General features: G+C 69.8%; 90 protein-coding genes and 4 pseudogenes (1 of these 94 running past the window's edge). 62 read left to right on the top strand and 32 right to left on the bottom strand.

The genetic code is table 11. The features are described 5' to 3' along the window. Positions 1-166: 166 nt before the first annotated feature. The 8 genes from hemL to ADL12_RS29535 all read left to right on the top strand — a co-directional run bounded on the left by hemL (position 167) and on the right by ADL12_RS29535 (position 8,617). Entirely contained in the window at positions 167-1,501 is a 1,335-nt protein-coding gene (gene hemL, locus ADL12_RS29570; RefSeq protein WP_062707042.1) for a glutamate-1-semialdehyde 2,1-aminomutase, read from the top strand. Beyond that, positions 1,498-2,196, top strand: a complete 699-nt coding sequence (locus tag ADL12_RS29565) for a histidine phosphatase family protein (RefSeq protein WP_062707040.1) — start codon at positions 1,498-1,500, stop codon at positions 2,194-2,196. The genes hemL and ADL12_RS29565 overlap by 4 nt, the downstream gene beginning before the upstream one ends. 175 nt (positions 2,197-2,371) lie before the next feature. After that, positions 2,372-3,661, top strand: coding sequence for a polysaccharide deacetylase family protein (locus ADL12_RS29560; RefSeq protein ID WP_062707038.1), 1,290 nt, complete (start codon positions 2,372-2,374; stop codon positions 3,659-3,661). Between the two features lie 66 nt (positions 3,662-3,727). Next, positions 3,728-4,345: a TlpA family protein disulfide reductase gene (locus ADL12_RS29555; protein ID WP_062707036.1), complete on the top strand. Its 618-nt coding sequence runs from the start codon at positions 3,728-3,730 to the stop codon at positions 4,343-4,345. Between the two features lies 1 nt (position 4,346). Further along, positions 4,347-5,111, top strand: a complete 765-nt coding sequence (locus ADL12_RS29550; protein ID WP_062707035.1) for a cytochrome c biogenesis CcdA family protein — start codon at positions 4,347-4,349, stop codon at positions 5,109-5,111. 3 nt (positions 5,112-5,114) lie between these two features. Then, on the top strand, positions 5,115-6,851 hold the full coding sequence (resB, locus tag ADL12_RS29545; RefSeq protein ID WP_062707033.1) for a cytochrome c biogenesis protein ResB: 1,737 nt from the start codon (positions 5,115-5,117) through the stop codon (positions 6,849-6,851). 187 nt (positions 6,852-7,038) lie between these two features. Next, complete coding sequence (gene ccsB / locus ADL12_RS29540) at positions 7,039-8,121, top strand: c-type cytochrome biogenesis protein CcsB (RefSeq protein ID WP_062707031.1); 1,083 nt, start codon at positions 7,039-7,041, stop codon at positions 8,119-8,121. A 91-nt stretch (positions 8,122-8,212) separates the two neighbouring features. Beyond that, on the top strand, positions 8,213-8,617 hold the full coding sequence (locus ADL12_RS29535) for an SRPBCC domain-containing protein (RefSeq protein WP_062707029.1): 405 nt from the start codon (positions 8,213-8,215) through the stop codon (positions 8,615-8,617). A 44-nt stretch (positions 8,618-8,661) separates the two neighbouring features. Here the strand turns inward: ADL12_RS29535 and ADL12_RS29530 are convergent, their stop codons facing one another. The 3 genes from ADL12_RS29530 to ADL12_RS29520 all read right to left on the bottom strand — a co-directional run bounded on the left by ADL12_RS29530 (position 8,662) and on the right by ADL12_RS29520 (position 11,573). Further along, on the bottom strand, positions 8,662-10,053 hold the full coding sequence (locus ADL12_RS29530) for a condensation domain-containing protein (protein WP_062707072.1): 1,392 nt from the start codon (positions 10,051-10,053) through the stop codon (positions 8,662-8,664). A gap of 103 nt (positions 10,054-10,156) precedes the next feature. Further along, positions 10,157-11,122, bottom strand: a complete 966-nt coding sequence (locus ADL12_RS29525) for an isopenicillin N synthase family dioxygenase (protein WP_208614642.1) — start codon at positions 11,120-11,122, stop codon at positions 10,157-10,159. After that, positions 11,115-11,573 (bottom strand): nucleoside deaminase, encoded by a 459-nt coding sequence (locus tag ADL12_RS29520; RefSeq protein WP_062707025.1) that lies wholly within the window; start codon positions 11,571-11,573, stop codon positions 11,115-11,117. Before ADL12_RS29520 ends, ADL12_RS29525 begins: the two co-directional genes overlap by 8 nt. A gap of 100 nt (positions 11,574-11,673) precedes the next feature. On the opposite strand from ADL12_RS29520, the gene ADL12_RS29515 reads away from it, so the two are divergent. Beyond that, positions 11,674-12,936, top strand: a complete 1,263-nt coding sequence (locus ADL12_RS29515) for a PucR family transcriptional regulator (RefSeq protein WP_062707023.1) — start codon at positions 11,674-11,676, stop codon at positions 12,934-12,936. 49 nt (positions 12,937-12,985) lie between these two features. On the opposite strand, the gene ADL12_RS29510 is transcribed toward ADL12_RS29515, so the two are convergent. The 3 genes from ADL12_RS29510 to ADL12_RS58150 all read right to left on the bottom strand — a co-directional run bounded on the left by ADL12_RS29510 (position 12,986) and on the right by ADL12_RS58150 (position 14,704). Then, positions 12,986-13,345 (bottom strand): hypothetical protein, encoded by a 360-nt coding sequence (locus tag ADL12_RS29510; RefSeq protein WP_062707021.1) that lies wholly within the window; start codon positions 13,343-13,345, stop codon positions 12,986-12,988. After that, positions 13,342-13,947 carry a DUF6232 family protein gene (locus tag ADL12_RS29505; protein WP_062707019.1) on the bottom strand — a complete coding sequence of 202 codons (606 nt, stop codon included), beginning with the start codon at positions 13,945-13,947 and terminating at the stop codon, positions 13,342-13,344. The genes ADL12_RS29510 and ADL12_RS29505 overlap by 4 nt, the downstream gene beginning before the upstream one ends. Before the next feature lie 115 nt (positions 13,948-14,062). Then, on the bottom strand, positions 14,063-14,704 hold the full coding sequence (locus ADL12_RS58150) for a DUF7848 domain-containing protein (protein WP_062707017.1): 642 nt from the start codon (positions 14,702-14,704) through the stop codon (positions 14,063-14,065). 111 nt (positions 14,705-14,815) lie between these two features. On the opposite strand from ADL12_RS58150, the gene ADL12_RS29495 reads away from it, so the two are divergent. Both ADL12_RS29495 and ADL12_RS56915 read left to right on the top strand, forming a co-directional pair. Then, on the top strand, positions 14,816-15,763 hold the full coding sequence (locus tag ADL12_RS29495; protein WP_244188095.1) for a helix-turn-helix domain-containing protein: 948 nt from the start codon (positions 14,816-14,818) through the stop codon (positions 15,761-15,763). Then, positions 15,720-15,839 carry a DUF397 domain-containing protein gene (locus ADL12_RS56915; protein WP_244188099.1) on the top strand — a complete coding sequence of 40 codons (120 nt, stop codon included), beginning with the start codon at positions 15,720-15,722 and terminating at the stop codon, positions 15,837-15,839. Before ADL12_RS29495 ends, ADL12_RS56915 begins: the two co-directional genes overlap by 44 nt. Before the next feature lie 2 nt (positions 15,840-15,841). Here the strand turns inward: ADL12_RS56915 and ADL12_RS29490 are convergent, their stop codons facing one another. Both ADL12_RS29490 and ADL12_RS29485 read right to left on the bottom strand, forming a co-directional pair. Further along, the gene (locus ADL12_RS29490; RefSeq protein ID WP_159053329.1) at positions 15,842-17,524 is read right to left on the bottom strand and encodes a serine/threonine-protein kinase; all 1,683 of its coding nucleotides are present in this window, start codon (positions 17,522-17,524) and stop codon (positions 15,842-15,844) included. Between the two features lie 55 nt (positions 17,525-17,579). Continuing rightward, entirely contained in the window at positions 17,580-18,182 is a 603-nt protein-coding gene (locus ADL12_RS29485) for a TetR/AcrR family transcriptional regulator (protein WP_062707012.1), read from the bottom strand. Positions 18,183-18,359: 177 nt separating this feature from the next. Between ADL12_RS29485 and ADL12_RS29480 the strand changes: the two genes are divergently transcribed. Next, positions 18,360-20,165 carry a serine/threonine-protein kinase gene (locus ADL12_RS29480; protein WP_062707011.1) on the top strand — a complete coding sequence of 602 codons (1,806 nt, stop codon included), beginning with the start codon at positions 18,360-18,362 and terminating at the stop codon, positions 20,163-20,165. Between the two features lie 54 nt (positions 20,166-20,219). On the opposite strand, the gene ADL12_RS29475 is transcribed toward ADL12_RS29480, so the two are convergent. The 6 genes from ADL12_RS29475 to ADL12_RS29450 form a co-directional block, all read right to left on the bottom strand. Further along, positions 20,220-21,329 carry a caspase, EACC1-associated type gene (locus ADL12_RS29475; RefSeq protein WP_062707010.1) on the bottom strand — a complete coding sequence of 370 codons (1,110 nt, stop codon included), beginning with the start codon at positions 21,327-21,329 and terminating at the stop codon, positions 20,220-20,222. Next, positions 21,330-21,674 carry an effector-associated constant component EACC1 gene (locus ADL12_RS29470; protein WP_062707009.1) on the bottom strand — a complete coding sequence of 115 codons (345 nt, stop codon included), beginning with the start codon at positions 21,672-21,674 and terminating at the stop codon, positions 21,330-21,332. It lies immediately after the preceding gene. A gap of 27 nt (positions 21,675-21,701) precedes the next feature. Next, a complete protein-coding gene (locus tag ADL12_RS29465; RefSeq protein WP_062707008.1) occupies positions 21,702-23,123 on the bottom strand; it encodes a tetratricopeptide repeat protein in 1,422 nt (473 codons plus the stop codon). Positions 23,124-23,147: 24 nt separating this feature from the next. Beyond that, positions 23,148-23,576: a hypothetical protein gene (locus tag ADL12_RS29460; protein ID WP_159053328.1), complete on the bottom strand. Its 429-nt coding sequence runs from the start codon at positions 23,574-23,576 to the stop codon at positions 23,148-23,150. Positions 23,577-23,749: 173 nt separating this feature from the next. Then, complete coding sequence (locus tag ADL12_RS29455) at positions 23,750-25,159, bottom strand: purine-cytosine permease family protein (protein ID WP_062707006.1); 1,410 nt, start codon at positions 25,157-25,159, stop codon at positions 23,750-23,752. Positions 25,160-25,252: 93 nt separating this feature from the next. Further along, positions 25,253-25,573 (bottom strand): PLD nuclease N-terminal domain-containing protein, encoded by a 321-nt coding sequence (locus ADL12_RS29450; RefSeq protein ID WP_062707004.1) that lies wholly within the window; start codon positions 25,571-25,573, stop codon positions 25,253-25,255. 88 nt (positions 25,574-25,661) lie between these two features. On the opposite strand from ADL12_RS29450, the gene ADL12_RS29445 reads away from it, so the two are divergent. Genes ADL12_RS29445 through ADL12_RS29435 form a run of 3 tightly spaced genes read left to right on the top strand, consistent with a single transcriptional unit; the run spans position 25,662 to position 28,637 of the window. After that, positions 25,662-27,119, top strand: coding sequence for a menaquinone biosynthesis decarboxylase (locus ADL12_RS29445; protein WP_062707002.1), 1,458 nt, complete (start codon positions 25,662-25,664; stop codon positions 27,117-27,119). Next, positions 27,116-28,018 (top strand): menaquinone biosynthesis prenyltransferase MqnP, encoded by a 903-nt coding sequence (gene mqnP, locus ADL12_RS29440; RefSeq protein WP_062707000.1) that lies wholly within the window; start codon positions 27,116-27,118, stop codon positions 28,016-28,018. The genes ADL12_RS29445 and mqnP overlap by 4 nt, the downstream gene beginning before the upstream one ends. Before the next feature lie 46 nt (positions 28,019-28,064). Next, the gene (locus tag ADL12_RS29435; RefSeq protein ID WP_062706998.1) at positions 28,065-28,637 is read left to right on the top strand and encodes a Uma2 family endonuclease; all 573 of its coding nucleotides are present in this window, start codon (positions 28,065-28,067) and stop codon (positions 28,635-28,637) included. Here ADL12_RS29435 and ADL12_RS29430 read toward each other — a convergent pair. Next, positions 28,615-29,256: a rhomboid family intramembrane serine protease gene (locus tag ADL12_RS29430; protein WP_062706996.1), complete on the bottom strand. Its 642-nt coding sequence runs from the start codon at positions 29,254-29,256 to the stop codon at positions 28,615-28,617. The genes ADL12_RS29435 and ADL12_RS29430 overlap by 23 nt on opposite strands. 91 nt (positions 29,257-29,347) lie before the next feature. Here ADL12_RS29430 and ADL12_RS29425 point away from each other — a divergent pair, with 91 nt between their 5' ends. The 10 genes from ADL12_RS29425 to ADL12_RS29380 all read left to right on the top strand — a co-directional run bounded on the left by ADL12_RS29425 (position 29,348) and on the right by ADL12_RS29380 (position 38,046). Beyond that, on the top strand, positions 29,348-30,031 hold the full coding sequence (locus ADL12_RS29425; protein WP_079052341.1) for a UbiX family flavin prenyltransferase: 684 nt from the start codon (positions 29,348-29,350) through the stop codon (positions 30,029-30,031). A gap of 98 nt (positions 30,032-30,129) precedes the next feature. Further along, positions 30,130-30,585: an Lrp/AsnC family transcriptional regulator gene (locus tag ADL12_RS29420; RefSeq protein WP_062151692.1), complete on the top strand. Its 456-nt coding sequence runs from the start codon at positions 30,130-30,132 to the stop codon at positions 30,583-30,585. Positions 30,586-30,675: 90 nt separating this feature from the next. Next, positions 30,676-31,839: an aminofutalosine synthase MqnE gene (mqnE, locus tag ADL12_RS29415; RefSeq protein WP_062706992.1), complete on the top strand. Its 1,164-nt coding sequence runs from the start codon at positions 30,676-30,678 to the stop codon at positions 31,837-31,839. 24 nt (positions 31,840-31,863) lie between these two features. Next, on the top strand, positions 31,864-32,439 hold the full coding sequence (locus ADL12_RS29410) for a hypothetical protein (protein ID WP_062706990.1): 576 nt from the start codon (positions 31,864-31,866) through the stop codon (positions 32,437-32,439). Positions 32,440-32,498: 59 nt separating this feature from the next. Next, a complete protein-coding gene (locus ADL12_RS29405) occupies positions 32,499-33,158 on the top strand; it encodes a UdgX family uracil-DNA binding protein (RefSeq protein WP_107120055.1) in 660 nt (219 codons plus the stop codon). A gap of 16 nt (positions 33,159-33,174) precedes the next feature. Then, positions 33,175-33,699, top strand: coding sequence for a GNAT family N-acetyltransferase (locus tag ADL12_RS29400; protein WP_062706988.1), 525 nt, complete (start codon positions 33,175-33,177; stop codon positions 33,697-33,699). Between the two features lie 140 nt (positions 33,700-33,839). After that, positions 33,840-34,154: a DUF4229 domain-containing protein gene (locus ADL12_RS29395; protein ID WP_062706986.1), complete on the top strand. Its 315-nt coding sequence runs from the start codon at positions 33,840-33,842 to the stop codon at positions 34,152-34,154. A 180-nt stretch (positions 34,155-34,334) separates the two neighbouring features. Further along, positions 34,335-35,987, top strand: coding sequence for an SPFH domain-containing protein (locus ADL12_RS29390; RefSeq protein WP_062706984.1), 1,653 nt, complete (start codon positions 34,335-34,337; stop codon positions 35,985-35,987). After that, positions 35,984-37,327, top strand: a complete 1,344-nt coding sequence (locus tag ADL12_RS29385; protein WP_062706976.1) for an SPFH domain-containing protein — start codon at positions 35,984-35,986, stop codon at positions 37,325-37,327. The genes ADL12_RS29390 and ADL12_RS29385 overlap by 4 nt, the downstream gene beginning before the upstream one ends. A gap of 56 nt (positions 37,328-37,383) precedes the next feature. Then, complete coding sequence (locus ADL12_RS29380; RefSeq protein WP_062706975.1) at positions 37,384-38,046, top strand: TetR/AcrR family transcriptional regulator; 663 nt, start codon at positions 37,384-37,386, stop codon at positions 38,044-38,046. Here ADL12_RS29380 and ADL12_RS29375 read toward each other — a convergent pair. Both ADL12_RS29375 and ADL12_RS29370 read right to left on the bottom strand, forming a co-directional pair. Then, complete coding sequence (locus ADL12_RS29375) at positions 38,028-38,885, bottom strand: MaoC family dehydratase (protein WP_062706972.1); 858 nt, start codon at positions 38,883-38,885, stop codon at positions 38,028-38,030. The two genes, ADL12_RS29380 and ADL12_RS29375, sit on opposite strands and share 19 nt — an antisense overlap. After that, positions 38,885-40,207: a 3-oxoacyl-ACP reductase gene (locus ADL12_RS29370; protein ID WP_062706970.1), complete on the bottom strand. Its 1,323-nt coding sequence runs from the start codon at positions 40,205-40,207 to the stop codon at positions 38,885-38,887. The genes ADL12_RS29375 and ADL12_RS29370 overlap by 1 nt, the downstream gene beginning before the upstream one ends. Before the next feature lie 91 nt (positions 40,208-40,298). Between ADL12_RS29370 and ADL12_RS29365 the strand changes: the two are divergent. The 4 genes and pseudogenes from ADL12_RS29365 to ADL12_RS29350 all read left to right on the top strand — a co-directional run. Then, positions 40,299-40,652, top strand: a pseudogene (locus ADL12_RS29365) (acetyl-CoA C-acetyltransferase); the annotation flags it as partial. Positions 40,653-40,886: 234 nt separating this feature from the next. After that, on the top strand, positions 40,887-42,815 hold the full coding sequence (locus ADL12_RS29360) for an AMP-dependent synthetase/ligase (protein ID WP_062706966.1): 1,929 nt from the start codon (positions 40,887-40,889) through the stop codon (positions 42,813-42,815). Between the two features lie 113 nt (positions 42,816-42,928). Continuing rightward, positions 42,929-43,576: an RNA polymerase sigma factor gene (locus ADL12_RS29355; RefSeq protein WP_244188094.1), complete on the top strand. Its 648-nt coding sequence runs from the start codon at positions 42,929-42,931 to the stop codon at positions 43,574-43,576. Next, the gene (locus ADL12_RS29350; RefSeq protein WP_062706964.1) at positions 43,569-44,522 is read left to right on the top strand and encodes a CU044_5270 family protein; all 954 of its coding nucleotides are present in this window, start codon (positions 43,569-43,571) and stop codon (positions 44,520-44,522) included. Before ADL12_RS29355 ends, ADL12_RS29350 begins: the two co-directional genes overlap by 8 nt. 36 nt (positions 44,523-44,558) lie before the next feature. Here ADL12_RS29350 and ADL12_RS29345 read toward each other — a convergent pair whose 3' ends face one another. Further along, the gene (locus ADL12_RS29345) at positions 44,559-45,131 is read right to left on the bottom strand and encodes a hypothetical protein (protein ID WP_062706962.1); all 573 of its coding nucleotides are present in this window, start codon (positions 45,129-45,131) and stop codon (positions 44,559-44,561) included. A gap of 269 nt (positions 45,132-45,400) precedes the next feature. Between ADL12_RS29345 and ADL12_RS29340 the strand changes: the two genes are divergently transcribed. Next, entirely contained in the window at positions 45,401-46,492 is a 1,092-nt protein-coding gene (locus ADL12_RS29340; RefSeq protein WP_062706960.1) for a sugar ABC transporter substrate-binding protein, read from the top strand. 12 nt (positions 46,493-46,504) lie between these two features. On the opposite strand, the pseudogene ADL12_RS29335 reads toward ADL12_RS29340, so the two are convergent. Then, positions 46,505-47,523 (bottom strand): annotated as a pseudogene (locus ADL12_RS29335) (LysR family transcriptional regulator). A 186-nt stretch (positions 47,524-47,709) separates the two neighbouring features. On the opposite strand from ADL12_RS29335, the gene ADL12_RS29330 reads away from it, so the two are divergent. Together ADL12_RS29330 and kstD are read left to right on the top strand one after the other, a co-directional pair. After that, positions 47,710-48,345 carry a DUF6817 domain-containing protein gene (locus ADL12_RS29330; protein WP_244188093.1) on the top strand — a complete coding sequence of 212 codons (636 nt, stop codon included), beginning with the start codon at positions 47,710-47,712 and terminating at the stop codon, positions 48,343-48,345. Next, on the top strand, positions 48,320-50,104 hold the full coding sequence (gene kstD / locus ADL12_RS29325) for a 3-oxosteroid 1-dehydrogenase (protein ID WP_062706958.1): 1,785 nt from the start codon (positions 48,320-48,322) through the stop codon (positions 50,102-50,104). Before ADL12_RS29330 ends, kstD begins: the two co-directional genes overlap by 26 nt. Before the next feature lie 18 nt (positions 50,105-50,122). On the opposite strand, the gene ADL12_RS29320 is transcribed toward kstD, so the two are convergent. The 3 genes from ADL12_RS29320 to ADL12_RS29310 all read right to left on the bottom strand — a co-directional run bounded on the left by ADL12_RS29320 (position 50,123) and on the right by ADL12_RS29310 (position 51,861). Beyond that, entirely contained in the window at positions 50,123-50,770 is a 648-nt protein-coding gene (locus tag ADL12_RS29320) for a class I SAM-dependent DNA methyltransferase (protein WP_062707066.1), read from the bottom strand. Positions 50,771-50,848: 78 nt separating this feature from the next. Then, a complete protein-coding gene (locus ADL12_RS29315) occupies positions 50,849-51,163 on the bottom strand; it encodes an AzlD domain-containing protein (RefSeq protein WP_062706956.1) in 315 nt (104 codons plus the stop codon). Then, positions 51,160-51,861 (bottom strand): AzlC family ABC transporter permease, encoded by a 702-nt coding sequence (locus tag ADL12_RS29310; RefSeq protein WP_062707064.1) that lies wholly within the window; start codon positions 51,859-51,861, stop codon positions 51,160-51,162. Before ADL12_RS29310 ends, ADL12_RS29315 begins: the two co-directional genes overlap by 4 nt. An 81-nt stretch (positions 51,862-51,942) precedes the next feature. Between ADL12_RS29310 and ADL12_RS29305 the strand changes: the two genes are divergently transcribed. Continuing rightward, a complete protein-coding gene (locus ADL12_RS29305; protein WP_062706954.1) occupies positions 51,943-52,491 on the top strand; it encodes a helix-turn-helix domain-containing protein in 549 nt (182 codons plus the stop codon). Positions 52,492-52,583: 92 nt separating this feature from the next. Here ADL12_RS29305 and ADL12_RS29300 read toward each other — a convergent pair whose 3' ends face one another. Then, positions 52,584-52,787 carry a cold-shock protein gene (locus tag ADL12_RS29300; RefSeq protein WP_003992177.1) on the bottom strand — a complete coding sequence of 68 codons (204 nt, stop codon included), beginning with the start codon at positions 52,785-52,787 and terminating at the stop codon, positions 52,584-52,586. 308 nt (positions 52,788-53,095) lie between these two features. On the opposite strand from ADL12_RS29300, the gene ADL12_RS29295 reads away from it, so the two are divergent. From ADL12_RS29295 to ADL12_RS29255, 9 genes and pseudogenes are all read left to right on the top strand, one after another. After that, entirely contained in the window at positions 53,096-53,944 is an 849-nt protein-coding gene (locus tag ADL12_RS29295) for a menaquinone biosynthetic enzyme MqnA/MqnD family protein (protein ID WP_062706952.1), read from the top strand. 141 nt (positions 53,945-54,085) lie between these two features. Continuing rightward, positions 54,086-55,759 (top strand): serine/threonine-protein kinase, encoded by a 1,674-nt coding sequence (locus ADL12_RS29290; RefSeq protein ID WP_062707062.1) that lies wholly within the window; start codon positions 54,086-54,088, stop codon positions 55,757-55,759. 58 nt (positions 55,760-55,817) lie between these two features. Then, positions 55,818-58,115 (top strand): protein kinase domain-containing protein, encoded by a 2,298-nt coding sequence (locus ADL12_RS29285; RefSeq protein WP_062706950.1) that lies wholly within the window; start codon positions 55,818-55,820, stop codon positions 58,113-58,115. After that, positions 58,115-58,846 (top strand): prepilin peptidase, encoded by a 732-nt coding sequence (locus ADL12_RS29280; RefSeq protein ID WP_062706949.1) that lies wholly within the window; start codon positions 58,115-58,117, stop codon positions 58,844-58,846. The genes ADL12_RS29285 and ADL12_RS29280 overlap by 1 nt, the downstream gene beginning before the upstream one ends. A 94-nt stretch (positions 58,847-58,940) precedes the next feature. Next, complete coding sequence (gene mqnC / locus ADL12_RS29275; RefSeq protein ID WP_062706948.1) at positions 58,941-60,155, top strand: cyclic dehypoxanthinyl futalosine synthase; 1,215 nt, start codon at positions 58,941-58,943, stop codon at positions 60,153-60,155. Positions 60,156-60,162: 7 nt separating this feature from the next. Beyond that, positions 60,163-60,768 carry an imidazolonepropionase-like domain-containing protein gene (locus ADL12_RS29270; RefSeq protein WP_062706947.1) on the top strand — a complete coding sequence of 202 codons (606 nt, stop codon included), beginning with the start codon at positions 60,163-60,165 and terminating at the stop codon, positions 60,766-60,768. Between the two features lie 47 nt (positions 60,769-60,815). After that, a pseudogene (locus ADL12_RS29265) lies at positions 60,816-61,025 on the top strand (hypothetical protein); the annotation flags it as partial. Between the two features lie 97 nt (positions 61,026-61,122). Further along, positions 61,123-61,872: pseudogene (locus ADL12_RS29260) on the top strand (acyltransferase family protein); the annotation flags it as partial. A gap of 43 nt (positions 61,873-61,915) precedes the next feature. After that, positions 61,916-62,611: a demethylmenaquinone methyltransferase gene (locus ADL12_RS29255; RefSeq protein WP_062706945.1), complete on the top strand. Its 696-nt coding sequence runs from the start codon at positions 61,916-61,918 to the stop codon at positions 62,609-62,611. Here ADL12_RS29255 and ADL12_RS29250 read toward each other — a convergent pair. Both ADL12_RS29250 and ADL12_RS29245 read right to left on the bottom strand, forming a co-directional pair. Then, entirely contained in the window at positions 62,598-62,936 is a 339-nt protein-coding gene (locus ADL12_RS29250; protein ID WP_279617176.1) for a PASTA domain-containing protein, read from the bottom strand. The two genes, ADL12_RS29255 and ADL12_RS29250, sit on opposite strands and share 14 nt — an antisense overlap. A 131-nt stretch (positions 62,937-63,067) precedes the next feature. Then, entirely contained in the window at positions 63,068-63,574 is a 507-nt protein-coding gene (locus ADL12_RS29245; protein WP_062706944.1) for a GNAT family N-acetyltransferase, read from the bottom strand. A 98-nt stretch (positions 63,575-63,672) separates the two neighbouring features. Between ADL12_RS29245 and ADL12_RS29240 the strand changes: the two genes are divergently transcribed. Continuing rightward, positions 63,673-64,980 (top strand): geranylgeranyl reductase family protein, encoded by a 1,308-nt coding sequence (locus ADL12_RS29240; RefSeq protein WP_062706943.1) that lies wholly within the window; start codon positions 63,673-63,675, stop codon positions 64,978-64,980. 11 nt (positions 64,981-64,991) lie between these two features. Here ADL12_RS29240 and def read toward each other — a convergent pair whose 3' ends face one another. Then, positions 64,992-65,618 (bottom strand): peptide deformylase, encoded by a 627-nt coding sequence (gene def, locus ADL12_RS29235; protein WP_062706941.1) that lies wholly within the window; start codon positions 65,616-65,618, stop codon positions 64,992-64,994. A gap of 107 nt (positions 65,619-65,725) precedes the next feature. Here def and ADL12_RS29230 point away from each other — a divergent pair, with 107 nt between their 5' ends. Continuing rightward, positions 65,726-67,552 carry a hydroxysqualene dehydroxylase gene (locus ADL12_RS29230; RefSeq protein ID WP_062706938.1) on the top strand — a complete coding sequence of 609 codons (1,827 nt, stop codon included), beginning with the start codon at positions 65,726-65,728 and terminating at the stop codon, positions 67,550-67,552. Positions 67,553-67,627: 75 nt separating this feature from the next. On the opposite strand, the gene ADL12_RS29225 is transcribed toward ADL12_RS29230, so the two are convergent. Beyond that, on the bottom strand, positions 67,628-68,455 hold the full coding sequence (locus tag ADL12_RS29225) for a C40 family peptidase (protein ID WP_062706936.1): 828 nt from the start codon (positions 68,453-68,455) through the stop codon (positions 67,628-67,630). 713 nt (positions 68,456-69,168) lie between these two features. Between ADL12_RS29225 and ADL12_RS29220 the strand changes: the two genes are divergently transcribed. Genes ADL12_RS29220 through nuoN form a run of 14 tightly spaced genes read left to right on the top strand, consistent with a single transcriptional unit; the run spans position 69,169 to position 85,219 of the window. Next, positions 69,169-69,528, top strand: coding sequence for an NADH-quinone oxidoreductase subunit A (locus ADL12_RS29220; RefSeq protein ID WP_033319564.1), 360 nt, complete (start codon positions 69,169-69,171; stop codon positions 69,526-69,528). Between the two features lie 13 nt (positions 69,529-69,541). Further along, entirely contained in the window at positions 69,542-70,096 is a 555-nt protein-coding gene (locus tag ADL12_RS29215) for a NuoB/complex I 20 kDa subunit family protein (protein WP_003998928.1), read from the top strand. Beyond that, a complete protein-coding gene (locus ADL12_RS29210; protein WP_062706934.1) occupies positions 70,093-70,854 on the top strand; it encodes an NADH-quinone oxidoreductase subunit C in 762 nt (253 codons plus the stop codon). Before ADL12_RS29215 ends, ADL12_RS29210 begins: the two co-directional genes overlap by 4 nt. Beyond that, positions 70,851-72,173 carry an NADH-quinone oxidoreductase subunit D gene (locus ADL12_RS29205; protein WP_062706932.1) on the top strand — a complete coding sequence of 441 codons (1,323 nt, stop codon included), beginning with the start codon at positions 70,851-70,853 and terminating at the stop codon, positions 72,171-72,173. The genes ADL12_RS29210 and ADL12_RS29205 overlap by 4 nt, the downstream gene beginning before the upstream one ends. After that, a complete protein-coding gene (gene nuoE / locus ADL12_RS29200; RefSeq protein ID WP_062706930.1) occupies positions 72,170-73,042 on the top strand; it encodes an NADH-quinone oxidoreductase subunit NuoE in 873 nt (290 codons plus the stop codon). Before ADL12_RS29205 ends, nuoE begins: the two co-directional genes overlap by 4 nt. Further along, positions 73,042-74,391 carry an NADH-quinone oxidoreductase subunit NuoF gene (gene nuoF, locus ADL12_RS29195; protein ID WP_062706928.1) on the top strand — a complete coding sequence of 450 codons (1,350 nt, stop codon included), beginning with the start codon at positions 73,042-73,044 and terminating at the stop codon, positions 74,389-74,391. The genes nuoE and nuoF overlap by 1 nt, the downstream gene beginning before the upstream one ends. Next, positions 74,388-76,892: an NADH-quinone oxidoreductase subunit G gene (locus ADL12_RS29190; protein ID WP_062706925.1), complete on the top strand. Its 2,505-nt coding sequence runs from the start codon at positions 74,388-74,390 to the stop codon at positions 76,890-76,892. The genes nuoF and ADL12_RS29190 overlap by 4 nt, the downstream gene beginning before the upstream one ends. Next, positions 76,889-78,253 (top strand): NADH-quinone oxidoreductase subunit NuoH, encoded by a 1,365-nt coding sequence (gene nuoH, locus ADL12_RS29185; protein WP_062706923.1) that lies wholly within the window; start codon positions 76,889-76,891, stop codon positions 78,251-78,253. Before ADL12_RS29190 ends, nuoH begins: the two co-directional genes overlap by 4 nt. Next, positions 78,246-78,887 (top strand): NADH-quinone oxidoreductase subunit NuoI, encoded by a 642-nt coding sequence (gene nuoI / locus ADL12_RS29180; protein WP_062706921.1) that lies wholly within the window; start codon positions 78,246-78,248, stop codon positions 78,885-78,887. The genes nuoH and nuoI overlap by 8 nt, the downstream gene beginning before the upstream one ends. Then, on the top strand, positions 78,884-79,726 hold the full coding sequence (locus tag ADL12_RS29175) for an NADH-quinone oxidoreductase subunit J (RefSeq protein ID WP_062706920.1): 843 nt from the start codon (positions 78,884-78,886) through the stop codon (positions 79,724-79,726). The genes nuoI and ADL12_RS29175 overlap by 4 nt, the downstream gene beginning before the upstream one ends. Continuing rightward, positions 79,723-80,022, top strand: a complete 300-nt coding sequence (gene nuoK / locus ADL12_RS29170; RefSeq protein WP_003998919.1) for an NADH-quinone oxidoreductase subunit NuoK — start codon at positions 79,723-79,725, stop codon at positions 80,020-80,022. Before ADL12_RS29175 ends, nuoK begins: the two co-directional genes overlap by 4 nt. Positions 80,023-80,037: 15 nt before the next feature. Next, positions 80,038-81,996 carry an NADH-quinone oxidoreductase subunit L gene (gene nuoL, locus ADL12_RS29165; protein ID WP_062706918.1) on the top strand — a complete coding sequence of 653 codons (1,959 nt, stop codon included), beginning with the start codon at positions 80,038-80,040 and terminating at the stop codon, positions 81,994-81,996. Between the two features lie 5 nt (positions 81,997-82,001). Continuing rightward, positions 82,002-83,573, top strand: coding sequence for an NADH-quinone oxidoreductase subunit M (locus tag ADL12_RS29160; protein ID WP_062706916.1), 1,572 nt, complete (start codon positions 82,002-82,004; stop codon positions 83,571-83,573). Then, a complete protein-coding gene (gene nuoN / locus ADL12_RS29155; protein WP_062706914.1) occupies positions 83,570-85,219 on the top strand; it encodes an NADH-quinone oxidoreductase subunit NuoN in 1,650 nt (549 codons plus the stop codon). The genes ADL12_RS29160 and nuoN overlap by 4 nt, the downstream gene beginning before the upstream one ends. A gap of 74 nt (positions 85,220-85,293) precedes the next feature. Here the strand turns inward: nuoN and ADL12_RS29150 are convergent, their stop codons facing one another. Then, positions 85,294-85,836: a Uma2 family endonuclease gene (locus ADL12_RS29150; protein WP_062706913.1), complete on the bottom strand. Its 543-nt coding sequence runs from the start codon at positions 85,834-85,836 to the stop codon at positions 85,294-85,296. Between the two features lie 211 nt (positions 85,837-86,047). On the opposite strand from ADL12_RS29150, the gene recQ reads away from it, so the two are divergent. After that, positions 86,048-88,075, top strand: a complete 2,028-nt coding sequence (recQ, locus tag ADL12_RS29145; RefSeq protein ID WP_079052344.1) for a DNA helicase RecQ — start codon at positions 86,048-86,050, stop codon at positions 88,073-88,075. Between the two features lie 165 nt (positions 88,076-88,240). On the opposite strand, the gene ADL12_RS29140 is transcribed toward recQ, so the two are convergent. The 4 genes from ADL12_RS29140 to fahA form a co-directional block, all read right to left on the bottom strand. Further along, on the bottom strand, positions 88,241-89,179 hold the full coding sequence (locus ADL12_RS29140) for a M56 family metallopeptidase (RefSeq protein WP_062706911.1): 939 nt from the start codon (positions 89,177-89,179) through the stop codon (positions 88,241-88,243). A gap of 205 nt (positions 89,180-89,384) precedes the next feature. Further along, positions 89,385-89,762, bottom strand: a complete 378-nt coding sequence (locus ADL12_RS29135) for a GntR family transcriptional regulator (protein ID WP_062706909.1) — start codon at positions 89,760-89,762, stop codon at positions 89,385-89,387. Next, the gene (locus ADL12_RS29130; RefSeq protein ID WP_062706907.1) at positions 89,759-90,556 is read right to left on the bottom strand and encodes a hypothetical protein; all 798 of its coding nucleotides are present in this window, start codon (positions 90,554-90,556) and stop codon (positions 89,759-89,761) included. Before ADL12_RS29130 ends, ADL12_RS29135 begins: the two co-directional genes overlap by 4 nt. 123 nt (positions 90,557-90,679) lie before the next feature. Beyond that, positions 90,680-91,903 carry a fumarylacetoacetase gene (fahA, locus tag ADL12_RS29125; protein WP_062706905.1) on the bottom strand — a complete coding sequence of 408 codons (1,224 nt, stop codon included), beginning with the start codon at positions 91,901-91,903 and terminating at the stop codon, positions 90,680-90,682. 73 nt (positions 91,904-91,976) lie between these two features. Between fahA and ADL12_RS54300 the strand changes: the two genes are divergently transcribed. The 3 genes from ADL12_RS54300 to ADL12_RS29115 all read left to right on the top strand — a co-directional run. After that, positions 91,977-92,141 carry a hypothetical protein gene (locus tag ADL12_RS54300; protein ID WP_159053327.1) on the top strand — a complete coding sequence of 55 codons (165 nt, stop codon included), beginning with the start codon at positions 91,977-91,979 and terminating at the stop codon, positions 92,139-92,141. After that, positions 92,138-92,314, top strand: a complete 177-nt coding sequence (locus tag ADL12_RS29120) for a carboxymuconolactone decarboxylase family protein (protein ID WP_244188091.1) — start codon at positions 92,138-92,140, stop codon at positions 92,312-92,314. Before ADL12_RS54300 ends, ADL12_RS29120 begins: the two co-directional genes overlap by 4 nt. Before the next feature lie 145 nt (positions 92,315-92,459). Continuing rightward, positions 92,460-93,133, top strand: the 5' portion of a protein-coding gene (locus ADL12_RS29115) for a Cof-type HAD-IIB family hydrolase (RefSeq protein WP_062706904.1). The gene runs 157 nt beyond the window's last position; only the first 674 of its 831 coding nucleotides appear in the window; the start codon lies at positions 92,460-92,462; its stop codon lies beyond the right edge, outside the window.

The raw sequence follows: 93,133 nt of genomic DNA, 5'->3' as shown, positions 1-93,133 counted from the left end.
GAGGAGGGGGAGGGGGAGGGCGCACCGGTCGAGCAGCGGCCCGCAGCCCCGGTCAAGTAGCAGCCGGCTGCCCCCGCCGCCCCCTGGCCTACCCTGAGGAGGTCACTGGCAACCGGAGTCCGAGATCATCGGAGTAGGTCAGAGAAGGTCGGAGTAGTCGCAGGTCATGAGCGAAGCGCCCTCTTCAGGAACGCCCTATCCATACGATGCGCCTGCCTCGCAGGCTCTGTTCGACCGTGCGGCCGCCGTCACGCCGGGCGGCGTGAACTCCCCGGTGCGCGCCTTCCGGGCCGTGGGCGGTACGCCCCGGTTCATGGTGTCCGGCACCGGTCCCTACCTGACCGACGCCGACGGCCGCGAGTACGTCGACCTGGTCTGCTCCTGGGGGCCCATGATCCTCGGGCACTCCCACCCGGACGTCATCGCCGCCGTCCTGGACGCCGTCTCCCGCGGCACCTCCTTCGGCACGCCCGGTGAGGGCGAGGTCGCGCTCGCCGAGGAGATGGTCGACCGGATCGAGCCGCTCGAGCAGGTGCGGCTGGTCTCCAGCGGTACCGAGGCCACCATGTCCGCCATCCGGCTCGCCCGCGGGTTCACCCAGCGGTCCAAGGTGATCAAGTTCGCCGGGTGCTATCACGGGCATGTGGATTCGCTGCTCGCGGCCGCAGGCAGCGGCGTGGCCACGTTCGCCCTGCCCGACACCCCCGGTGTCACCGGCGCCCAGGCCGGCGACACCATCGTCCTCCCTTACAACGACCTCGAGTCCGTCCACGAGGCCTTCCACCGCTACCCCGGTGAGATCGCCTGCGTGATCACCGAGGCCTCGCCCGGCAACATGGGCGTCGTCCCGCCCATCCCCGGCTTCAACCAGGGACTGAAGGACGCCTGTCAGAAGAACGGCGCCCTCTACATCTCCGACGAGGTCATGACCGGGTTCCGGACCAGCCGCGCCGGGTGGTACGGCATCGACGGCGTCCGGCCCGACCTCATGACCTTCGGCAAGGTCATGGGCGGTGGCTTCCCTGCCGCCGCCTTCGGTGGCCGCGCCGATGTGATGGCCCACCTCGCGCCCGCCGGGCCCGTCTACCAGGCCGGCACCCTCTCCGGGAACCCCGTCGCCACCGCCGCCGGCCTCGCCCAGCTGCGGCTCCTCGACGAGGCCGCGTACGACACCGTCAACGCCGTCTCCGGGCAGATCCAGTCCCTCGTGACCGAGGCCCTCACCAAGGAAGGCGTCGCGCACCGGCTGCAGACCGCCTCCAACATGTTCTCCGTCTTCTTCACGGACCGGGAGGTGCGCAACTACGAGGACGCCAAGCGGCAGGAGTCCTTCCGTTTCACCGCCTTCTTCCACTCGATGCTGGCGCAGGGCGTCTATCTGCCGCCCTCGTCCTTCGAGTCCTGGTTCGTTTCCACGACCCACGACGACCAGGCCGTCCAGCGGATCGCCGACGCCCTCCCGGCGGCGGCCCGAGCGGCGGCGGAGGCCACGGCGGCATGAGCAGCGACATCAACAAGCGCGACAGCGACATCACCGTCGTCCACCTCATGCGGCACGGCGAAGTCGCGAACCCGGACGGGATCCTCTACGGCCGTCTCGCGGGGTATCACCTGTCCGAGCTCGGGCGGCAGATGGCCGACCGGGTCGCCGAGCACCTGGCCTCCCGCGACGTCACGTACGTCTGCTCCTCCCCGCTGGAGCGGGCGCAGGAGACCGCGACGCCGATCGCCAAGGCGCACGGCCTCGACCTCGCGACCGACGCGCGGCTCATCGAGGCCGACAACGTCTTCCAGGGCAAGACGTTCGGAGTCGGGGACGGCGCGCTCAAGAAGCCCGAGAACTGGAAGCATCTCGTCAACCCCTTCAAGCCGTCCTGGGGTGAGCCGTACGTCGAGCAGGTCATCCGCATGATGGGCGCGCTCGATGCCGCCAAGGACGCCGCGCGCGGGCACGAGGCCGTGCTGGTCAGTCACCAACTGCCGATCTGGATCGTGCGGAGTTACGTGGAGAAACGGCGCCTGTGGCACGACCCGCGCAAGCGGCAGTGCACGCTCGCGTCGGTGACGAGCTTCACGTACCAGGGCGACAAGATCGTGTCCGTCGGCTACTCCGAGCCCGCCATCGACCTCGTCCCCGCCCATCTGCGCGCCGGCGCCAAGCCGGTGAAGGGGAAGGACAAGGCCTTCGGCGCGTAGCCCGGCGTATAGCCGGCGCATAGCAGGCGCATAACAACGTCCGGCAACGTCCGTTTGGGGCGCTGTGACAGTCCTGTTGCATTTGTTCCGAAACGTGTGCGATTAGACGGAACCTCCCCGTTCGTCGCGCCCTCTGACTGGGTGACCACCAGAGGATGCGACGGACGGGAATGGAATGCGCGACTACAACCGAAGGGGGCTTCTCGGGCTCGGTGCCGGAGCGGCCGCCGCCCTCGGACTCGCAGGGTGCGGCACCCTCACATCGTCAGATGGGTCGAACGGCGCCGGAGGTTCCGGAAACGGCGGGAACAACAAGCCCGGCACCCAGACCCACCGCGCGCGCCCCATCGGTGACGGCTCCACCTCGTACACCGGCAAGCAGCCGAAACAGCCCGGCGCGCCGAAGCCCCTCGAGCCCGGCGAGACCCCGCCGCAGTTCGTCGTCTTCTCCTGGGACGGCGCCGGCGAGGTGGGCAACGGCCTCTTCCCGCGCTTCCTCGACCTCGCCAAGGAACACGGCGCGCACATGACCTTCTTCCTCTCGGGGCTGTATGTCCTGCCCGAGTCGAAGAAGCGGCTCTACGAGCCCCCGAACAACCCGCGCGGCGCCTCCGACATCGGCTACCTCACCGACGAGCACATCAAGGAGACGCTGAAGGGCGTCCGCCGGGCCTGGCTCGAGGGCCATGAGATAGGCACCCACTTCAACGGCCACTTCTGCGCCGGCACCGGCACCGTCGGCAACTGGACCCCGCAGCAGTGGCGCAGTGAGATCGAGCAGGCCAAGTCCTTCGTGAAGGAGTGGCGGACCAACTCCGGGTGGACCGATCTGCCCTCCCTGCCCTTCGACTACGACAAGGAACTCGTCGGCGGCCGCACGCCCTGTCTCCTCGGCCAGGACAACCTGCTGCCCACTGCCCGCGAGCTGGGCTGGCGCTACGACGCCTCCTCGCCGGGCGGCCGCCAGGTGTGGCCGCAGAAGAAGCAGGGGCTGTGGGATCTGCCGTTGCAGCAGATACCTTTCCCCGGGCGTTCGTTCGAGGTCCTCTCCATGGACTACAACATGCTCGCCAACCAGTCGGTCAACTCGACCAATGCGCCCAGCTACAACTACCCGGCCTGGCGGAAGCAGTCGGCACAGGCGTACATACAGGGATTCAAGCGGGCGTATGAGACAAATCGCGCACCCTTCTTCGTCGGCAACCACTTCGAGCAGTGGAACGGCGGCATCTACATGGACGCCGTCGAGGAGGCGCTGAAGCACATCGCGCGGGAGAAGGAGAAGGGCGAGGACATACGCCTGGTCTCCTTCCGGCAGTTCGTGGACTGGATGGACGTCCAGAAGCCGGAGGTGCTCGCCCAGCTGCGCACGCTCGACGTCGGGCAGGAGCCCGTCGGCGGCTGGAACACCTTTCTGAAGGGCACCTCCGCCGGCTCTCCGAAGAGCTCCCCAAGCGCCGCCTGAAATGCGGGTTTACGTCCGGGAGGGGGGTGCGCAAGATCCCCGGAACGGGCATGCGAAACTTTTCACATGAGTGCCGCCAGCCGTACCCCCCTGCGCTCGAACCGCAGTCGTGCCGCCCTGCTCACCGCCACAGCCGCGGCCGCCGCGCTGACCCTGTCCGCGTGCAGTTCCGGCGGTACGTCGGGCGGCGGCGGTGACACCAACTTCATCACCGGCAAGAACGGCATCGACACCGTCGCCGAGAGCGCGCGGACGGCGGCGCCGGTGCTGTCCGGCGAGACCATCGACGGCAAGCAGCTCACCACCGCGGACTACAAGGGCAAGATCCTCGTCATCAACGTGTGGGGATCGTGGTGCCCGCCCTGCCGGGCCGAGGCGAAGAACTTCCAGACCGTCTACAAGGACCTCAAGGGCCAGGGCGTCGAGTTCGTCGGCATCAACACCCGGGACACCAGCACCACCCCGGCGGTCGCCTTCGAGAAGGAGTTCGGGGTCACCTACCCGAGCCTGTACGACCCCACGGGCAAGCAGATGCTCCGCTTCGAGAAGGGCACGCTCAACCCGCAGCTGATCCCGTCCACACTCGTCCTCGACCGCCAGGGCAGGATCGCGGTGCGCGCGCTCCAGCCGCTCAGCGAGGACACGCTGCGCAGCATGATCAAGCCCGTCCTCGCGGAGAAGTGACGTGAGCGCAGTCACCACGCTCGCCGCATACAACGGCACCGTGATGAACGGTGCCCTGGTGCTCGCGCTTCCCATCGCCGTGCTCGGCGGCCTCGTCTCCTTCTTCTCACCCTGCGTCCTGCCGCTCGTCCCCGGTTACCTCTCCTACGTCACCGGAGTCAGCGGCACCGACCTGGCCGAGGCCCGGCGCGGGCGGATGGTCGCCGGTGCCTCCCTCTTCGTGCTCGGTTTCACCGCCGTGTTCGTCTCGGGCGGGGCGTTGTTCGGCTACTGGGGCTCGAGCCTGCAGGAGAACAAGGACGTCCTGACGAAGGTCCTCGGCGTCCTCATGGTCCTGATGGGCGTCTTCTTCATGGGCCTGATGCCCTGGCTCACCCAGCGAGAGTTCCGGTTTCACAAGCGGCCCGCCGCCGGACTGGTCGGCGCCCCGTTCCTCGGCGCCCTCTTCGGGATCGGCTGGACGCCGTGCATCGGCCCGACGCTCGCCTCCGTGCAGACGCTTGCCATGCAACAGGCCAGCGCCGGCCGCGGTGCCATACTGACCGTCGCCTACTGCCTCGGCCTCGGCATCCCCTTCGTGCTCGCCGCCGTCGCCTTCCGCAAGGCGCTCGGCGCGTTCGCCTGGGTCAAGCGCCACTATGTCTGGGTGATGCGCATCGGCGGCACCATGATGATCGTGACCGGTGTGCTGCTGCTGACCGGCGCATGGGACCGCATCGTGCAGGAGATGCAGGTCTGGTCCAACGGCTTCACTGTGGGGATCTGATCCATGAGCAACACCAAGACCAGCGCGCCCGGCAACACTCCGGGTCAGGTCGAGGACCAGGACCTGGGCGCCGCCGGCTCCCAGCTCTCCACCGCCCCCACCGAGGAGATCTCCCACCTCCCCTCCCTCGGCGTCATCGGCTGGGCCCGCTGGTTCTGGCGTCAGCTCACCTCGATGCGGGTCGCGCTGCTGCTGCTCCTGCTGCTCTCGCTCGGCGCGATCCCCGGCTCGCTCATTCCGCAGACCGGCATCGACGAGACGAAGGTCGCCGAGTTCCGCAAGGCGCACGAGACGCTCGCACCGATCTACGACAAGCTCGGCCTCTTCCACGTCTACAGCTCGGTGTGGTTCTCCGCGATCTACATCCTGCTGTTCGTCTCCCTCATCGGCTGCATCGTCCCGCGCACCTGGCAGTTCGTCGGCCAGCTGCGCGGCCGTCCGCCGGGTGCCCCCAGGCGCCTGAGCCGGCTGCCCGCCTACACCACCTGGCGCACGGAGGCCGACCCCGAGCAGGTCCGCGAGGCCGCCCTCGCCCTGCTGAAGAAGCGCCGCTTTCGCGCCCACCTCGCCGGTGACGCGGTCGCCGCCGAGAAGGGTTATCTGCGCGAGGTCGGCAACCTCGCCTTCCACATCGCGCTGATCGTGATGCTGATCGCCTTCGCCTGGGGCCAGCTGTTCAAGTCCGAGGGCAACAAGCTGATCGTCGAGGGCGACGGCTTCTCCAACACCCTCACCCAGTACGACGACTTCAAGTCCGGCAGCCTCTTCAGCCAGGACGACCTGGATCCGTTCAGCTTCACCCTGAAGAACTTCGTCGGCAGCTACGAGCCCTCCGGCCCCAACCGGGGCACCCCGCGCGTCTACAAGGCCGACATGACCTACAGCGTGGGCGCCTACGGCAAGGACAAGAAGACCACCGTCGAGGTCAACGAGCCGCTGGAGATCGGCGGCTCGAAGGTCTACCTCGTCAGCCACGGCTACGCCCCCGTCATCACGGTCCGCGACGGCAAGGGCGACATCGTCTACCAGGACGCAGTCCCCCTCCTTCCCCTCGACGGCAACGTCACCTCCACCGGCGCCATCAAGGTCATGGACGGCTACCGCGACGCCCAGGGCAAGTGGGACCAGCTCGGCTTCCAGGCCTTCTTCCTGCCGTCGTACGGCGGCTCGGGTACCGCGGTGGTCTCGCAGTTCCCGGCGCTGCTCAACCCGATGCTGAACCTGGAGGCCTACCACGGCGACCTCGGTGTCAACGCGGGCCTCCCGCAAAGCGTGTACCAGCTGAACAAGAAGAACATGAAGGGGTTCAAGGACTCCAAGGGCGCCCAGCTCAGGGGGAACCTGAAGCCCGGCGAGACCATGAAGCTCCCGAACGGCGCCGGCTCGATCACCTTCGAGAAGGAGATCAAGGAGTGGGCCGGCTTCCAGGTCGCCCGCCAGCCCGGCAGCGGCTGGGCGCTCGCCGGTTCCGTCGCCGCGATCTTCGGCCTCGCCGCCTCCCTGTTCATCCAGCGCCGCCGCGTCTGGGTGCGGGCCACCACCGGCAGCGACGGCGTCACGGTCGTCGAGATGGCCGGCCTCGGCCGCAGCGAGTCCGCCAAGGTGCCGGAGGAGCTGGGCGACCTCGCGGGGGTTCTGTACGACCAGATCCCGGGGGCATCCGACGCCACGGAGGCGGAGCCGGACGGTGTGTCCGACTCCGGCGCCGCATCTGCTGCCGAAGGGGCTGAGACCAATTGAATCCTCCCCCTCGCGGGACGAGAGGGATTCCTGGCTCACGCCGCCTGGCGAGCCAGCGGCCCGCCGGGTCTTACGCGATCAACACCAGCCGGGTTGAAACCAGCCCGGTAATACGATCGCAAGCTTCCCGCACACCCTCACCGCCCGACCGCAAGTCGCCGGGACATTCACCCGAAGGAGTGCTGAGGTGACTCTCGCCGCCGCCACCAACGAAAACCTCGCGAACATCAGCAACACGCTGATCTATTCGTCGATGGCCGTCTACACCCTGGCCTTCTTCGCGTACATCGCCGAATGGCTCCTCGGCAGCCGCAGCAAGGTCGGCCGCACGGCCGCCGCGCTCACCCAGGCGAAGGCCAAGCAGGCCGACGCCCCCGCCGTCACCGTCAAGCAGGGGGACTCCACCGCCGAACTGGAGCGGCCGAAGGTCGTCGTGCGGGCCACGGCCGGTCAGCGGGACGTGCCGGACGGGCCCGGGGCGCACGGCGGGGACGAGCAGGGCGACCTCTACGGGCGTATCGCCATCTCCCTCACCGTCCTCGCCTTCCTGATCGAGTTCGGCGGTGTGCTCGCGCGGGCTCTGTCGGTGCAGCGGGCGCCGTGGGGCAACATGTACGAGTTCAACATCACCTTCTCCACGGTCGCTGTCGGCGTGTACCTCTCGCTGCTCGCGCTGAAGAAGAACGTGCGCTGGCTCGGGCTGTTCCTGATCACCACGGTCCTCCTCGATCTCGGCCTCGCCGTCACTGTCTTGTACACCGCCAGCGACCAGTTGGTTCCCGCCCTTCACTCGTACTGGCTGTACATCCACGTCTCCACGGCGATCTTCTGCGGCGCGGTGTTCTACGTCGGCGCGGTCTCCACGGTGCTCTACCTCTTCAAGGACAGCTACGAGAACAAGCTGGCGAACGGCGGCACCCCGGGCCGCTTCGCCAACTCCGTCCTCGACCGGCTGCCCGCCTCGGCGTCCCTCGACAAGTTCTCCTACCGCGTCAACGCCGCCGTCTTCCCGCTGTGGACGTTCACGATCATCGCGGGCGCCATCTGGGCGGGCGACGCCTGGGGCCGCTACTGGGGCTGGGACCCCAAGGAGACCTGGTCCTTCATCACCTGGGTCGCCTACGCCTGCTACCTGCACGCCCGCGCCACGGCCGGCTGGAAGGGCCGCAAGGCCGCCTACCTGGCCCTCATCGCCTTCGGCTGCTGGCTGTTCAACTACTACGGCGTGAACATCTTCGTCTCCGGCAAGCACTCTTACGCCGGGGTGTGAGTCCGGCCATCCTGGAGCGCACAGTCGTCGACAAGGCAGGTCAGCGCCCGTAAGGGGTGCATATCGTCCCCGGCGGGGTCAGGCTGGTGTCATGACCGGTTCCGTAGAACAGGGCATCAGCCAGACCCACGGGAACACGCACATCCTGCACTTCCTGGTGCGGCTTCCCCGGCCGATGGAGATGGTCTGGCCGGCGCTGACCACACAGGAGGGGCTCGCGGCCTGGTTCGCGTCCGCCGACGTCCTGGAACCTCGCCTGGGCGGGGCGGTCACGCTGCGTGACATCGGTTCCGGGCGGGTCACCGCGTGGGACGTGGAGCGGGTCGCCGAGTACACGCTGGAGGGCGGCGACCGGATCAGGTTCCATCTGGAGCGGGACGGGGACCAGGGCAGCGCCCTGCGCTTCACCCATGAGTTCCAGGGCGGGGTGGAGTCCGAACCACGGTGGCGGGCGCGCTTCGAGCGGCTGATCGACCTACTCGAGGCGGGCGCGTGACCTGGAGGGTGTCGCTCCCGCCGTTCAGCCGCGCGTCCAGGCGCTCACGAAACCGTGGAGGCGATGACGTCCCGCAGCCGCTCCACGTACAGCCGCATGTTCTTGTGCGCGACGTCGGTGTCCGGGTAGCGGCTCGCGAACCACAGGCCCTCGTGGAGCCTGGTCACCCACGCGCACACCTGGTCGCCGTACGACACCCTGATCAGCCCGTACGCGTTCTGCTCGGCCCAGCGCCCGGATCCGGGGACGCCGCGAGTGTCGACGTAGGAGACGATCGAGTACAGGTCGGGTGAGGTGGGGCGGAAGTCCGCGCCGAGCAGGCGGAGTACCCGGGCCAGGGGCATGCGGGCCATGTGCCGGTTGGCGTGCAGCGCGGCGCGTACCGTCCGCAGGGCGCTGGGCAGGTCGCGGGCCTCGGTCATGGGGATCTCGATGGGGGCGCCGCCCACATACCAGCCCACGGAGTCCGACCAGCGGGACTTCACCCGGGTGTGGAACGGCACGACGGTGCGGTAGACGGGCTGCTCGCCGATCTCGTGGACGATGAGGGCGGTGGCGGCCAGGACGCCGACCGCGCTGCCGCCGTAGGGCCGGCAGTACGCCTCGAAGGCGGCGGCGGTGTCCGGGTCCGTGAGCCTCTCGCGCAGGAGTTTCTGGGTGGGCAGCCCGCCTTCGGGCTCCAGGCCCAGGTCGACGGGGAAGTTCGGCAGCCTGCCGTCGCAGCGGCCGACGAACTCCCGCCAGCGGGCGACGATGTCGTGACTGTCGTCGATCCGGTCGGCGTCCGTCCGCTCGATCTCGCAGAAGTCCACGTAACTGCTGACCGGCGCCGGCTCCACGGTCCGGCCCGCGACGCGCGCCGCGTAGAGCTCGTGGATCTCGGCGGGGATGCGGTAGATGGAGTGGCCGTCGACGTTGCTGTGGTCGAAGGCCATGTACACGCTGGTGGAGTCGTCCCGGACGACGGCCGTGTAGATGAGGTTGGGCCAGCGCAGCGCGTCCGCCGTGACGTCGAAGCGGTCCTGGAGGTGCCGGACCAGGTCGGCCGGATCGGTGAAGTCGCCGACGTCGGTGCGGTGCAGGGACACGGCATCGGCGTCGAGCGTGAACCGGCGCATCTCGTCGCCGGGTTCGCCGGACCAGCGGAAGCCGCTGCGCAGCGTCTCGTGCCGCAGCGTCCAGCCGCGCAGCGCCTCCTCCAGCGCGTCGAGGTCGGCCCGGCCCGGGATGTCGAACGCGGTGCCCAGCCAGGTCGGCACGAACAGGCCGTTCTCGCGCACGGACCGGGCGGTCCTGATGTGCGACTCCTGGATGTACGCCGGTGGCCGGGAGTCCTCCGGCAGACTGGTCGCCGTCGCGACGGTCGCCGGGCTGAGCGTCCATTCGACGAGGTGCCCGGGCCGGATCTCGCAGCGCTGGATGTCAGTCATTCGCACGGGCGGCTCCATTCGCGGCGGGGGACACACCCAAAAGGGTGGCATCCCGCCCAACGAGGCAACCCTTACTCAGAAACGGTTCGCCGCGATCAGTCGACGGCGATCAGGCGACGGTGATCGAGTCCAGCTTCTCCCGCAGATACACATGCGAGTCGACGGGCTCGTAGGCCACCCGTCCCACCGGTGCCGGGACGGACTCGACGAGCGTTCCGGGCGTGCACTCCCCGAAGTAGACGAGGGACATCAGCTCCTCCGCGGGCGCGTCGGCCGGCGGCGGCAGGACGCGATGGCGCCCGGACCGCCACCGGTCGCCCGTCCAACGGGCCATCAGGTCGCCGATGTTGATCGTGAACGCGTCCGGGTCGTACGGCGCGTCCTCCCAGCCGCCGTCGTCCGTGTAGACCTGCAGGCCGCCCTTGCCCGCCTGCCGGTCGAGGATCGTCACCGTCCCGAAGTCGGTGTGCGGCCCGATCCGGAACTGGCCGGGCGCCGGCTCACCGACGACCTCCGTCCCCGGATACCAGTTGATGTTGAATCCGTACGTCGGATGGTCCATGTGCCGTGAGAAGAAGTCGGGTTCGAGTCCGAGGGCCTCGCCGAGCAGGGAGAGGAGCTGCTTCTCCAGCTCGCCCATGCGCTCCAGGTACTCCTCGCACAGGGGCCGGAGTTCGGGCACCTGCGCCGGCCACACGTTGGGCGCGTACCACTCGGCGTTGACGACCGGGTCGTCGAAGGGCTCGTGGGTCGCGAAGGTCAGCGATTCCTTCAGGTCCGGCGGGGTCTCGGTGCCCTCCGCGTACCCGTTGGCCTCCGCTCCCGGCCCGAGCCAGCCGCGCCCGCCGACCTTGGCCTCGTAGGCCTGCTTGACGTCGACCGGGAGCAGGAAGAAGGTACGGGCCGCCTCCCGGATCCGCGCGCGCAGCGCCGGGTCCACGCCGTGGCCGGTGACCAGGAGGAACCCGGCGCTCTGGAGGGCCTCGTCGACGGTCCGGGCGATCGTGCCGCGCGTCTGCGGGTCGCCTTCGAGCCAGGGCTCGAGGTCGATCGTGGGGATTCGTGGCTCACTCACCGATGTCCTCGTTCCACAGTGCCGGATTGTTCTCGATGAAGTCGCGCATCATCCCGATGCACTCGGGATCGTCCAGGAGCACGATCTCCACGCCGTGCTCGGCCAGCCAGTCGTGCCCGCCATGGAAGGTGACCGCCTCCCCGATCACCACCCGGGAGATCCCGAACTGCCGGACCAGGCCTGAGCAGTACCAGCACGGCGAGAGCGTGGTCACCATGGTCGTTCTGCTGTACGACCGCTGCCGTCCCGCCGCCCGGAAGGCGGCCGTCTCCGCGTGCATGGACGGGTCGCCGTCCTGGACGCGCCGGTTGTGCCCGCGGCCGAGCAGCGTCCCGTCGGCCCCGTACAGCGCGGCGCCGATCGGGATGCCGCCTTCGCCGAGCCCGGTCCGGGCCTCCTCGACGGCGGTGGCAAGCCACGTACGGGCGGTCGCCTGATCCAAGAACTCCATGCCCCCCACTCTCCTGTGGGCGAAACACGAGGGCAACGTGCGGAAAGTACTCTCCCGGCAGCCCGCCCGCGGACGAACTGTCAGCGCCCTGGAGGTCTCCGTGCCCGCACTCACCCTCCGCGAAGTCCTGGCCCTCGACCCCGTCCGCGCCGCAGGGCCCGAGCTGCTCGCCGGGGAGTCCGCCCTGGACCGCCCCGTGCGCTGGGTCCACTCCAGCGAGGTCTACGAGGGCGCCAACTTCCTCGACGGCGGCGAACTCCTCCTCACCAACGGCTTCGGGCTGACGGACGCCGACGAGGAGGTCCGGCGCCGGTACGTCCGCGAGCTGGCCGCCCGCGACGCGGCCGGGCTGGCGGTGGAGGTAGGCCGCTCCCTGCGGCACATGCCGGCCGAAGTGACCGACGAGGCCCGCCGGGTGGGCCTGCCGCTGCTGGCCCTGCACCGGGTGGTGCCCTTCGTACGGATCACGGAGGCGGCGAACCGGGCGATCGTCGCGCGCGGGCTGTCCGGACGGTCGGTGGTACGGCCGTGGGGCGACGACCATACGGCGGCCCTGCTGGCCGACCTCGCGGACCGGGCGGCGCTGAACCAGCCCGAGGTGGAGGCGCGGGCGGCCCTCGCGGGCTTCCACCCCGGGCCGGGCGCCCGGCTGATCGGGGTGTCGGTGCACGGCGCACGCGAGGTCGGCGTCGTCGACCGTGCCGTACGGCTGCTGGGCGGGGCGGGTGTGCTGCGGGCCGCTTTCCCGGGGGACGTACTGGCGCTGCTGGCACTCCCGGGGACGTCGCGCCCTCGCCGCGACCCCGTACGGGCGGTGCAGGAGGCCTTCCGCACGGCCGCCGACCCGGGGCTGACCGTCGCGGTCGGACACGCCGTCGACGCGGGCGCCGGCTGGCTGCGCTGGAGCGACACCCTGCGGGCGGCCCGTACGACGCTGGAGCTGGCGCTGACGGTGCCGCCCGCCGAACCGGCTGTACCCGAGGGGCCGTTGGTGACGTCCTCACGGGCCCTGGCCCTCGAACGCGAGCTGACCCGGGGCGGCGTGGACGCCAACCGGGAGCGGCTCACCGGGATGGTCCAGCACGCGCTGGGGCCGCTGCTGGAATGGGAGGCGGCCCATGCGAGCGACCTTGTGCGCACGCTGGAGGTGCACCTGCGGCACGGCTGCTCGCCCACCCGCACCGCGGCCCTGCTGCACATCGGCCGGCAGTCGCTCTACCAGCGGCTGGAGCGGATCGAGTCGTTGCTCGGGCTGGAGATCGGCGACCCGGATCTGCTGGGGGAGCTGCTGGCGGCGGCGTGTGCGCATCGGGTGGTGCGGGGGACGGGGGCCTCGGCGGCACAGGGGCTACGGGTGGCCTAGGCCCTGGCGGAGTGTGACGCGGCTCGTCCCGTTCGCCTCTACCGGCCGTCTACTGGCCGCCGAGCAGTCCGAGGATCCTGTTGACGGCATCCAGGACCGGCTGCCCCACCGCGCCCACCGTCGCGGCGATACCGGCGACGGCCATCAGGGCGCGGTGCCGGTCCTGCGGCGCGGTGTCGGCGTCGGTCCTGATGGCCGGAAGGGAGTCGTCGATGGCCTGGGCGCTCGCGGCCGGGACCTGGTCGCGCAGCAGCTCGACCAGTCGGCGCAGTTCCTCGACCGCCTCCTGCAGGGCGGGGGACACCGCCGCCGGGTCGGCGGCCGTCACCTGGTTCTTGACGATGCCGGTGTTTCCCATGCCGCCGTACATGTTCACGCTGTCGCCGTAGTAGTTGTTGTCGCCGCTCACGCGTTCGACACCCCCACGTTGCCCGTGCCGCCGTACATGTTGACGTTGTCTCCGAAGTAGTAGTTACGGGGATTGACCATGAGCCGGTCCACCGTGACCTGGAACTCCACCTCGGGGTTCTCGATCGCGTTCACGATCGAGCCCACGAGCTGGTCCAACTGGCGCGGTTCGGCGCTCGTCACCATGGCGATGGACGGGCCGGACGTCTCGACGGCCAGGACGTACTGCGTGGGTGCCGTCAGGACGGCCACGAGTTCCACGACGCTGAAGACCAGCGCGGCCAGCGTGCCCAGCCAGACGAACGTGATGATCGTGCCGGCCGTGCTCTCGCTCGCTATGCCCGTGATGCCGCCGAGGATCGTCAGGGCGAACGCCACCGACAGGATGATCCCCACGCGTTTCAGGAAGAGCAGCGTGGCTTCCTTGCGCCTGGGCGTGAGTGTGTAGGTGTACACCCGCGTGACGTTCTCCAGCGGATACGCGGCCCCGTCGACCCACAGCAGCCGTTTGCCGACCCGAAGGTCGACGGCGGTCACCGACCGCGGTGGAACGGCGGGCGGTGGCGGGATGTCGTGATGTCCGGGTGGTTCGGTTCTGTCCATCGGTCCCCCTGAGGTACGTCACTGTCCGATGGCCATTAACTACTCCGAGCGTCCTCGGGTGCAAGCAGGTATCGGTGGTCAACTGTGTGACGGTTGTGGAGAGTTGGCGTGAGCCTCACCTGACCGGCTGCCTCGCCAGCACCGCGTAGTCCACGAAGCTGCGGCGGTACCGAGTGTGCCGGGTCTCCTGCGTGTGCCTGCGCTGCCACTCCTCGACCTCCGTCGGTGTTCCGCACGGGCCCGACGTGGCGGCGCAGTCCGTCTCGTCGCCCGAGACGCAGTGCGCCTCGTATTCCGGTTCCGCGGACGCGTCCTGGACGATCGAGAAGGGCACGAAACGGAAGATCCGGCGGCCGTCCGAGGCGTCGTGGTGCTCCCTCCGCCGGTGCTGGCGCAGCAGCACGTTCGCGTCCGTCTCCGCGCTGCCGTCGAACTCCGCCCGCGCCTGAGCCCTGCGCACCGCCAGTTCCTCGCACTCCGCACAGCCCGCGACCGGCGCGGGAGGGCGACCGAGGTACTCCAGGTCGGGCGCCGTCACCGATCCGCCGCGTGAGCGTGCGTTGGCCGCCCGCACCCCGGCCGCCAGCTGCTCCTCCCGCGTCGCCGGCCGGATCCGCGCCGGGTCCGCCTCCCACTCCCGGCCTCCGCCGACCGGGCGCAGCATCGCGCGCGGGCCCACTTTGCCCTGGTACTCCCCGACCTTGTCCGTCGCCAGGTCGTAGACCGGCATCCCGGTCTCGAAAGCCGTCGTTTCCATGCTCACTCCGCACATCGCCAACTACTCTGTGTGTACTGAGCGTTGCTCAGGGGAACGCCGGGTCACAACGGCAAACGCGTGTCACTGATCCACTGTCACAAGGGGGAAGCCGTGAGCCGACGCAACGCCGAAGGGGGTACGGGGGCGAGTACGGCGGCCGTGTTCGGCGAGGTGCTGAAGCACTTCCGCGAGGCCGCGGGGCTCATGCAGGCGGGGTTGGCGGCCCTGATCCCGTGCGACCGGTCGCATGTCGCCCGTATCGAGGCGGGTACGCGGGTGCCGCAGGACGCGTTCGCCAAGCAGTGCGACGAACTGCTGGGTACGGGTGGGGTGTTGGTGCGGCTGTGGGGGAGGATCGACTGGTATCCGGAGGTGGAGCATCCGGACTGGTTCGAGCGCAGGGCCGAGATGGATGCGAAGGCCGTGGCCCTTCGGGCGTATCAAAGCCAGGCGATCCCAGGCTTGTTGCAAACGCCCGACTATGCGACCGCGCTGTTCTCCCGACGTCTCACCAACGCCGACGAGGTCGAGGAGCGCGTTCGGGCACGTCTGAGCCGACAGCAGCGCTTCTACGCCGATGGCGGTCCGCTCTATGTCGCCGTGCTGGACGAGAGCTGTCTGCGTCACACGGTGGGGAGCTCAACCGTCATGCGGGACCAGTGCGCGCACCTGTTGGCCGTGGGACGGCTTCCCCACATCCGGATCCAGGTGGTTCCCTCGGACCGCCCTGACATCGACCGCCCCGATGCTTCTCTATCACTGATCGAACTGCCCGACGGGCATCGGTGGGTGTACTCGGAATCGCTGGACAGCGGCCATTTCAACGACAATCCGGCCGTCTACGCGCGGCACAGCCGGGCCTATGATGTGCTCAGGGCCGACGCTCTGTCAGCCCGCGAGTCCGCCGCTCTGATCAGCGACGTGATGGAAGGGTACGAGCATCATGAACAGGCAGGAGCTCAACGCGGCGACCTGGGTCAAGAGCAGCTACAGCGGAGCAAACGGCGGCGACTGCATCGAAATCGCCCCCGATTTCCCCGCCGTCGTCCCCGTCCGTGACAGCAAGACCCCCGACGGCCCGGTCCTCCTGATCCCCCGCACCGCATGGTCGGCGTTCGTGCGGGCCCACTCGTAGGCTCAGGCATCAACCGGCAGCGTCGTAAAGGAGACGGCCGGTACCCACCGTCGGCCGCCGTGTCGGGCGAGGGCTTCCATCAGGTCCGTCCGCTGTCGCTCCGTCATCGGACCGAGGACGCAGATGGGGATTCTCCCGGCCGGACGCACTGTGACCGTGCCCGGCTTGGGATAGATCCATCCTGCCGGTCGCATCATTGTCGGCCGGACGGTGCCGGGCGCGAGGTCGATGTGAACTCCGGTGTACTGATAGGCCGGTGAACCCTGGATCTCCTCGATGGCAACGCGCAGGATCCCGTCCCAGGCGAACTCATGTCTCCCGGCGGCACCGTGGGTCACGATGCCCTGCGGGCCGACGTGCAGTGCCCAGCCGACACTCTTCTTGAGCAGGCTCGCGTGCTGCAGCAGGCCGAATGTTCCCTGGAGTGCCCAGATGAACCGGACGAGTCCGGCGAAGGCGAGCAAGAACCCAATCACTGGGGCGATGATCCACGCGGTCTCACTGCCCCCAGGTCCCACCCGGATGAGTTCCGCAGCGAACGGGAAGTAGGCGATTCCCGCCCCGGCCAACGACAAGCCCACCGCCCAGGCCCAGTCACGGAAGGCATCCGGTTTGCGGGCGTACGTGGACAGCCGCTCCTCGCCGCTCCAGGTCGCGTCGAACCGTCCGGCGGAGCTGGGTAGGCGCTGCGTTTCAACTGCCGTGTCCGCGGGCGGCCGCGGTGGCCGGAACTCGTTTTGCCTGCCCTTGTCCTGGGTGAGCGTCGCCGCCCTGGCGAGCACCGCCCTCATCGCCCCGGCCGCCCTGGCCAGCAGCACCTCGCGGGCCTCGGCGGGGCCCCGGTCGTCGGCGTCGAGGCCGGTCCGGAGACGGTCGAGGCGTTCGAGGACCTGCCGTGCCGACGCGGGGCGTCGCCGGGGGTCACGAGCCAGGAGCTCTGCGACCAGCCCAGTGATCGCAGGCGGCAAGTCCGGCCGGATCGCGGCGAGTTGGGGTGCCTCTTCGTCAAGTTTGCGGCGTATGAGTGCCAATGCGTTGTGCCCGGTGAAGGGCGGCCCGCCGGTGAGCATGGCGAACAGCACACCGCCGAACGCGTACAGGTCCGAACGCTCATCGCCGCGTTCGTTGAGGAACTGCTCGGGCGCGCCGTACTCAGGGGTGCCGGCCGGAGTCAGCTGAGAGGTCCCTGCGACGGTGAACATGGTCTGGACGAAACCCGCGATACCGAAGTCGACGACCTTCACGTGCCCGGCGGAGGTGATCATCACGTTGTGCGGCTTGATGTCGTAGTGGATGACACCGGCCCGATGGGCGGCGACGAGAGCCGCGCAGATCCCGTGGGCGATCTCCACCGCACGGGCGGGCGGCATCGGGCTCCTGTCGCGAATGTGCTCGGTGAGCGTGGCGCCGTCGACCTTCTCCATGACCAGGAACAGCGCGTCCTCGTGAACGCCCCGGTCGTACAGGGCGACGGCGTTGGGATGGTTGACCTGCGCGGCAGCCACCGCTTCCCGTTCGAACCGCAGGGCCAGCTCCGGGGAGGGTTCATCCCCGGGGACCAGCAGCTTGACCGCGACATCGCGGCGCAGGCTGCGGTCTCTTCCGGCCCACACCTCACCCATGCCCCCGCGTCCGAGCCGCTTGATCAGCTCGTACCGGCCCGCTATCAATTCCCCGCGTTCCAACGCCCACCCCCGTTGACTTTGGCATGCATGAGTCAGGATACGGACGGTTCGGCGTTCACGTCGGCTCTCCGCCGACCGACAACCAGATCCGCTCCGGCAGGATCCGCGCCGCCTCGTCGAGGTCGACGTCGTGGATGCCGGAGAGCCGGCGGCGGGCGACCGCGACCACTGGCCCCAGGACCAGGGACTCGATCAGGGGCAGGGGAAGCGGTGCCAACTCGCCGGAGTCGATGCGCGGTTGGACCCATAGAGCGAACGCCGACACCCTGGCCTCCTGGGCGTCGCGCTGCTCCTGGCCACTCTCCATGCTGTGGCGGTCGGCCATGGGGGAGTGCACCAGCCGGGCGGCGTCCGGGTGTTCCCGGATGAAGGCGAGGTAGGTCCGTACGACGGCGTCGATGGCCTCGCGTGTGGTGGGTGCGGCCTGCAGGGCTGTGACCAGCTCGCCCAGGAGTCGGCCCAGCCAGCGGTGCGCGAGTGTGAGGACGAGGCCGTCGATGCTGCCGAAGTGGTGGTACAGGCTGCCCAGACTGACCCCGCTGGCCTTGGTGACGGCGCTGACGGTGAGGCCCTGTTCGCCCGACTCCGCGTAGACGCGCAGCGCGGCGTCGAGGAGGCGGTCGACGGTCGCCTCGCCGCGTTGCTGCTTGGGGGTCATGTGGTTCCGCCGATTCCGGATCGAGAGATCTAGAGTGTTTTTCTAGAAAGTTCTTCCAATCCTACGTCCCAGTGGCCCAGACTTGCCCCTGCGGGACACGAGCGTCTGCCCGGCCGTGGGGGGAGCGGGTGGGCGCTCGTCCACCCGCGACGATCGCGAACGGGAGACGGGGACGACGTGTCAGAGCTGCGCGGAAGTGGCGCCGAGCCGCTTCAGGACGAGGATCCGCGACGGATCGGGGGAATCCCCCTGGTCGGCCGGCTCGGGTCCGGCGGCATGGGACGGGTGTATCTCGGCGTCCACGAAGGGCGTTACGCCGCCGTCAAACAGGTGCTGTCCTCCGTCGTCGCCGAGGACAAGGCCTTCCTGCGCCGCTTCGGACATGAGCTGGACAACCTCGCCCGGCTGCCCGCCGAGGCCACCGCACCCCTGCTCGCCAGCGACCGCACCGCACAGCCGCCGTGGTTCGCCACCGCGTACGTCCCCGGCCTCACTCTGCGCGAGGCGGTCGAGCTGCACGGGGGTTCCCTGCCCGCCGACGCGCTGTGGCTGTTACTGCGGGACGCCGCCTCGGGCCTGGCCGCCGTGCACGCGCTGGACATGGTGCACCGGGACATCAAGCCGTCCAACGTCATGCTGACCCTTGACGGCCTCACTGTCATCGACTTCGGCGTCGCCCAGGCCGCGGAACAGAGCCAGCTGACCCTGTCCGGCATGGTGGTGGGCACGCCCGCCTACATGTCGCCCGAACAGGCTTCGGGGGCCCGGCAGGTGACGGGTGCCGTCGATGTGTTCGCCCTCGGCTCGGTGCTCGCGTACGCGGCATGCGGCCGACCGCCCTTCGGCGACGAGTCGGGGCACGGGGTGCTGTACCGCATCGTGCACGAGGAGCCCGACCTGGACCCGGTGCGCGAACTGGCCCCGGAACTCGCCGACATCGTCGCGGCCTGCCTCGACAAGGACCCCGACGCCCGCCCGACCGCCGCCGATCTCGTCGAACTCGCCGAGGAACACGGGCCGTTCACCGCACCCCTGTGGCCGGAGGCCATCACCGAGCGGCTGTCGGAGCGGGCCGCCTTCGCCGCGACGGTCCCGGAGATCGACGAGCCGTCCGCCCCCGTTGCGACGCTGCCTGCCGCCGAGCCGGAGGCGAAGCCGGAGCCGGAGTCCTCGCCCCGCCGCGAGCCGCGCGAGCGTCGCCGCCGCACCCGGATCCTGTTCGTCGCCATACCCGTCGTGGTCGTGGTGACCGGTACGACCCTCGCGATCCAGCTCCTGCCGAACACCTCCGCACCACAGGACGGGGCCCGTTCCACGCCGTCGGCCACGGCCTCGGCGTCGCTCACCCCCACCCAGTCCCTCTCGGGCACGGCGACCTCGGGGAAGTCGCCGTCATCGGGCAAGGACAAGGGCAAGGGCGAGGACAAAGCCGAGGACAAGGGGACCGGCGGCGAGCAGGCGAACACCGGCACCGGCACGGGTACGAGCGCGCAGGACGGCTCCGGCGGCTCCGACACCTCGGGCGGCTCGGACGGAAGCAGCGGCTCAGGTGGTTCGGGCGGTTCCGGCGGCACGTCGACGGGCGACTCGGGCGAGGACTCCACGGCGGGCAGCTACTTCCACCTGGTGAACGGGGACAACGGCAACTGCCTGACCCTGACGGCCTACGGCAACGGGCTGGTCCACGGGAGCTGCGCGGACAACGCGAACAGCTCCTGGGCCTTCCTGAGCGCGTCGGACGGCTCGTTCAAGGTCGTCAACCAGGGCAGCAGCCAATGCCTGGTCACCCCCGTGTACGGCAACAACGCCTCGGTCGGCTCGTGTGAGGCGTATGGCCAGTCCTCGATGTTCTGGACCAGGGGCTCCGGCGGGACCCTGCGCAGCGCGCAGAGCGGACAGTGCCTCGATCTGGCCTCGGGAAGCAGCGTGACGGCGTACGACTGCGAGTCCGGGAAGGCGTCCCAGCGTTGGACGAAGGAGTAGCCGGGCGCCTCAGAGCCTGTGTCAGGCGGGGCTGCCGGCTCAAGGGGTGACGTGTTACTTCGGCCGCCGCAGCAGCCTCTCCAGGTCCTCTGCCGCCTCCGGGAGCCCGGCAGCCGCGGCCTTCCTGAGCCAGCTCTCGGCCTGAGCGAGGTCCCCGGTGTGCCATGAGCTGACTCCCAGCTCGTGCATGGTGGCGGGATCCCCGGATTCGGCGGCTCTACGACGCCACATTCCCGCCTGTACGCGATTTCCGTCCCGCTCCAGCAACCGGCCCAGCTCCCTCATGGCGTCGGAGCGCCCGGCGCCCGCGGCCTCCCGGTACCAGCGCACCGCGCCCGCGCTGTCACCTACCCGCTCCAGCCGCGTGGCCTCCTTGACCATCGCCTCCGGATCGGAGATGCCCGAGTGCGCCCGGTTCCTGGCCAGTGCGAGACGCCCGACCGTGTGGGTGTTGCGCAGTTCGGGGCGTGGATGTCCTTTGCTGGGCAGGACTCTGGCGAGGTGTTCGTGGATGGTCTGCAGGGTGAGGAATTCCGCGGCGTCGGCGGTACCGTGCTGCAGGAGATCGAGCAGTTCGCCGGTGTAGGCCGTGTGGCGCGCGCCGACAGGCGCACTGGAAGGGCGATTTGCCGGCGAGGACGCCAGAGTGCAGGTGCCGGCCACCTCCAGTTGGCCGGCCACCACCGAGGTGGTGGTGGCCATCGCGCCGATGGCCAGTCCGGAGAAGCAGCAGTCCAGGATGAGAACTCGGCTGTCCGCCCGGGCGTTTGCCAGCGTACGGCGCACCAGACTGAACGGTATTCCCGTCCACGCCACCAGATCCGGTTCGCTGCGGGTTCCGGGCAAGGACAGATACAGCTCGCCGTCCGGGCCGACCAGGCCGTGACCGGCGTAGTAGACGAGCAGGAGGTCCTCGGCCTCTTTGGCGGCGGAGACCAGCCGGGCTCCGACGGATGCGGAGTCAGCGAGGTCGGAGGGCGGCGCCGCCTTGCGCCGCCGTATGCAATGCCTGTCCGGGAGGGCCGTCCCCCATGGGCTGGTGAGCACCTCGGCCAGGTCGTCGATGTTGTGCGTCACGGCGGGCAGATCGGGCAGGCCGGGATCGGCGAACGTGTCGAAACCCAGCAGCACCGCTCGGGAATGCCGCGGGTCGGGCAGGCGCATTCACCGTTCCAGGACGCGTCGCAGCACGGCTTCCACGTCTGCCTCGGGGACGTTGCGCAAGGAGATCTTGACGCTCTGCCCGTCGGGACCGGTCACCTCGATGTCCGCCGACGGGCGGCGATGCCTGATCCACACGGACAGCGAGGCCGCCAGCACGGTGCCCGCTCCCTGGGCTCCGAGGGCCACGATCACGACCTCGGTGATCCCGCCCATGTGGCCGGGGCGCGCCTCGGGTCGCCCGATGGCAGACCGTCCGCGGAACTCGTCCTCACGCGACAGCCAGGCGGCCAGCGCGGTCAGCTCCGCCTGGGCCGTTTCGCCGGTCAGTCGGATGGATGCCTGCATCGTTCTCCCGTTCAGGACATTTGTGGTTCAGACCCCGGGCCCATGCTGTGCTTCCAGTACGGCCTTCATGTCGGTTACGGCGTTGGCCACCCCGGCGTCGACCGCCCGCCGGCACCACTGCTCCCCGGCAGCCACGTCCCCCCGCGTGGCCAGGAGGATCCCGAGCATCGCCATACAGCTGCCGTTGCCGACGGCGGATCCCCTGCGGAACCACATCTCGGCATCCTCCAGCTCGCCGCGATTCATTCGCAGGTTGGCCACCAGGTACATGCCGGATTCGTTCCCCGCCTGGGCGGCTTGCTCGTACCACTGATCGGCTTCGTCCAAGTCCCCCTGCCGCCCCGCCAGCGCCCCCGCTTTGACCATGGCCCAGTCGTTTCCGGTGGCGGCAGACTTCCGGTACCAGTGCAGCGCGTCGGCCAGGGTGCCGCGCTTTTCGAGCAGATAAGCCAGCCGGAGCATCGAACGGTCGATCCTGGCCTCGGCGGCCTCCCGGTACCACTGTTCCGCCTCGGCCAAGTCCCCTCGCTCCTCCAGCAGGGTGCCCAGGAAGTCCATCGCCGTCGGCACCCCCGCCTCGGCTGCCTGCCGGAACCACTGTTCCGCCTCGGCCGGACGCCGCTGCTCCACCAGCAGCAAAGCCAGCATCAGTGCCGAGCGGAGATGTCCGGCCTCGGCCCCTCGCCGGTGCCATTCCTCGGCTTCGGCGGGCCGTCCCTGCTCCTCGAGCAACCCCCCGAGTTCGAGCATCGCGGGGGCGTGCCCGTTGTCGGCGGCCCACCGGAGGAACTTCTCGGCCTCGGCCGACTCGCCACGCTCCCGCAGCAGGGAGGCGAGCAGAGTCAGCAGATCGGCCATGAGCGCGTACCCCTGCTTCTCGGGCACGTCGTCCGCCTTCGCCAGCCTCGCGGCGGCCTCCCGCAGCAGCCGCTCCGCCTCGGCCGAGTCACCGCGCTGGACGGCGAGGCGCGCGAGATCCCTCATCGCATCGCCCTGCGCCAGAAGCTGGCCCGAGCCCGTACAGTCCGCCGCTCTGCGCAGCCACTCCTGCGCTTCGGCCAGGCGGCCGCTCTGCTCCAGCAGAAGCCCACCGCGCCGCATCGAGAAGGCGTCACCACGATCGGCCCCCTTGCGGTACCACTCCTGGGCGCCCGCGAGATCGCCGCGCTCCTCCAGGACGTATCCCACGCTACCCATCGCATGCACGTTCCCCGCGCCGGCGGCCTGACGACTCCAGCGCTCGGCCTCGGCGGACTCCCCGCGCTCCTGCAGCATCCCTCCGAAGCGGAACATGCCCTCGGCATGCCCGGCCTCGGCGGCTCGCCGATACCACCGCTCGGCTTCGGAGCGGTCCTCCCGCTGCTGGAGCAGCCACCCCAGCTGGATCATCGCGTCCGGGTCGCCGCCCTCGGCGGCTTCGCGGTACCGCTGTTCCGCCTGCTCTTCCATCCGTCCCCCGTTCGTTGCGACGGCTCAAAGGCGGCCCTTGGCGAGATCGTGCAGCATGCTCTCCTTCACGGGGGCCATGCCGATGTGCTCGATCAGTCGCTTGGCGGTGCGCTTGTCGGTCGTCGCCAGCGTCCTAGCCATGTTGGCGAACGCCTCGTCCCGTTCGTGATCTGTCCTGATGGTCAGCGCGATGCGTTCGGCTTCACGGGCATTGACGGCGACCAACTGCTCGGCCAGTACGCGCACCGAGAAGTCCCGGCCGTTCTGTACGACTTGGTCCTCGTAGGTGACGGAGTTCGCGATGCGTTCGGCCTCGGCGATGTCGCCCGCGCCGATGGCCACCTGGACGGCGAGGTCGGTCAGAGCGGCTGCCCTCTGCCGCGCGTTCGGGACGGCGCGGGCCATCCGTTCGGCCTGACGTATCTCTTCTCTCAGGCGACGACGTCCGGCCATGGCTTTCCCCCTGAGGCCCAGGCGACTTGAGTGACCGTGTGATGACAGCACGTGGCATGAGTGGCCGCAAGGGTGCGAAGTCCCCGAACGCTGCGCGGTCGCGAGCCCACGCAGGTCCCGGACCTGCGGGCTCGCAACATTCACAAGCTCAACTCATTTGTATTCCGGGCCAGTCAGTGGGAACCGGCTGTCTTCCGGTCCTGCCGACGCCTGCGCAGCAGCCCGTACAGCCCCGCACTCACCACGAACCCGACCAGACACGTGATGTCCCCGAACGCCGGCCACTTCTCCGGGACCCAGCCGACGTACTTCTCCTGGTTGGAGAAGAGCGGCACGGACACCGCGATGCCGATCAACAGGGCGGAGATTCCGGGCCAGTTGGAAAAAGTGCGGTCGCCGAGCCGCTCGGCCGACGCCTCGTGCGGCGTACGGGACTGCAGCCACCGCTCGACCAGCACGATCCCCAGCCACGGTCCGATCCAGTACGCGATCACCAGCAGGAACGCCTCGTACGCGTGCCCCGCGTCCGCGAGTGACGACCACGCCGCCGCCGTACCGGCGAGACCCGCGAGCACCACGATGGCACTGCGGCCGAGCCACGGCGGGAGCTTGAGGCCGAGCGAGGTGACCGACATGGCGGAGGAATAGATGTTCAGGGCGTTCGCGGAGATCGCGCCCAGGATGATGGCCAGGAGGACCGGGTCGCTGAGCCAGCCCGGGAGATGGCCCGTGAAGGCGGCCGTCGGAGTGGCGTCCTGCGGTGCGACGATCGTCGCCGAGGCCGCGCCGATCACCGACACGATCGCGATCGAGACGAAGAGGCCTACGGCCGGGTAGAGCACCGTCTTGAAGCGGTTCGCCGTACGCGGCAGGTAGCGCGAGTAGTCCGACGCGCCCGGGTTCCAGCCCGCCGCGTATCCCCACGCGGCGCTGAACGCCAGCAGGAAGCCGCCGATGCCGCCGCCCGTGCCGCCGCCGCTCAGGTCGGCCTCCTTGAAGGTCCAGACGCCGGCCAGCAGGAAGACGACCGCGAGCGCCGGGAACGCGTACTTCTCGAAGGCGTGCACGAAGTTGTGGCCGATGAAGCCGATCACGATCTCGGCGACGACCACCAGCAAGAGGGAGGGCAGCGGGCGCAGGCCCGTCAGTGTGTTCAGCGCGAAGGCCGCGCTCACGCTGTTCACGGCGAACCAGCCGACACCGGCGACGAGTGCGTTCACCCCCGACGGCAGCAGATTGCCCCGGTAACCGAAGGAGAACCGGCCGATCGCCATCTGCGGGACACCGAACCGCGGCCCGTCCAGCGACAGGATGCCGTGCGTCACCGCCCCCAGCGCCGTGCCCAGCAGCAGCGCCGCCGTCGCCTGCCAGAAGCTCAGGCCGAAGAACAGGACCGAGATCACGCCGATGTAGACGGTCGCGAACTCGATGTTCGGGGAGGCCCACGTCCACAGCAACTGGCGCGGGCTGCCGTGGCGTTCGGCGTCCGGGATGGGTTCGGAGCCCGCCGTCTCGACGGCGATGACCTTGTCGCCGTACTCGGGGGTGATCGTGCCGGCCGGCCCGGCGGGAGCAGTCGTCATGCGAGCCAAGTCTCCGACCAGGACCCGCCCCGGCCCAGGGACGCATTGTCCGCTTCGGACGGCTCAGCGGCGTACAAGCTGTACGGACATGGGCTACTGCCCGTCGTCCTTCTTGTCGTCCTTCTTCTTGTCGTCGTCCTCGTCCAGGGACTTCAGGAACTCGGGGTTGTCGTCGGGGGCGACCCACTGCTGACGCCGGCGGTCCCGCACACCGGACCAGCCGTCGGCGGCCGGGCTGCGCTTCTTGCCCGCGATCAGCCAGGAGATCGAGCCGACCAGCGGAAACACCAGGACGAGGATCGCCCACAGCGGCTTGGGCATGTGGCGGATGTCGTCCTCCTTCGTGCTGATGCAGTCGATGAACGCGTACACGCTCAGCGCCAGTGGCACGAGAAACATCAGCACCCGGAGCATGGGCCCTCTCCAGCGAAACGGTCGTCGGGGCCGGGGGCACGGCCCCCGGGTTCAGGGCCAGGGTAGCCGCTCGGGGATACTTGACCCCATGGCTTACGACGATCTTCGTTCCCTGCTCAGGGCGCTGGAGCGCGAAGGCGACCTCAAGCGCGTCAAGGCTGAGGTCGATCCGTATCTGGAGGTCGGGGAGATCGTCGACCGCGTCCAGAAGTCCGGCGGTCCCGCGCTGCTCTTCGAAAACGTGAAGGGGTCGTCGATGCCCCTCGCGATGAACGTCTTCGGGACCGACCGCCGGCTGCTCAAGGCCCTGGGCCTGAAGTCGTACGGCGACATCTCCGACAAGATCGGCGGGCTGCTCAAGCCCGAGCTGCCGCACGGGTTCGTGGGGGTCCGCGAGGCCTTCGGGAAGCTCGGCGCGATGACGCACGTACCGCCGAAGAAGGTGAAGTCGGACAGCGCGCCGGTGCAGGAGGTCGTGCTGCAGGGCGACGAGGTGGATCTGGACCGTCTCCCGGCCCTGTTCACCTGGCCCAAGGACGGCGGCTCCTTCTTCAACCTGGGGCTCACGCACACCAAGGACCCGGAGAGCGGCGTACGGAATCTGGGCCTGTACCGCCTCCAGCGCCACGACAGGCGCACGATCGGCATGCACTGGCAGATCCACAAGGACAGCCGCAACCACTACCAGGTGGCGGCGAGGCGAGGGGAGCGGCTGCCGGTCGCCATCGCCTTCGGGTGCCCGCCCGCCGTGACCTACGCCTCCACCGCCCCGCTCCCCGGCGACATCGACGAGTACCTGTTCGCGGGATTCGTCGCCGGTAAGCGGATCGAGATGGTGGACTGCAAGACGGTCCCGCTCCAGGTCCCGGCGCAGGCGGAGGTCGTGCTGGAGGGCTGGCTGGAGCCCGGCGAGATGCTGCCGGAAGGCCCCTTCGGCGACCACACCGGCTTCTACACGCCGCAGGAGCCCTTCCCCGCGCTGAAGATCGACTGCGTGACGATGCGCCGTCGACCCCTTCTCCAGTCGATCGTCGTAGGCCGGCCTCCGACGGAGGACGGACCCCTGGGCCGTGCGACGGAACGCTTCTTCCTGCCGCTGCTCAAGATCATCGTCCCGGACATCGTGGACTACCACCTGCCGGAAGCCGGCGGTTTCCACAACTGCGCGATCGTGTCGATCGACAAGAAGTACCCCAAGCACGCGCAGAAGACGATGCACGCGATCTGGGGCGCCCACATGATGTCCCTGACCAAGCTGATCGTGGTCGTCGACTCCGACTGCGACGTCCACGACCTGCACGAGATCGCCTGGCGGGCCCTCGGCAACACCGACTACGCCCGTGACCTCACGGTCGTCGAAGGCCCCGTCGACCACCTCGACCACGCCTCCTACCAGCAGTTCTGGGGCGGCAAGGCGGGGATCGACGCGACGAAGAAGTGGCCCGAAGAGGGCTACACGCGCGACGGTGGCTGGCCCGACATGGTGGAGTCCGACCCGGAGACGGCGGCGAAGGTCGACCGCCGCTGGAAGGAGTACGGCCTGTGAGCAGCGCCTCCGCCGCGATTCCGCAGCCAGGACGCACGAAGGCGTTCCTCCGCCTCGTCATGATCGAGCATTCGGTGTTCGCGCTGCCCTTCGCGTACATCGCCGCCCTCACCGCGATGTACCAGCTGGACAGGAACATCCACTGGGGGCGGCTGCTGCTGGTGACCATCTGCATGGTCGGCCTGCGGACGTTCGCGATGGCCGTGAACCGGATCATCGACCGCGAGATCGACGCACGCAATCCGCGTACGGCGCACCGCGAGCTGGTGACGGGCGCGATGTCGGTCCGCCACGCCTGGACGGGTGCCCTGATCGCCCTGGTGATCTTCCTGGGCTCGGCGGCCCTGCTGAACCCGCTGTGCCTGGCCCTGGCCCCCATCGCGGTGATCCCGATGGTGGTCTACCCCTACGGCAAGCGGTTCACGAACTTCCCCCAGGCCATCCTGGGCCTCGCCCAGGCGATGGGCCCGGTCGGCGGCTGGCTGGCCATCACCGGCACCTGGTCCTGGGACGCGGTGATCCTCGGCCTGGCGGTGGGCATCTGGATCGGCGGCTTCGACCTGATCTACGCCTGCCAGGACGTCGACACCGACCGCGAGACCGGCGTCATGTCGGTCCCGGCCCGCTTCGGCATCCCGGCGGCGATCTGGGGAGCGCGGGTGTGCCATGCGATCACGACGGCCCTGCTCGTCTGGTACGCCCTCGCCACGGACGCGGGCGCCTTCTTCTGGCTGGGCCTGCTGGTCGTGGCCGGCGCGTTCGTGTACGAGCACTCGATCGTCCGCCCGCATGACCTGTCCCGCCTGAACCGGGCGTTCTTCAGCGTCAATGGGTTCATCGGGATTGCCCTGTTCGTGTGTGCGCTGCTTGATCTCTTGGTTCGGGGTCTGACCGTGTAAGTACGGTGCGGCCTACCATCGAGCGCAGGACTCCAGGGAGGCCACCGTGACCGTCTCGGACCTTGACCGCCTGCACTCGCAGCTCAGCCGGTTCGAGGACATGTTCCCCGGCTATCACATGGAGATCGTCGAGGGCAACATCATGACGAGTCCGGTCAAGCCCCACCACGCCAAGACCATCCGCCTCGTCTGGAACGAACTTGAGGCGCAGTTGAGCGCGGAGTGGGACTTCACCAGTGATGTCGCGTTCCCCTTCGACGAGGACAACGAATTCTGCCCCGATCTGGCCGTCATTCCGGCCTCGGAAGCGGCGAAGAACGAAGGTGCGTACTCCCCGGATCTCATCGAGCTGGTCGTCGAAGTTGTCTCCCAGGGCAGCATCCGCCGCGATTACAAGGTCAAGCCTCGTTGGTACGCCTCTCGCGGCATCGCCAACTACCTGATCTTCGACCCGCTGAAGGGCCACTGCGTCACGATGTGGAACCCCGGCCCCCAGGGCTACCGAGGCCGCGACACCATCCCCTACGGCCCCGACCTCACCGTCGACTCCCCGCTCGGCAAGCTGACGGTCCCCACCGCCGGCCTCCCCGTCGACCCTAAAGCCCGCCCCCGGCCCTGAGCGCCGGCCCAGTCGACCGGCGCCGCAGCACGAACGCCGCCGCCACTCCCGCCACCAGCCCCACCAGATGCCCCTGCCAGCTGACGCCGGACTGGGTCGGGGCGAGGCCCGCCAGCATGGAGCCGCCCCAGATCGCCGCCACCAGCAGGCCGACCAGGACGCCGAGCGGGCGGCGCTCGACGAAGCCGGTGACCAGGAGGAAGCCGAAGAGGCCGAAGATCAGGCCGGAGGCGCCCGCGGTGTTGGTGCCGGACGGCGATATCAGCCACACGCCGAGGCCGTCGGCGACGACGATCAGGGCGCAGACGGCGACGAACCGGCGTATGCCGCCGAGGGCGGCCAGGAACCCGAGGACCAGCAGCGGCACGCTGTTCGCGGCGAGGTGGGCGAAGCCGAAGTGGATGAAGGAGGCCGGGACCACGTCCACCAGCTCGGACGGGGTGCGCGGGACGATGCCGAAGCCGTCCAGGGTGTGCCCGCTGATCACGTCGGCCACTTCCAGCAGCCACAGCAGCGCCAGCCAGCCCAGCATCAGCTTGGCGGCCGTCCGCGCACGGTCACCCCGCGACCACTCGCGCTCGGCACCCCACGTACCCGACCCACCCGACGTACCCGCCATGGCAACCCCACCACCCAACTCGTCCCCTCCAGGGAACGCCCGGTCCCCCTTGGTCGGTTCCCACCCCGCGACGCCGGATAGGCTCGGTGTCGTGAACCCAGTCAAGCCAGGAGAGACGCCGCGTGCGCCTTGGATCGTAGGGGTGTCCGGCGCTTCCGGCACCCCATACGCCGCCGCGGTGCTGCGCGCGCTCCTCGCCGCGGGGGAGAGCGTCGACCTGGTCGTCAGCCGGGCGTCGCGGCTCACGCTGCTCGACGAGACGGGCATTTCGTTCCGGGACGGGCACTGGCAGGACGACCTGCGGGAGTGGCTCGCCCGGGGCGCCGACGGCAAGCCCGGCACCTTCGACGCCGACATCGAGGGCGTCCGGTACTGGAACGCCGGCGATCTCGCCGCCGGGCCGTCCTCGGGGTCGTACCCGACGAAGGGCATGCTGATCGTGCCCGCCTCCACCGCGTGCGTAGCCGGTGTCGCGCTGGGCCTGTCCAAGGACCTGTTGCAGCGGTCGGCGAGCGTGACCCTGAAGGAGGGGCGCAAGCTCGTCGTCGCCGTACGGGAGACGCCTCTGGGCGGGCAGACGCTGCGGCACCTGGTGACGCTGGACGACGCGGGGGCAACCGTCGTGCCCGCCTCGCCCGCCTTCTACGCGGGGGCGACCCACATCCAGGACCTGGTCGACTTCGTCGCCGGACGCGTCCTGGACGCGGCGGGCGTCGAGCACCGGCTCTACCGCCGCTGGAAGGGCGAACTCGGCGGCGGCGCACACCCCACCTGAGCGCCACCCGGCAGCATCACGCGACACCAGCAGTACTCAGCACTTCAGGAACTCGTCAGAACTCGTCAAGACCTCTTCAGTGGAAGGCTTCGAATCGCATGGACGCGGTGGACAGGCAGCTCATCCAGGCCCTGAGGGAGAACGGCCGGGCCTCCTACGCGGAGCTGGGACGCCTCGTCGGCCTGTCAGGACCCAGTGTCACCGACCGCATCAACCGGCTGGAGGCGGCCGGCGTCATCACCGGCTACCGCGCCACCGTCGACGCCGCCTCGCTCGGCCTCGGCGTCACCGCCCTGATCGGCATCTCGCTCTCCGACGCCACCGACCACGAGGACGTGGCGAACCGCCTGCGGGACCTGGGCGAGATCGAGGACTGCTGGTTCATCGCGGGCGACGACTCGTACATGCTCAAGGTGCGCGCGGCCGACGTGGACGGGCTGGAGAAGATCATCCGGCGGCTCAGCGGGACCACGGGCGTGTCCCGGACCCGTACGACGATCGTGCTCTCCACGAAGTGGGAGAACCGGGTCGGGGAGCTCCCTGAGGAGGCGTAGGCGCGTAGCGCCGTATGGGGGCACCTCCCGCCCGGAGGGTGGGGAGTACGGTTTACGAAGTCTGTCCAGGAGACCAGGAGAGGTGTGAGCATGGACGTCGGGCTCAAGCGCGAGCTGGAGGAGAAGGTCCGCTCCGGTGAGCGGCTGTCCCGCGAGGACGGCATCGCGCTGTACGAGTCGGACGACCTGGCGTGGCTCGGCGGGCTCGCACACGAGGTGCGCACGCGCAAGAACGGCGACATCGTGCACTTCAACGTCAACCGGCACCTCAACATGACCAACGTCTGTACGGCCTCCTGCGCGTACTGCTCCTTCCAGCGCAAGCCGGGCGAGAAGGACGCGTACACGATGCGCATCGAGGAGGCCGTCAAGCTCGCCAAGGGGATGGAGTCGGAGAACCTCACCGAGCTCCACATCGTCAACGGCCTGCACCCGAACCTGCCGTGGCGCTACTACCCGCGCTCGTTGCGCGAGCTGAAGGCCGCCCTCCCGGACGTCTCGCTGAAGGCCTTCACGGCGACGGAGATCCACCACTTCGAGACGATCTCCGGGCTCTCGGCCTCCGAGATCCTCGACGAACTCATCGACGCGGGGCTGGAGTCGCTGACCGGCGGCGGTGCCGAGATCTTCGACTGGGAGGTCCGCCGGCACATCGTGGACCACAAGACCCACTGGGAGGACTGGTCCCGCATCCACCGCCTGGCGCACGAAAAGGGCCTCAAGACGCCCTGCACCATGCTCTACGGCCACATCGAGGAGCCCCGCCACCGCGTCGACCACGTCCTGCGCCTGCGCGAACTCCAGGACGAGACGAACGGCTTCCAGGTCTTCATCCCGCTGCGCTACCAGCACGACTTCGTCGACGTGAAGGACGGCAAGGTCCGCAACCGCCTGCAGGCCCGCACCCAGATGGCCACCGGCGCCGAGGCCCTGAAGACCTTCGCCGTCTCCCGTCTCCTCTTCGACAACGTCCCGCACGTCAAGGTCTTCTGGGTCATGCACGGCGTCCAGACCGCCCAACTCGCCCTCCAGCACGGCGCCGACGACATGGACGGCTCGGTCGTCGAGTACAAGATCACACACGACGCGGACAACTTCGGCACCCCGAACAAGCTGACCCGCGAGGACCTGCTGGACCTGATCAGGGACGCGGGCTTCCGTCCGGTGGAGCGCAACACGCGGTACGAGATCATCCGGGAGTACGACGGCCCGGACCCGGCGCGGCGGGAGTCGCCGCAGCCGATGCGGGTCTGACGGCCGACTGCGGCTGGTGACGGGGTGTCCCGGAGGGTTACATTCGGCGGAGAAGCGGTCGTTCCACTGCCCGATGGTGATGTCCTGCGCGGTGCGATCGATGACCGGGAGCACCTGAGGATCCGGCGGGAGGACGGCTTCGGCGCCCTTGTCTGGGAGGCGGATCTCGGCGATCTCGGTGAGGATCCGATTCTTCGACACGCCGATTCGCAGACCAGCGACTACGGCTGTCTCCAGTGGGCGGCCACGGACACGCTGGTACTTCTCGGGGACACGACAGCCCTGATCCTCAGTGCCGCGAACGGTGCGGTGACAACCTCCTACGAGCTGAAGCCCGTAGGCAGACCGTCGCTGGAAGTATCGGGTGTCTCCGCTCTGCCGGAGGGCGGTGCCGTCGTGATCGCCAGTGCCAAGAGGGTGTGGGTGATCGGCTCGGATCTGAAGCCGATCGTGTGCGTGGACGCCGATTCTCTCCTGGCATCGTTCCCCAGGGTCGAACACGGCTTCCTCGTTGTCGACGAGTACGACTTCGACGGTGAGGAAGGACGAGTCCGCGCCCGGAGATTTCCCCTCGTTCACGGAGTCGATCAATCGGGCTGAGGGCGCCATCGGATGCCCCTGGGTTGGGACACTCCCGGCAACCGGGGTACCCGTCGGGCATGGTGACCACGAAGGCACCCGAGGACGCCTACACCGCCGAACCCTTCCTTCCGGACCGTGGCGGTCTCCCCGCCCTTCGCCGCGCCGCCGCCGAATGCCGGGGCTGCCCCCTGCACCGGGACGCCACGCAGACCGTCTTCGGTGCCGGAAACGCCCACGCGCGCGTGATGCTCGTCGGCGAGCAGCCCGGCGACCAGGAGGACCGCCAGGGCAAACCGTTCGTGGGCCCCGCCGGCCGCCTCCTGGACCGCGCGTTGGAAGAGGCCGGTATCGACCCCGCCGAGGCCTATGTCACGAACGCCGTCAAGCACTTCAAGTTCACCCGGACCGAACCCCGCAAGCGCCGCATCCACAAGGCACCGACCCTGCGTGAGATGACCGCATGCGGGCCTTGGCTGGCCGCCGAGCTGGCCGTCGTCGAACCCGAGTTGATCGTTGTCCTGGGGGCGACCGCGGGCAAGGCGCTGCTCGGCTCGTCGTTCCGGGTCGGCGAGGTGCGCGGGGCGCTGCTGGAGCGGGAGATCCACGGCCGGCAGGAGAAGCTGGTGGCGACGGTGCATCCGTCGTCGGTACTGCGGGCGCAGGACGACGCGGACCGGAAGGCGGCGTACGAGGGGTTGGTCTCGGATCTGAAGGTGGCGGCACGGGCGCTGTCGTAATGGCTACGATGGTGCAGTGTCCCTTACCTTCACTCTCGACCCCTCCGTCACTCCCGACCTCCGTGACGGCATCCTCGACCTGTGGACGGACGTCACCAACGCGGGCGGCGCCGTCGGCTTCGTGGCGCCGGTGACGCGGGAGGCGATACGGCCGGAGTTGGTCCACCACTTCGCGGCCATGGCGGACGGGCGGATGCGGCTGCTCGCCGGCCACGACGAGGAGGGCCGACTGGCCGCGACCGCGTTCTTCGGCTTCAACACGCACCGCCTCAAGACCCACTGGGCCTGGCTGTACACGGTGATGGTGCACCCCCGGCACCAGGGCAAGGGCTACGGCCGCGACCTTCTCGACGCCGCCGAGCAGGCCGCCCGCACCTTCGACGGCATCGAGGCGATCCAGCTCAGCTGCCGCGGCGGCCTCGGCCTGGAGCGGTTCTACGCCTCCTGCGGCTACAAGGAGGTCGGCCGGATTCCCGGCGCCATCCGCGTCGCGCCGGACGACGACCGCGACGACGTGCTCATGTGGCTGCCACTTGTCTGACCCACTGCAGATGCCTGACCCACTGCAGATGCCTGGCCAACTGCTGACCCCTGACCCGCTGCCGACCCCCCTGCAAGATCGGCTGTCCAGCGTGCTTCACTGGACAGTGGCCCTTTTTGGAATCGGAAGAGTGGATTGAGATGCTCCGCTACACACTGATGCGCCTCGGAATCTTCGTGGGCTGCCTCGTGGTCGTCTGGGGCCTCGTCTACTCGGGTATCGCGCCGCGCGGCCTCGGTGACTCCAACGGCATGTGGATCATCCTGCTCGCCCTGGTGATCTCGGCCCCCATCAGCTTCGTCGTCCTGCGCAAGGAGCGCGACCGCGCCTCCGAGCGGATCGTCCAGAAGGTCGACCGGGTGAAGGCCAACCTGGAGGCCAACCGCAGCCAGGAGGACGACGTGGTCGACGAGGTGGCTCGGGCGCAGGGCCAGGCTTCTTCCCAGGCCTCGTAGGACCGCCGTACCGCCACGTCTCTTCCGGGACCCGGCAGTGATGCCGATGGGTAACTGTGCGGGTCGCCCCCCTTATCTTTGTCCGGATCATGATGTGAGATGACTGGAACCACATCGGGCTGACCGGTGTACCACCAGTAGGACCCGCATCCGACGGGCAACGCAACACAAGGGGGAACCGTGGCACGAGCGCGCGCCAAGCAGGGCGCACGACGCGTGGCCGAGGCCGTCGCATCCGGCACCAATCCGCGGACCGCCGCGCAGGAGGAACTGCAGCGGCAGATCGGCGGACGCGGCACACGGGCGGACGGCGGCGAGGGGCACGACGCGCAGGGCCAGGGCATCGACCCGGCCGACTTCCCGGCCGCCCGGGAACAGGGCGGCTCCACCGCCACCGTCATGCGGCAGAAGACCGTGCCGCTGGACGAGGCCGGGGAGGCGCTCGGCCGTAGCGAGCAGGTGCGCGAGGGCGCCGAGATGGTGCACGCCATCTGCCCGATGGTGATCCCCAAGGGCCGCTCGATCTTCTCCATGCTGCCGGTGCTGACCTTGCTCGTGCTGGGCGCGGTGGGTGCGGGAATCGTGGGGGCGGCCGGTGCCGACGTCCTGACCAACCCGCTGTTCGGCGTGCACTACTGGGTCATCTCGCTGGGCGCCGTCGCCTTCGTGTGGTGGCGCCAGGGCATGGTCATGGTGCCGGACGGCTGCCAGGCGATGATCACCCGGTTCGGCAAGCTGGAGAAGATCGTCGGACCGGGCCGCGTCGTGCTGCTGAGCCCGTGGAAGCGGGTGTCGTACATCGTCAACACCACGATCGAGTACCCGTTCAACGCGCCGGTGCGCGAGGCGCCGACCAAGGGTGGCGTGAAGGCGTCGATCGACCTGTTCATCCAGTTCCGGATCAGCGACCCCACCGAGTTCGTCTACACGCTGGGCGCGGTGCGCGGCTTCGAGGAGAAGCTGAGCAACGCGGTGAGCGAGACCATCCGCAGCCTCATCTACGAGCAGGAGGCCGCCGGGATCTACGACATGGTCGGCGAGGACACCGGCCGCCTGCTGGAGCAGCTCAACCAGCAGTTCCGCCCGGCCGTCGAGCTGACCAACGCCAACATCACCCACGCCGAACCCTCCGACCAGCGCTACCGCATGGACCTGGCGGCGCCCGAGATGGTGCGGGTGGCCAAGGAGGCGTACACGCACGAGTACGCGCTCCAGCTCCGCAAGGAGCAGGACGAGGGTGACCTCACCCGGGAACTCGCCTCCAGCCTGGAGACGCTCTCCGCGATCCAGGCCGACATCGCCCAGTACCAGGCGCAGATGGACACCGCCGTGGAGCGCGAGACCAACCGTGCCGAGGCGCTCGCCCGGCAGCGCTACGTCCAGGCCGAGTCGGAGGCGAAGGCGAACGCGGCCCTCTTGGAGGCGCAGGCCCTCGACATCCGCGCGGTGACCGCCGCGGAGGCGCCGGAGATCCTGGAGTACCGCTACCAGCAGCAGGTGCTGGACACGCTGGAGCAGGTCGCCGACCATCTGCCGCGGCTGGTGCGCATCGGCGGCACGGCGGACGCGGGGATCGACTTCCTGGAGCTGGCCCGCGAGTTGATCGGCGAGCGCGGCACGGAGCTGTTCACCGAGGAGGACACGGCCGCCGTGCGGGCGCGTCTCACCGAGGTGTCCGAGCGGATCGCCGCGCGCGAGGCGGAGATCGGCGCGCTGCTGGCCGCCGACCGGCCCACGGTGCCGCAGGCACCCGACCAGCCCGACCAGCCCGACCGGCCCGAATCGGCCGACAGCGCCGACAGCGCCGACGTCTCCGAGGAGGCCGCCCAGTGAGCACCGCCCGTTCCTCCCACCGCCGGTCGGTCATCTCCGAGAAGGTCGCCCCCTGGAGCGACATCGCGCGACTGCTGCGCGGCGGCGAGGCCGACACTCTGATCCCGGTCATCATCCCCCGCCACCGGCGCCGCCTGTGGTGGATGCTGCCGCTGTGGCTCGGTGTCTATGCCCTGTTCATGGGCGTGATGCTGACGCTGGGCGCCGCGGACTCCGAGTCGACCGCCGGGGACCTCGCCTACGACACCCTCGCCACCCTCTCCTTCGTCGGCGGCGTCGTCCTGCTGCTGATCGGCGCGCTGTGGTGGTGGCGCTCCTCGATCGTCGAGATCGAGCAGGGCACGAACGGCGTGCTGACCCGTTACGGCGCCGTCGTCCGCACCCTGGACGCCGGCCGTCACTACCTGTGGCACCCGTGGTCCCGGGTCGACTTCGTCGTCGACGTGGCCACCGAGATCCCGTACTCCGCGCCGGTGATGGCCTGCCCGACACAGGAGAACGTGCCGCTGCGCTCGATCGAGTTCTTCCTGAAGTTCCGCATCACCGACGCCGTGCTGTTCGTCCGCACCATCGGCGCGGGCAACTTCGACCTGGTGCTCTCCAGCGCCGTACAGGACGCGATCCGGCAGCGGGCGCGGAGGATGCGCACCGAGCGGGCGTACGACCTGCGCGGCTCGGACGTGGCCGACATGCAGGAGCTGCTCAACCGCCAGCTGTCCGGCTACGGCGTGCGCATCACCGGCTCCAACATCCCGGACGTGCAGCTGCCGGCGCAGTACCAGCAGCACCTGGCCACCCGGGAGCGGGTCGCCAAGGAGCGCACGGCGTACGACCAGGAGTGGGGGCTCATTCGCAAGCGCCGCATCGACCAGCTGGGCATGGACATCGAGCGTGCCAAGAAGGTGCGGGACGCCCGGATCGTCGAGGTCAGGGCGGCGCTGAACCGGGCCCGCGAAGAGGTCGCCCAGCTGCTCGAGCAGCAGGAGACCAACGCCCAGCGCGTGCGGTTCGAGATCGAGACGCGGGGCCGCAGCGGTCTGATCGCCGCCGAGAACGAGGCCCGCGCCCAGCGTGCCCTCGCCACGGCCTACCGCGACAACCGCGCCGTCCTGCAGTACGAACTCGCCCGGCGCCGCCTGGAGGTGGGCGCGAAGCTCGTCGGCAAGGCCCCGCAGCCGGTGGTCGTACGGACCGACGGCACGAGCGTCGACACCTCGGCCCTGTCCACTCTCCTCACCGCGCAGCTGCTGCCCCGGCTGACGGCCCTGCCGTCGGCCGACGGGCGGCAGTGGGCCCAGCAGTTGGCGCGGTTCGAGGACGACGGAAGCGGCGAGCAGTAGGTCAGCGTGGTTGCGGGCCGGGTGGGATCGCCCTCCCGGCCCGTACGCTAAACGGCATGGGTGCCGTGAAGACCAAGCGGATGCCGCGCGCCGTCCGCGAGCAGCAGATGCTGGACGCCGCCGTGCGGACCTTCGGCCAGCGGGGGTACATGGCCGCGTCGATGGACGAGATAGCCGAACTCGCGGGCGTCTCCAAGCCGCTCGTGTACCTGTACCTCAACTCGAAGGAAGACCTCTTCACCGCCTGCATCCGGCGCGAGGCGGCCGCGCTCACCGAGGCCGTCCGCGCGGGCGTCCGGCGCGACGCGCCCGCCGACCGCCAACTCTGGGAAGGTCTGGGCGCGTTCTTCACGCACACCGCGCAGAACCCGGACGGCTGGTCCGTGCTGCACCTCCAGGCCCGCACCCACGGTGAGCCGTTCGCCGCCGAGGTCGCCGCGATGCGCGCGGAGATCGTCGCGTTCGTGACGCAGCTGATCCTCGCCGCGGCCCGGGAGGCCCATCGCGACCCCGACCTCCCCGAGAGCGAGGTCGCCGGCCTGGCCGAAGCCCTGGTCGGCGCCGCCGAGTCGCTCGCCGCCTGGGCCAACGCGACCCCGGGTGTGACGGCGAGACAGGCGGCTGCCACCTTGATGAACTTCGCGTGGGCGGGCCTCGGCAACCTCATGGATGGCCGGCCCTGGTCACCGCCGGACGCCCCTCACGAGGTCAGCGGATAAACCTCCCCGGCCAGGTGGACGCGATCCCCGCCGCCGCCCCGCAGCTCGAACCGCCCGCCCTCCGCGGCGTACGTCACCGTCCCCGGCAGCAGCACCGGCGCCTTGAACTCCGCCCGTGCCAGCACCGCCTCCGGTGTGCCGTGCGCGGCGAGGCAGCGGGCCACCGTCCACATGCCGTGCGCGATGGCCCGGGGGAAGCCGAACAGTCGGGCGGTGAGCGGGTGGAGGTGGATGGGGTTGCGGTCGCCGGAAGCGGCACCGTAACGCCGCCCGACGTCGGCGGCGAGCCGCCATTGGGCGACGGCGGGCAGCGGCTTGTGCTCCGGTGCGTCCTTCACGGGCGGTGCCGCCGTCGTACGGCCGTCGGTGCGATGCCGGGCCAGATAGGTGCTCCTGGACTCCCACACCACCTGCCCGCCCGACCGCACCGAGGTGACCACGCCGACCTCCGTGCCCCGCCGATGCGGCGCCAACTCGTCCACGTGCACGGCGAGTTCGTACTCCCCGGTGGCCGTCACTGCCGTGTGCCGGGTGATCTCGATCGACGTATGGACGAGTCCGAGCAGCGGCAGCGGAAAGTCCCGGCCGCTCATCAGCCGCATGGCGAGCGGGAAACCCAGCACATGCGGATACGTCAGCGGCAGCGAGTCGTCGCCGGTCGGGAAGCCGCACACCCGCTCGTATGCGGCCAGCCGCGCCAAGTCGATGCGCACACCGGGAAGTTCGAGCCGGGTGCGCGGGTAGTCGGCGTCCGGGCGGGGCCGCTTGAAGGGGGACAGGAGCGCGCCCCGCGCGAGGAGGGGGCCGAGTGCCGGGATGCTGGTCAGCGTGGTCTGCATCAGGCCCCCAGCAGGCTCTGGCCGCAGACCCGGACGACCTGGCCGTTCACCGCGCCCGACGCCGGGTCGGCCAGCCAGGCGGTCGTCTCGGCGACATCGACCGGCAGCCCCCCTTGCGTGAGGGAGTTCATACGGCGGCCGGCCTCACGGATGAAGAGGGGAATCGCGGCGGTCATCTTCGTCTCGATGAAGCCGGGCGCGACCGCGTTGACCGTCACCCCGTGCTCGGCGAGCGCGCGCGGCGCGAGGGCGCGGACCAGACCGACGATCCCCGCCTTGCTCGCCCCGTAGTTCGTCTGTCCGGCGTTCCCCGCCAGCCCCGCGATCGACGCCGTCGCCACGATCCGGCCGCCCTGCCTCAGCGTCCCGCTCTCCAGCAACGCGTCGGTCGTGCGCAGCACGCTCGCGAGGTTGACGTCGAGCACCGAACTCCAGCGCTCGGCAGGCATGTTGACCAGGCGCCGGTCGCGGGTGATGCCGGCGTTGTGGACCAGGACGTCCAGCCCGTCCGGCAGCGCCGCCGCGATCCGCTCGCCCGCGTCGGGGGCGGTGATGTCGAGCGTGAGGGCGGTGCCGCCGAGCCGGTCGGCCACACGCCGGGCGTCCTGTTCGGCCTGCGGCACGTCGAGTACGACGACCCGGGCACCGTCCCGGGCCAGCGTCCCGGCGACCGCCTCACCGATGCCGCGCGCGCCGCCGGTGACGAGGGCGGTGCGGCCGGTGAGGGGGCGGTCGGGGCCGGCGGGCGCCCCGCTCTCGTCGTAGGCACCGGTCTCGATCACCTGGCCGCTGACGTACGCCGACTTGGGGGAGAGCAGGAAACGCAGGGTCGACTCGGCGGCGCGCGCGTCCGTCAGCCGTACGAGATTCACCGTGCGGCCCCGCCCGATCTCCTTGCCGAGCGAGCGCGTGAAGCCCTCCAGGGCCTGCTGGGCGGCCGCCTGGTGGTGGTCGGCCGGATCGAGGGGTGCGCCGAGCACGACGATCCGGCCGCTCTCTGCGACCGACCGTACGGCGGGGTGGAGGGCCGCGTGCACCTCGGCGAGCGCCTCGACGTCCCGAACCCCTGTGGCGTCCAGGAGGACGGCGGCGGGCTTCTCGGCGGTGCCCGTCAGAGGTTTCTCCGCGGAACCCGTCAGGGCGAGGCCCGTATCGGCCAGGTCGAGGTGCGACTTGCCGGCGGTGAGGAGGAGCCGGTCGCCCTGCAACTCGGGCCGCTCCGGTGACCAGCGTTTCAGTGCGGCGGGTTGTGGCAACCCCAGACGGCGAGTGAGGAAGCGGCCCGGTGCTGTGCCGGTGAAGGTCAGATAGCGGTCGGCCATGTAAGTCCCACTCCCCGTGCGCTCCGTACTGACTCCAAAGTAAGGTTACCCGAGGTAAGGCTTGGTAGACGTGAGGAGCGAGCGAGGAGTGGGCGGCGAGGACGGGCTGCTGATGGCGCCGGCGTATGCGGTCCCGCGCATGCTGGAACGGGCCGAACTCACTCTCCCCGACTTCGACTTCGTCGAGATCCACGAGGCTTTCGCATCCCAGGTGCTGGACGCGCTGGCGGCATGGGAGAAGCGGGGGCTCGGCCCCGTGGACCGCGCCCGGCTGAACGTGGCGGGCTCGTCCCTGGCCACCGGCCATCCCTTCGCGGCGACCGGCGCGCGGATCGTGGCGATGCTGGCCAAGTCGCCGGCGGAGCAGGGCGGTTCGGGTCGCGGACTGGTCTCCGTCTGTGCGGCCGGCGGGCAGGGCGTGACGGCCGTCCTGGAGCGAAGGTAAGGAGAAGGTGAGACGAAGCTGAGGGGCCCTCACATAACCCCCGACGTTGCACATACCCGGCCCCGTACCACCCCCGAACCCGCACAACCCCCACACGCGGGACCCGTACGATCGCCTGCCTAACCAGCGGTAACCCTTTCCGCAGGCCTCGGCAGGTGAACGCCACGGTGCGCGAGGCACGTACGTCATGCAGCAAGCAGTTTCTTCGCTGCACGCCCGCCGCAGGAGCCGCCCGTGTCCACCCCGCTTCCCTCCTTCGCCCCCTCGGCCGCCTTCGACGACGCTCCCGGGCCCACCCTGGTACAGCCCGAGACACGGCGACTGGACGGCGTCGTACGGGAGGCGTACGTACCGCCGTTCGCGCCGCCCGTGACCCACGGGACGCTCGCGGACCTGCCCTTCGACAACGCGGGCGCGACTCCGGACGCGGTGGTCCTCAGCCGTAAGGACGAGAACGGGCAGTGGGCGGACGTGACGGCGGCCGAGTTCGCCGAGCAGGTGCAGGCGGTGGCCAAGGGGCTCATCGCCGAAGGGCTGATGCCCGGGGACCGGATCGCCGTCATGGCGCGTACGCGCTACGAGTGGACGCTCCTCGACTTCGGCGCGTGGGCGGCCGGCCTGGTGACGGTCCCCGTCTACCCCACGTCCTCCGCCTTCCAGACCCGCTGGATCCTCCAGGACTCGGGCGCGGTGGCCCTGGTCACCGAGACCGCCGCCCAGGCGGCCGCCCTCGGCCCCGAACTCGACCGCGTGCCCGATCTGCGCCACATGTGGGTGATGGAAAAAGGCCACGTGGAGCGGCTGGCGGAGCTGGGCGCGCAGCAGCCGGACGGCGAAGTGGGCGTACGGCGCGGAATGCTGGTGCCGGACACGCTGGCGACGCTCGTCTACACCTCGGGCACGACGGGCCGCCCCAAGGGCTGCGCGTTGACGCACGGCAATTTCTTCGCCGAGGTGGACAACGCGATCGAACTCCTCTACCCGATCTTCAAGGCGAGGACGAGCGAGGAGGCGTCGGTGTTGCTGTTCCTGCCGATGTCGCACGTCTTCGGCCGCATGGTGGCGGTGGCCTGCATCCGGGCCAGGGTCCGCCTCGGTCACGCCCCGAGCCTGAAGGCGGAGGACCTGCTGCCGGACCTGGCGGCCTTCCGCCCCACCTGTCTGCTGACGATCCCCTACATGCTGGAGAAGGTCTTCAACAGCGCCCGCGCCAAGGCCGAGACGGGCGGCCGCGTGTCGTCCTTCGACCGCGCGGCATCGGTGGCCGAGCGCTACGGCGAGGCGATGGAGGCCCGGCAGGCGGGGACGGGCGGCGGCCCGAACGCGGCGCTCAGGACGGCCCGCGCCTTCTACGACCCCCTGGTCTACCGCCGTATCCGCAACGCCATGGGCGGCCGCGTGAAGTACGCGATCTGCGGCGGCTCACCGCTCGGCCGCCGGCTGGCCGCCTTCTACGCCGGCGCGGGCATCGAGATATACGAGGGCTACGGTCTGACGGAGACGACGGGCGCATCGACAGTGACCCCGCCCCTGAAGCCCCGCCTGGGCACGGTGGGTTGGCCCCTGCCCGGCACCCGGATCCGCATCGCCGCGGACGGCGAGATCCTCATCGCCGGCGACCAGGTGCTGCGCGGCTACTGGGACCCGGCGGCGGGCGGCGTGGTCCCGGCCGCGGCGGACGGCTGGCTGGCCACCGGAGACATCGGCGCCTTGGACGACGAGGGCTACCTCACGATCACCGGCCGCAAGAAGGAACTGCTGATCACGGCGGGCGGCAAGAGCGTGGCCCCGGCGCCCCTGGAGAACTGGCTCCGCTCGCACCCCCTGATCTCGCAGTGCATCGTCCTGGGCGACCGCCGCCCCTACGTCTCCGCACTGATCACCCTGGACATGGACGGCGTCACCCACTGGCGCCGGATGAACGGCAAGCACCCCGTCCCCGCCGAACTGCTGGTGAACGACGACGAGTTGAGGGCGATCCTGCAACGCGCGGTGGACGAGGCCAACAAGCTGGTCTCCCGCCCGGAGTCCATCCGCCGCTTCGCGATCCTGTCGACGGACTTCACCGAGATGGACGGCCATCTGACGCCGTCGATGAAGCTGCGGCGCGAGGCGGTCCTGCGGGACTTCGCGGCGGAGGTGGAGGGCCTGTACGCCCACTAGCGTGTGAGGCACATCACTTTGCGGGGTGGAACTCGGCGGCGGGTGTCAGCGAACAGCAGGAGACCATGACACCCGGTCTTCGAGGGATACGACATGAACCACAGAGGTAGGACGTGACGCTCTTGCCGAGCGCGGGTGCCGCCTTCGCCCATGCAGCGGACGCGATCGGCGGCTCCGACGGCTCGGTCATCGAACGGTCCTGGGAGACCCCCGACGCGTTCGCCGTGATCTTCGACCGCCACGCCGACGACATCCACCGCTACATCGCACGACGTCTGGGCTCCGACATCGCCGACGACCTGATGGCGGAGACGTTCGTGATCGCCTTTCAGCGGCGCCGGCGCTACGACCTGTCGTACGCCCACGCCCGGCCCTGGCTGTACGGCATAGCCACCAACCTGATCCGCCGTCACCGCAGAGAGGAAGCCCGCCGGCTGCGGGCCCTGTCACGCATGGCGGCCTTGCCTCAGGGCCGGGAGGACAGCGGTCCCGAGGACGCGGTCACCGACAAGCTCGGCGCCGGGGGGACCGACGGTGCGTTGGCCGGCGCTCTCGCCGAACTGCCCGCCCGCTACCGGGACGTGCTGTTGGTCACCGCCTGCGGAGAGCTCGACTACGAGGAGGCCGCGCGGGCCCTGGGCATACCCGTCGGCACGGTGCGCTCCCGCCTGCACAGAGCCCGCACCAGGCTGCGACGGGCACTGGGCGGACCGGAACGCACCCCCTCGACCGCGCCTCAGAAGGAGACTGACCATGGATGACCTGACGATGGTGCGCGAATGGGGCACCGGCACCGCCCCGAACGGGCCCTCCGACCAGGCCCGCGCCGCCGCCCGGGCTCGCCTGCAGACCGCCATGGACGAGGAGTCCCGCAGCGTCGCCACCCGTGGCCGTGAGCTGAGCCGACGCCTCGTCTTCCGGGCCGGCCTCGCGGGCATGACCGCGGCGGCGGTGGGCGTCGCGGTCGTCGTGGCACGGGGCGACGAGGACGAGGACACGCCTCGTTTGAGCACGGTCAGCGCGACGGAGGTGCTGCGCAGGGCCGCCGAGCGGTCACGCGCCCAGGGCAGCGATCTGCCCGTGCCGCGCAATGACCAGTACTTCTACACCAAGACCTACATCAGGCGGACGCCCCTGAAGGGCGGCAAGACCAGAACGTGGACCGACGAGAGCTGGATGTCGGTGGACGGCTCCAAGCCCTCCCTGCGTGAGGAGTACGGCAAGGTCCACCACGACCCTCCGCTCGGCGAGCACGAGGTGCGTTGGCCGCCCACCGTCTACTCCAAGCTCCAGAAGATGCCGACGGACCCCGACAAGCTCCTGGAGCAGTTCAAGATCGGCCAAAAGGGCTCACCCGAGGCGGACAGGAACGCGTTCTTCGAGGGATGCATGCTGATGATGGGGCCGCGGGTGATGCCCCCCGGTCTGCAGGCCGCCGCGTTCGAGGCGCTGTCGAAGCTCCCCCGGATCCGCCTGGACTACGACGACGTGGATGTCGTCGGCCGCAGCGCCGTCGGCGTCTCGTATCCCGAGCTGGACTGGACCTTCCTCTTCGATCGCCGGACGTACGACTACTTGGGCCTGCGCACCAAGGGCAGCGTTCCGAAGAAGGTGGGCAAGGACGACTGGGTGCAGACCGGCTGGTACTGGGAGACCAGGACCCTGCAGGACCTCCAGGTGGTCGACCGCATCGGACAGCACGCCTGAGCCCGCTTGCCGCGCAGGCCGCCTCCCGGCTCCGGCTCAGCCCGAGTGGTTCGCCGTCTTCAGCGCCCTCTCCAACAGCCGGTCGGCCAGGTTGGTGAAGGCGGTGCTCAGGGCCTTGTCCGTGGTCCGCTGGGCATAGGACTGGAAGACCAGGGCGGCCGTGGCCTGGACAGCCGGGGAGACGCGCTGCGGAGCGAGGAGGAGCTGCTGCTGGAGCTGCACGGGCACGGGCCACTTCTTCGGCCAGGGCATCTTCGGCGGTTCGGGACAGATGTCGTCCCCGACCTCCTTCACCACGTCGGCGGGCTTGCGCCCCGCCAGGCTGGCGGCGATCGTCGCCTCCGCCACCGAGACGGCCATGGCACGGACGGCCGGCCACAGACCGTCCCGGGGCGGAAGCGGCTGCGGGTTCAGACGCGCCCCGTCCGCGGCCGCCGAACGGAAGTCGATGTCGACGCCGGGGTCGTGAATGGGGTGGGGCGGCACCGGCGGCACGCTGATGGGGTTGGGCGGGACCGGCGGCTCGACGATCTCCCAGAGCCGGGGGTCGAGATGGGCCAGCATCTCCATGACCTCGATGGTCAGCGCCGCACGGGAGGCGGTTGCCATGGGGCTTCCTTCCTTGAGTTCGGGTGACAGTGCGGCGACCGTAGAACGGGTGGGTACGGCTGTTCGGGCATTGACCTGATCGAGGGCGCGGCAGCGCGGGACGGCGAGGCGACAGTAAACGGTTGTCGTCTCGTTACGACATCCGCTTGACGTGACATGCTCCCGCCGCGTTGGCTACCGCCACCGGGTAGCAACGCCGCTCGTCCGCTCGGAAGGCCCCAGAAGTGAATGCACGTACCCCGCACATATCAGCCGTACGCCGTATAGGCATGGTTGTCGCCGCATCCGCCTCGGCGCTCTCGCTCACCGCGTGCGGCGTCGTCGACGGCCTTGGGGGCGGTGACAGCTCCGCGTCCCCCAAGAAGGGCGACGACATCACGGTGGGTCTCCTCCTGCCCGACAAGGACACGGCGCGCTTCGAGAAGTTCGACTACCCACTCATCAAGAGAGAAGTCGCCTCGCTCACCAACGACAAGGGCAAGGTCGTCTACGCCAACGCCGAGGCGAGCGTGGACAAGCAGAGTCAGCAGTTCCAGCAGATGATCGACGACCAGGTGGACGTGATCCTGGTGGACGCGCTGGACTCGAAGGCCATCGCATCGGACGTGCAGAAGGCCAAGGACGCGGGCATTCCGGTCATCGCCTACGACCGGCTCGCGGAGGGACCGATCGACGCGTACGTCTCCCACGACAACGAGCTCGTCGGCGAGGTGCAGGGCCGCGCGCTCCTCGGGGAACTCGGTTCGAAGGCGGCGTCCAGCAAGGTCGTCATGATGAACGGCGACCCCGGCGACCCGAACACGGCCCGGTTCAAGGAGGGCGCGCTCGGCGAGCTGGAGGGCGAGGTCGACATCGTGAAGCGGTACGACACCGCCAAGTGGGCGCCCGAGGCTGCCAAGAAGAACATGGAGAGCGCGATCGCGTCCGTCGGGCTGAACGACATCGCCGCCGTCTACTCGGCGAACGACGGTATGGCGGGGGCGGTCATCGAGGCGCTGAAGGATGCGGGCGCCACCAAGATTCCGCCGGTGACCGGGCAGGACGCGAACCTGGACGCGATCCAGCGGATCGTTGCCGGCGAGCAGTACATGACCGTGTACAAGCCGTTCCTGACGGAGGCGGTCAACGCCGCGGAAATGGCCGTGTACAAGATCCAGGGGCGCGCGCTCCAGTTCGACGCGCTGACCCAGGACTCGGTCGACAGCCCCACGCAGGACGACATTCCGGCGCAGCTGGTGTCGGTGGTCGCCGTCACGAAGGACAACATCAAGGAGACCGTGGTCCGGGACGGCGTCTACACCGTCAAGCAGATCTGCACCGCGGAGTACGCCGCGGACTGCGCGGCGATCGGCCTGAAATAGTCGCTTCGGCGGTCAGCCCCGCGCGGCCCGGCGGTGACGCTCCACCAGGTCCGCGAACGCCCGGGCCGGCGGGCTGAGCGCGTCCCAGCGGCGTACGGCCCAGCCGACGGGCAGGGGGCGCAGGGCGGGCAGGGGGATCAGGCGTAGATCGCGGTTGCCGTCGATGTCGCTGTCACCCTCGCTGTCGCTGTCGCTGTCGCTGTCGCTGTCGCCGGGGACGGGCAGCCCGGGCAGCGCGGGGACCACCGCCCGCCCGACCCCCAGCTCGGCCAGCAGCAGCGCCGTGTCCCAGTCGGCGACGCTCGTGTCGTACGCGAACCGGACGCCCAACTCGGCGCAGGCGGTGTCCAGATGCGCGGCCGAGGCGGAGTTCGGCGGCAGCCGGATCAGCCGTACGTCCCGGAGGTCGGCGTCGACATCGACGTACGGCCGCTCGGCGAGCGGATCGCCGGCCCGTACCGCTAGGGCCCTGTCGTCAAATTCCCGTCTGCCCGGAGGGCGGGCGACGGGAATTTGACGACAGGGCCCAGCACCCACGGCAGCTCCACCACCGGCCGCTGCTCGATGCCGCGCACCGGCGGGCCGAGGGTGATCCAGGCCAGGTCCAGGGTGCCGTCGGCCAGCGCGTCGAAGCTGCCCCGGCCCGAACTCACCGTGCGGAACTCCAGGTTGACCTTGGGATGCCGCCGCCGGTACGCGACGACCGCCTCCGACATGAAATGCCGTACGGTCGTCGCCCCCGTCGCCACGCGCACGAGCCCGCTCTCCCCGTCGACGAGGTCCCGCAGCTGCCGTACCGCCAGATCCAGCCCGGAGATCCCCTCGGCGGCGGCCGCCTCCAGCACCCGCCCCGCCTGCGTCGGTACGACCCCCCGAGGCTGCCGCTCCAGCAACGCGACCCCGGTCTCCCGCTCCAGCCGCTTCACATGCTGACTCACCGCCGACTGCGTGCACCCCAGCTCCCGAGCCACCGAACTGAGGCTCCCGGCCCGGCACACGGCCACGAACACGCGCAGATCATCGAGGGTCATGACCTCCAAGTTAATGCTTGGGTCCAGCGACAAATCCCAAGGATTGACTGGCCTTTGACCGATGTACGACGATCCTGAGCGGGCCCGGGCGGCAACCCGCTCCCCACCCGCGCCGGAGTCCGGACCGGTGCGGGGGAGGGAGCGGGTGCCGACTCAGGACGACCGCAAGCGCCGAAAGGACGGCACGTGTCGACTCCCACCGCTCAAGCAGAGTCCCTGCTGGAGGCTCTCGGCGCCGAGACCGTCCCGCACCCGGGCGGCACTCTCCTCGCCCACCTGCGCCGGGTACAGTCCCGCCTCGCTCTCTGGAACGCCCGACCGGCGCTTCAGCTCGCCGGTCTCTGCCATGCGTTCTACGGCACCGACGGCTTCCCGACGGCCCTGCTGCCCCTCGACCGCCGCAGCGAACTGCAGGGGATCATCGGTGCGGAGGCGGAGTCGATCGTGTACTTCTACGGTGCCTGCGACCGCAAGGTCACCTATCCGACCCTCGCGGACCAGGGCTCCGACGTGCGCGACCGCTTCACAGGCCGCTCCCACACGCCGGACACCCGCCTGCGCCGCGACTTCGCCGAACTCACCGCCGCCAACGAACTCGACCTCACCGACCACGATCCCGTCTTCCGCGAGCGCTACGGCGCCGACCTGTTCGCCCTGTTCCAACGCTTCCGGACGTTGTTGAGCCAGGCGGCCTGGAAGGACTGCCTGACCCTTGACTTCACAGGGCGGGCGCGCCACATTCGCATTTCTGACACATCGTCAGAGTGGGCGGGCGGGCCAGGGGGGAGCGGCAATCATGACCACTGCATTCACGACCACTGACGGGAACCCCTCGCGAAGACACGTACTCGCCGCAGGAGCCGTAGGCACGGCCGCGGCCCTCGGCGTTGCGGGAGCGGCTCAACAGAGCGCCCACGCCGCCGACTTACCCCTCCTCGGCACGTACGACGTCGTGGTCATCGGCTCGGGCGCAGCCGGCATGACCGCCGCCCTGACCGCCGCCAAGCAGGGCCTGAGCTGCGTGGTGCTGGAGAAGGCGCCCACGTTCGGCGGGTCCGCCGCCCGGTCCGGCGCCGGGATCTGGATTCCCAACAACTCGGTGCTCCTGGCCGCCGGCGTCCCGGACACGCCCGCGAAGGCGGCCACCTACCTCGCGGCCGTGGTCGGGCCGGACGTTCCCGTCGAACGGCAGCGGGCCTTCCTCGCCCACGGCCCGGCGATGCTCTCCTTCGTCATGGCCAACAGCCCTCTGCGCTTCCGCTGGATGGAGGGGTACAGCGACTACTATCCCGAGCTGCCCGGCGGCCTGGCGAACGGCCGCTCCATCGAGCCCGACCAACTGGACGGCAACCTGCTGGGCGCCGAACTGGCTCATCTGAACCCGCCGTACATGGACGTGCCGACCGGCATGGTCGTCTTCAGCGCGGACTACAAGTGGCTGGCCCTGGCCGCGGTGAACGCCAAGGGGGCCGCCGTGGCAGCGCAGTGCCTGGCGCGCGGTACGGCGGCGGCCCTGCGGGGCGAGAAGCCGCTGACCATGGGGCAGTCGCTGGCGGCCGGCCTGCGCCTCGGGCTGCGGTCGGCCGGAGTGCCGGTGTGGCTCGACACGCCGCTCACCGACCTGTACGTCGAGAGCGGGGCTGTGGCCGGAGCGGTCGTCACGCGGGACGGCAGCCCTGCCCTGGTCCGCGCCCGCCGGGGCGTGATCGTCGGCTCGGGCGGCTTCGAGCACAACGCGGCGATGCGCGAGCGCTACCAGCGCCGGCCCATCGGCACGGACTGGACGGTGGGCGCGAAGGAGAACACCGGCGACGGCATCCGGGCGGGCGCACGGCTCGGCGCCGCACTCGGCCTCATGGACGACGCCTGGTGGGGCCCGGCGATCCCGCTCCCCGGCCAGCCGTACTTCTGCCTGGCCGAACGCACCCTCCCCGGCAGCCTGTTGATCAATGCGGCCGGGGCTCGGTTCGTCAACGAAGCCGCCCCTTACAGTGATGTCGTCCACACCATGTACGACGTCCACGACACGAGCCCCGCCATCCCGTCCTGGCTGATCGTCGACCAGAACTACCGCAACCGCTACCTCTTCAAGGACGTCCTCCCGGCCCTGCCCTTCCCCGCCGACTGGTACGACTCGGGCGCCGCGCACAAGGCCTGGACCCTGGACGCGCTCGCCACCTCGATCGGCGTCCCGGCGACGGCCCTGCGCACCACGGTGGACCGCTTCAACTCCCAGGCGCTGCGCGGCGAGGACCCCGACTTCCACCGGGGCGACAGCGCCTACGACCACTACTACACGGACCCGTCGGTCCTCCCCGACTCCTGCTTGGCCCCGCTCTGGCTGCCTCCCTACTACGCCTTCCGGATCGTCCCGGGCGATCTCGGCACGAAGGGCGGCCTCCTCACGGACGCCCGCGCCCGTGTCCTGCGGGAGGACGGTTCGGTGATCCGGGGCCTGTACGCCGCCGGCAACGCGAGCGCGGCGGTCATGGGCCACAGTTACGCGGGCGCGGGCTCGACGATCGGTCCGGCGATGACGTTCGGGTACATCGCGGCGAGGGACATCGCCGGGAGCCTCTAGGCGGGGGGCGGGCGAGGGTCAGGCGGGCTTGCGGGCGATCAGGAACGCCTGGGGGGACGTCTCGTCGAGTGCCGGGTCCGGTTCGCGGACCGTGCGGGAGAAGAGGGCGAAGCCGGCCGCCGTCAACAGGTCGGCGATGTGTTCCGGGCGGCGGCGCTGGAAGGTGAGCGAGACCGGGTGACCGAAGGGCCGGTCGTGGTGGCGGTGCTGGTCGCCGGCCTGGAAGGCGACGAGCAGGGGCGCGCCGGGCGCCAGCACGCGATGGAACTCGGCGAAGAGAGCCGGGAGTTGATCCACCGGGGTGTGGATGGAGGAGTAGAAGGAAAGGGCGCCGGCCAGCGAGCCGTCCGGGACGTCCAGCTCCAGCATCGAACCCTGCTCGAACCGCAGTCCCGGGTTCTCGCGCCGGGCGATGGCGAGCATCGACTCCGACAGGTCGAGCCCGAACACGTTCAGCCCCAGCGCAGCGAGGCGGGCGGTCGTCCGACCGGGACCACACCCCAGGTCGGCCACCGGGCCGTCCCCCTTGACGAGTTCAGCGAACACACCCAGCACGGCCCGCTCCAAGGGCCGGTTCGCGAGCTCCTCCTGGAAGAGGTCCGCGTAGTCCTCGGCGATGGCGTCGTAGAAGGTGCGGGTGGTGGTGAGGAAGTCGGCTTCGGTCATGGCCGGGACCTTAGCGAAGCCAGTGTCGTCGAAGACCGTCATCCCGAGGACGAGGCCGATGCCCGCGCCGAGGGAGATTCATGCCACCCCCATCGCCCGCAGCACGGCGGTAGCCCCCGCCGCCCCCAGCACCACCACCGGGAACGGCGCCCGCCGCCACGCCAGTACGCCGCCCACCAGCACCCCGGTCGGCCGTGCCCACCCCGCGAAGCCGCCGCCCTCGGTCAGTGCGCCCGTGGCCAGCAGGGCGACCAGCAGGACGATCGCGCTCGCCGAGAGCAACTCCTGCACTCGCGGCGAGAGTTCGAGGCGTCCGTGGAGCAGCGGCCCGGCCAGCCGGAAGGCGTACGTCCCGACCGCCAGCGTCAGGATCATGGCCACCGTCGCGCTCATGCCGTACGCCTTCCGCCGCCGCGTCCGTAGAGGGCGAGTCCCGCCAGCGCCAGCAGCACCGGCACCCCCGCCGGGACGGCCGGTGTCACCGTGAGCGCCAGTCCCGCGCCGAGCAGCGCGGACCGTCGGACCGCCGGGTCCTCGCGCAGGGCGGGCAGTACCAGGGCGACGAGGACGGCGGGGAAGGCCGCGTCCAGGCCGTAGGTGCCGGTGTCGCCCAGCGCGCCGCCGGCCAGACCCCCGGCCAGGACACCGAGGTTCCACACCGTGAACAGGCCGAGCCCGGAGATCCAGAAGGCCGCCCGCCGCCGTGCCGGATCCGGCTGGGCGAGGGCGAAGGCCACCGTCTCGTCGGTGACCAGGTGGGCGCCGAGGAGACGGGCGGGGCGGCCTTGGCCGATGACGTCCGCCACGGCCAGACTGAAGGCCGCGGTGCGCGTGTTGAGCAGCAGCCCGGTGGCCGCCGCCGCGAACGGCCCGCCCCCGGCCAGCAGCACACCGACCGCGCTGAACTGCGCCGATCCCGCGTACACCACCAGCGACATCAGTACCGGCACCCACACCGGCAGCCCACCGGCCACCGAGATCGCGCCGAAGGAGACGCCGACGACGCCGCTCGCCAGCCAGACGAGTGCGCTGTCGCGCACCAGAGGTGCCATCAGGGGTGCCATCATCGGTGTTCGGAGTAGCGAACGCATGTTTTCCAGAATGAACACCAGCCGGTCGTTCGTCAAGGCGAACGAACGTACCGGCAGAGCGAACGACGGGAAGTGAACCGCATGACCGAGCCCCTCACTTGGATCGCCGCCTCGCTGCGGCGAGAGCGCACCCGGGCCGGGCTGTCACTGTCCGAGCTGGCCAAGCGGGCCGGGATCGCGAAGTCCACGCTGTCCCAGCTGGAGGCGGGCAGCGGGAATCCCAGCGTGGAGACACTGTGGGCGCTGGGAGTGGCGTTGGGGGTGCCGTTCAGCGTGCTGGTGGAACCGCCGGCTCCGGCGGTGCAGGTGATCCGGGCCGGCGAGGGGCCCACGGTCGCGTCCGAGCGGGCGGACTACGTGGCCACGCTGCTCTCCGCCAGTCCGCCCGGCGCCCGGCGGGACATCTACCACCTGCGCGCGGAGCCGGGCCCCGCCCGGGAGTCGGAGCCGCACATTCCGGGGTCCGTGGAGCATCTGATCGTCAGCACGGGGCGGGTGAAGGCGGGGCCCCGGGGCGAAGAGGTCGATCTGGGGCCCGGCGACTACATGTCGTATCGCGGAGATGTGCCGCACTCGTACGAGGCGCTGGCGCCCGGGACGACGTTCGTGCTGGTCATGCAGCACGTGTAAGGCGGCACGCATAAGGCAGGAGCCCCTGCACCGGATGGCGAGGGGCTCCTTGGGTACTGCTATCAGACGTCTTCAGAGGGGCATCCCTCGGATCAGACGGGGGTGACGTTCTCCGCCTGCGGGCCCTTCGGGCCCTGGGTCACGTCGAAGGAGACCTGCTGGTTCTCCTCCAGCGAACGGAAGCCGCTCGCGTTGATCGCGGAGTAGTGAACGAAGACGTCGGGGCCGCCGCCTTCCTGGGCGATGAAGCCAAAGCCCTTTTCGGCGTTGAACCACTTCACGGTTCCGGTAGCCATAAGCCCTCCTTGGGCCCAAAGGGTTGCCCTGCTCCAGAACCCTGCAAGTGTGAAAACAAGATGCCGCACATCTGCATACGTCTGAAAACGACTAGAGCCCGCGGTCACATGCTCCGCAGGCTCTGTACTGCAAGGGAAACCAAACTGCAACTTGCGGCGAGCCTAGCACGCAGGCAGCCGAAAGCAATAGAGGTCAAGATCACGTCACTCGGACGTTTGAGGGTCGCGTGTCGGGGTTGACGAGAGGCGCGAAAACCTGGGCCGACCCTGAAGCCTGCACCGTACCTCATAGGGTCTAGCCTCGCGATGTGGACAATTCTCGCACCCGGCCTCGCGTGGGCCACATCCAGTTCCTCAACTGCCTGCCCCTGTACTGGGGGCTCGCGAGAACGGGCACGCTCCTCGACTTCGAGCTGACCAAGGACACCCCGGAGAAGCTCAGCGAGCAGCTGGTCGGGGGAGACCTCGACATCGGGCCGATCACCCTCGTCGAGTTCCTGCGCAACGCCGACGACCTGGTCGCCTTCCCGGACATCGCCGTCGGCTGCGACGGCCCGGTGATGTCCTGCGTGATCGTCTCCCAGGTCCCGCTGGACGAGCTCGACGGCGCCCGCGTCGCCCTCGGCTCCACCTCGCGCACGTCGGTCCGCCTGGCCCAGCTCCTGCTCGCCGAGCGCTACGGCGTACGGCCCGACTACTACACGTGCCCGCCCGACCTCAGCCTGATGATGCAGGAGGCGGAGGCGGCCGTACTCATCGGGGACGCGGCACTGCGGGCCAACCTGCTCGACGGCCCGCGCTACGGCCTGGAGGTGCACGACCTCGGCGCGCTCTGGAAGGAGTGGACCGGCCTGCCCTTCGTCTTCGCGGTCTGGGCGGCCCGCCGGGACTACCTGGAGCGCGAGCCGGTCATCACCCGCAAGGTCCACGAGGCCTTCCTGGCCTCCCGCAACCTCTCCCTGGAGGAGGTCGGCAAGGTCGCCGAGCAGGCGGCCCGCTGGGAGGCCTTCGACGAGCGGATCCTGGAGCGGTACTTCACGACCCTCGACTTCCGTTTCGGCGGTCCGCAGCTGGAAGCGGTCGCGGAGTTCGCGCGGCGGGTGGGGCCGACGACGGGATTTCCGGCGGACGTGAAGGTGGAACTGCTCCAGCCGTAAAGGTTCAGCCGTAAAGGTTCAGCCACAAAGGTTCAGCCATAAAGGGCGGGTGCTTCCGCACCGGGCTGCCGGTTCCGCACCAACCCGCCGCCGGTTGCGCACTAACCTGCTGGGGAGTTCTACGGGGGAGGGGTGGACGCCATGCAGCCACTCGGAGTCGACGAGCCGGCCGCCGTCGGGCCGTACCGGCTGCTCGGCCGGCTCGGCTCCGGCGGGATGGGACGGGTGTATCTGGGCCGCAGCCCCAGCGGTCGTACGGTCGCCGTGAAGATCGTGCATCCGCACTTCGCCCTCGACGAGGAGTTCCGGGCGCGCTTCCGCCGGGAGGTGGACGCGGCGCGCCGGGTGGGCGGTGCCTGGACGGCGCCCGTGCTGGACGCGGATCCCGAGGCCGCGGTGCCGTGGGTGGCCACGGCGTATGCGGCGGGCCCGTCGCTGACGACGGCGGTGACGGACTCCGGTGGCCCGATGCCGGCGCACACCGTGCGCGTGCTGGGGGCCGGGCTGGCCGAGGCGCTGGCGGCGGTGCACGAGCTGGGGCTGGTGCACCGGGACGTGAAGCCGTCGAACGTGCTGCTGACACTGGACGGCCCCCTGCTGATCGACTTCGGCATCGCGCGGGCCACGGACGGCACGGCGTCCCTGACGTCGACCGGCGTCTCCATCGGCTCGCCCGGCTACATGTCGCCCGAGCAGATCCTGGGCAAGGGGATCACGGGGGCCGCGGACGTCTTCTCCCTGGGCGCGGTGCTGGCGTACGCGGCGACCGGGGAGCCGCCGTTTCGCGGGGACTCGTCGGCGGCACTGCTGTACAAGGTCGTGCACGAGGAGCCCGAACTCGACTCCCTGGACGGTGAGTTGCGGGAACTGGTGGAGGCCTGCCTGGCCAAGGAGCCGGGCGCGCGGCCCACGCCGGGGGAGGTGGCGCGGCGACTGGCTCCGGACGGGGCGGCTCGGCTCGTGTCGGGCGGGTGGCTGCCAGGGGCGCTGGTCGAGCAGGTCAGTCGTAGTGCCGTGCAGCTGCTGAATCTGGAGACGGGGCAGGACGTTCTGTCGGGGCCGGTCGGATTCGACCGGCAGACGGCAGGCGGGGAGTTCGGGCCGCCGCCGGTGATGCCGGTGGCGGCTTCGGCGCCGGTGCCCGCAGCTCCGGCCGACGCGCCCGTCATCGTGCCCGAACCGCGCGACGCCCGGCCTCCCCACGACACCGCCCCGGCATCCGACCACCATCCCGGCAAGCTCTCCCTGTCCGTCGCGGCGGCCTCGACGCCGGGGGAGGGAGGCCGCGGGCGGAGACTGAGCTGCACCGTGGCGCTCGCGGTGGCGGGGGCGTTGGCCGCGGTGACCGTCGGGTCGGTGTTCGTCTTCGAGCTGCTGCCGGGCGGGGACCAGGACACCAACGCGGGTTCCGATGCCGCCTCGTCTCGGTCGCCTGGCGCGGGCGGCGACACCTCGTTCGAGGGTTCCGTGCCTGTCCGCTACCTCGGCACCTGGGAGGGCCGGGCCACCGCGCTGGAAGGCGCGCTGCCGGCGGGCACGTACCGGCTCACCGTGCACAACGCCGGCGTGGGCGAGGAGTTGGGCACCCTCCGGCAGACGGACCTGCTCGGCCTCGTCTGCAACGACGTACTGACCCTGAAGAAGGCGACGGCGAAGGAGCTCGTCGTGACGTCCGTGGGCCGGAAGACCAACCACAACGGCTGCAATCCGAAACCGCACACCGTCCGCATCACGCCGGCGGGCGACGACCTGGTGTACCGCTCGGAGAGCGACGCGGAGGGCAATCCCGAGGCGCGGTTGTCGAAGGTCAAGTAGCGGCGGGGACCCTCTACTGTGTCTGCTCACGCGAGCATGACGACGGGGAAGGCCCACCATGGAGACACTGCAGCCCGACGATCCGCGGGAGTTGGGCAGCTACCGGCTGCTGCGCAGACTCGGTGCCGGCGGCATGGGGCGGGTGTACCTGGCCCGTTCTCCCGGAGGCCGTACCGTCGCCGTGAAGGTGATCCGCCCGGATCTGGCGGCGGACGCCGACTTCCGGAGCCGTTTCCGGCACGAGGCCGACATAGCCAAGGCGGTCTCCGGCCGTTACACCGCCCCCGTCGTGGACGCCGACCCGGACGCCGCGCTGCCGTGGCTGGCGACGTCGTACGTGCTCGGTCCCGACCTCACCGATGTGGTCACCGCGCACGGGGCGCTACCGGAGCGCACGGTCCGCGCCCTGGCCGCGGGACTCGCCGCCGCCCTCCAGGAGGTCCACGCCGCGGGCCTGATCCACCGTGACCTCAAGCCCTCGAACGTCCTGCTGGCCGCCGACGGCCCGCGTGTCATCGACTTCGGCATCGCGCGTGCGGTGGACGGAAACCGTATGACGCAGACGGGAGTTGTGGTCGGTTCGCCTGGCTACATGCCGCCGGAGCAGGCGCTGGGGCAGGACGTGGGGCCTGCCGGTGACGTCTTCTCGCTGGGCGCGGTACTGGCCTTCGCCGCGACCGGGCGCAGCGCCTTCGGTGACGGTGCCGCCTCGCACGCGGCGCTGCTGTACCAGGTCGTGCACGGGGAGCCGGACCTGACGGATGTACCGCCGTCCCTGCTCGGACTGGTCCGTGCCTGTCTGATGAAGGACCCGGCGCAGCGGCCGGCTCCCGCCGAGATCGTCGCGGCACTGGCGCCAGAGGGCGTCGAAGGGGTGCTGAGCGACTGGCTGCCGTCGGCGGTGGCGTCCACCATCGCCACACATGCCGCGGGGATCCTGGACCTGGAGGCACCACAGCAGCAGCCTCAGCAGCCGGCCGCGTCCTTCGGGCCGGCGCCGACGATCCCGTCGGGATACGGCACCCCTCCCGGCGGCAGCCCCGCGCCGGGATACGGCTACCCGCCCGCTCCCGGCACCCCGCAACCCGGCACGGTCCAACTGGGCTCCCCCCAGGCCGGTTCCACCGCCGCCCCGTCCCGGCGCCGCGCCCTCGGGCTCGCGCTCGGCGGTGCGGCGGCGGTCGCGGCGGTGGGTGGGGGCACGGCGTGGTGGCTCGGAAGGGACTCCGGCACGTCCGACACGTCCGACGCGTCAACGGGCGCGGACGGCGAGGGCGGTTCGGCCCAGCCCGCCGCGGAGAACTTCTCGACCCCGCCGGCCGGAGTCGCGCCCCAGCCGCTGTGGCGCAAGACGGTCGCGGAGGACAGCACCAACCCCGCCGTACCGCTGCTCGTCCACAACGGCCTGCTCCTGGTCAGCGGCGACCCGCTGGTGGCGTACGACGTGAAGACGGGCAAGGCCCGCTGGTCCAAGCCGGAGATCTGCCGCCCCGGCGCCCCGCTGCTCTTCCGCGGCGGCAAAGTGTTCCTGTCCGACGGCGACTACGACGGCGTACTCGTCGCCCACGACGTGCGGACCGGCAAGGAGGCCTGGCGCAGCCGGCTCGGCAAGCAGCTGTCCGTCGAGGACACGCTCGCCATCGACGACAGGAACGTGTACGTCACGGCCTCCGACTACGGCGACTCCAAGAGCGCCACCGACTACCGCACGGCGGTCGCCGCGATCAGCCACACCACCGGCAAGAAGGTGTGGGTGCAGAAGCGCGACTGGGGCACCGACGACTACGACGTGGAGGGCACCGCATCCGGCAAGTACCTCGTCTACACCGACTCCAAGAAGAACCTCACGGTCCGGGACACCGCCACCGGCGGACAGCTGTGGACCAAGAAGATCGGCGACGACTGGAGCTGGCGTCCGACGGTCGCGGCCGGCCTGGTCTTCCTGCCGGGCAACAGGCTCACCGCCGTGGACGCGGACACGGGCGCCATCGTCTGGACGCTGTCCCCCAACGGCCGCCGCGGCTTCAAGAGCCCGACCGTCCTCGACGGCGTGCTCTACGCGAGCGACTACGACGACGGTGTCTGGGCCGTGAACGTGAAGACCGGCAAGCGGATCTGGCTCTGCGACGAACTCGACGTCGAGGGCCCGGAGACGTTCCTGAAGGCGGGCGCCACCCTCTACGGTGCCACCGGCTCGCTGGACGGCGGCGTGGTCGCCCTCCAGGCCAGGACCGGCAAGCTGCGCTGGACCTTCACCGTCAGCGAGGACCACGGTGACCCATGGCAGATCGCCCTGGCCGGCAACCGCCTGATGGTGACGAACGGCCCGGCGATCTACGCGCTGCCGGCCGTTTGATGAGCACCGCCCTGCTGGTCCTCGTCGCCGCGCTCTGGGGCGCGGTGGCGGGGGCGTTGCTGCCGCGGGCCGCCTATCGGTTCTCCGCTCCGGAGGACGAGGAGTGGCGGGAGCGGTGTCCGGGCGGGCATCCGATCGGGGGGTGGATCGGGCGGGCGCGGTGCGGGCAGTGCGGGACCGGTACGCCGTACGGCCCCGGCGCCCCGATGCTCGCCACCGTCACCGCCCTCGTCTGCGCCGCCCTCGCCGCCGCCACGGACACCCGGCCCGAGCTGGTCGTCTGGCTGCTGTTGGCGCCCGTCGGCGTACTGCTCACAGTCGTCGACTTCCGGGTACGGCGGCTGCCGAACCCGCTGACCCTCCCGCTCGCGGGCGCCGCGCTCGCGCTGCTCGGCCTGGTCGCCCTCGTCCCCGAGCACGCCGGTGACTGGCCCACCGCCCTGTGGGCCGCGCTCGCGCTCGGCGCCGGCTACTACGTGCTGTACCTCGTCAACCCCGGCGGCATGGGCTTCGGCGATGTGAAGCTGGCGCTCGGGGCGGGGGCGGCGCTGGGCTGGTACGGCTGGTCGACGGTCATGCTCGGCACCTTCGCCGGGTTCCTGTCCGGCGCGCTCTACGGCTGGGCGCTCGTGATCCTGCGCAGGGCCGGGCGCAAGTCGGCGATCCCGTTCGGGCCGTTCCTGATCGGCGGGGCGTTCGTGGGGCTGCTGATCGGGGCGTACGCGGCGTGACCGGCGGCGTGGGCGCGGCCTGAGGTCGGTCGTCCAAAACGCCTGGCGTAGGCTGGTTCGGTCCGTCCAACCCCTTGACGAAAGGGACGTCCCGGTGACCGAGAAGGCCGACCTCACGTCGTTCGATGTCACAGCCGTCCTCGACCGTGCCGCAGCGGGCGGACGCATCACCCCGGAGGAAGCGCTCGTCCTCTACCGCGACGCCCCGCTGCACGCGCTGGGCGCCGCCGCCGACGCCGTACGCCGCCGCAAGTACGCGGGCACCGAGCACATCGCGACGTACATCATCGAGCGCAACATCAACTACACGAACGTGTGCGTCACGGCGTGCAAGTTCTGCGCCTTCTACGCGGCCCCCAAGGACCAGGCCAAGGGCTGGACCCGCGACCTGGACGACATCCTGCGGCGTTGCGCTGAGACGGTGGAGCTGGGCGGCACCCAGATCATGTTCCAGGGCGGCCACCACCCGGACTACGGCGTGGAGTACTACGAGAAGCACTTCGCCGCCATCAAGAAGGAGTTCCCGCAGCTCGTCATCCACAGCCTGGGGGCGAGCGAGGTCGAGCACATGGCCCGGATCTCCGGTGTGTCGGTCGAGGAGGCCATCACCCGGATCCACGAGGCCGGCCTCGACTCCTTCGCGGGCGCCGGCGCCGAGCTGCTGCCCGCGCGGCCGCGCAAGGCCATCGCCCCGCTGAAGGAGAGCGGCGAGCGCTGGCTGGAGATCATGGAGGCGGCGCACAACCTCGGTGTCGAGTCGACGTCGACGATGCTCATGGGCACGGGCGAGACCAACGCCGAGCGGATCGAGCACCTGCGGATGATCCGTGACGTCCAGGACCGGACGGGTGGCTTCCGGGCCTTCATCCCGTACACCTACCAGCCCGAGAACAACCACCTCAAGGGCCGTACGCAGGCCACGATCTTCGAGTACCTGCGGATGATCGCCATCGCGCGGCTGTTCATGGACAACATCCAGCACATCCAGGGCTCCTGGCTGACCACCGGCAAGGAGATCGGCCAGCTGTCGCTGCACTACGGCGCCGACGACCTCGGCTCGATCATGCTGGAGGAGAACGTCGTCTCCTCGGCCGGCGCCAAGCACCGCTCCAACCGGCTGGAGATCATCGACCTGATCCGCAAGGCGGGGCGGGTGCCGGCGCAGCGGACGACGACGTACGAGCACATCGTGGTGCACGACGACCCGGCGAACGACCCCGTCGACGAGCGGGTCGCGTCCCACATCTCGTCCACCGCCATCGCGGGCGGTACGGCGCATCCCGAACTGAAGATCCTCGCCTCCAACTGACCTGCCTGTGCTGACGATTCACGCCGACTCCCGGGGCCACGCGCTCGTCGTCAAGGGCGAGTGGATCGCCGACGCGGGGCCGTTGGCGGAACTGGTCGCGGCCCATCCGCGGGCGCGGGTGCGTCAGTGGCCCGGCATCCTCACGCCCGGATTCGTGAACTTGTACGGCACGGAACTGCTCGAGGAGACGTACCACCCCGATCCGCGCGAGGCCGACGAGCTGGGCACCGAGCCGCTGACGGGGGACGCGCTGGCGGCACTCTCCATGGACGATGCCCGCTGGGGCGCGAGCGCCCGGCGCGGGGTGCAGCGGATGCTGGCGCACGGCACGGTCGCGGCGGCCTGCGAGTCGATGCACAACCGCGCGGTGCGCGACGCCGTGCACCGTTCCGGCCTGGGGGTCGTGGGCCGGCTCGGACGGCCCGGCGGAGCGGCGTCCCTCGATCCGTACGCCTGCGGGATGCCGGCGGAGTTCGCGCCCCCGAGGGAGCAGGGGTCCGCCGCGAGGTTCGCCGTGTTCGACGTACCAGACGAGACGGAACTGGCCGAGCGCGGCGCGGCCACGTGCGTGGCGACCGTCGTCGCCGGGCGACTGGTGTACCGACGGCGCTGAGGCGCGCCCTTCAGGGGCTCCGCCGCGTGGGCGCGATCAACCACAGCGCGCCGCTGATCGACGTCTTCACCGTCTACTCGATGATCTTCGTCGACTTCACGGCGGCCCTGCTGGCTTGGCTGGCGGTCCTCGGCGTGCAGCCGCTGTGCGCGGCGTACGCCTTCCGCCTGGACCGGGAGAAGTACCGCTACCTGCTGATGATGCCGCTCCAGCAACTCGCCAACCGCCAGATGATGTACCTGGTCCTCATCCACTCCTGACGCCGGCGGGGGAGCTGATGGGAGCGCACAGCAGGGTGGCGGTGCAGGCTACTCCGCCGACGGTCGGCGTACGTGACCGTTACTTCGACACCCAAAGCCCCTGGAGCGGCCCGCGCCGAAGGTCGTGAGAAGCCGGATGCGCCGCTCCTGCCGCCCTTCTGGTTCTGGGGCCTTTTCGTGGCCCTTGCGATGCTGGTCCACGGGTGGATGCCGGGCCGGCAGATCGTCTACTGGATCGTGCCGCTGGGCGACCCGCCGGGCAACGCGTGGGGCCGGCAGGCCTGGGAGATCCTCTGGTACCTGCGCACGTACCTCTGGTTCGTCCTGTTGCCCCCTGCTGCTGCGGGTGTTCCGCCTGGCCCCGGTGGCGGTGCTGCTGCTCTCGCTGGGCCCGATCCTCGTCCTCCACTTCGCATGGGAGCCCCCGGACAACCGCTTCGGCAGCGCGCTCACCGACCTGGCCACGTTCCTCTTCTGCTGGATCCTCGGCTTCGCGCACCGCGACGGCGTCCTGCGGCGGCTGAAGCCGTTCGCCGTCGCCGCCCTGTCTCTCGTGGCGATCGCGTACGGCGGCTGGTACGCCTTCACGCGCCGCACGGACCGCCTCGTCACCGTCTTCAACGCGCGCGCGGTCACGATCTACCTCTGGCACGAGATCGCCCTCATCCTCGCCGTCCCGCTGATCGACCAGTTCTGGAACGTGCCCGTGTTCGAGAAGTACCTGCCGCTGGAGAGCCAGTGGTTCATGTTCGGCATCGGCTGGATCCTGATCGCGCTGTTCGTCCTGCTCTGCGGCTGGGTGGAGGACGTGGCCGGGAAGAAGAAGCCCAGGCTCGTTCCGTGAGGGCCTCGGCTGCTTCCGTGCGGGCTGCTGCAAGAATGAGCACGTGACCCGCGCTTCCCTGAACAAGCAGCCGCACGAAGTCGCCTCGATGTTCGACGACGTGGCGGAACGGTACGACCTGACCAACGACGTGCTGTCGCTCGGCCAGGACCGCGTGTGGCGCAAGGAGGTGGCGAAGGCGGTCGACGCCCGCCCCGCGCAGAAGGTCCTCGACCTGGCGGCCGGCACGGCCACCTCGTCCCTGCCCTTCGCGCAGACGGGCGCGTACGTCGTCCCCTGCGACTTCTCCCTCGGCATGCTCCAGGTCGGCAAGAAGAAGCACCCGTGGCTGCCGCTCACGGCGGGCGACGCGACGAGGCTGCCGTTCCGGGACGACACCTTCGACGCGGTCACCATCTCCTTCGGGCTGCGCAACGTCCAGGACTTCGACGCCGCCCTGCGCGAGATGTACCGGGTGACGCGGCCCGGCGGCCGGGTCGTGATCTGCGAGTTCTCGCACCCGACCTGGGCGCCCTTCCGCACGGTCTACACCGAGTACCTGATGCGCGCCCTGCCCCCGGTCGCCCGCGCGGTGTCCTCGAACCCCGACGCGTATGTCTACCTCGCCGAGTCGATCCGCGCCTGGCCCGACCAGCCGGCCCTCGCCGAACGCCTGCGCAAGGCCGGCTGGTCGAAGGTGGCCTGGCGGAACCTGACGGGCGGGGTGGTGGCTCTGCACCGGGGCTTCAAGCAGAGCTGACGACGGGGTACGGGTCTCCGGGCTCGTCGAGCTCGCGCTCCAGCCCGCCCTTGGGCGGCCGCGGGATGCGTGGCTCGCGTACGCCTCCGCCGCCCTCACCCTCGCCGAAGTCGAACCAGACGTAGACCAGGGAGTCCCGCGGCACCTCGGCACCGGGCTGGGGGTACTGGCGTACGACGTAGTCGACGACGGTGAGGTGGAAGTCCGGCCGGTCCGGTGCGTTGAGGAGCAGGCCGTGCGACTTCGCAGCCTCGCGTGCGTCCATGGCCATCAGACCGACGAGCTTCGGCACCCGCACCTCGGGCGTTTTGGGTGTTATACGCACAGATGTCACCCCCAGCGGTACTGGCAGGGTAACCGCCCGGAGGTGTCGTCCGGAAGCGTCAAGTACCTTTCTGTAGCAGTCTGTTACTCAGAGTCACGAAGAGTGGTGGATGAAGAGTGGTGGATTCGGCGTCACAGATCGAGCCGGTAGCAGTGCCCCTGGTGCCGCGCATCCGGGGTGGTGAACACTTCGGCGAGCCGCATCTCCAGCCGCCGCGTCACCGCGATCGACCGCTCGTTGCGGGCGTCGACCATCGCCACCACGCTCGGAACCCCGGCCGCTCGCACCCGCTCCAGCGTCACCTGCGCGGCGGCGGTGACATACCCCTTGCCCCAGTGCTCCCGCCCCAGCCGCCAGCCGATCTCGATCTCACCCGTGGGCCCCCAGGCCCGCTCCCACGGCTGGGCTCCGGTGAAGCCGATGACCTGCTCGTCCTCGTCGAGCATGGTCCACAGGCAGAACCCGCGCTCGGCGTCGTGCCGGCGCTGGCGGGCGGTGAGTTCCTCGTAGACGGACAGCTCCGCCGCCCTGCCGCCGTGGAACTCCATGACATCCGGGTGGGCGAAGACCCGATGCCAGGCGACGGCGTCCTCATCGGTGGGGACACGGAGCCGTACGACAGGGAGAGCTCGGTTCACGGAGGCAGCCCTTCAGCCGGGTGATCAATGCTGCTGAATAGACTGCCCATGTCCAGTGCCGGTCGGCACACAGATTTCGAACTTGGGGAGATCCCGCCGTGACTGTCGTGACCGAGCCACTCTCCTCCCCCCTCTCCGAGAACACCGCCGATGTGATCGTCGTGGGCGCGGGGCCGGCCGGCGCCACGACGGCGTACCACCTGGCCAAGTCCGGCCTCGACGTACTCCTGCTGGAGAAGACCGAGTTCCCGCGGGAGAAGGTCTGCGGTGACGGCCTGACTCCGCGCGCCGTCAAACAGCTGGTGGCGATGGGCATCGACATCTCCGAGGAAGCCGGCTGGCTGCGCAACAAGGGGCTCAGGATCATCGGCGGCGGCGTGCGCCTCCAGCTGGACTGGCCCGACCTCGCCTCCTTCCCCGACTACGGCCTCGTCCGCAAGCGCGACGACTTCGACGAGCAACTCGCCCGCCAGGCCCAGAAGGCCGGCGCCCGCCTCTACGAGCGCTGCAACGTCGGCGCCCCGATCATCGACGACCGCACCGGTCGCATCACCGGCGTCCACGCCAAGCTCGGCGAGGAGAAGCGCGAGGTCACCTTCCACGCGCCGCTGGTCGTCGCCGCCGACGGCAACTCCACCCGCCTGTCCCTGGCGATGGGCCTGCACCGCCGCGAGGACCGCCCGATGGGCGTGGCCGTACGGACGTATTTCGAAAGCCCCCGCCACGAGGACGACTACCTCGAGTCCTGGCTGGAGCTGTGGGACCGCCGTGGCCCCGGCGAGGACCGCCTCCTGCCCGGCTACGGCTGGATCTTCGGCATGGGCGACGGCACGTCGAACGTCGGCCTCGGTGTCCTGAACACCTCCGACTCCTTCAAGGAGCTGGACTGGCGTGAGGTCCTGAAGGCCTGGTGCGCCTCCATGCCCGAGGACTGGGGCTACACCCCGGACAACATGACCGGCCCGATCCGCGGCGCCGCCCTGCCCATGGCCTTCAACCGCCAACCGCACTACACCAAGGGCCTGCTGCTGGTCGGCGACGCCGGCGGCCTGGTGAACCCCTTCAACGGCGAGGGCATCGCCTACGCCATGGAGTCCGGCCAGATCGCCGCCGACGTCATCGTCCAGGCCCACGCCCGGTCGACTCCCGCGGGCCGTGAACTCGCCCTCCAGCGCTACCCGCGCGTGCTGAAGGACACCTACGGCGGCTACTACACGCTGGGCCGCGCCTTCGTGAAGCTCATCGGCAACCCGAAGGTCATGAAGATCGCGGCCCAGCGCGGCCTGACCCACCCGCTCCTGATGAAGTTCACCCTGAAGCTCCTGGCCAACCTCACCGACCCGACGGGCGGCGACGCGATGGACCGGATCATCAACGGGCTGAGCAAGGTGGCGCCGAAGGCCTGACCCGGCGGTGACTACCCGTTGAGGGCCTCGACGTTGGCGGCCCGGCGTGCGAAGACCTCTTCCCGCCGGTCCGCCACCTGCCGCAGCGCGTCCTTGCGTTCACGCTTGGAGAGCCGGTCCAGGTAGACGTGCCCGCCCACGTGGTCGGTCTCGTGGGCGAGGCACCGCGCGAAGTACCCCGTGCCCTCGATCACGAGCGGCTCGCCGTCCCTGTCGTACCCGCGCACCACGGCCCGGTCCGGACGCGGCACGTCCATCACCGCGCCCGGCACGGAGAGGCAGCCCTCGCTGTCGTCGAGCAGCCTGCGCCCGGCCGGGTCGAGTGGCTCCAGCACCGGGTTCACGATGTGCCCGACATGCCGGGCCCCGTCGTCGTCCGGGCAGTCGTACACGAACAGCCGCAGATCGACACCGACTTGGTTCGCCGCCAGTCCCGCCCCGTCGGCGACGTACATCGTCAGGAACATGTCGTCGATGAGCGCGGCGAGATCGGGCCCGAACTCGGTGACGTCCCGGCACGGCTTGTGCAGCACCTCTTCGCCCACCTCGGTGATCCTGCGCACCGACCCACGCCGGGCCTCGGGCGCGAGCGGCGGATACGACTCGACGGGCCTGCCTTGCACGAAAACGCTGGGCATCGCTGTCTCTCCTTGTGTCCTTGTGCTGTCGCGTGTTGTGAGGATGCTGTGGCCGGCGAAGAAACGGGCTTCCGACCTCCGCGGACCCTCCCTACCCTCACGGACTCATGACAACAGAACACACGCAGGAGCCCCAGGAGAAGACAGGTCACACGCCATCCGGCCACACTCGCAGACGCTTTCTGGCCGGTGCCGGGGGAGTGGCCGGCGCTCTCGCCTTATGGCCGGCCGGCAGCGCGAGGGCCGCGACAGGCAAACGCGTCGCCGTCCTCGGTGGCGGCGTCTCCGGCCTGAGCGCCGCCCACGAACTCGCCGAACGCGGCTACGCCGTCACCGTCTACGAGTACTACGACACCCTCGGCGGCAAGGCCCGCTCGATGCCCGTCCCCGGCACGGCGGCCGGCGGCCGCGCGGACCTCCCCGCCGAGCACGGCTTCCGCTTCTTCCCCGGCTTCTACCGGAACCTGCCGGACACCATGCGCCGCATCCCCGTCCCCGGCAACGCGAACGGCGTCCACGACAACCTCCGCAGCGGCACCGAGGCCCTGTTCGCCCGCTCCGGCGGCCGCCCCGACCTGCACTTCCCGCTCCGCCGCGCCACCACCCCGCCCGGCCCCGGCGACCTCACCCTCGGCTGGATACGCGACCAGATCCTCTCGGTGCTGGACCTCGGCACCCGCCTCCCGGCCCACGAGGTCGCCTACTTCGCCGACCGCCTCCTCGTCCACCTCACCAGCTGCGACGCCCGCCGCGAGGAGGTCTGGGAGAAAGTCGCGTGGTGGGACTTCATCCGCGCCGAGGAGATGAGCGAGGAGTACCGCACGGTTCTCGGCATCGGCCAGACCCGCAATCTGGTCGCCACGCGCGCGGAGGTGGCGTCCACCCGAACCGTCGGCCGCGTCATCATCGAGGCCCTGCTCCTGTGGGGCCTGCTCGGCCGCGGCATGGACGGCGACGCCGACATCGACCGCATCCTCAACGCCCCCACCAGCGAGGCCTGGATCGACCCCTGGGAGACCCACCTGCGCTCCCTCGGTGTCCAGTTCGTCCTCGGCACCCAGGCCCGCGAGGTCCTCTACGACGGCGGCCGGGTGACCGGCGTCCGCGTCTCGGCCCGCGACGGCGCCGACGAACGCACCGTCACCGCCGACCACTACATCTCCGCGCTGCCCGTCGAGCACGCACGCGTGACGTGGGGCCCCGCCCTGCGCGCGGCCGACCCGCAGCTCGCCAAGTGCGACGCGCTGCAGACGGACTGGATGACCGGCGTGATGTTCTATCTGCGCACGCCGACACCGGTCGTGCACGGCCACATCAACTGCCTCGACTCACCCTGGTCGGTGACCGGCATCGGCCAGGCCCAGTTCTGGGACGGACGGGACTTCTCGCGCGACTACGGCGACGGCAGGGCCCACGACTGCCTCTCCGCGATCATCTCGGAATGGGACAAGCCCGGCATCCTGTACGGCAAGACGGCCAAGGAGTGCACCAAGGAGGAGGTCGTCGCCGAACTCTGGGCTCAGCTGAAGGACGGCCTGAACGACGCCGGCAAGGCCACGCTCCGGGACGAGGACCGACTCGGCTGGTTCATGGACCCGGCGGTGACGGGCCTCGGCGGCCCCGATCCGCGCAACCGCGAACAGCTCCTCATCCACCCCACAGGCACCTTCTACAACCGCCCCACGGCCCACACGAAGGTCCCGAACTTCTTCCTCGCGGGTGACTACGTCCGCACGGACGTCGACCTGGCGACGATGGAGGGCGCCAATGAATCCGCCCGCCTCGCCGTCAACGCCCTCCTGGAAGCGGACGATTCGGACACCGAGCGCTGCCGGATCTGGGAGCTGTACCGGCCCCCGGAGCTGGAGCCGCTGAAGCGGGTCGACGAGGTGCGCTACAAGTTGGGCCTGCCCAACACCTTCGACCTGGGATGAGACGGTTCGACCTGGAATGAGCCAGAAGGGCCGCTGCCCCCGAGCGGCTGCGGCCCTTCCGGCGATCTCTGCGACTCAGAGGACGCGCACCGCGCCCGACGCCGGGTATCCGGACAGGTCCTGGATGACGACGCCCTTGGAGGGGTTGGCCGCGTCCAGGTACTGGCCGTTACCGATGTAGACGCCCACGTGGTACGCCGAGCCCTTGCCGCCCCAGTACAGGATGTCGCCGACCTGGATCTGCGAGAGCGGGATGTCGGTTCCGGCCATCGACTGGTCCTGCGAGACCCGCGGCAGGTCGACGCCGACCTGCTTGAACGCGGCCTGGACCAGGCTGGAGCAGTCCCACGCGTTGGGGCCGGCGGCACCCAGGACGTACGCGTCGCCGACCTGCGCCTGGAGGAAGGAGATGACCGTCCCGACGCTGCCGCTGGCGGGAGCGGCCACGCTCGTGCTCGCGGAGGCGGACAGAGTGGCCCGCTCGGTGCTGCGCGAGGCGGCGGCCTCTGCGGCGGCCCGACGGGCCTCCTCGGCCTTCTTCTTCGCTTCGGCCTTCTTCTTGGCCTCGGCGAGGTCCTTCTTGGCTTCCTTGGCCGCCGCGGCGGCGGCCGCGTCACGCTCGGCGTCGAGCTCGTAGTTCGCAGCCGCCAGCTGAGTGGCGTCTGCGGACTGGGCGAGCTGGTCGGCCAGGTCACCCGTGAGGGTGGGCAGTTCGATGGTCTGCGTAACCGGCTCGGCGGCGTTCGCCGTGGCCGCAGCACCTGCCGCTGCCATGCTGAGGACGCCACCGGCAACTCCGGCCCGCATCGCGATGGTCGTCGATGCGCCGCGGCGGGGCTTCCGGTGGCTACGTATGTGAGCGGTGTGGGGCATGAGAACAACCGGTATCAGGGGCTCCTCCATACCTTCAAGAAACGTGTGCTGCGCCACAGTTACTCAATCGCCGCCCCAATTTCCCGGCGTGCCGCTCTTTATTGACGCCGTAACGGACATTGCGGACCCTCTCCATCCCGCCCGTGATCACGGACTTTCATCATTAAGTCCGAATTGCCCGCCGCTTACCACTTGTTGGGACCGGTGGCCAAGCCCGGTTCTCCGGGTCTCGTATCGGTGTGGCAGAGGTCACGCAACGGTTACAGCAGTGTGCGCGTCCCGTGCTCGAACCCCGCCCCGTGTCGCTCGTGAATGCGTGCACGCGTCCACATCCCGCTCCGAGGCTCCCTCTCATGTGTGAATGCACGCCTCTACCAAGACATCTCGTCCAGCACCAATTTGCATGCAAGGGAACTCTCTTGATATTGAGACGACCCCTCCGAGCTGCGTCGATGAGTGGAAATGTCACCTCTGGTGATCACCTGAACGCTTCTCGTGCGAAGATCGCCGCTCTTCCGGCTTCATGATCCTTCGTCAGGTGGTGGAGATCACAAAGCTTGTGTAATACCCCGTGTCGCAGATCACAGAGTCACGGGCATAAGATGCGAGGCAGTTGGGCTTGTGACCTGCTTCACATGTTCTCGATCTTCGCCGGGACGAGCGGGGTTCGTGGAACTGGTGAGGCGGCTGTGGGCCCAGTGCAACCGCCAGCAGTCAGTGCCGACTGAGAGGAGCGAGGAGCGGTGAACGCGTATGCGCCCATCCTCGTACTGGGAGCCCTCGGGGCAGGCTTTGCGATCTTCTCCGTGGTCATGGCCACGCTGATCGGTCCGAAGCGGTACAACCGGGCCAAGCTCGAGGCCTATGAGTGCGGCATCGAGCCGACCCCCACGCCGGCCGGTGGCGGGCGCTTCCCGATCAAGTACTACCTGACGGCGATGCTCTTCATCATCTTCGATATCGAGATCGTCTTCCTCTACCCCTGGGCCGTCACCTTCGACGCCCTGGGTGTTTTCGGGCTCGTGGAGATGCTGCTCTTCGTGCTCACCGTCTTCGTCGCGTACGCGTACGTATGGCGGCGCGGCGGCCTGGAATGGGACTGAGGGGCCTTAAGACATGGGACTCGAAGAAAAGCTGCCGAGCGGATTCCTGCTGACCACCGTCGAGCAGGCCGCAGGCTGGGTGCGTAAGGCGTCTGTCTTCCCGGCCACCTTCGGCCTCGCCTGCTGCGCCATCGAGATGATGACCACCGGCGCCGGCCGCTACGACCTGGCGCGCTTCGGTATGGAGGTCTTCCGCGGATCCCCGCGCCAGGCCGACCTGATGATCGTCGCCGGCCGGGTCAGTCAGAAGATGGCGCCGGTGCTCAGGCAGGTCTACGACCAGATGCCGAACCCCAAGTGGGTCATCTCCATGGGGGTCTGCGCCTCCTCGGGCGGCATGTTCAACAACTACGCGATCGTCCAGGGCGTCGACCACATCGTCCCGGTCGACATCTATCTCCCGGGCTGCCCGCCACGGCCCGAGATGCTGATGGACGCCATCCTCAAGCTCCACCAGAAGATCCAGACCTCCAAGCTCGGCGTGAACGCCGAGGAGGCGGCCCGGGAAGCGGAGGAAGCGGCGCTCAAGGCCCTGCCCACGATCGAGATGAAGGGGCTGCTGCGGTGAGCGACGCCAACGGCACCAACGGGGCGAACGGGTCGAACGGGGTCAACCCCGAGAAGGACCTCAGCGCCTCCAACCTCCCGGGCCAGCGCGGCCAGGGCGGCGAGGAGATCCGCGTCCAGCGCGGCATGTTCGGCGCCAACAACGGCGGCGACACCTCCGGCTACGGCGGCCTGGTCCGCTCGGTCCGGCTCCCGGGAGCGGCGAGCCGCCCCTACGGGGGCTGGTTCGACGAGGTCGCCGACGAACTCGAGGGCGCCCTGGAGGAACAGGGACTCCTCCCCGAGAACGCCATCGAGAAGACGGTCGTCGACCGCGGCGAACTCACCTTCCACATCGAACGCGAGCACCTGCTCCGCGTCGCCCAGACCCTGCGCGACGACCCGGCCCTGCGCTTCGAACTGTGCACCGGCGTCAGCGGCGTCCACTACCTCAGCGACAAGGGCCGCGAGCTGCACGCCGTCTACCACCTGCGCTCGATCACCCACAATCGGCTGATCCGCCTCGAAGTCAGCGCCCCCGACAGCGACCCGCACATCCCGTCGCTCGTCTCCGTGTATCCCACGAACGACTGGCACGAGCGCGAGACGTACGACTTCTTCGGCATCGTCTTCGACGGTCACCCCGCCCTGACGCGGATCATGATGCCGGACGACTGGCAGGGCCACCCGCAGCGCAAGGACTACCCCCTCGGCGGCATCCCCGTCGAGTACAAGGGCGCCCAGATCCCGGCTCCGGACCAGCGGAGGTCGTACTCGTGAGCACGCAGTCAGCATCTGCCCGTGAGACCACCGAGGGCACCGTATATACGGTCACCGGCGGCGACTGGGACGAGGTCGTCCAGGCCGCGGCCCGCGCCGACGACGAGCGCATCGTCCTCAACATGGGCCCGCAGCACCCCTCCACCCACGGAGTGCTCCGCCTGATCCTGGAGATCGACGGCGAGACGGTCACCGAGGCCCGCTGCGGCATCGGCTATCTCCACACCGGCATCGAGAAGAACCTCGAGTACCGGACCTGGACGCAGGGCACCACGTTCGTGACGCGCATGGATTACCTGACGTCCTTCTTCAACGAGACCGCCTACTGTCTCGCCGTCGAGAAACTCCTCGGCATCGAGGACCAGATCAGCGAGCGCGCCAAGATCATCCGGGTGCTCCTGATGGAGCTGAACCGGCTCTCCTCCCACCTGGTGTGCATCGCCACCGGCGGCATGGAACTCGGCGCCACCACGATCATGATCTACGGATTCCGTGATCGTGAAATGATTCTCGACATCTACGAGCTCATCACGGGCCTGCGGATGAACCACGCGTACATCCGCCCCGGCGGACTCGCCCAGGACCTGCCGCCCGGCGCGGTGGACCAGATCCGCGAGTTCGTGAAGAAGATGAAGAAGAACCTCCCGGAGTACGACAAGCTCGCCACCGGGAACCCCATCTTCAAGGCCCGTATGCAGGACGTCGGCTACCTCGACCTGGCCGGCTGCATGGCCCTCGGCGCCACCGGCCCGATCCTGCGCTCCACCGGCCTGCCGCACGACCTGCGCAAGGCGCAGCCGTACTGCGACTACGAGACGTACGACTTCGAGATCCCGACCGCCGACACCTGCGACTCCTACGGGCGCTTCCTGATCCGGCTGGAAGAGATGCGTCAGTCGCTCGGGATCGTCGAGCAGTGCCTGGACCGGCTACAGCCCGGCCCGGTCATGGTCGCCGACAAGAAGATCGCCTGGCCCGCCCAGCTCGCCCTGGGACCGGACGGGCTCGGCAACTCCCTCGACCACATCAAGAAGATCATGGGCACCTCCATGGAGGCCCTGATCCACCACTTCAAGCTGGTCACCGAGGGCTTCCGCGTCCCGCCGGGACAGGCGTACGCGGCCGTCGAGTCGCCCAAGGGCGAGCTCGGGGTGCATGCCGTGTCCGACGGCGGCACCCGCCCCTACCGGGTCCACTTCCGCGACCCGTCCTTCACCAACCTGCAAGCCATGGCGGCGATGTGCGAGGGCGGCCAGGTCGCCGACGTCATCGTCGCCGTCGCGTCCATCGACCCCGTGATGGGAGGCGTCGACCGGTGACCACCTCTTCTTCGGAGCGGGGCGTCAGCCTGGGCATGCCCCAACTGCCCGCGCCCGCATACCCGGACGACGTTCGAGAACGGCTGGAGAGGGACGCGCGCGACCTCATCGCCCGCTACCCGGACTCCCGGTCCGCCCTCCTGCCGTTGCTGCACCTCGTGCAGTCGGAGGAGGGACATGTCACGCGCACCGGGATGCAGTTCTGCGCGGACATGCTGCACCTGACCACGGCCGAGGTCACCGCGGTCGCCACCTTCTACACCATGTACCGGCGCAAGCCGAGCGGTGACTACCAGGTGGGTGTCTGCACCAACACGCTGTGCGCGGTGATGGGCGGTGACGCGATCTTCGAGGAGCTCCAGGAGCACCTGGGCGTCGGCAACGGCGAGACCACCGACGACGGCAAGGTCACCCTGGAGCACATCGAGTGCAACGCGGCCTGCGACTTCGCGCCGGTCGTGATGGTCAACTGGGAGTTCTTCGACAACCAGACCCCGTCGAGCGCCAAGCGCCTCGTCGACGACCTGCGCGCGGGGCGGACCGTCGAGCCGACGCGCGGGGCGCGGCTGTGCACCTTCAAGGAGACCGCGCGGATCCTGGCCGGCTTCCCCGACGAGCGGCCCGGGGCCGTCGAGGCAAGCGGCAGTGCGGGACCGGCTTCGCTGGTGGGCCTCCGCCTGGCCAAGGGAGAGGCCGGGCCCGCGCGCGTGGTCCATCCGCGGGACGGCGGCCCGCACGACGAGCCGCAGGACAGGGCGGTGCACGAGCCGTCTCCGGCCGAGCACCTCAGTTCGCATGACGCGCCGCAGGACACATCGGTATCCGACCCCGCCCACCCGGCAGGGCCTACGGCCGAGGAGGGGGAGTGATGACCTTGGCACCCGAGCTGAAAGACACCAGCCCCGAGAAGCTGCTCGCACCCGTGCTGTCGGCCTTCTGGGACGAGGACAGGTCCTGGACGCTGGACGTCTACCGAAGGCACGAAGGATACGAGGGACTTCGCAAGGCGCTCGCCATGTCGCCGGACGACCTGATCGCGTACGTCAAGGACTCCGGTCTGCGTGGGCGCGGCGGCGCGGGATTCCCGACGGGAATGAAATGGCAGTTCATTCCCCAGGGTGATGGAAAACCGCACTATCTAGTTGTCAACGCCGACGAATCGGAGCCCGGAACGTGCAAGGACATTCCGCTCCTCTTCGCGAACCCGCATAGCCTCATCGAGGGCATTGTCATCGCGTGTTATGCCATCAGGTCTTCGCATGCCTTCATCTATCTGCGTGGTGAAGTCGTCCCCGTATTGAGGCGGTTGCACGAGGCCGTGCGCGAGGCCTACGCGGCGGGCTACCTCGGCGAGAACATCCTGGGCAGTGGCCTCGATCTCCAACTCACCGTGCACGCCGGCGCCGGCGCGTACATCTGCGGTGAGGAGACCGCACTGCTCGACTCGCTCGAAGGCCGCCGTGGTCAACCGCGGCTTCGTCCCCCCTTCCCTGCGGTGGCAGGTCTCTACGCCTGCCCGACTGTTGTGAACAACGTCGAGTCGATCGCGTCGGTTCCCGCGATTCTGCATCGGGGCAAAGAGTGGTTCCGGTCGATGGGCAGCGAGAAGTCCCCGGGCTTCACGCTCTACTCGCTCAGCGGCCACGTCGCGAGCCCCGGCCAGTACGAGGCACCGCTCGGCATCACACTCCGCCAGCTCCTCGAAATGAGCGGCGGAATGCGCCCCGGCCATCGCCTCAAGTTCTGGACACCGGGCGGCTCCTCGACGCCGATGTTCACCGACGAGCACCTCGACGTCCCTCTTGACTACGAAGGAGTGGGCGCCGCAGGTTCCATGCTCGGCACGAAAGCGCTCCAGTGCTTCGACGAGACGACCTGCGTCGTACGCGCCGTCACCCGCTGGACCGAGTTCTACGCCCACGAGTCCTGCGGCAAGTGCACGCCCTGCCGCGAAGGCACGTACTGGCTCGTGCAGTTGCTGCGCGACATCGAGGCCGGCAAGGGCGTGATGAGTGACCTCGACAAGCTGAACGACATCGCCGACAACATCAACGGCAAGTCCTTCTGCGCTCTCGGCGACGGTGCCGCCTCGCCGATCTTCTCCTCGCTGAAGTACTTCCGCGAGGAGTACGAGCAGCACATCACGGGCCGCGGCTGCCCCTTCGACCCGGCCAAGTCGACGGCCTGGGCCGACCACCGCACGGAGGTGAACGCATGACTGTGACCACCAGCGCTCCCTCCGGAGGGGGAGAGGCGGCGGTCCCGCCGGAAGATCTCGTCTCGCTGACCATCGACGGTGTGGAGATCAGCGTGCCCAAGGGCACCCTGGTCATCCGGGCCGCCGAGCAACTCGGCATCGAGATCCCCCGCTTCTGCGATCACCCAGCCCTCGACCCCGCCGGCGCCTGCCGCCAGTGCATCGTCGAGGTGGAGGGACAGCGCAAGCCGATGGCGTCCTGCACGATCACGTGCACGGACGGCATGGTCGTGAAGACCCACCTCACCTCGCCGGTCGCCGAGAAGGCCCAGAAGGGTGTGATGGAGCTCCTGCTCATCAACCACCCGCTGGACTGCCCGGTCTGCGACAAGGGCGGCGAGTGCCCGCTGCAGAACCAGGCCATGTCGCACGGCCACGCCGAATCCCGCTTCGACGGAAAGAAGCGGACGTTCGAGAAGCCCGTGCCGATCTCCACGCAGGTGCTGCTCGACCGCGAGCGGTGCGTGCTGTGCGCCCGCTGCACCCGGTTCTCCAACCAGATCGCGGGCGACCCGATGATCGAACTGCTCGAACGGGGCGCGCTGCAGCAGGTCGGCACCGGTGAGGGCGACCCCTTCGAGTCGTACTTCTCCGGCAACACCATCCAGATCTGCCCGGTCGGCGCGCTGACCTCGGCGGCGTACCGGTTCCGCTCCCGCCCGTTCGACCTGATCTCGTCGCCGTCCGTCTGCGAACACTGCTCCGGCGGCTGCGCCACGCGCACCGACCACCGGCGCGGCAAGGTGATGCGGCGCCTCGCGGCGAACGACCCCGAGGTCAACGAGGAGTGGATCTGCGACAAGGGGCGGTTCGCGTTCCGGTACGCGCAGCAGCGCGACCGGCTTCAGACTCCTCTGGTGCGCAATGCCGAGGGCGACCTCGAACCGGCCTCCTGGCCGGAGGCGCTGCAGATCGCGGCCCAGGGGCTGCTCGCCTCACGCGGCCGGACCGGTGTCCTGACCGGCGGTCGGCTCACCATTGAGGACGCCTACGCGTACAGCAAGTTCGCGCGCGTGGCGCTCGACACCAACGACATCGACTTCCGCGCGCGCGTGCACAGCGGCGAGGAGGCCGACTTCCTCGCCGCGCGGGTCGCCGGTCACGGCCGCGACCTCGACGGTACGGGCGTCACGTACACCCTTCTGGAGAAGGCGCCGGCCGTCCTGCTGGCCGGGTTCGAGGCCGAGGAGGAGGCGCCCGGCATCTTCCTGCGGCTGCGCAAGGCCTGGCGCAAGCACGGCCAGAGGGTCTTCTCGCTCGCCACGCACTCCACGCGCGGTCTGGAGAAGGCCGGCGGCACCCTGCTGCCCGCAGCTCCCGGCACCGAGACTGAGTGGCTGGACGCACTCGCGGGCGGGGTCGGCCTGGAGGGGGACGGGGCGAAGGCCGCCGAGGCGCTGCGCACCGAGGGTGCGGTGATCATCGTCGGTGAGCGGTTGGCCGCTGTGGAGGGCGGGCTCACCGCCGCCGTACGGGCCGCGTCCGCGACCGGCGCCCAGCTGGTGTGGATCCCGCGCCGGGCGGGGGAGCGCGGTGCCCTCGAGGCAGGTGCGCTGCCGTCGCTGCTGCCGGGCGGACGCCCCGCGACCGACCCACGCGCGCGTGAGGAGGTCGCCGCCGTCTGGGGCGTGTCCGAACTCCCGCACCGCTACGGCCGCGACACCGGCCAGATGGTCGAGGCCGCCGCGACCGGCGAACTCCAGGCCCTGCTGGTCGCGGGCGTCGAGGTCGCCGACCTGCCCGACCCGGCACGCGCGCGTGAGGCGCTCGCCGAGGTCGGCTTCGTGGTGTCACTGGAGCTGCGGCCCGGTGAGGTGACCGAGCTCGCCGACGTCGTGCTGCCTGTCGCGGCCGTCGCCGAGAAGCCAGGAACCTTCCTCAACTGGGAGGGCCGGGTGCGGTTCTTCGAGGCCGCGCTCAAGCCCGACCAGATGACCCGCCGCCTGGCCCCGTCCGACGCGCGCGTGCTGCAGATGCTGGCCGACGCCATGGACGTACACCTGGGTCTGCCGGATCTGCGTACCACGCGCGCGGAGATCGACCGGCTCGGCCCTTGGGACGGACCGCGGGCCGCCGACCCCCTGGAGATCGCCGCCCAGTTGCCGCGACCGGCCGCCGGTGAGGCCGTCCTGGCCGGGCACCGGCTGCTGCTCGACCAGGGCCTCCTGCAGGTGGGCGACGAAGCGCTCGCCGGCACCCGGCACGCCGCGCACGCGCGCTTGTCGGCCGCCACGGCCGCCGAGGCCGGCGTCAAGGACGGCGACGTCCTTGCCGTGACCGGCCCCGCAGGAGTCGCCGAACTCCCGCTGCAGATCACGGAGATGCCCGACCGGGTGGTGTGGCTCCCGCTGAACTCCGTGGGCGGTGGCGTCGCCTCCGACACTGGCGCGCTGCCCGGCTCACTCGTCCGCATCGGCCCGGCGACCCTCACGTCCGAGGCCCCTCAGGAGGTGGAGGCATGAGCCCTTTCCTCGCTGCTGAAGACCTCTCGATGTTCGGCCGCGACCCCTGGTGGCTGGTCGTCATCAAGGCGGTGTTCTGCTTCGCCTTCCTGATGGTGACCGTGCTGTTCTCCATCGTCTGGGAGCGCAAGGTCGTGGCCTGGATGCAGCTGCGCATCGGCCCCAACCGGCACGGCCCCTGGGGCATGCTCCAGTCGCTCGCCGACGGCATCAAGTTGATGCTCAAGGAAGACGTCATCGTCAAACGCGCGGACAAGGTGGTCTACGTCCTCGCGCCGATCGTCGCGGCCATCCCGGCCTTCATGGCGATCGCGGTGATTCCCTTCGGCCCGGCCGGCAACGAGATCTCGATCTTCGGCCACCGCACCACCATGCAGCTCACCGACCTGCCGATCGCGATGCTCTACATCCTCGCGGTCGCCTCGGTCGGCATCTACGGCATCGTGCTGGCGGGTTGGAGTTCCGGATCCACCTACCCGCTGCTCGGCGGCCTGCGTTCCTGCGCGCAGATGATCTCGTACGAGATCGCGATGGGCGCCGCGTTCGCCTCGGTGTTCCTCTACTCCGGGTCGATGTCGACGTCGGCGATTGTCGAGGCGCAGCAGGACCGCTGGTACATCGTGCTGCTGCCGGTCTCCTTCCTGATCTACATCGTGACGATGGTCGGCGAGACCAACCGCGCCCCCTTCGACATGCCGGAGTCCGAGGGCGACCTGGTCGGCGGCTTCAACACCGAGTACTCGTCGATCAAGTTCGCGATGTTCATGCTCGCCGAGTACGTGAACATGGTGACGGTCTCGGCGGTGTCCGTGACGCTCTTCCTGGGCGGCTGGCGGGCGCCGTATCCGGTGAGCACCTTCTGGGAGGGCGCGAACCACGGCTGGTGGCCGCTGCTCTGGTTCGTGATCAAGGTCCAGCTGCTGCTGTTCTTCTTCATCTGGCTGCGCGGCACGCTGCCCCGCGTCCGCTACGACCAGCTGATGAAGCTCGGCTGGAAGGTCCTCATCCCGGTCTCCGTCGTCTGGCTGATGCTCGTCGCGACCGTGCGGACTCTCCGGAACGAGAACTACGACTTCGCCGACATCGCCCTCTACGTCGGTGGCGGCGTACTCGCGCTGCTCCTCCTCTCCTTCGTCGCGGACATGTTCCGCGAGCGGACGAAGGCGGGCGCGCAAGCCGCCGAGGAGCCCGCCGGCTTCGACGCGATGGCGGGCGGATTCCCCGTACCGCCACTGCCCGGACAGGAGCTTCCGCCGGTGCCGCGGCGCAGCCCGCGCCGCGAGCGGGAGCTGATTGTCAGTGGTGGGCCCGATACTCAGAGTGACGGATCTCTGGATGGAAAGGAGGCGTCCGATGGCTGAGGAGGCCAAGGAGACCAAGCCCGGTTTCATGAACCCAGTCGCAGGCTTCGGCGTGACCTTCAAGGCCATGTTCAAGAAGCGGCTGACCGAGCAGTACCCGGAGCAGCAGAAGACCACCGCTCCCCGCTTCCACGGACGGCACCAGCTCAACCGCCATCCGGACGGCCTGGAGAAGTGCGTCGGCTGCGAGCTGTGCGCCTGGGCCTGCCCCGCCGACGCCATCTATGTGGAGGGCGCCGACAATACCGACGAGGAGCGCTACTCGCCGGGCGAGCGGTACGGCCGCGTGTACCAGATCAACTACGCCCGCTGCATCCTGTGCGGGCTGTGCATCGAGGCGTGCCCCACGCGCGCGTTGACGATGACGAACGAGTTCGAGCTCGCGGACTCCAGCCGCGCCAACCTCATCTACACCAAGGAGCAGCTGCTCGCCGGACTCGAGGACGGCATGGTCGACACCCCCCATGCCATCTACCCGGGGACGGACGAGCAGGACTACTACCGGGGTCTGGTGACGGAGGCCGCGCCTGGGACCGAGCGGCAAGTGGCCCTCTCCAAGGGCGAGGTCCCGCAGGAGGCCGCCACGACCTTCGGCGAGGACGCACCGGCGTCCGAGAAGGTGATCGGCCGATGACCGAGCAGCTCGCCGCCTACTCCACCTCCACCGGAGAGGCCTTCCAGTTCTGGATCCTCGGCACCGTCGCCGTGATCGGCGCCCTGTGCACCGTCTTCATGAAGAAGGCCGTGCACAGCGCGCTCTGCCTGGCCGGGACCATGATCATCCTGGCGATCTTCTACCTCGCCAACGGCGCCTACTTCCTGGGCATCGTGCAGATCGTCGTCTACACGGGCGCGATCATGATGCTGTTCCTGTTCGTGGTGATGCTCGTCGGCGTCACGGCCGCGGACTCCCTGAAGGAGACCATCAAGGGCCAGCGCTGGCTGGCCCTTCTCTGCGGCCTGGGCTTCGGCATCCTGTTGGTCGCAGGCATCGGCAACGCCTCGATCACGGAGTTCAACGGCCTCGCCCAGGCGAACGCGAACGGCAATGTGGAGGGCCTCGCGGTCCTCCTCTTCAGCAAGTACGTGTTCGCCTTCGAGATCACCGGTGCCCTGCTGATCACGGCCGCCGTCGGCGCCATGGTGCTCACCCACCGCGAGCGCACCGAGCGCGCCAAGACCCAGCGCGAACTGTCCGAACAGCGCGTCCGCGAAGGCAAGCACGTCCCGCCGCTGCCGGCACCCGGCGTGTATGCCCGGCACAACGCGGTCGACATCGCGGGCCTGCTGCCCGACGGCACCCCCTCCGACCTCACGGTCAGCAAGACGCTGCGCGAGCGCGGCCAGATCCGTGACGTGTCCACCGAGGCGCTCAACGACCTCAGGGCCCTGGAGCAGCGCGCGGAGGAGCGGCTGGAGCGGACCGCGATCGAGCCGTCGACCTTCAAGCGGCCCGAGGAGGCGTCGAAGTGAACCCCGTCAACTACCTCTATCTCGCCGCCCTGTTGTTCACCATCGGCGCCACCGGCGTGCTGATCAGGCGCAACGCGATCGTCGTCTTCATGTGCATCGAGCTCATGCTCAACGCCTGCAACCTGACGCTCGTCGCGTTCTCCCGGATGCACGGCAATCTCGACGGCCAGATCATCGCCTTCTTCACGATGGTCGTCGCCGCCGCGGAGGTCGTGGTCGGGCTCGCGATCATCGTGTCGCTGTTCCGTTCCCGCCACTCGGCCTCGGTCGACGACGCCAGCCTGATGAAGCTCTAAGGGGTCGGAAGAATCGTGGAGAACCTGATTGCGCTGCTGGTCGCGGCGCCATTGCTCGGAGCGGCCGTACTGCTGTGCGGCGGCCGGCGTCTCGACGCCGTCGGCCAGTGGATCGGCACGCTCCTGTCGTTCGTCTCCTTCGTCTTCGGCGTGATCCTCTTCGCCGACCTGCTGGGCAAGGACGCCGAACACCGCACCCTCACCCAGCACCTGTTCAGCTGGATCCCGGTCGAGGGCTTCCAGGCGGACGTCGCCTTCCGCCTCGACCAGCTGTCGATGACGTTCGTGCTGCTGATCACCGGCGTCGGCTCGCTGATCCACCTGTACTCGGTCGGGTACATGGAGCACGACGAGCGCCGCCGCCGCTTCTTCGGCTACCTGAACCTGTTTCTCGCGGCGATGCTGCTGCTCGTCCTCGCCGACAACTACCTGCTGCTGTACGTCGGTTGGGAGGGCGTCGGTCTCGCCTCCTACCTGCTGATCGGTTTCTGGCAGCACAAGCCCAGCGCCGCCACCGCCGCGAAGAAGGCCTTCCTGGTCAACCGCGTCGGCGACATGGGCCTGTCGATCGCGATCATGCTGATGTTCCTGTGGTTCGGCACCTTCGCCTTCGGGCCGGTGCTCGGCAGCCACGAGGAGGTCGGCCTGGTCGGTGACGCGAGCGAGGGCAAGCTCACCGTCATCGGTCTGATGCTGCTGCTCGCCGCCTGCGGCAAGTCCGCCCAGGTACCGCTGCAGTCCTGGCTCGGGGACGCGATGGAGGGCCCGACCCCGGTCTCGGCCCTCATCCACGCCGCGACCATGGTGACCGCGGGCGTCTACCTGATCGTCCGCTCCGGCGCCATCTTCAACGCCGCGCCGGACGCGCAGCTGGTCGTCACCATCGTCGGTGCCGTCACGCTCCTGTTCGGTGCGATCGTCGGTTGCGCCAAGGACGACATCAAGAAGGCGCTGGCCGGCTCGACCATGTCGCAGATCGGCTACATGATCCTCGCCGCGGGCCTCGGTCCCATCGGCTACGTCTTCGCGATCATGCACCTGGTGACGCACGGCTTCTTCAAGGCCGGGCTGTTCCTCGGCGCCGGCTCGGTCATGCACGGCATGAACGACGAGGTCGACATGCGCAAGTACGGCGGCCTGCGCAAGTACATGCCGATCACCTTCGTCACCTTCGGCCTCGGCTACCTGGCCATCATCGGCTTCCCGGGTCTGTCCGGCTTCTTCTCCAAGGACAAGATCATCGAGGCGGCGTTCGCCAAGGGTGGGACCGAGGGCTGGATCCTGGGCGGCTGCGCGCTGCTGGGCGCCGCCATCACGGCGTTCTACATGACGCGCGTGATGCTGATGACGTTCTTCGGGGAGGAGCGGTGGCAGCCGGCGCCCGACCCGGACAAGGCGCCGAGCATCGAGCCCGGTATCGAGGTGCACCCGGGCGAGATGCCGCACCCGCACGAGTCGCCCAAGGTCATGACCATCCCGATGATCGTCCTGGCTGTCGGGTCGGTGGCCGGCGGTGCGTTCTTCAGCATCGGCGACCGCTTCGTGCACTGGCTGGAGCCCATCACCGGGCACGCCCACGGCAACCCGCCGATCAGCGCGGGAGTGGTCACCGGCGCGACGGTGGCATGCATGGTCATCGGCGTCGCCCTCGCCTACGCCCAGTACGGCCGCCGCCCGGTCCCGGTCGTCGCCCCGCGCGGGTCGCTGCTCACCCGGGCCGCCCGGCGTGACCTGCTCCAGGACGACTTCAACCACGTCGTCCTCGTGCGCGGTGGCGAGCACCTCACGCGCTCCCTGGTGTACGTCGACCACACCTTGGTCGATGGCGTCGTCAACGGCACGGCGGCCTCGATGGGCGGCCTGTCCGGACGGATGCGCAGGCTGCAGAACGGCTTCGCGCGGTCGTACGCGGTCTCGATGTTCGGCGGTGCGGCGATCCTCATCGCCGCGACCCTGCTGATGAGGGCGGTCTGATACCGATGTCCTTTCCTCTGCTGACAGCGACGGCGGCGCTCCCGGCGATCGGGGCGATCGCCACGGCCGCCGTACCGGCCGCCCAGCGCACCGCCGCCAAGTGGCTGGCGCTGCTCTTCTCGCTCGCCACGCTCGCCCTCGCGATCACCGTCCTGGTCCGCTTCGACCCGGACGGCGACCGCTACCAGCTCACCGAATCCCACGCCTGGATCGCCGACTTCGGGGTCCGCTACGAACTCGGTGTGGACGGCATCGCGGTGGCGCTGATCGCGCTGACGGCGCTGCTGATCCCGTTCATCCTCCTCGCGGGCTGGCACGACGCCGACCCGCTGGAGACCGGCAGCAGCCGCTGGCGGCCGACGCAGGGCTTCTTCGCCCTGATCCTGGCCGTCGAGGCGATGGTGATCCTCTCCTTCGAGGCCACCGACGTCTTCCTCTTCTACATCTTCTTCGAAGCCATGCTCATCCCGATGTACTTCCTCATCGGCGGCTTCGGAGACCGTGCCCACGAGCACGGCGAGAAGGTGGCGGCGACGCAACGCTCGTACGCGGCCGTGAAGTTCCTGCTCTACAACCTGGTCGGCGGTCTGATCATGCTGGCCGCGGTGATCGGCCTCTATGTCGTCGCCGGGAACTTCAGCCTCCAGGAGATCGCCGAGGCCCGTGCCAACGGCACGCTCGACATGGCGACGAACACCGAGCGCTGGCTGTTCCTCGGGTTCTTCTTCGCCTTCGCGGTGAAGGCGCCGCTGTGGCCGCTGCACACCTGGCTGCCCAACGCGATGGGGGAGGCCACCGCACCGGTCGCCGTACTGATCACCGCGGTCGTCGACAAGGTGGGCACCTTCGCGATGCTCCGCTTCTGCCTCCAGCTGTTCCCGGAGGCGAGCAAGTGGGCGACGCCCGCGATCCTCGTGCTGGCGGTGATCAGCATCGTCTACGGGGCACTGCTCGCGGTCGGCCAGCGCGACATGAAGCGGCTGATCGCATACGCGTCGATCTCGCACTTCGGCTTCATCATCATGGGCATCTTCGCGATGACCAGCCAGGGCCAGTCCGGCGCGACGCTCTACATGGTCAACCACGGCATCTCCACCGCCGCGTTGATGCTGGTGGCCGGCTTCCTGATCTCGCGGCGCGGCTCGCGGCTCATCGCCGACTACGGCGGTGTGCAGAAGGTCGCCCCGGTGCTCGCCGGAACCTTCCTGGTCGGCGGTCTGGCGACCCTGTCGCTGCCGGGACTGGCGCCCTTCGTGAGTGAATTCCTGGTCCTGGTCGGCACGTTCACGCGCTACCCGGTGATCGGCATCATCGCCACCTTCGGCATCGTGCTCGCCGCGCTCTACACCCTCGTCCTCTACCAGAGGACGATGACGGGCCCGGTGAAGCCCGAGGTCTCGGCGATGCCCGACCTCAGGGTGCGTGAACTCGTGGTCGTCGCTCCGCTGGTCGTACTGCTGATCTTCCTGGGCGTCTACCCGAAGCCCGTCACGGACATCGTCAACCCGGCGGTCAAGCAGACCATGTCCGACGTACAGAAGAAGGACCCCCAGCCCGAGGTGGAGGCCGCCAAGTGAGCGCATCAGTCGTCCACAGCCTGTGGACAACCGCGGCCGACCCGATCTCGAAGATCGACGCGCCGAAGATCGAGTACGGACAATTGTCGCCCACCTTGATCGTCGTCGGCGCGGCGATCGTCGGGGTGCTGATCGAGGCGGTAGTCCCGCGCAAGGCTCGCTACTACACGCAGGTGTTCGTCTGCGTCGTGGCGCTCGTCGCGGCCTTCGCCGCGGTCGTGGCGCTGGCGGCCGGCGGGTACGCCACGACCAAGGCGGGCATCGCCGCGATGGGCGCGATCGCCGTCGACGGACCGGCCCTGTTCCTCCAGGGAACGATCCTGCTGTCGGGCCTCGTCGGCCTGTTCACCTTCGCCGAACGGCGACTCGACCCGGCGGCGCACGGCAACCGGGTCGACTCCTTCGCCGCGCAGGCCGCGTCCGTGCCGGGCAGCGACAGCGAAAAGGCCGCAGTGAAGGCCGGGTTCACCACCACCGAGGTGTTCCCGCTGCTGATGTTCGCGGTGGCCGGCATGCTGATCTTCCCGGCGGCCAACGACCTGCTGACGCTGTTCATCGCCCTGGAAGTCTTCTCGCTCCCGCTGTACCTGATGTGCGCACTGGCCCGCCGCAAGCGGCTCATGTCGCAGGAGGCCGCGGTCAAGTACTTCCTGCTCGGGGCGTTCGCCTCCGCGTTCACGCTGTTCGGCATCGCGCTGCTGTACGGCTACGCGGGCTCCGTGTCGTACGCGGCAATCGCGCAGGTCGTCGACGGCACGGTGCCGGATGTCAGCCCGGCGCTCGCGGACACGATGGGCAACGACGCGTTGCTGCTGGTCGGCGCCGCGATGATCGTCATGGGCCTGTTGTTCAAGGTGGGCGCGGTCCCGTTCCACATGTGGACGCCGGACGTCTACCAGGGCGCGCCGACGCCGGTGACCGGGTTCATGGCGGCGGCGACGAAGGTGGCGGCATTCGGTGCGCTGCTGCGTCTGCTGTACGTCGTCCTGCCCGGCCTGCGCTGGGACTGGCGGCCGGTCATGTGGGGCGTGGCGATCGTCACCATGCTGGGCGGTGCGATCGTCGCGATCACGCAGACCGACATCAAACGGCTGCTGGCGTACTCGTCGATCGCGCACGCGGGCTTCATCCTCGCGGGTGTCATCGCGACCACGCCGTCCGGAGTGTCGTCCGTCCTCTTCTACCTGGGCGCGTACTCCTTCGTGACCATCGGCGCGTTCGCCGTGGTGACGCTGGTGCGCGACGCCGGCGGTGAGGCGACGCACCTGTCCAAGTGGGCCGGTCTGGGCCGCCGTTCGCCGCTGGTCGCAGCCGTGTTCGCGGTGTTCCTGCTGGCCTTCGCGGGCATTCCGCTGACCTCCGGCTTCGCCGGGAAGTTCGCCGTGTTCAAGGCGGCGGCGGAGGGTGGGGCCGGCCCGCTGGTCGTGGTCGGTGTGATCTCGTCCGCGATCGCGGCGTTCTTCTACATCCGCGTCATCGTGCTGATGTTCTTCAGCGAGCCGAGCCCGGAGGGGCCGACGGTCGCCGTGCCGTCGCCGCTGACGATGACGGCGATCGGGGTGGGCGTGGCGGTCACGCTGGTGCTGGGTGTGGCGCCGCAGTACTTCCTGGATCTGGCGAGTACGGCGGGGGTTTTCGTGCGCTGACGCGGTGCCCGCAGGCGTGGCAGCGGCCCGGCTTCCCCTCAGGGGGTTGCCGGGCCGCTGTGATGTGTGTGGGGCTACTGTTCCTTGTCGCGGCGCGTCTTGATCTGGGTCAGGTCCAGGTCGACAGGGAACGGAACGTCTACCTTCATCCGCTCGCGGAAGATCCCCACGCTGGTGTACGTACCGGTCGTGGGCTCCAGCTCGAAGGCGTGCACCGCCGCGCGGCCCTTCTCGTTCTCGATCCGCCAGTAGTGGGGGATCTTGGCCCTGGCGTACTTTAGGGGCTTGGTCTCGCGGTCACGGGAGGCGGAGTCCGGCATGACGACCTCGACTGCCAGCAGGACGTCCGCGGCCGGAAGGCGGGTCTGATCGAGACTCACCAGGGCTTCTCCCCGGGCGACGATGACGTCGGGTTCCGGCCTGTTGTGCTGGTCGATGTCCATGGTGAACCGGCAGAGGACCTCGAGCCCCGACGGTGCGGAGCTGTCCAGTTGCCGGCCGAAGAAACCCATGGCGCGCACGTGGAACACCGACTGACGGCACGGGAAGACCAGGCTCGCGTCGATCAACTGCGTGTGCGGTGGCAGGTTCGGGATGCGGTCCAGGTCGTCGGCCATCCAGCCACCGTCTGGAGGAAGGGGCCAGTCGGGCTCCAAAGCTGCGTTCGTCGTGCTCACCAGTGCTCCAGGCAGAGTTGTGCCGATCGCACAAGGTTATCGGTCGATTACGGAAGTGTGGGACGCAAGCCTGTGGATAACTCCGGCGCTGTCCGTGGTGGCCCCTATCGTGGATGCAGTGGTCGAGGGACGACGTGCGGGGGACATGGCGATGGGTGCGACGGGTGGGATCAGTGAGATGCCAACGGTGACCGAGGCGGCACAGGCGAGCGGCAGCGAGGCGCTGGCCGCGTTGCACCGGGTTTTCGGGTACGACGCCTTCCGTGGCGAGCAGGAAGCGGTCATCGAGCATGTGGTGGCAGGCGGCGATGCCGTCGTGCTCATGCCGACCGGCGGCGGGAAGTCGCTGTGCTACCAGATCCCCTCCCTGGTCAGACCCGGTACGGGCGTGGTCGTCTCCCCGCTCATCGCGCTGATGCAGGACCAGGTGGACGCGCTGCGGGCGCTCGGTGTGCGCGCCGGGTTCATGAACTCCACGCAGGACTTCGACGAGCGGCGGGTGGTGGAGGCGGAGTTCCTGGCGGGCGAGCTGGACCTGCTCTACCTCGCACCGGAGCGGCTGCGGCTCGACTCGACGCTGGACCTGCTCTCCCGCGGCAAGATCGCGGTGTTCGCGATCGACGAGGCGCACTGCGTGTCCCAGTGGGGCCACGACTTCCGTCCCGACTATCTGGCCCTGTCGCTGCTCGGCGAGCGCTGGCCGGACGTGCCGCGGATCGCTCTCACGGCGACGGCCACGCATGCGACGCACCAGGAGATCACTCAGCGGCTGAACATGCCGAGTGCCCGGCACTTCGTGGCGAGCTTCGACCGGCCCAACATCCAGTACCGGATCGTGCCGAAGGCGGACCCCAAGAAGCAGCTGTTGAGCTTCCTGCGCGAGGAGCACGCGGGCGACGCGGGCATCGTGTACTGCCTGTCGCGCAAGTCCGTGGAGGCGACGGCCGAGTTCCTGAGCCGCAACGGCATCGAGGCGGTGCCGTACCACGCCGGCCTGGACGCGGGCACGCGCGCGGCGCACCAATCCCGGTTCCTACGGGAGGAGGGCCTGGTCGTGGTGGCGACCATCGCCTTCGGGATGGGCATCGACAAGCCGGACGTGCGGTTCGTCGCCCACCTCGACCTGCCCAAGTCGGTCGAGGGCTACTACCAGGAGACGGGCCGTGCCGGACGCGACGGTCTCCCCTCCACGGCCTGGATGGCCTACGGCCTCAACGACGTCATACAGCAGCGCAAGCTGATCCAGTCGGGCGAGGGCGACGAGGCGTTCCGGCGCCGGGCCGCCTCGCACCTGGACGCGATGCTGGCGCTGTGCGAGACGGCTCAGTGCCGGCGCGGTCAGTTGCTCGCCTACTTCGGCCAGGACCCGGATCCGGTGGGCTGCGGCAACTGCGACACCTGCCTGACGCCGCCGGAGACCTGGGACGGCACCGTCGCGGCGCAGAAGGTGCTGTCGACGGTGGTGCGGCTGCAGCGGGAGCGGGGGCAGAAGTTCGGGGCGCTGCAGATCGTCGACATCCTGCTGGGGCGGCGCACCGGCAAGGTGATCCAGTTCGACCACGACCAGCTGTCGGTGTTCGGCATCGGCGAGGAGCTGAGCGAGGGCGAATGGCGGGGCGTCATCCGGCAGTTGCTGGCCCAGGGGCTGCTCGCGGTCGAGGGGGAGTACGGGACGCTCGTGCTGACCGAGGGCAGTGGGACCGTGCTGCGGCGGGAACGGGAGGTGCCGCTGCGCAAGGAGCCGAAGAAGCCGGTGACCTCGCGGTCGGCGTCGGGGTCGGGTTCCGCGGGCTCCGGGCGTGGCGAGCGCAAGGCGAAGGCCGCGGTGGCCGAGCTGCCGGAGGAGCTGGTGCCGGCCTTCGAGGCGCTGCGGGCGTGGCGTGCCGAGCAGGCTCGGGAGCAGGGCGTTCCGGCGTATGTGATCTTCCATGACGCGACGCTGCGGGAGATCGTGACGGTGTGGCCCGCGTCCGTACGGGAGCTCGGGGGCGTCAGCGGTGTGGGGGAGAAGAAGCTGGTGACCTACGGGGAGGGAGTGCTCGAGGTGCTGGGCTCGGTGCGTGGGGAGTCTGGTGAGGGGGCGGCGGCGTCGGCTGAGGCGGATCCAGGGGCCCTGGGTGCGGATCTCGGGGCGGACGACTGGCCCGAGACGGATGCGGAGCCGGAGGACTGGGCCTAGAGGCCGGCCGCGGAGCAGCTCGGCAAGTGACGCGTGCCCGGCGCTGAGGCCGGCCGCGGGGTGTCGCGCACGTACAGCCGGTCTCAGTACACCGGTCTCAGTACACCGGTCTCAGTACACCGGTGCCAGTACATAGGTGCCAGTACGCCGGCCCAAGCGCGACGGTCAGCTCAGCGCCGTCAGCCCTGGTGCGAACGTGATCAGGAGCGGGAGCAGCGGCACCAGCGCTGCCAGCGTCGTCGTGAGGGCACGATGGCGGCGGCCCAGGCGCGGCGGGGGCTGGAGGAGGCGGTTGACGCGTTCGCCCAGGAGGCGGTGGGTGGAGGCACAGGAGAGAACGCCTCGGTGTTGGTTGAGTTCGATCAGGGCCAGGGCCGTCGTCAGGTGACCGCAGCGGCGGGACGCCGTGTCGTCGGCGGCCAGTTCGACCAGGCGGTGGGTCTGGTCGCAGAAGTGGGCGAACAGCGGGATGCGGGGGAATCCGGTGGCAAGCGCGGTGGAGAGGTGCAGCAGCCAGTCGTGGCGGGCTTGGGCGTGGCCACGTTCATGGGTGAGGACGGCGTCGAGCTGGTGGTCGGTCAGGCGGTGCAGGGCGCCCGTGGTGACGATCAGCTGGGGCGGGCTGCCCGGCATCCACCAGGCGTCGGGGTACTCGTCCTCCAGCACCAGGAGCGGGCCGCGCGCCGAGCCGAGGCCCGCGGGCAGGTCGGGGGCGCGTTCGCGCAGGTGGGCCCTGGCCTGGCCGCGTCGCCGACGCGCGTCGACGAGCTCGCGGGCCAGCATCGCGGTCGTCCAGGCGGCCCCGCAGGCCAGCAGCACGGTGAGGGTGGCCGCCCAGGCGGGAGCGGCCGAGAGGTCGTACGCCTCGGTCACCGACGGCGGCGCCGGAGCGAAGAGCTGGGCGCGTACCGTGCCGAAGACGGCAGCGGCGCCCAGGGTCAGGGCCGTCAGGCAGGACAGCAGGACGGTGGCGACCAGGCACTGCCACACCCAGAGCGCGACCACGGGTTCCTGTTCGGGCCAGGTGGCCCGGGTCAGCGCCCGGGGGACGGGTACGGCGGCCGTCAGGGCGACGATGCTCAGCAGGAGCAGGCAGGCGGTCATGCCAAGGGCTCCGGATCCTGGTCAGGGAAGGTGCGCGGGCGGCTGTGCGGGGCGGTGGGCGATGAACACGCCACCCGCCGTCAGCAAGTATGACGGCGACGGTCGCCGGAGTCAGCGGGGAAGAACCGCCGAACTCGCCTTGGGGCATCACGCGTACGCCGACATGGACATCATCCGGCAGTCCGGCGTCGCCGTGCGTCACGGCCTACGCGCGCAGCGCCTCCTGGACCGCCGCCACCACCTCCGTGTCGTCCGCTCCCAGCGCACGCGTCTGATCTGCGAACCGCCGTGCCAGTGCTGCCAGTTCGGCCCGATCCGGGCGGTGGACACCGGCGGGGAGCGGGGCGACGCGGGTGCCCGCGCCTCGACGGGTGCGGATCAGGGACGCCGCCTCCAATTCGCGGTACGCCCGTGCCACTGTTCCCGTGGCCAGCCCCAGGTCGGCGGCCAACTGCCGGACCGTCGGCAGGCGTTCGCCCTCCGGAAGGCGGCCGGTGGAGATCAGGGCGGCGAGCTGGGCGCGGATCTGTTCGTACGGCGGGACCGGGCTGGTCGTGTCGACGCGCAGGCCTGCCCCGCTCATCGGCGGTCGGTTCCGCTGATGCCGGCCCGACGGCCCCGCCATGCCGTCGCCCGGGGCGAGATGATCGTGAACAGGCACCACGGCGCCGTGAGCAGGGCGAGCAGACCCAGCGGCCACACCGTCCAGTTCGCCGCGACCCCCACCGCGCCGTCGCACGTCGTGCTCATCAGGGCACCCGACACCGTCGAGGCCGTGCCGAACAGGGACGACGAGACCACCAGCCCCCAGGCGGCGACGATCGCCAACGTCCGGTCGCGGCGGGACTGTTCGTCGCCGGGGCGGGTCGCGATGCGCCGCAGGGCCCAGCCGCAGGCGGCGGTGGAGAGGGTCAGAGAGGCCAGGATGGGAAGGCCGTAGTAGAGGCCGGGCCAGGGGCCGGCCGACTCCGTCATACCCCGGCACGTCAGCGTGAGCGCGCGCCCCGCACGGCCCAGGTCGTCCGGCGAGGCCACCGCGGCCGCGGCCGTCAGCACGACGACCAGTGCGGCCGCGAGGCCGAGCAGTAGGGGGGTCATCCGGGGCGGTACGTAGTCGCGGACCCGGCGGGGAGTGAGGCCCGCCGTGCGTACGGCGCCCCGGCGTGGTGCGGTCAGGGCGTCGCCCAGCAGCACTCCGGCGACCGCGCACAGGCCGAACATGAGGATGGCGTAGAGGGTGCCCTCCCCGTGGTTCAGGGGCGCCGGCCAGCGGGAGGCGAGCGCCCCGACGACCAGGCCGGTCCAGCGGGCGTAGCGGTCGACGGGTGCGCGGGACGCGGGCGCCGAGGCGGAAGGGCGCGAACCGAGTTCGAGCATGAGAGACACAGACCCCCGTGGAGACGACTTGTGCACAGACCTGTACGCAGATCTGTACGCAGACTTGTACTCACCGCTTGTATCAAGCGGTGAGTACAAGATGCGGTCTCCTGGAGCTTTGTGTCAACTGCTTGCTACAACTTGGCCGGTGACCTCGCCCAGCCCCACCCGCACCCCGCCCGGCCCCGGCGCCCAGGCGGAGAGCGTCACCACATCGCCGTCCTCCAGGAACGTCCGCTTGCCGTCGGGGAGTTCGAGGGCGTCCCGGCCGTTCCACGTCAGCTCCAGCAGCGATCCGCGCTCGCCTTCCGCCGGGCCGCTCACCGTGCCCGAGCCGTACAGGTCGCCGGTGCGGAGCGAGGCGCCGTTCACGGTCATGTGGGCGAGTTGCTGGGCGGCCGTCCAGTACATGGTGGAGAAGGGAGGTTCGGAGACCACATGGCCGTTGATCGAAACGGAGATCCGCAGGTCGTAGCCGCCGGGTTCCGTTTCGGAGCCGGAGTCGTCGAGGTACGGCAGGAGCGGGTGCGTCCGCTCCGGCGGTGCCACACGCGCCTCCTCCAGCGCGTCCAGAGGGGTGATCCACGCCGATACCGAGGTGGCGAAGGACTTGCCGAGGAACGGGCCGAGGGGGACGTACTCCCAGGCCTGGATGTCGCGTGCCGACCAGTCGTTCAGCAGGCAGAGTCCGAAGACGTGCTCCCGGAAGTCGCCCAGAGTCACCGGCTTGCCCATCTGCGACGGCGTGCCGACCACGAAGCCGACCTCGGCCTCGATGTCCAGGCGGACCGACGGGCCGAAGACCGGAGCCGGATCAGTGGGTGCCTTCCGCTGGCCGGACGGTCGCAGAACATCCGTGCCGGACACCACCACCGTGCCCGAGCGGCCGTGGTAACCGATCGGCAGGTGCTTCCAGTTGGGGGTCAGGGAGTCCGCCGCGTCGGGGCGGAAGATCTGGCCGACGTTCCGGGCGTGGTTCTCGGAGGCGTAGAAGTCGACGTAGTCGGCGACCTCGAAGGGGAGGTGCAGGATGACCGAGGACAGGGGGTGGAGGAGGTCCGCGATGGCCTCCTGGTGTGCGGGAACCGTCACCCACGCCGTCAGTGCGCGCCGTACGTCCGACCAGGTGGTGCGGCCCGCGGCGAGCAGCGGGTTCAGGGAGTCCTGCGCGAGCAGCGGGGCGTACGGCGAGCCGAGTGCGTACGCCGCCTTGCCCGCGTCGAGGACGTGCTCGCCGAGGCGGACGCCGACCCGGCGTGCGGAGTCCGAGCCGGGAAGGGAGAAGACGCCGTACGGAAGGTTGTGCGTGCCGAAGGGGTCGCCCTCGGGGAGATCGAAGGGGGGCATGGGGTGCTGCCTCACTCTCATACGCTCCGTATGCCATGTGGTCGGGCCACACGTTACGGGTGAGTCGCCTGTCTTGGGCAGTGCGGGGCTCGCGTCGCCGAAGTCGACGAATCTCCTGGTCGCCGCAGTCCGCCGGCGCTCAGGCGGCCTCGGTGACCCCGACCGCGGCCTGCCCCAGGAGCTGGTCGAGATCGTCGGGCTGCGGGGCGGGCCGCGCTGCAGCTGGCCGAAGTGGTGACGAGGCTCGCGGACCGTTCGCAGGAGTCGGTTCCGGACGCGCTGTGGGACGAAGTGGCCGGTCATTTCGACGAGAAGGAGCTGTCGGCGCTGATCCTCACCATCGGCGTCACCAGCATGTTCAACCGCATCAACTCCACCATCAAGGAACCCGCGGACACCACGTGGGGGTGAAATCGCAACCCGCGCGGGGCAGTTGCGGCGCGGAAGCGAACGCATTAAACAGCAGCGGAACCGGAACTGCTGTCAACACATGTGAACACAGCAGCCGTCCGGTTCACATCGAGTCGATGGGGCGTCCTGTCCGTATTCTCTGATCATGGCCCCACCCATCGCATATTCACTCATCGCCACTGACCTGGACGGGACGCTGCTGCGCGGCGACGACACGCTCTCGGACCGGTCCCTCGACGCGCTCGCGCAGGTGGCGGCGGCCGGTGCCCAGCACCTCGTCGTGACGGGGCGGCCGGCGCCCCGAGTGCGGCCGCTCCTCGACGTCCTGGGCAGCAGGGGGCTCGCGGTGTGCGGACAGGGCGCGCAGTTGTATGACGCCGGCGCGGACCGTCTGCTGTGGTCCATCAACCTGGACCGGGAGTTGGCGGAGACCGCGCTCGGCAAGATCGAGGCCGAGGTGGGGCAGGTGTACGCCGCCGTCGACCAGGACGGCGTCGACGGGCTCACGCTCATCGAGCCCGGCTATCTGATGCCGCACCCCACCTTGCCCGCCGTGCGCGTCCGGCACCGCGACGACCTGTGGTGCGAGCCGATCAGCAAGGTGCTGCTGCGCCATCCCAGCCTGTCCGATGACGAGTTGGCGGCGACGGCGCGCGCGGTGGTCGGTTCCCTCGCGACGGTCACCATGTCGGGGCCGGGCACCGTCGAACTCCAGCCATGCGGCATCACCAAGGCGACCGGTCTCGCGCTCGCCGCCGAGCACCTGGGCCTCGGCGCGCACGAGACCATCGCCTTCGGTGACATGCCCAACGACATCCC

The organism is Streptomyces regalis, assembly GCF_001509475.1.
Lineage (GTDB): Bacteria > Actinomycetota > Actinomycetes > Streptomycetales > Streptomycetaceae > Streptomyces > Streptomyces regalis.
Note: the sequence above shows the minus strand (reverse complement) of the source record. Positions and strands in the feature narration are given on the sequence as shown.

What these genes read in the sequence shown, in the direction of transcription:
- hemL (WP_062707042.1), top strand. Translation starts at nt 167, where the DNA reads ATGAGCGAAGCGCCCTCTTCAGGAACGCCCTATCCATACGATGCGCCT.
- ADL12_RS29565 (WP_062707040.1), top strand. Translation starts at nt 1,498, where the DNA reads ATGAGCAGCGACATCAACAAGCGCGACAGCGACATCACCGTCGTCCAC.
- ADL12_RS29560 (WP_062707038.1), top strand. Translation starts at nt 2,372, where the DNA reads ATGCGCGACTACAACCGAAGGGGGCTTCTCGGGCTCGGTGCCGGAGCG.
- ADL12_RS29555 (WP_062707036.1), top strand. Translation starts at nt 3,728, where the DNA reads ATGAGTGCCGCCAGCCGTACCCCCCTGCGCTCGAACCGCAGTCGTGCC.
- resB (WP_062707033.1), top strand. Translation starts at nt 5,115, where the DNA reads ATGAGCAACACCAAGACCAGCGCGCCCGGCAACACTCCGGGTCAGGTC.
- ADL12_RS29535 (WP_062707029.1), top strand. Translation starts at nt 8,213, where the DNA reads ATGACCGGTTCCGTAGAACAGGGCATCAGCCAGACCCACGGGAACACG.
- ADL12_RS29520 (WP_062707025.1), bottom strand. Translation starts at nt 11,573, where the DNA reads ATGGAGTTCTTGGATCAGGCGACCGCCCGTACGTGGCTTGCCACCGCC.
- ADL12_RS29505 (WP_062707019.1), bottom strand. Translation starts at nt 13,947, where the DNA reads ATGGACAGAACCGAACCACCCGGACATCACGACATCCCGCCACCGCCC.
- ADL12_RS58150 (WP_062707017.1), bottom strand. Translation starts at nt 14,704, where the DNA reads ATGGAAACGACGGCTTTCGAGACCGGGATGCCGGTCTACGACCTGGCG.
- ADL12_RS29485 (WP_062707012.1), bottom strand. Translation starts at nt 18,182, where the DNA reads ATGACCCCCAAGCAGCAACGCGGCGAGGCGACCGTCGACCGCCTCCTC.
- ADL12_RS29475 (WP_062707010.1), bottom strand. Translation starts at nt 21,329, where the DNA reads ATGCGCCTGCCCGACCCGCGGCATTCCCGAGCGGTGCTGCTGGGTTTC.
- ADL12_RS29470 (WP_062707009.1), bottom strand. Translation starts at nt 21,674, where the DNA reads ATGCAGGCATCCATCCGACTGACCGGCGAAACGGCCCAGGCGGAGCTG.
- ADL12_RS29465 (WP_062707008.1), bottom strand. Translation starts at nt 23,123, where the DNA reads ATGGAAGAGCAGGCGGAACAGCGGTACCGCGAAGCCGCCGAGGGCGGC.
- ADL12_RS29460 (WP_159053328.1), bottom strand. Translation starts at nt 23,576, where the DNA reads ATGGCCGGACGTCGTCGCCTGAGAGAAGAGATACGTCAGGCCGAACGG.
- ADL12_RS29455 (WP_062707006.1), bottom strand. Translation starts at nt 25,159, where the DNA reads ATGACGACTGCTCCCGCCGGGCCGGCCGGCACGATCACCCCCGAGTAC.
- ADL12_RS29450 (WP_062707004.1), bottom strand. Translation starts at nt 25,573, where the DNA reads ATGCTCCGGGTGCTGATGTTTCTCGTGCCACTGGCGCTGAGCGTGTAC.
- ADL12_RS29445 (WP_062707002.1), top strand. Translation starts at nt 25,662, where the DNA reads ATGGCTTACGACGATCTTCGTTCCCTGCTCAGGGCGCTGGAGCGCGAA.
- ADL12_RS29430 (WP_062706996.1), bottom strand. Translation starts at nt 29,256, where the DNA reads ATGGCGGGTACGTCGGGTGGGTCGGGTACGTGGGGTGCCGAGCGCGAG.
- ADL12_RS29420 (WP_062151692.1), top strand. Translation starts at nt 30,130, where the DNA reads ATGGACGCGGTGGACAGGCAGCTCATCCAGGCCCTGAGGGAGAACGGC.
- mqnE (WP_062706992.1), top strand. Translation starts at nt 30,676, where the DNA reads ATGGACGTCGGGCTCAAGCGCGAGCTGGAGGAGAAGGTCCGCTCCGGT.
- ADL12_RS29405 (WP_107120055.1), top strand. Translation starts at nt 32,499, where the DNA reads ATGGTGACCACGAAGGCACCCGAGGACGCCTACACCGCCGAACCCTTC.
- ADL12_RS29395 (WP_062706986.1), top strand. Translation starts at nt 33,840, where the DNA reads ATGCTCCGCTACACACTGATGCGCCTCGGAATCTTCGTGGGCTGCCTC.
- ADL12_RS29380 (WP_062706975.1), top strand. Translation starts at nt 37,384, where the DNA reads ATGGGTGCCGTGAAGACCAAGCGGATGCCGCGCGCCGTCCGCGAGCAG.
- ADL12_RS29375 (WP_062706972.1), bottom strand. Translation starts at nt 38,885, where the DNA reads ATGCAGACCACGCTGACCAGCATCCCGGCACTCGGCCCCCTCCTCGCG.
- ADL12_RS29370 (WP_062706970.1), bottom strand. Translation starts at nt 40,207, where the DNA reads ATGGCCGACCGCTATCTGACCTTCACCGGCACAGCACCGGGCCGCTTC.
- ADL12_RS29350 (WP_062706964.1), top strand. Translation starts at nt 43,569, where the DNA reads ATGGATGACCTGACGATGGTGCGCGAATGGGGCACCGGCACCGCCCCG.
- ADL12_RS29345 (WP_062706962.1), bottom strand. Translation starts at nt 45,131, where the DNA reads ATGGCAACCGCCTCCCGTGCGGCGCTGACCATCGAGGTCATGGAGATG.
- ADL12_RS29340 (WP_062706960.1), top strand. Translation starts at nt 45,401, where the DNA reads ATGGTTGTCGCCGCATCCGCCTCGGCGCTCTCGCTCACCGCGTGCGGC.
- kstD (WP_062706958.1), top strand. Translation starts at nt 48,320, where the DNA reads ATGACCACTGCATTCACGACCACTGACGGGAACCCCTCGCGAAGACAC.
- ADL12_RS29320 (WP_062707066.1), bottom strand. Translation starts at nt 50,770, where the DNA reads ATGACCGAAGCCGACTTCCTCACCACCACCCGCACCTTCTACGACGCC.
- ADL12_RS29315 (WP_062706956.1), bottom strand. Translation starts at nt 51,163, where the DNA reads ATGAGCGCGACGGTGGCCATGATCCTGACGCTGGCGGTCGGGACGTAC.
- ADL12_RS29310 (WP_062707064.1), bottom strand. Translation starts at nt 51,861, where the DNA reads ATGCGTTCGCTACTCCGAACACCGATGATGGCACCCCTGATGGCACCT.
- ADL12_RS29305 (WP_062706954.1), top strand. Translation starts at nt 51,943, where the DNA reads ATGACCGAGCCCCTCACTTGGATCGCCGCCTCGCTGCGGCGAGAGCGC.
- ADL12_RS29300 (WP_003992177.1), bottom strand. Translation starts at nt 52,787, where the DNA reads ATGGCTACCGGAACCGTGAAGTGGTTCAACGCCGAAAAGGGCTTTGGC.
- ADL12_RS29290 (WP_062707062.1), top strand. Translation starts at nt 54,086, where the DNA reads ATGCAGCCACTCGGAGTCGACGAGCCGGCCGCCGTCGGGCCGTACCGG.
- ADL12_RS29285 (WP_062706950.1), top strand. Translation starts at nt 55,818, where the DNA reads ATGGAGACACTGCAGCCCGACGATCCGCGGGAGTTGGGCAGCTACCGG.
- ADL12_RS29280 (WP_062706949.1), top strand. Translation starts at nt 58,115, where the DNA reads ATGAGCACCGCCCTGCTGGTCCTCGTCGCCGCGCTCTGGGGCGCGGTG.
- def (WP_062706941.1), bottom strand. Translation starts at nt 65,618, where the DNA reads ATGCCCAGCGTTTTCGTGCAAGGCAGGCCCGTCGAGTCGTATCCGCCG.
- ADL12_RS29230 (WP_062706938.1), top strand. Translation starts at nt 65,726, where the DNA reads ATGACAACAGAACACACGCAGGAGCCCCAGGAGAAGACAGGTCACACG.
- ADL12_RS29225 (WP_062706936.1), bottom strand. Translation starts at nt 68,455, where the DNA reads ATGGAGGAGCCCCTGATACCGGTTGTTCTCATGCCCCACACCGCTCAC.
- ADL12_RS29215 (WP_003998928.1), top strand. Translation starts at nt 69,542, where the DNA reads ATGGGACTCGAAGAAAAGCTGCCGAGCGGATTCCTGCTGACCACCGTC.
- nuoF (WP_062706928.1), top strand. Translation starts at nt 73,042, where the DNA reads ATGACCTTGGCACCCGAGCTGAAAGACACCAGCCCCGAGAAGCTGCTC.
- ADL12_RS29190 (WP_062706925.1), top strand. Translation starts at nt 74,388, where the DNA reads ATGACTGTGACCACCAGCGCTCCCTCCGGAGGGGGAGAGGCGGCGGTC.
- nuoH (WP_062706923.1), top strand. Translation starts at nt 76,889, where the DNA reads ATGAGCCCTTTCCTCGCTGCTGAAGACCTCTCGATGTTCGGCCGCGAC.
- nuoI (WP_062706921.1), top strand. Translation starts at nt 78,246, where the DNA reads ATGGCTGAGGAGGCCAAGGAGACCAAGCCCGGTTTCATGAACCCAGTC.
- ADL12_RS29175 (WP_062706920.1), top strand. Translation starts at nt 78,884, where the DNA reads ATGACCGAGCAGCTCGCCGCCTACTCCACCTCCACCGGAGAGGCCTTC.
- ADL12_RS29160 (WP_062706916.1), top strand. Translation starts at nt 82,002, where the DNA reads ATGTCCTTTCCTCTGCTGACAGCGACGGCGGCGCTCCCGGCGATCGGG.
- ADL12_RS29150 (WP_062706913.1), bottom strand. Translation starts at nt 85,836, where the DNA reads ATGGCCGACGACCTGGACCGCATCCCGAACCTGCCACCGCACACGCAG.
- recQ (WP_079052344.1), top strand. Translation starts at nt 86,048, where the DNA reads ATGGGTGCGACGGGTGGGATCAGTGAGATGCCAACGGTGACCGAGGCG.
- ADL12_RS29140 (WP_062706911.1), bottom strand. Translation starts at nt 89,179, where the DNA reads ATGACCGCCTGCCTGCTCCTGCTGAGCATCGTCGCCCTGACGGCCGCC.
- ADL12_RS29135 (WP_062706909.1), bottom strand. Translation starts at nt 89,762, where the DNA reads ATGAGCGGGGCAGGCCTGCGCGTCGACACGACCAGCCCGGTCCCGCCG.
- ADL12_RS29130 (WP_062706907.1), bottom strand. Translation starts at nt 90,556, where the DNA reads ATGCTCGAACTCGGTTCGCGCCCTTCCGCCTCGGCGCCCGCGTCCCGC.
- fahA (WP_062706905.1), bottom strand. Translation starts at nt 91,903, where the DNA reads ATGCCCCCCTTCGATCTCCCCGAGGGCGACCCCTTCGGCACGCACAAC.